General features: G+C 72.7%; 83 protein-coding genes and 1 tRNA gene. 26 read left to right on the top strand and 58 right to left on the bottom strand.

Annotation, left to right across the window (positions count from 1 at the left end; all coding sequences use genetic code 11):
• Nucleotides 1–441, top strand: a 441-nt coding sequence (locus PSU4_RS11710; RefSeq protein ID WP_222596228.1) for a hypothetical protein, incomplete at its 5' end; no start/stop codon positions are given.
• Here the strand turns inward: PSU4_RS11710 and mobF are convergent.
• The 10 genes from mobF to PSU4_RS11660 all read right to left on the bottom strand — a co-directional run bounded on the left by mobF (nucleotide 432) and on the right by PSU4_RS11660 (nucleotide 10769).
• On the bottom strand, nucleotides 432–4736 hold the full coding sequence (gene mobF, locus PSU4_RS11705) for a MobF family relaxase (protein ID WP_147106372.1): 4305 nt from the start codon (nucleotides 4734–4736) through the stop codon (nucleotides 432–434). The genes PSU4_RS11710 and mobF overlap by 10 nt on opposite strands.
• Before the next feature lie 232 nt (nucleotides 4737–4968).
• Nucleotides 4969–5916 (bottom strand): hypothetical protein, encoded by a 948-nt coding sequence (locus PSU4_RS11700; RefSeq protein WP_246115059.1) that lies wholly within the window; start codon nucleotides 5914–5916, stop codon nucleotides 4969–4971.
• The gene (locus PSU4_RS11695; protein WP_147106369.1) at nucleotides 5913–6320 is read right to left on the bottom strand and encodes a DUF2742 domain-containing protein; all 408 of its coding nucleotides are present in this window, start codon (nucleotides 6318–6320) and stop codon (nucleotides 5913–5915) included. Before PSU4_RS11695 ends, PSU4_RS11700 begins: the two co-directional genes overlap by 4 nt.
• Nucleotides 6317–6985: a hypothetical protein gene (locus tag PSU4_RS11690; RefSeq protein WP_147106366.1), complete on the bottom strand. Its 669-nt coding sequence runs from the start codon at nucleotides 6983–6985 to the stop codon at nucleotides 6317–6319. The genes PSU4_RS11695 and PSU4_RS11690 overlap by 4 nt, the downstream gene beginning before the upstream one ends.
• Nucleotides 6986–7080: 95 nt before the next feature.
• Entirely contained in the window at nucleotides 7081–8964 is a 1884-nt protein-coding gene (locus PSU4_RS11685; RefSeq protein WP_147106362.1) for a type IV secretory system conjugative DNA transfer family protein, read from the bottom strand.
• Nucleotides 8961–9323: a hypothetical protein gene (locus tag PSU4_RS11680; protein WP_147106359.1), complete on the bottom strand. Its 363-nt coding sequence runs from the start codon at nucleotides 9321–9323 to the stop codon at nucleotides 8961–8963. The genes PSU4_RS11685 and PSU4_RS11680 overlap by 4 nt, the downstream gene beginning before the upstream one ends.
• Nucleotides 9320–9748 carry a hypothetical protein gene (locus PSU4_RS11675; protein WP_147106356.1) on the bottom strand — a complete coding sequence of 143 codons (429 nt, stop codon included), beginning with the start codon at nucleotides 9746–9748 and terminating at the stop codon, nucleotides 9320–9322. Before PSU4_RS11675 ends, PSU4_RS11680 begins: the two co-directional genes overlap by 4 nt.
• Nucleotides 9749–10300: a WhiB family transcriptional regulator gene (locus tag PSU4_RS11670; RefSeq protein ID WP_147106353.1), complete on the bottom strand. Its 552-nt coding sequence runs from the start codon at nucleotides 10298–10300 to the stop codon at nucleotides 9749–9751.
• Nucleotides 10297–10533 carry a hypothetical protein gene (locus PSU4_RS11665; RefSeq protein ID WP_147106350.1) on the bottom strand — a complete coding sequence of 79 codons (237 nt, stop codon included), beginning with the start codon at nucleotides 10531–10533 and terminating at the stop codon, nucleotides 10297–10299. Before PSU4_RS11665 ends, PSU4_RS11670 begins: the two co-directional genes overlap by 4 nt.
• A complete protein-coding gene (locus tag PSU4_RS11660) occupies nucleotides 10530–10769 on the bottom strand; it encodes a helix-turn-helix domain-containing protein (RefSeq protein ID WP_246115058.1) in 240 nt (79 codons plus the stop codon). The genes PSU4_RS11665 and PSU4_RS11660 overlap by 4 nt, the downstream gene beginning before the upstream one ends.
• A gap of 128 nt (nucleotides 10770–10897) precedes the next feature.
• On the opposite strand from PSU4_RS11660, the gene PSU4_RS11655 reads away from it, so the two are divergent.
• Nucleotides 10898–11260 (top strand): winged helix-turn-helix domain-containing protein, encoded by a 363-nt coding sequence (locus tag PSU4_RS11655; protein WP_147106347.1) that lies wholly within the window; start codon nucleotides 10898–10900, stop codon nucleotides 11258–11260.
• A gap of 142 nt (nucleotides 11261–11402) precedes the next feature.
• A complete protein-coding gene (locus PSU4_RS11650) occupies nucleotides 11403–12812 on the top strand; it encodes an NsdA family TPR-like regulatory protein (RefSeq protein WP_147106340.1) in 1410 nt (469 codons plus the stop codon).
• On the opposite strand, the gene PSU4_RS11645 is transcribed toward PSU4_RS11650, so the two are convergent.
• The 8 genes from PSU4_RS11645 to PSU4_RS11610 all read right to left on the bottom strand — a co-directional run bounded on the left by PSU4_RS11645 (nucleotide 12809) and on the right by PSU4_RS11610 (nucleotide 22835).
• Nucleotides 12809–13714, bottom strand: a complete 906-nt coding sequence (locus tag PSU4_RS11645) for a phosphotransferase enzyme family protein (protein ID WP_246115057.1) — start codon at nucleotides 13712–13714, stop codon at nucleotides 12809–12811. The genes PSU4_RS11650 and PSU4_RS11645 overlap by 4 nt on opposite strands.
• Before the next feature lie 24 nt (nucleotides 13715–13738).
• Complete coding sequence (locus PSU4_RS11640; RefSeq protein ID WP_147106337.1) at nucleotides 13739–15085, bottom strand: tyrosine-type recombinase/integrase; 1347 nt, start codon at nucleotides 15083–15085, stop codon at nucleotides 13739–13741.
• A 96-nt stretch (nucleotides 15086–15181) separates the two neighbouring features.
• A tRNA-Thr gene (locus PSU4_RS11635) sits at nucleotides 15182–15255 on the bottom strand.
• A 55-nt stretch (nucleotides 15256–15310) separates the two neighbouring features.
• Nucleotides 15311–15724: a nuclear transport factor 2 family protein gene (locus PSU4_RS11630; RefSeq protein ID WP_147106334.1), complete on the bottom strand. Its 414-nt coding sequence runs from the start codon at nucleotides 15722–15724 to the stop codon at nucleotides 15311–15313.
• A 28-nt stretch (nucleotides 15725–15752) separates the two neighbouring features.
• Complete coding sequence (locus PSU4_RS11625; RefSeq protein WP_147106331.1) at nucleotides 15753–16904, bottom strand: DNA polymerase III subunit delta'; 1152 nt, start codon at nucleotides 16902–16904, stop codon at nucleotides 15753–15755.
• On the bottom strand, nucleotides 16901–18895 hold the full coding sequence (locus PSU4_RS11620) for a bifunctional MFS transporter/dTMP kinase (protein ID WP_373866045.1): 1995 nt from the start codon (nucleotides 18893–18895) through the stop codon (nucleotides 16901–16903). The genes PSU4_RS11625 and PSU4_RS11620 overlap by 4 nt, the downstream gene beginning before the upstream one ends.
• Before the next feature lie 249 nt (nucleotides 18896–19144).
• A complete protein-coding gene (locus tag PSU4_RS11615) occupies nucleotides 19145–20248 on the bottom strand; it encodes a hypothetical protein (RefSeq protein ID WP_186816884.1) in 1104 nt (367 codons plus the stop codon).
• 199 nt (nucleotides 20249–20447) lie between these two features.
• Nucleotides 20448–22835: a penicillin-binding protein gene (locus tag PSU4_RS11610; protein WP_307724779.1), complete on the bottom strand. Its 2388-nt coding sequence runs from the start codon at nucleotides 22833–22835 to the stop codon at nucleotides 20448–20450.
• 170 nt (nucleotides 22836–23005) lie between these two features.
• On the opposite strand from PSU4_RS11610, the gene PSU4_RS11605 reads away from it, so the two are divergent.
• A complete protein-coding gene (locus PSU4_RS11605; protein WP_147106322.1) occupies nucleotides 23006–23398 on the top strand; it encodes a WhiB family transcriptional regulator in 393 nt (130 codons plus the stop codon).
• 90 nt (nucleotides 23399–23488) lie between these two features.
• Here the strand turns inward: PSU4_RS11605 and PSU4_RS11600 are convergent, their stop codons facing one another.
• The 3 genes from PSU4_RS11600 to bagA all read right to left on the bottom strand — a co-directional run bounded on the left by PSU4_RS11600 (nucleotide 23489) and on the right by bagA (nucleotide 26284).
• A complete protein-coding gene (locus PSU4_RS11600; protein WP_147106319.1) occupies nucleotides 23489–23947 on the bottom strand; it encodes an excalibur calcium-binding domain-containing protein in 459 nt (152 codons plus the stop codon).
• Nucleotides 23948–24104: 157 nt separating this feature from the next.
• A complete protein-coding gene (gene bagB, locus PSU4_RS11595; protein WP_246115055.1) occupies nucleotides 24105–25283 on the bottom strand; it encodes an ATPase BagB in 1179 nt (392 codons plus the stop codon).
• The gene (bagA, locus tag PSU4_RS11590; RefSeq protein ID WP_147106391.1) at nucleotides 25280–26284 is read right to left on the bottom strand and encodes an ATPase BagA; all 1005 of its coding nucleotides are present in this window, start codon (nucleotides 26282–26284) and stop codon (nucleotides 25280–25282) included. The genes bagB and bagA overlap by 4 nt, the downstream gene beginning before the upstream one ends.
• Before the next feature lie 144 nt (nucleotides 26285–26428).
• On the opposite strand from bagA, the gene sp36 reads away from it, so the two are divergent.
• Genes sp36 through PSU4_RS11570 form a run of 4 tightly spaced genes read left to right on the top strand, consistent with a single transcriptional unit; the run spans nucleotide 26429 to nucleotide 30786 of the window.
• Entirely contained in the window at nucleotides 26429–26608 is a 180-nt protein-coding gene (gene sp36 / locus PSU4_RS11585) for a Sp36 family protein (protein WP_147106316.1), read from the top strand.
• 3 nt (nucleotides 26609–26611) lie between these two features.
• Nucleotides 26612–27067 (top strand): RidA family protein, encoded by a 456-nt coding sequence (locus PSU4_RS11580; protein ID WP_147106314.1) that lies wholly within the window; start codon nucleotides 26612–26614, stop codon nucleotides 27065–27067.
• A 2-nt stretch (nucleotides 27068–27069) separates the two neighbouring features.
• Nucleotides 27070–27678: a hypothetical protein gene (locus PSU4_RS11575; RefSeq protein ID WP_147106312.1), complete on the top strand. Its 609-nt coding sequence runs from the start codon at nucleotides 27070–27072 to the stop codon at nucleotides 27676–27678.
• A gap of 33 nt (nucleotides 27679–27711) precedes the next feature.
• A complete protein-coding gene (locus tag PSU4_RS11570; protein ID WP_147106310.1) occupies nucleotides 27712–30786 on the top strand; it encodes a hypothetical protein in 3075 nt (1024 codons plus the stop codon).
• Between the two features lie 9 nt (nucleotides 30787–30795).
• On the opposite strand, the gene PSU4_RS11565 is transcribed toward PSU4_RS11570, so the two are convergent.
• Nucleotides 30796–31683 (bottom strand): Gfo/Idh/MocA family protein, encoded by an 888-nt coding sequence (locus PSU4_RS11565; protein ID WP_147106307.1) that lies wholly within the window; start codon nucleotides 31681–31683, stop codon nucleotides 30796–30798.
• An 81-nt stretch (nucleotides 31684–31764) separates the two neighbouring features.
• Here PSU4_RS11565 and PSU4_RS11560 point away from each other — a divergent pair, with 81 nt between their 5' ends.
• On the top strand, nucleotides 31765–32562 hold the full coding sequence (locus tag PSU4_RS11560) for an NUDIX hydrolase (RefSeq protein ID WP_147106304.1): 798 nt from the start codon (nucleotides 31765–31767) through the stop codon (nucleotides 32560–32562).
• On the top strand, nucleotides 32559–33359 hold the full coding sequence (locus PSU4_RS11555; RefSeq protein WP_147106301.1) for an MBL fold metallo-hydrolase: 801 nt from the start codon (nucleotides 32559–32561) through the stop codon (nucleotides 33357–33359). Before PSU4_RS11560 ends, PSU4_RS11555 begins: the two co-directional genes overlap by 4 nt.
• Here PSU4_RS11555 and PSU4_RS11550 read toward each other — a convergent pair.
• The 3 genes from PSU4_RS11550 to PSU4_RS11540 form a co-directional block, all read right to left on the bottom strand.
• Nucleotides 33322–34572, bottom strand: a complete 1251-nt coding sequence (locus PSU4_RS11550; RefSeq protein ID WP_147106298.1) for an MFS transporter — start codon at nucleotides 34570–34572, stop codon at nucleotides 33322–33324. The genes PSU4_RS11555 and PSU4_RS11550 overlap by 38 nt on opposite strands.
• 43 nt (nucleotides 34573–34615) lie before the next feature.
• A complete protein-coding gene (locus tag PSU4_RS11545) occupies nucleotides 34616–35290 on the bottom strand; it encodes a Crp/Fnr family transcriptional regulator (protein WP_147106295.1) in 675 nt (224 codons plus the stop codon).
• 142 nt (nucleotides 35291–35432) lie between these two features.
• Nucleotides 35433–35687 carry a hypothetical protein gene (locus PSU4_RS11540; RefSeq protein ID WP_147106292.1) on the bottom strand — a complete coding sequence of 85 codons (255 nt, stop codon included), beginning with the start codon at nucleotides 35685–35687 and terminating at the stop codon, nucleotides 35433–35435.
• A 237-nt stretch (nucleotides 35688–35924) separates the two neighbouring features.
• On the opposite strand from PSU4_RS11540, the gene nth reads away from it, so the two are divergent.
• The 4 genes from nth to PSU4_RS11520 are packed head-to-tail and all read left to right on the top strand — an operon-like array spanning nucleotide 35925 to nucleotide 39205.
• Nucleotides 35925–36668 (top strand): endonuclease III, encoded by a 744-nt coding sequence (gene nth / locus PSU4_RS11535; protein ID WP_373866044.1) that lies wholly within the window; start codon nucleotides 35925–35927, stop codon nucleotides 36666–36668.
• A complete protein-coding gene (locus PSU4_RS11530) occupies nucleotides 36665–37291 on the top strand; it encodes a TlpA family protein disulfide reductase (RefSeq protein WP_147106285.1) in 627 nt (208 codons plus the stop codon). Before nth ends, PSU4_RS11530 begins: the two co-directional genes overlap by 4 nt.
• Nucleotides 37288–37995, top strand: coding sequence for an NUDIX hydrolase (locus tag PSU4_RS11525; RefSeq protein WP_147106283.1), 708 nt, complete (start codon nucleotides 37288–37290; stop codon nucleotides 37993–37995). Before PSU4_RS11530 ends, PSU4_RS11525 begins: the two co-directional genes overlap by 4 nt.
• A 13-nt stretch (nucleotides 37996–38008) precedes the next feature.
• Nucleotides 38009–39205: a MarP family serine protease gene (locus PSU4_RS11520; RefSeq protein ID WP_147106280.1), complete on the top strand. Its 1197-nt coding sequence runs from the start codon at nucleotides 38009–38011 to the stop codon at nucleotides 39203–39205.
• A gap of 1584 nt (nucleotides 39206–40789) precedes the next feature.
• Here PSU4_RS11520 and PSU4_RS11515 read toward each other — a convergent pair.
• Nucleotides 40790–42070 carry an adenylosuccinate synthase gene (locus PSU4_RS11515; protein WP_147106277.1) on the bottom strand — a complete coding sequence of 427 codons (1281 nt, stop codon included), beginning with the start codon at nucleotides 42068–42070 and terminating at the stop codon, nucleotides 40790–40792.
• 100 nt (nucleotides 42071–42170) lie between these two features.
• Here PSU4_RS11515 and PSU4_RS11510 point away from each other — a divergent pair, with 100 nt between their 5' ends.
• On the top strand, nucleotides 42171–42848 hold the full coding sequence (locus tag PSU4_RS11510; protein WP_147106386.1) for a hypothetical protein: 678 nt from the start codon (nucleotides 42171–42173) through the stop codon (nucleotides 42846–42848).
• Nucleotides 42849–42851: 3 nt separating this feature from the next.
• Here the strand turns inward: PSU4_RS11510 and PSU4_RS11505 are convergent, their stop codons facing one another.
• From PSU4_RS11505 to fbaA, 3 genes are all read right to left on the bottom strand, one after another.
• Nucleotides 42852–43484, bottom strand: a complete 633-nt coding sequence (locus PSU4_RS11505; RefSeq protein ID WP_147106383.1) for a lysophospholipid acyltransferase family protein — start codon at nucleotides 43482–43484, stop codon at nucleotides 42852–42854.
• A 383-nt stretch (nucleotides 43485–43867) separates the two neighbouring features.
• Nucleotides 43868–44281 (bottom strand): DUF3151 domain-containing protein, encoded by a 414-nt coding sequence (locus PSU4_RS11500; protein WP_147106274.1) that lies wholly within the window; start codon nucleotides 44279–44281, stop codon nucleotides 43868–43870.
• A 97-nt stretch (nucleotides 44282–44378) separates the two neighbouring features.
• Nucleotides 44379–45410: a class II fructose-bisphosphate aldolase gene (gene fbaA, locus PSU4_RS11495; protein ID WP_147106271.1), complete on the bottom strand. Its 1032-nt coding sequence runs from the start codon at nucleotides 45408–45410 to the stop codon at nucleotides 44379–44381.
• A 266-nt stretch (nucleotides 45411–45676) separates the two neighbouring features.
• Between fbaA and PSU4_RS11490 the strand changes: the two genes are divergently transcribed.
• The 4 genes from PSU4_RS11490 to PSU4_RS11475 are packed head-to-tail and all read left to right on the top strand — an operon-like array spanning nucleotide 45677 to nucleotide 48164.
• Nucleotides 45677–46234, top strand: a complete 558-nt coding sequence (locus PSU4_RS11490; protein ID WP_246115061.1) for a SigE family RNA polymerase sigma factor — start codon at nucleotides 45677–45679, stop codon at nucleotides 46232–46234.
• Between the two features lie 14 nt (nucleotides 46235–46248).
• The gene (locus PSU4_RS11485) at nucleotides 46249–46686 is read left to right on the top strand and encodes a hypothetical protein (RefSeq protein ID WP_147106265.1); all 438 of its coding nucleotides are present in this window, start codon (nucleotides 46249–46251) and stop codon (nucleotides 46684–46686) included.
• Nucleotides 46687–46714: 28 nt separating this feature from the next.
• Nucleotides 46715–47401 (top strand): DedA family protein, encoded by a 687-nt coding sequence (locus PSU4_RS11480; protein WP_147106262.1) that lies wholly within the window; start codon nucleotides 46715–46717, stop codon nucleotides 47399–47401.
• Between the two features lie 58 nt (nucleotides 47402–47459).
• Entirely contained in the window at nucleotides 47460–48164 is a 705-nt protein-coding gene (locus tag PSU4_RS11475; RefSeq protein ID WP_147106259.1) for a DedA family protein, read from the top strand.
• 4 nt (nucleotides 48165–48168) lie between these two features.
• Here PSU4_RS11475 and PSU4_RS11470 read toward each other — a convergent pair whose 3' ends face one another.
• The 6 genes from PSU4_RS11470 to PSU4_RS11445 form a co-directional block, all read right to left on the bottom strand.
• Nucleotides 48169–49218 carry a glycoside hydrolase family 76 protein gene (locus PSU4_RS11470; RefSeq protein WP_147106256.1) on the bottom strand — a complete coding sequence of 350 codons (1050 nt, stop codon included), beginning with the start codon at nucleotides 49216–49218 and terminating at the stop codon, nucleotides 48169–48171.
• Nucleotides 49215–49661 (bottom strand): hypothetical protein, encoded by a 447-nt coding sequence (locus PSU4_RS11465; protein ID WP_147106253.1) that lies wholly within the window; start codon nucleotides 49659–49661, stop codon nucleotides 49215–49217. The genes PSU4_RS11470 and PSU4_RS11465 overlap by 4 nt, the downstream gene beginning before the upstream one ends.
• A gap of 185 nt (nucleotides 49662–49846) precedes the next feature.
• Nucleotides 49847–51607: an ABC transporter ATP-binding protein gene (locus PSU4_RS11460; RefSeq protein WP_147106250.1), complete on the bottom strand. Its 1761-nt coding sequence runs from the start codon at nucleotides 51605–51607 to the stop codon at nucleotides 49847–49849.
• The gene (locus PSU4_RS11455; protein ID WP_222596229.1) at nucleotides 51604–53283 is read right to left on the bottom strand and encodes an ABC transporter ATP-binding protein; all 1680 of its coding nucleotides are present in this window, start codon (nucleotides 53281–53283) and stop codon (nucleotides 51604–51606) included. Before PSU4_RS11455 ends, PSU4_RS11460 begins: the two co-directional genes overlap by 4 nt.
• Nucleotides 53284–53322: 39 nt before the next feature.
• Complete coding sequence (locus PSU4_RS11450) at nucleotides 53323–53973, bottom strand: TrmH family RNA methyltransferase (RefSeq protein ID WP_147106244.1); 651 nt, start codon at nucleotides 53971–53973, stop codon at nucleotides 53323–53325.
• A gap of 57 nt (nucleotides 53974–54030) precedes the next feature.
• Nucleotides 54031–54660: a TetR/AcrR family transcriptional regulator gene (locus PSU4_RS11445; RefSeq protein ID WP_147106241.1), complete on the bottom strand. Its 630-nt coding sequence runs from the start codon at nucleotides 54658–54660 to the stop codon at nucleotides 54031–54033.
• Between the two features lie 78 nt (nucleotides 54661–54738).
• Between PSU4_RS11445 and PSU4_RS11440 the strand changes: the two genes are divergently transcribed.
• Nucleotides 54739–56211: an MDR family MFS transporter gene (locus PSU4_RS11440; protein WP_246115054.1), complete on the top strand. Its 1473-nt coding sequence runs from the start codon at nucleotides 54739–54741 to the stop codon at nucleotides 56209–56211.
• Between the two features lie 54 nt (nucleotides 56212–56265).
• On the opposite strand, the gene PSU4_RS11435 is transcribed toward PSU4_RS11440, so the two are convergent.
• The 9 genes from PSU4_RS11435 to clpB form a co-directional block, all read right to left on the bottom strand.
• Nucleotides 56266–58668 carry an AAA family ATPase gene (locus PSU4_RS11435; RefSeq protein WP_147106235.1) on the bottom strand — a complete coding sequence of 801 codons (2403 nt, stop codon included), beginning with the start codon at nucleotides 58666–58668 and terminating at the stop codon, nucleotides 56266–56268.
• Nucleotides 58665–59288: a hypothetical protein gene (locus PSU4_RS11430; protein WP_147106232.1), complete on the bottom strand. Its 624-nt coding sequence runs from the start codon at nucleotides 59286–59288 to the stop codon at nucleotides 58665–58667. Before PSU4_RS11430 ends, PSU4_RS11435 begins: the two co-directional genes overlap by 4 nt.
• A 230-nt stretch (nucleotides 59289–59518) precedes the next feature.
• A complete protein-coding gene (gene pyrE, locus PSU4_RS11425; protein ID WP_147106229.1) occupies nucleotides 59519–60067 on the bottom strand; it encodes an orotate phosphoribosyltransferase in 549 nt (182 codons plus the stop codon).
• A 27-nt stretch (nucleotides 60068–60094) separates the two neighbouring features.
• Nucleotides 60095–60865, bottom strand: coding sequence for an SDR family NAD(P)-dependent oxidoreductase (locus tag PSU4_RS11420; RefSeq protein WP_147106226.1), 771 nt, complete (start codon nucleotides 60863–60865; stop codon nucleotides 60095–60097).
• Nucleotides 60866–60909: 44 nt separating this feature from the next.
• Nucleotides 60910–61572 (bottom strand): TtfA family protein, encoded by a 663-nt coding sequence (locus tag PSU4_RS11415; protein WP_147106223.1) that lies wholly within the window; start codon nucleotides 61570–61572, stop codon nucleotides 60910–60912.
• An 82-nt stretch (nucleotides 61573–61654) separates the two neighbouring features.
• Entirely contained in the window at nucleotides 61655–62605 is a 951-nt protein-coding gene (locus tag PSU4_RS11410) for a WXG100 family type VII secretion target (protein ID WP_147106220.1), read from the bottom strand.
• The gene (locus PSU4_RS11405; protein WP_147106217.1) at nucleotides 62602–62904 is read right to left on the bottom strand and encodes a hypothetical protein; all 303 of its coding nucleotides are present in this window, start codon (nucleotides 62902–62904) and stop codon (nucleotides 62602–62604) included. The genes PSU4_RS11410 and PSU4_RS11405 overlap by 4 nt, the downstream gene beginning before the upstream one ends.
• A complete protein-coding gene (locus PSU4_RS11400; protein ID WP_147106214.1) occupies nucleotides 62901–63266 on the bottom strand; it encodes a YbaB/EbfC family nucleoid-associated protein in 366 nt (121 codons plus the stop codon). Before PSU4_RS11400 ends, PSU4_RS11405 begins: the two co-directional genes overlap by 4 nt.
• Nucleotides 63267–63391: 125 nt before the next feature.
• Nucleotides 63392–66004, bottom strand: coding sequence for an ATP-dependent chaperone ClpB (gene clpB / locus PSU4_RS11395; protein WP_147106211.1), 2613 nt, complete (start codon nucleotides 66002–66004; stop codon nucleotides 63392–63394).
• Nucleotides 66005–66147: 143 nt separating this feature from the next.
• Here clpB and PSU4_RS11390 point away from each other — a divergent pair, with 143 nt between their 5' ends.
• A complete protein-coding gene (locus PSU4_RS11390; protein WP_147106208.1) occupies nucleotides 66148–67389 on the top strand; it encodes an ATP-binding protein in 1242 nt (413 codons plus the stop codon).
• The gene (locus tag PSU4_RS11385; RefSeq protein ID WP_186816883.1) at nucleotides 67386–68435 is read left to right on the top strand and encodes a tetratricopeptide repeat protein; all 1050 of its coding nucleotides are present in this window, start codon (nucleotides 67386–67388) and stop codon (nucleotides 68433–68435) included. The genes PSU4_RS11390 and PSU4_RS11385 overlap by 4 nt, the downstream gene beginning before the upstream one ends.
• Before the next feature lie 3 nt (nucleotides 68436–68438).
• Here PSU4_RS11385 and PSU4_RS11380 read toward each other — a convergent pair whose 3' ends face one another.
• A complete protein-coding gene (locus tag PSU4_RS11380) occupies nucleotides 68439–69179 on the bottom strand; it encodes a pyridoxamine 5'-phosphate oxidase family protein (protein ID WP_246115053.1) in 741 nt (246 codons plus the stop codon).
• A 330-nt stretch (nucleotides 69180–69509) separates the two neighbouring features.
• On the opposite strand from PSU4_RS11380, the gene PSU4_RS11375 reads away from it, so the two are divergent.
• A complete protein-coding gene (locus PSU4_RS11375; protein WP_186816882.1) occupies nucleotides 69510–70691 on the top strand; it encodes a globin domain-containing protein in 1182 nt (393 codons plus the stop codon).
• 13 nt (nucleotides 70692–70704) lie between these two features.
• Here PSU4_RS11375 and PSU4_RS11370 read toward each other — a convergent pair whose 3' ends face one another.
• The 4 genes from PSU4_RS11370 to dnaK are packed head-to-tail and all read right to left on the bottom strand — an operon-like array spanning nucleotide 70705 to nucleotide 74942.
• A complete protein-coding gene (locus PSU4_RS11370) occupies nucleotides 70705–71181 on the bottom strand; it encodes a heat shock protein transcriptional repressor HspR (protein ID WP_147106202.1) in 477 nt (158 codons plus the stop codon).
• 5 nt (nucleotides 71182–71186) lie between these two features.
• Nucleotides 71187–72383 (bottom strand): molecular chaperone DnaJ, encoded by a 1197-nt coding sequence (gene dnaJ / locus PSU4_RS11365; RefSeq protein WP_147106199.1) that lies wholly within the window; start codon nucleotides 72381–72383, stop codon nucleotides 71187–71189.
• A gap of 19 nt (nucleotides 72384–72402) precedes the next feature.
• Nucleotides 72403–73089 (bottom strand): nucleotide exchange factor GrpE, encoded by a 687-nt coding sequence (gene grpE, locus PSU4_RS11360; protein WP_147106196.1) that lies wholly within the window; start codon nucleotides 73087–73089, stop codon nucleotides 72403–72405.
• Nucleotides 73086–74942: a molecular chaperone DnaK gene (gene dnaK / locus PSU4_RS11355; protein ID WP_147106193.1), complete on the bottom strand. Its 1857-nt coding sequence runs from the start codon at nucleotides 74940–74942 to the stop codon at nucleotides 73086–73088. The genes grpE and dnaK overlap by 4 nt, the downstream gene beginning before the upstream one ends.
• Nucleotides 74943–75168: 226 nt before the next feature.
• Here dnaK and PSU4_RS11350 point away from each other — a divergent pair, with 226 nt between their 5' ends.
• The 3 genes from PSU4_RS11350 (at nucleotide 75169) to PSU4_RS11340 (ending at nucleotide 78264) form a co-directional block, all read left to right on the top strand.
• Entirely contained in the window at nucleotides 75169–75747 is a 579-nt protein-coding gene (locus PSU4_RS11350) for a DUF3558 family protein (protein ID WP_147106190.1), read from the top strand.
• A gap of 442 nt (nucleotides 75748–76189) precedes the next feature.
• Nucleotides 76190–77506, top strand: coding sequence for a hypothetical protein (locus PSU4_RS32750; protein ID WP_147106187.1), 1317 nt, complete (start codon nucleotides 76190–76192; stop codon nucleotides 77504–77506).
• The gene (locus PSU4_RS11340) at nucleotides 77503–78264 is read left to right on the top strand and encodes an ESX secretion-associated protein EspG (RefSeq protein WP_147106184.1); all 762 of its coding nucleotides are present in this window, start codon (nucleotides 77503–77505) and stop codon (nucleotides 78262–78264) included. The genes PSU4_RS32750 and PSU4_RS11340 overlap by 4 nt, the downstream gene beginning before the upstream one ends.
• Nucleotides 78265–78274: 10 nt before the next feature.
• Here the strand turns inward: PSU4_RS11340 and PSU4_RS11335 are convergent, their stop codons facing one another.
• The 9 genes from PSU4_RS11335 to PSU4_RS11295 form a co-directional block, all read right to left on the bottom strand.
• The gene (locus tag PSU4_RS11335) at nucleotides 78275–78706 is read right to left on the bottom strand and encodes a hypothetical protein (RefSeq protein WP_147106181.1); all 432 of its coding nucleotides are present in this window, start codon (nucleotides 78704–78706) and stop codon (nucleotides 78275–78277) included.
• Nucleotides 78707–78815: 109 nt separating this feature from the next.
• On the bottom strand, nucleotides 78816–79832 hold the full coding sequence (locus PSU4_RS11330; RefSeq protein ID WP_147106178.1) for a C40 family peptidase: 1017 nt from the start codon (nucleotides 79830–79832) through the stop codon (nucleotides 78816–78818).
• A 7-nt stretch (nucleotides 79833–79839) separates the two neighbouring features.
• A complete protein-coding gene (locus PSU4_RS11325) occupies nucleotides 79840–80427 on the bottom strand; it encodes a hypothetical protein (RefSeq protein ID WP_147106175.1) in 588 nt (195 codons plus the stop codon).
• A gap of 3 nt (nucleotides 80428–80430) precedes the next feature.
• Nucleotides 80431–82425: a hypothetical protein gene (locus PSU4_RS11320; RefSeq protein ID WP_147106172.1), complete on the bottom strand. Its 1995-nt coding sequence runs from the start codon at nucleotides 82423–82425 to the stop codon at nucleotides 80431–80433.
• The gene (locus PSU4_RS11315) at nucleotides 82422–85430 is read right to left on the bottom strand and encodes an ATP-binding protein (protein WP_373866043.1); all 3009 of its coding nucleotides are present in this window, start codon (nucleotides 85428–85430) and stop codon (nucleotides 82422–82424) included. The genes PSU4_RS11320 and PSU4_RS11315 overlap by 4 nt, the downstream gene beginning before the upstream one ends.
• On the bottom strand, nucleotides 85417–85941 hold the full coding sequence (locus tag PSU4_RS11310) for a hypothetical protein (RefSeq protein ID WP_186816881.1): 525 nt from the start codon (nucleotides 85939–85941) through the stop codon (nucleotides 85417–85419). The genes PSU4_RS11315 and PSU4_RS11310 overlap by 14 nt, the downstream gene beginning before the upstream one ends.
• Before the next feature lie 4 nt (nucleotides 85942–85945).
• Nucleotides 85946–86215, bottom strand: a complete 270-nt coding sequence (locus PSU4_RS11305) for a hypothetical protein (protein ID WP_098959545.1) — start codon at nucleotides 86213–86215, stop codon at nucleotides 85946–85948.
• A 338-nt stretch (nucleotides 86216–86553) separates the two neighbouring features.
• Complete coding sequence (locus PSU4_RS11300; RefSeq protein WP_147106170.1) at nucleotides 86554–88833, bottom strand: (Fe-S)-binding protein; 2280 nt, start codon at nucleotides 88831–88833, stop codon at nucleotides 86554–86556.
• A gap of 179 nt (nucleotides 88834–89012) precedes the next feature.
• Entirely contained in the window at nucleotides 89013–90179 is a 1167-nt protein-coding gene (locus PSU4_RS11295) for a hypothetical protein (protein ID WP_147106167.1), read from the bottom strand.
• Nucleotides 90180–90736: the final 557 nt, after the last annotated feature.

Here is a 90736-nt window from a genome sequence, read left to right as displayed (position 1 = left end):
ACTCCAACGATGTTGGTCGCCGAGAACGACCTCAAGCGCGTGCGGCTGGCGAACCTCCGTGTCGGCCTCACCGAGTTCGGTGCAGTGTGGGCTGCTGCCGAGGAGCGCGTGTCCGCGCAGGCCCGCGCGAGTGTGACGGACTGGTTCGCGGGCGGCGTCGTCTTGACCTGCCGGTGGCTGGCCGGCGCTGCGGTGGAGTTCCGAGGCCTACGGCGGCTGCCTGTAGCGCCGATCACCAGGCGTACCTCGCCGGCGATCGAGGAGCTGATCGAAGCGGAGTACATCGCCGCGGTGACCCTGACCGGCAACCCGGTCTCACCGCTCGTCGTCGACCGACCAGGCTTCCTCGATGCCATCGTCGCCACGCTGGCCTGGGCCTGGCGACGGTCCGGCCCGGCGCCGGACCTGGGTTCAGGTCCGGCGCACCTGGGTCAGGCGTAGTCCAGCGCCTCATCCAGTGCGTGTTCCTCACTGCGGTCCTCCGAACCCCACGAGTTGAGTTCGGCGGCTCGGTCCGCGGCCTCCTGGTCCTGCTCGTAGGCGTCCCGGGCGCTGATCTCCGCCATCGCGCGATGGGCCCGGTCCAGCGCTGCCGCGGTCTCGGCTGCGGTGGGCACCCGGACCGTGTCCTCCGGCGCCTGCGGCCGCTCCCTCCCGGCCTCGTCGCGAATGTCGCTCGGAGCCGCAGCCTGGTCGTGTCGCTGCGGCGGAGCGAACTCGTAGTCGGCGGTGATCTCCTGGTGCTCCTCGTCGGCACGAAAGGCGTCGCGGTGAGCCCGGAGCCATTCCTCGGCGGTGACTCGCTGCTCGGGGTCGGCGTCGTCGGCGTGGCGCAGGGCAAGCTCTGCCTGCGCCCGCTCCCCCGCGGCCCGGGTGGCAGCGGTGTGGGCGAGCCACTGCGATCGGGCGTCGTCGAGCTGTTCGAGCTGCTCGAGCTGCTGGTCGAGGGCATCGGCAAGGGCGCGGGCCTGCTCGGCCTCAACCCGCAGTTCTGCCTGCACAGCTGCATTGGGCGCGACTGCGGATTCCTCGAGCCGGAGCGCGGCGGTCTGGCGGTGGTGTTCGACGGCTTGCCGGGTGCCGGCGAGCTCGTTGCCGACGTAACGGGGCGCCCACGGGGCCTCACGCTCGGCGGCGCGCACCCGCATGCGGAGCTGGCCGTCGGAGAGTTCGAGCTCTTCCCGGTCGACCTCGGGCCGGCCCAGCACCCGCCAGGCGGCGCGGTAGGCGGCGAACTGCTCGACCTGGCCGGGCTGCGGCGCCGCCCCGAGGACATCGGTGTCGCCGGCGTGGTCGCGGAGCTCGCGGTAGGCGGCCACGGCGCCGACGTCGGCGACCCAGGCGTCGCGGGCGTCTGACGCGATCGGCGGCGTGCCGAAGGCACCGAGCGCCCACGTCGGTGGTTCGGCGGCTGCGGCTCGTCCGAGCTCGATCGTGCGGTCGTCGACGGCGAGGGCGAGCTGTGCGAGGTAGCGCTGCCAGTCCGGGTTGTCGACGCGGGGCATCCATGCCTCCCAGCTGGTTCCGACGGGGTCGAAGCGGTGTCGGTCGGTGATGCGGGAGTAGATGACGTTGGTGGTGTTGCGCGCGCCGTCGAGCGGGCGGTCGGCGATCGCCGAGGTCAGGACCGCGCGGGGGTCGTGGCCAGCAACCTCGGCGCTGCGGAGCACGCGGGTCAGCGAGGCGGCGCCGTCCTCGGCTGCGATCCGTCGCCGGTCGTGCAGGGTGAGGGTGCCGTCGGCGGTGAGCTCGTCGAGCCAGACTGCGGTGCGGTGTGTCGCGGCGAGCTGGGCGGCGTCGGTGAACAGCTCGGCCGGGGTCCGGACCGAGGTGGTCTCGTCGGCGGAGCGGGTGGCGGTGGCGAGTGCGGACTGCGCAGCGGTCGAGCTGTCGGGAGCGAGGATCGCGGCGACGGCGGCTACCGGGTCGCGGTGGATGGTCTGGTCGTCGCGGCCGTGGGCGGGATCGTCGGGTCCGGTGACGGTGGTGATGTGGGCGGTGTTGCGGTGCCGGCCGCGTGACATGCCGACGTAGAAGGCCTCGTGCCCGGTCCGCGGGGTGACGACGGTATGACTGGTGTCCACGGTGGCGCCTTGCGCGGCGTGCACAGTGGAGGCATAGGCCAGCGCGAGGTTCTCGGCGACATAGCCCGCTGGAAGGACAATGCGCTCGTCGGCGTCGGTGGCGACCTCGAGACTGCCGTCCGGACGGGTGGCGGTGACACGGTAGGTCTCACGGTTGATCGGGCCGCGCCGGTTCCCCTCCACACCGGCAAGGTCCCAGCCGTTCGCACGCGCCTGCACCAGATCACCGACACCGGCGTAGGTGCCCTGCAGCCCGAGCACCACCCCGTCCTCGGCCACCCGCCCGAGCCTGACCAAATCCGCCCGCAGTGCCGCGGACAGCCGAGCGGCCTGGTCGTTGGTGTCGACCAGCAGCAGCGAGCGTCTCCCGGCGAGGGTGTCGGCCAACCACGCGCGGCTGGCGCTGGTCTCTGCCTGTTCGACGGCGCCGGAGTCCAGCAGGCGTCCATGCTGAAAGTAGTCGCGCAGGACGGCCTCGTCACCGGCGCGCAGGCGCAGCGACGCTGTGCGTTCCCACTCGTCGGTGAAGCGACGGGCGTCGGTCAGCTCGTAGCGGGCGCCCGTGCCTGCGATCAGGTCCATCCCGCCGCCGGCGCCGACTGCGGCGAGCTGACGGTGGTCCCCGACGAGCAGCAGCTTCGCCCCCACCTTGTCCACACGGCTGTGGATAGCGGCAAGCGCTGGGGTGTCGGTCATCGCGGACTCGTCGACGACGACCAAATCCCCGACGTGCAGCCGCCACGGCTGGTCGTCGAGGCGTTGGTCGGCCGGTGAGGCGTCGAGGCGGTTCTGGATGGCCAGCCAGGCGGCGACGTTGCGCGCGGTCAGCCCTTCGGCGACGAGGACCTCGGTGGCGATCTGGGAGGTCGCCAGCCCGAACACCCGCCGCTCGACACCATCTTGCGCGTGTGCGGGGTCGGCCCAGGCCTTGGCGAGGGCGCCGACGACGAACGACTTCCCCGTCCCGGCTGGCCCGACGAGGGTTTCGACGCGGGCGCCGGAGGTGAGGATGCCGCGGACGGCTGCGGCCTGGTCGACGCCGAGCTCGATCCCGGACTCGCGCAGCCCGTCGAGAAACCGCTGCACCTGGAGCGGATGTACCGCGGCGCCGGTGTTGTCGCCTGTGGCGGCGAGCAGGATCCGTTCGGTGCATACGTGCTCGGGTGTGGCGTAGAGCTGGCCCCCGGGTGCTTGGTAGGCAGACTGGCCGTTATCCAGCCGCAGCTCTGCCGGCAACGCGTCCTCGCCGGGACGGGCCGTATCCAGCGGGGTCGCGTATGCGAGGGCTTCGTCGGCGAGCTGATCGAGCAGGCGCGCGACATCGCTGCCGTCGGGAGTGCCGAGGTAATCGGGCAGGGTGGCGTTGATCGCGCGGGTGAGGTCAGAGCGGGTCCATCCCGCCTTGCGTTCCTGGACGTCGGCGAGCGCGGTCTCGATCACCGCCTGTGGCGACCACTCCTGCGGCGCGGACTGCGCCTCCCGCGCGTCGAGCGCAGCCTGCGCAACACCCGCGAGCCCGCCGGCCACCTCGGACCGCAGCTGGGCATCGACCCGGGTGAGGAGTTGCTCACGGGTCTGGCCGTCGTGAGACTTCGCCCGCCGCGTCGCGAACGTCGCCTGCCGCGACAGCCGGTCCCGCTCGAGCCCGTTCGGGCTCCGGTCGAACTGGGTCTCGAACGCCTCGATCAGCTCCGCCGCCTTCGCGGTCACGGCGCGACGGCGGGAGGAGATCAGCGCTATCGCCTCCGCGGAGACTCCGACGACTTCGCGGGACTTGCCGTCCGGGCGGGTCGCGAATGCCATCCCCAGCGCATGGGAGAGCCGTTCCTCGGTGGTGCGCTCGGCCACTGCGCCGGCGGCGGCGCGCCACTTGTGCATGGCGCGGGAGTCGACGGTGCGCCAGATCCCGTCGGGGCCTTGGACGCGGTTGAGGACGGCGTTGTGGATGTGCAGCTGCGGGTCGTGATCGCGGGAGTCGTGCTGGAAGAACGACGCCACCGTCCAGTCGTGGGCGTCGACGAACCGGCCCGCCGCACCCCCGTGGTGCCCGACCCGGGAGTAGCCGGCCTTCTCCGACAGGTAGGTGAGGGCGGCGTTGTTGCCCGCCCAGATCGCATCCTCCACCGCCGCCCGGAACTTCCCCCACGCCTGCGCCGTGGACTCGGCGCCGGCCGCTCGCGCTTTCACCTGTTCGGCCTCGAACGCGGTGTGGAGCAGGGTGACCGACTTCTGAACGCTGAACGTGACGTCCAGGAAGGCGACGTTGCGCCGCGCTGCCTTACCCGCTTCTGTACGGAGTTCAACCCGGCGTTCAGGGCTCGCGTTCAACTCCCGTTCAAGAGCCGCGGCGTACAACTCGTCCTCCGACTGGTAGCGCCGGCCGGTGTGCCCGAGGGTCGGGAGCTCGTCCCAACGCGACTTGTCGTTGAACCCCTCGGCGCGCGGGTCGAGGAACCGCTCATAGAGACCGGTCATGTCATGGGCCTCGACGAGCCCGGACAGGCCCAGCGACTCCGCGCCGGCGCCCCACCAGCGACCCGGCGGCTCACCCTCGACCACGGCGCCGGTGTAGTAGTTCTCCCGACCGGTCGCGACCTCCTTCAACAGGTAGTCCGGGCTGTACCCGACCGCGATGGTTAGCACGTCGACCACCAGTCCGGCTCCTGGACCGTGGCACCGTGAAGACCAACAGCGGCGGAGTGGTTCCCGTGGCGGCCGGAGGCCGCCCGGCCCCTTCGGATCGTGATGCCTAGGTGTGATGGCTTTGATCTTGTAGCTGGTGAGTCTGTTTCGGTGGCTTTGTCGGTCTTGCTGGTGTGCTCGGGAGTCGTGCTGGTGTCGGTGCTGTGGTGAGTACTGGGCTGGTGTCGGGGAGCGGTGGTGGTCATGGCTGGGTGTCCTCGTTGTCGGTGTCGTGGTTGGTGTCCGGCGTGTGCGCGGCGGCGCCGCGCGGGTGCGGGGACGGGTGTGGGTCGTCGCGCAGGGTCTTGAGGACGGTTGCGGCGGTGCCGCGGGAGACCCCGGCTTCGGCCTCGACCTCCGACACCGTCGGCAGGGCGCCGTTGCGGGCGGCCAAGCGCGCCGCGGCGGCCAGCGCCCGGTCCCGCGCGGGCGCCTCGGCGCCGCGTGCGGGGCTGCGTTCAGCCCGTCCAATGAACGGAGTGACCACCGCATCGGCGTCGTTCAACTCGTCGTCCTCGAGGGGTCCGCTGGGGCCGGATTCGAGGACCGGCAGGGGCGCGGTCAACGCGTCCGGGTCGCCGGTTGAACGGGTTGAGCGCTGCTCTGAACTGTTCAACGGGACCTGTTCAACACTGACCGCTGAACTCTGAACGGGCCGCTGAACCCTTGAACGCTCCTCGGCCGCCGGTGCGGTCGCGGTCGGGTTGGGGTCGGCGGCGAGGAGGTGGAGCAGGTGCGCGGCGAGGGCGGCGGCGATCGCCGGCCACGCCCCGATCCCGAACCGCAGCGCCCCCGGCACCGCCAACCCACCCACCTCCCCAGCCACCGCCCCGGCCGGGGCGACCGGCGGGAGGTCGCTGGCGAGGAACACCGCCTGGGCGAGCCCGGACAGCCCAGCCGACAGGACGACGACAGCCCACGCGTAGCCGCGGGCGGAACCGCGCAGGCGGGCGGTGGCGGTGTAGGCGACGACAGCGAGACCGTCCGTGATGAGTGGGTAGATCCAGGCGATCGGGGTCGGGACCCGGGCCGCGACGGCGACCTCGAACAGTCCGTGTGCGGTCGCGGCCGCCGCGCCGAGGGCGACGATCAGGCCGGGAAGCCACAGCACCCACCGGCTCCCACCGCTGTTGGCGTCCTGGGCGGTCATCGGCGGAGCCGGTCGTGGCGGGCGATCCGGTCCCGCTGCACCAGCCGCTGCGCCAACGCGGTCCAGTCGGCTGCGGCGGAGATCGCATGCGAGGCCTGCCGGGCCGCGGCCATCCGCGACGCGCGCAGGATCGCGGTCTCGGCGACCAGACGGGCGGCGATGACGATCGGGTCGCGCTCGACCAGGCAGCCGAGCACGAACACCGCGACCGCAGCCCGCTGCGTCGTGTCGTCGGCGGCGACCCAGTCGGGGGTGCCCAGCAGCGGGATATCGACATCGGGCCCGCTCGCGGCGATCCAGCCGTCCATCAGCGCTTCGATCGTGTCCATGTCGCGCTCGACGAGGTATGACCGCGGCGCCGGACACTGCGGGGTGGATTCGTGGGTGTTCTGGGGCGTGGTCATCGGTGGGCTCCGTTCGCGCTCGGGTCGGCGGGTTCGGGCGGGGCACTGTCACGCGCGGTGGCCCACCAGTCGACGATCTCGGCGAGCTGCCCGAGCGCCGGGACCGCGGCAGCCGTTGCGGTGATCGGTGGGCGGCCGCCGCGGGTCTGGTGGCGCTCGACCGAGCACGACCCGACGTTCTGCCGGAGGCGCCGCACCACGCCCGGCCTCTGCCGGTCGTGCCAGTCCCCGGCCAGCGCGACTGAGGCGGCGGGGCCTTGGTAGGCGGCGGACCAGGCGTGCATCAACCAGACGAGTTCCTCGACGACGTCGGGGTGCCATGCCCAGCAGTCCGGTAGCACCGCGGCCCCGTCGGGGTAGCGCAGGTAGATCGCGGCCAACCAGGCGGTGAGGTCGTCGAGCAGGGCGGTGGTGTCGTCGGGGTTGGCGGGTGCGAGCAGCCAGGTGGGGGCGGGGCCGGCGTTGCGGCGGGACGCGAACGAAGCCACGGTCTCCGACAGCCGGGCCAAGACCTCGGCCAGCTCGTCCACCCGCCCGGGCAGCCCGGTGAGGGGGTCGACGTCGCGGCGCACGCCGTCGACGAGCCGGGCCAGCCCCGCGACCGGCCCAGACCAGCCGCCACCGTCGCCTGCGCCCGGGCTCGCAGGCGGATTGATCGAGCTCATCAGAGTTCTCCAGAGACGAGACGTTCGTGGCGCCGCGGCCAAGCCGACCCGCCACTGGGGCAGGCCTGGCCGCGACGGCCGTCATGCGGGCTGGGTCAGCCGGTGGGGCGCCGGTCCCGGTCGTCCTCGTCGTCGAGCGGAAGGGCATCGACGACGACCAGCCGAGGCCGTCCCTGCGGCGGCTCGTGTGGGCCGGCGGTGAGCACCCCGCGGATCGGGCGGGCCACCGCGCGACGCCGGACGAGGCGACCGATCCGGAGACTGACCCGTGCCGGCATCGCCTGCCACCAAGCGGCGAGCTGCTCGAGGCGCTCGACGAGCTCGGGGTGGTCGTCGGCGAACTGCGCCCAGCGGACCTCGCGGCGCTGCCAGATCATCTGCGCCCGCCCGATCACCGGCGGAATCCCGCGGCGAATCACCAGCACCCGACCAGCCGGGAGGTTCGCGATCTGCGCCGGCGACAACACCGCCGTCTTCCGCGTCCCCCTCGCAGTGCTGTGCCGAGCCGGGTCCACGGTGTCGGCCGGCTCGTCACGCTCGCCGGTCAGGGTCGACCAGAACTGCAGATCGTCGCGGTCCCGCGTGCCGCCGAACACCATGATCGACCCGGAGTTGTTCAGGATCGTCGCCGCGTCGTGCGTGCCATAGCGGGCGAGGAGCTGGGCGCGGGACTGGAACGCGCAGATGATGTTCACGCCTCGCCCACCCATGTCCGCCGTCCACGACTCGAGCGGAACGGGGCAGATCAGCGCGGCCTCGTCGAGCGCCAGGCGCAGGGGTGGGTCGAGCCGGCCACCGGGGCGGGTGGCGGCGGTGCGGCGGGCCTGGCGGGCGATGTGCCCGGTCAACGCACACACCAACGGCGCGACCTGCGCCTCCTCTCCACCGAGCAAATAGACCGTGCCGTTCGTGGCGAGCAGTTCGTCGACGTCGAGCGGGCGCGCCCACGGCCGTTCCTCCCCCAACCCGGCCGCAGCCGACGCTGCGGGAGAGGTGAGCCAGCCGAGGGCGGGCATGATCGTCGAGGTGATCGAGGACCGGGTGCGGTCGTTCGTGCCGAGGAACTGGCCCAGGTCGAGCTCGAACGCCGGTTCCGGGCTGCGGCGCAGCAGCACCGTCACCTCCCGCGACGCCGCCTCCGGATCGGCGAGCCACCCGAGGACATCCCGCATCGACTTCTCGCCAAGTGCGGCGGCGTGCAGGAGCGCGGCCAGGACGCGGCGGCCCTGGGCATCCCAGAACTCCCGATCCCCGCTGCTGCCAGCGCGGGTCGTGGCGGCCAGCATGTCCGTGGCCCGCTCCCCCGCGGTCACCGGATCACCACAGCCCGACACCGGATCGAAGGTGACGGTCGATGGGAGGCCGGCGAGGCCGACGGCGTTGAACACCCACACCGGCCCCCGCTCCCCTCGCCTGCTCGAGGTGAGGTCGTACAGATCGCCGCGGGTCGAGGCGACCAGGGCGGCGCCTGGGGCGTCGAGGATCTGCCCGGCCAACCACCCCGATTTCCCCGTGCGAGGCCCGCCGAAGATCAAGGTGACGTCCTCGACCGAGGACCACACCCACAACAAGCCCGTGCGGCACAACCGCACCGCCACCTCTGCCACCGGCAACCGCCACCGATCCCGGCGGTCCATCCCGGCCAGGGAGGGGCGGACGGCGCAGGCGCGGCGACGCATCGCCCCGGACCCGGCGTGGCGGACGACGTCGAGGGTCGAGGCGACCCCGGACTTCCGACGAGAGCGGGAGCCCCACCGGTTCACCGTCGACGATGAACGCGTCCAGCGGTGCCACAGCCAGACGCCGGCCGCCACCCCGGCGATCAGTAGCGCCGGAAGCCCGACCGCCGCCGCCAACGCGGCCAGGGGCAGAAGGGCGACCAGGCCAAGCCCGATGGCGAGCACCATGGCGCCGCGCTTGGCCGCCACGACGGTTCCGGCGACCGCGGCGGCCGGGATGAGGAAGGTCCAAAGGTTCATCGGAGCATCCCCAGCGCGTAGGCGACGGTGTCAGCGATCGCCCTAGCGTTCGCCGGGCCCATCCGGGAGAACCAGAACCGGTCCTCGCCCAAGGCGATCGCCAGGTCCAGGACCGCGATCTCACTCGTCGAGGCCTTCACGAACTCGCCGTCGTCGAACGCGGCGCGGGCGCGGGTCCAGTCGATCCAGCAGGTGCCATCGCGGTCGCGCTCGATGCATGCCTGCCGGAACTCCTCACGGGCCGGCCAGGTGCCGTGCACGATCAGCAAACCGACCGCGGCGCCCACGTGCGGGCTGTTGCCGCGCGCCCACCGGCGGAGCCCGATCACCGCGGAGGTCGTCGACGTCGGCGCGCTCACCGGGCCACCTCCGCGGAGAGGTGCGCATCGGTCGGGGCGGGGTCGTTGGAGGTGTCGACGCCGATGTGACCGATCCGCGACCAGAACGCATTGGCCACGTCCTCCACGGCGCGCAGGCGTGACCCGAGCTCGCGCAGGTCCAGCGCGGCGGCGTCCAGGCGCTCGTGCGGATCGACCACCCGGGAGTCGTCGTAGACAGGCCGGTTGTCGCCGTAGTGGGCGACCTGCCAGGCCAGCACCTCCGCCAGACCCGCCACCGCTGTGAGGGTGTCGACCACTTCGCCAGCGATCGTGTAGAAGTCGGCGTGGTCCGGCACGGCCATCCGCTGGGCCAGCACCGCGGCGCGCCAGGCCTTCGCCCCCGCGCGGGCGTCGCGGACTGCTTCGGGGGTGTCGGGGTCGTGGTCGTTCGTGTGGGTGTTCATCTATGGTTCGTGTCCTTCCGGTGCTGTGTTGCCTGCCAGGGCCTGCCGTGCTGTGGAGAGCCGGAGGGGAGCTCCGGTAGCCGCCGGGCTCCCCTCCCCCACACCCGTTGTGCAAGTGGGCGTCTGGGACGTGCGGTGGGCGTCGGTGCGCCAGCGCTGCGCCGTCTCCCGCGCGACGCCGAAGCGGCGCATCAGCTCCGACGCGCACACCCCCGCCGCGGCGGCACAGCGCCCGGCCGCGGCCCGCTCACGCTGCCCGTCCGGCGGGAGCAACCCAACCCGGACGTCCACGAGCTCGACACCGAGCTGGTGGCGCAGCGCGGTCCGCTCGACCGGGGTCTTGCCGCCGGCGATCCCGTCCGGCAGCGCGCGCAGTGCGTAGTCCAGGCATTGCGTGCGGACCGGGCAGCCCGCGCAGACCCGCTTCGCCGCGAAGACCTGGCGGTCGAACTCGGTGCCGCGGTAGGTCTCGGGGAAGAACAGGTCCGGGTCGACCTGAACACACAGCGCCTCTGCGCGCCAGTTCCGGACCTCGTTGCGGGCGGCGGTCATCCCACTGCCTCCGAACCTGTCGAGGGCTGGTGCGTCAACGCCGGAGTCGTCGAGTCGTCGACCGTCGACAGAAACGACGCCACCGCGGCCGGCAACCCCTGACCTGCCGGAGTCGCGACGAACAACACCAGCGCGACCAGCGAGAACACCACCGCGCCCGCCGGGACGCGACACTTCGCGCAGATCACCGCGCCGACGATCGCGAAAACGATCAGCACACCCACGCTGCTCATGTGAATCCTCCGGCACGTCCGGCAGGAACGCCGGTCACGTCGGGGGTTGTCGCCTTCTCGATCAGTGCCTCAATGGCGCGCGCCGGCACCAACCAGCGACCGCGGATTCGAACCGCCGCAAGTTCGCCGGAGCTGATCGCCCGGTAGACCGTCATCCGCGACATCTTGAACATGTCGGCGACCTCCTGGACGTCGTAGAACGTCGGCCGAGCCGGCGATTCCGACTTGGTACTCACTGCGTCCTCCTTACTCTCTGTATGTACATAGTATTCCTTACGCACATGGTGCGCAACGCGCGATCGCCTCACCTCGCCCTCCCCGGCCGTCAGCCTGGGCCTGCGTACGCTCCGTGTGGGAGGAACGAATGACTGAGCGGTCGGCAAGCCCGAAGTACATGCAGGTCGCTGCCGAGCTGCGGCGTGCAATTCGAACGGGCACGTACCCAGTCGGGAGCACACTTCCTTCGACGGCGCAGCTCACCCGGAGCTTCGATGTGTCGACGACCGTCGTTCGGGCCGCAGTCCGAGAACTGCGAGAGGAAGGCCTGGTGTTCGGTCAGCCAGGCAAGGCCGTCTACATCGCAGCGGAGCCTGCTGACTCCGATGAGCCACCAGGAGACCTCGCGCATCAGGTTCGCGAACTGTCCGCAAACCTCAGCGCAGCGATCCACAGCCTGAACCAGCGGGTTGCCGCCCTGGAGGAGCAGCTCCGCACAGCTGACCGCTGACCTGCCATACCTGCTGCTCCGTCTGGCGCACTGCAACGCCTCTGATTGCCGTCTTGCTCTTCATGCAAACCAGCAAACAGTGACGGTGTCGCGACTTACAGTGTGCTCGTGGGGTGCATCTGTGCACAGGGGGTGCATGGGGGTGCACGCGCTGCCCTTGGAGGCGTCCATGAGCCGGCCGGCTGCACCGAACTCTGCGTTCGAGCGCGCCCTCGATGCGTCCGGGATGAGCCGCAAGGGCTTGGCGAGGCGCATCCGCGACCTTGCGGCTGAGCGCGGCGAGCAGAGCTCGGCTGACCATATCTCGGTGAAACGGTGGCTCGACGGCGTGCAGCCTCGGCCGGAGACGTCAATCCTCATCGTCGCCGCGCTATCCGAGCGTCTCGGGCGAACCCTTACAGCCGCAGCCCTAGGCTTCACCGCGGCTCTCGAAGGGGACGCGAGGCCGCGAAACGCAGTCACGCCCGTCAGCTATCCGCTCGACGGCAGTGAGCTGTCGCGGACCCTCGCTCTCGTTGCGAGTCGAGACCTGGATACGCCTCAGGCGCACGACCTGCTCGAATGGGACGCGAGCGCCGTGCCAGTAATCGTTAGCCGGTACTTATTCGGGCACCTGCCGGTTCCCGCTGAACACAGCGTCGGCGGCAACCCGATCAACGCGGACGCCATCAGACGCACAACGGCGCAGCTCATGGACCTGGACTTCCAGCTCGGCGGCGGCCACACTCGCAAGCTGCTGCTGTTCTATTTCCGAGATCAGGTCCTTCCGCTGTTCGACGCGCTCCCCTCACAGCGACGTAACGACCTCTTCGTCGCGACTGCTGAGCTAGCTCAGATGTTGGGGTGGAGCGCGTACGACGCCGGCCGACACGGGGCTGCGCAGCGATACTTCGTCCACTCTCTGCGCCTCGCAAAAGAGGCTGGCGACGATCTTCTCGCTGCGCGCCTTCTTGCGAACTTGAGCCACCAGGCAAACTATTTGGGCAGCTTTCACAACGCGGTGGAACTCGCGCGTGCAGCTCAGCATGCCGCCCAACGGTGCCGCGCCGGGCGGACGACGGCGATGCTCCATGCGATGGAGGCCCGCGCTTTGGCATCCCTAGACGACGGCGCCGGCTGCGCCGCCGCTCTTCACCTGGCCGAGCTGTCTCTGGATCGAGCGGTCGATGCGTCTGAACCCGACTGGATCAGCTACTTCACACCCGAGGAGCTCGCCGGCGAGGCGGCACATTGCTTCCGCGACATGCGCCGGCCAGCTGAGACTGGCCACTTCGGTGCACTCGCGATCGGAGCGCCGAACACTCCGGCACGCACCACAGCGTTCATCAATCTCGTGACTGCCGCAGGCTTCCTCGAAGGGGGCCACGTCGAGCAGGCACTCACAACGGCCCGGCACGCAATCGAGCTGGCCGGGCCGCTGCGATCGAGCCGATACCAACGGTACGTACGCGACTTCTTACGTTCAGCCGCGAAGACACACCCGAGGTCGCCGCTTGTATCCGATCTCGTCGCATCTTCCGCCGCTGTGCTTGCCAAGGACATGTCAACCTAGAACGGGCGCCATGCACCGTCCGGCCGGCCGGCCCGAATCACCGCCATGCGCCGCTCGAACTCGGATTCAATCTCGGGAGACTCATGTATGTTTTGCATCAGCCAAGTCGTCATCTTGAGCTCCTGAATGCGACGAAGGACGACGAACCCGGGCCACGAGGTGACATCAAATCCGTACGCCTCAACAAACGTACGATACTCCGACGGAGTCCAGAACTTGGCGGTGACGAATTCCGTCGCTGTCACCGCCAAGTCCCATTCCGGTTGCCCGAATCCGACTCGCTCGAAGTCGATGAGAACTGGGCGGCCGTCGACGAACATCAGGTTCTGGACGTGGGCATCTCCGTGGATAACGCATGGCGACAGAGGAAAAGTCGCCCGCTCAAGGTCGCTACTGAGCTGATCAGCCAATGCCCCCAGGAATGTCTTATCGTCTTGAGATACAGGCGCGTGTGCAATTCGCTTGCCGACACGCAGTAGCGGCGAGTTGGACTGCTGAAGAAATTCCGCAGGCGCGCTCAGGCCGTGCAGCCTGCGCAAGATCTCCCCTAGCTCGCGCACGTCGCCGTTGTTCCCCGGGCGCCCGTCGATGAACTGCCAGAAGGTGACGGGGTGGCCGTCGACCGCTATCGGCTGGGGGATGTCGACGGCCCGCGCGGCCGAGATCCCCTGCTCGGCCAACCAGGTTGACACCGTGACCTCTTTGGTGGCGTCCGCCCAACGATCCATGCCACGAGCGATCCGGACAACGATCGGTGCTCCGGAGAGACGGAAGATCGCGTTTTCGCCCAGCCGCAGAAGCTGTGCGCCAGACGCCGACTCGCCGATCATCGTGCAGGCCGAACGAAGAACGGCGGCGGCGGAGGCACTCCCGAACGTCGAGACTGTCTCGCCATCGCTCACAGACCCACCGTAAGCCGAGCCCCCTCAGCTCGCGGCGGCCGGTCGGTTCGGACGAGGCCGTCGGGCGGCGAGTGCCTTCGCAGCGCGTTGGTCGGCTTCAAGCACGAACGCTGTGTACGTACGAAGCGTCGTCGCGCCGCCGCCCGCGTGGCCAAGTCGCCCGGCGACGGTGCGGATATCCACGCCTGCAGCGATCAGTTCGGTAGCGGAGTAGTGCCGCAGGCAATGCAGGTGAGTATCGAGCCCCAGGCGACGGGCCATACGCCCGTACCGCTGCGTCACGGTGTCTGGACTCGTCTGCCGGCTGCAGTCAGGTACGGGGGAGAACACGAACCCGTCGCGACGGACGGCTGTATCCACCGCACGCGCCCGCGCGTCGCACCGCTGCCGGTGCTCGAGCAGCACATCGACCAACTCGGCGTCGAGAGTCACCCGACGGTGCTGGTGCGTCTTGGGGTCCTTCTCCCACTGCTCACCGGCAATCTGACCGATGCTGCTGCGGAACACCGCCACCCCAGTCGAAAGGTCGAGGTCGGACCACCGCAGCCCGCAGACTTCACCGCGGCGGGCGCCGGTAGTCATGGTGAACCACACGAAGGTGCCCCAGTCGTCGTCCTTCCAGGCCTCAGCCAGCAGCTCTGCCGCCTCGACCGTGGATGGCGGATCCGGGTTCGGGCGCGGCACCGATGGCGCCTCGACCTGGTCGATCGGATTGGTCGTGATCCAGCCCCACCGGACGGCCCGCGAGAACGCTCCGCTCAGGATCGCGTGGACCACGCGAATACTTCCAGCCGCCAACGGCGAGCACACATGGCTGCGGCAGATCCGATCGCACCAACGACACTCCGCGGACTCGTCGCTGGCAACAACCTTCGTGCACTTGCGCCGTGTCGTGTGCTCGTCGCAGAGGTGCTCACGGCCGGTGCGGTGCTGGACGAACTTGCGCCCCCGGCAATGATCTCGGCACCGCCGCATCGACCCGTAGAGTCCCTCGACGGTCTCGACCTTGACCCGGCCTACAGCGAGCCCGCCGATCGTCGGCCGGACATGCTTCTCGATCTTCGAGACGTAGTTGACGCGCGTCTTCCGCTCGACGTCGAGGACGTCCAGCCACCTGTCGAGCAGCTCGTTGACGGTCGCCTCGGTTCGCGGACTCCGCCGCTCGTCGACCTGGTTCAGCAGGCGTGTCTGGACCTTCTCCGCCTCGCGTTCGGTCTCCCGGCGAGTCGCTCGGGCGGGCACCGTCTCACGGAGGCGAATTTCCTTGCCGGTCAGCTGGTCGAGGCCGGCGTACACGCTGACTCGTGCCGACCCGCTCGGAAGCCAGGTGATGTTGCCGCGCTCGCGCCGCCGACGACCGGTCGATGCCATGAACCGGAGACTAACGGCCAAGTCGTGCCACGAACCGTGCCACGACATCGGCCGATAGTGGTGCGATAGGGGCCAGGCTATGCGTCTGACCTGCGGAGCCGCCTTGGGGAGTCGAACCCCAGACCTACGCATTACGAGTGCGTCGCTCTAACCGACTGAGCTAAGGCGGCGTGGTGCCTCACCAGTCTACCGACCGCCCCCCGACGCCCCGCAGCACCCCGTCGATCACCCCTGACCTGCGGGGACGCCGAGGAAGGCGGCGGTGTCGTAGTAGGTGCGCAGGCCGGAGATTCGGTCGCCTGCCAGCGTCAGGAAGGTGGAGCCGGCGTAGTCGATCGGGGTGCCGTCGGCGAGGGTGCCGCGGCTCTCCCACTCCAGACCCGCACCGGCAGGGTCGGTGCTCTCGACGGCGTGGCGGAACACCGTCCGCACCTCGCCGAACCGGGCGCGGTACTGCTCCCAGAAGGCGCGGGGGTCGTCGACGCCGCGGCCGTCGAGGCGGTGGAGCACCGCGTCGTCGGTGAAGAGCTTCGCCAGCTCGCCGACCTCGCCGGTCTGCTCGAAGCTGCGCAGCTCGGCCACGAAGCGGCGGACGGTGGCGTCGGCGATGTGGTTGTCCTCGAACTGCTCGAAGTCCATTCGCGCCGCCTACCCGCCCGGCGCAGCGTCAACCCCGGTGCAGCGAGAGCAGCATGTCCTCGACGGCGATCTCGGGCTTCACGTTGGCGTTCAACGCTTCCCGGCACGCGAGGACGGCTTCGAGACGGCGCAGCGTCGACTCGGGGGTCCACTCGTCGGCGGCGCGCCGGATGTCGGCGAGGCGATCGGGGTTGGTCAGCGGGACCCGGGCGCCGGAGCGGGCGACGAGGACGTCGCGGAAGAAGCCGGCGAGGTCGATGATGGCGCGGTCCAGGGCGTCGCGCTGGTTGCGGGTCGTGCGGCTCTTCTGCCGCTTCTCCAGCTCCCGCTCGGCCGCCTTGGCGCTGCGCGCGGCCGCAGCCACCCCCTTGCCCGTGCCGCCCGCGCCCATGGCGACGGCGAGCTCTTCGCGTTCGGCGGCGTCGCGGCCCTCGGCGATCTCCGTCGCCTCCGCCTTCGCCGCGGTGACGAGCTTGCCCGCGTAGGCGAACGCGTCACCGATGCCGCGGACCTTCATCGGCAGGTCGAGGGCCTCGGCGCGGCGTCGGCGGGCCTCCTCGTCGCGGGCCAGCCAGCGCGCCCTGCCGACATGACCACCCGACACCGACGCGGCCCAGGTGGCGGCCTCGGGATCGAGTCCGTCGCGGGTCGCGAGGACCTCGGCGATCGCCTCCACCGACGGCGTCCGAAGCGGGATCGGGCGGCACCGCGAGCGGATCGTGATCGGCACGTCCTCCGGATGGTCCGATGGCGCGCACAGCAGGAACACCGTGTCGGGTGCGGGCTCCTCGACCGCCTTGAGCAGGGCGTTCGCGGCCCGCTCGCCGAGGCGGTCGGCGTCCTGGATGATCAAGATCTGCCAACGGCCCGTGCTCGGTCGACGCGCCGCCAGCTGCACGAGCCGCCGCATCTCCGCCACCGAGATCGACAGCCCCTCGGGGACGACCTCACGGACGTCGGCGTGCGTGCCCGCCATGACCGTCCGGCACGACGTGCACTCCCCGCACCCGCCCTGCGGACACTGCAACGCGGCCGCGAAGGCGCGCGCCGCCGTCGACCGCCCGGATCCGGGCGGCCCGGTGAACAGCCACGCGTGCGTCATCGAGCCCGGATCGGTGACCGCGGCCGTCAGTTCGCCGACGGCCCACGGCTGGCCGACGACGTCACGCCACACACTCACGTCGGCGCGGGATCGTCGTCCCGCACAGCGACCGGAGCCGTCGGCTGTTCCTTCTGCAACGGCACCGTCGGGCCGTTGCCCGCCGCACCGGTCGGCGGACGCATCAACGGGCGGAGACCGTCCATGACACGGTCCGCGACGACATCGGCGGACGCGGCGGCGTCGACGACCACGTAGTGGTGCGGCTCGGCCGCAGCCATACGCGTGAGCAGGCGCTGCACCCGGACGTGCTCCTCGCCGGCGACACCCGCGGGCGTCGCCGAGCTGTCGGGGGCACGGTCGAGCAGGACCGACACGTCGGGACGCAACCGGCCCGTCGCCCACGAGACGAGGTTCTCGATCTCGCCGCTGTCGAGCGCAGCGTCGTCGCGATCCGACTCCACCCCGTACTGCGCCAGCGGGCTCGCCAGGAACCGGTCCATGACGACGACCGCGCCACCCGCCAACGCCGGCCGGACCAGGCGTTCGACGGTGTCGGCGCGCACCGCCGCAACGGCGAGCGCCTTCGCCCGCGCCCCCACGTGCTGGGTCTCCGCCTCGACGACACGCAGCCGGTCGTCGCCCGGTTCGACGACGTCGTAGCCGTCGGCACGCAACGTCGCCACCAGGCGTTCGGTCTGCTCCGCGGTCTCCGCCGGCGTGGCGCCCTCGACCGCGATCAGGACCCCCGACCCCGTGCGCCGGTCGCCCCGGCGCAGCGCCGCGAGAAGGTCCGGGAGCAGCGGCTCGGTGCGCCGGTCGTCCATCTGCCGGTACGCCAACATGCCGACGACGGCCGCGACCAGACCGCCCGCGAACATCACCGTGCGGGTGCCGTCGACGACGAACGGGTAGCCGAACAGGTCGATCCGGCGCGCGCTGACCAGGCCCACCAGCACCGGGACCAGCGACATCGAGCCCAACAGCACGATCCGCACCAGCGACTGCACGAACGCGACCACCCGGCCGCGCACCTCGTCGGCCACCTGCGCGCCGATGATCGTCAGCCCCGTCAGGAACGCGATGCCCGCGAAACCACCCACCAGCCCGACCGCGACGATCGCGACGAACAGGTGCGGCGACAGCGCCACCAACGCCAACGCGATACCCGCCGCGACGATCGCCGCCCCGAACAGACGGTTGTGCGGCAACCTCCGCGCCAGCCGCGGCGCCGTGCCCATACCGCCCGCCAGGCCCACGAAGATCGCGATGAACAGCACGCTGTACGCGGCGTCGCCACCCCCGAGGCTCGCCGAGTACAACTTCGCCGACGCGATCACCGCACCACCCGCCGCGAACGCGCCGATGATGCCGATCACCAGGCCGCGGATCAGCGGCGTGCTCCCGACGAACGCGAACCCACCCCGCAGCAACGACACCAGGCTCGGCGGACTCTCGCCCTGCCGCTCCGCCGTCCGGCCCGAGATCTCCTTGATCCGGAACCACACCGTCGTCGCCGTCAACAGGTAGCCGCAGCCGTTGATCACCAGCGCGACGTACACCGTCGTCAGCGCCGACGAGGTGTCGAACAGCGAGCCCGCGCTCGAGATCACCGTGAACAAGCCGGCCGCCGTGATCACTGCGACGCCGTAGGTCATCACCAGGGCCAGCTGGTTCGCCGTCTCCACCTGGTCCGGGCGGCGCAGCAGGTTCGGGACCGAGGCGTCCTTCGACGGGATCCAGAACAACGCACAGATCTCGATCAGGAACGTGGCGACGAACAGCCACCACAGCGACCCCACCAACGGGATCGACACGAACAGACAGAAACGCAGGACGTCGCACACGACCATGACGTGGCGACGGTCGAACCTGTCGGCCAACGCACCCGCCAACGGGCCGAACACCAGCGCGGGCAGCAGCTTCGTCGCGACGACGCCGCCCAGCGCGAAGCTCTGCGCCTGATAACCGGTGGTCAACTGCGTCGCCAACGACGTCAGTGCGAGCAGCGAGAGCCAGTCGCCCGTCGCCGACACCGCCGTGACCAACCAGAGCCTGCGGAACGCAGGGATCGACAGGACGCTGCGGACACGGTGCGACGTCGGAGGCGACAGCGCCGGGTCACCGGCCGGATCGGCCTCGGAACCGATCGCTCCTCACCTCCTCGGCGAGCCCCGGCCAGGCTGGCGGGACCTGTACCAGCATCGGGGAGCGGATGCCGGCCATCCACCCCCGAGAGTAGACGGAACCACCGGCTGGGCGGCGGCCCGGTCGGGGTACACCAGCGCCGTCACTGCTCGTGCGTTCGCGGCAGCCGTGCGTCACGGACTCAGCAACGCGACGATCAGCTGGACGAGAATCAGCACGAACACGCCGACGAAGAACCACGTGAACAGGCGCGATCCGAACTTTCCCCGGGAATGCCGGGTCAAACCCAAGATGCTCGGCTCCTCCTCGATCGGGGGACGGTGCCGCAGAGGGGGCGGACCCGGCGGTCCGGGCGGCGCGACGGAGCGCGAACGGGCCGGGTCGGGCCGCCCGGGCGGGGGGACGGGTGTCGACGCCAGCGCCTGCGACGTCGCCGCCAACCGCGCCTCCGCCCGGGCCCGGAGCCTGGCCCGCGGGCCGCCGCGCCGGCGGTCGGGCCGCGCGGACCGCGGAGCGTCCTTTTCCGTCGGTTCCGTCGGTTCCGTCGGTTCCGGGGTTTCCGGGGTTTCCGGGGTTTCCGGGGTTTCCGGGGTTTCCGGGGTTTCCGGGGTTTCCGGCGGCTCCGGCGGCTCCGAGGCCGGCGTCCTGGTGGCGGGATCGTCCGTCGACGCGGCCGAGCCTTCGGGGGGTCGGCTCGACGGCGCGTCCGCAGTGCGGCTGCGCGCCGCGGTCCTCGTTGCGTCGGCGCCGTTCGCGGCCGCTGCGGTCGTCCGTATCGAGCGCGTCGTGAGGGACCGGCCTGCACCCGAGCCACGCGACGACACCTTGCTGCTCGCGTCGGTGGCCTCGACTCCAGGAGGCGCATCGTCGGTTCGGGCTTCCGCTGCCGCGGCGGCGCCCGGGCTGTCGGGCTCGGGCAGGTTCGGCGCTGCCGCGCTCCGGTTCGCGCTGCCCGGCGGCGGCGCGGCGCGTCGACGGGCACGCCCCTCGGCCCGGGCAACGGCTCTCGCCTCGCGGGCGCGCTGGGCCACCAGCCACGCCACGGTGCCCGCCGGAGGCATGGGGGTGTCCGGGTCGTCGTCGAGGTCGGGATCGTCATCGTCGATTCCGCCGAGGTCGATGTCACCCCCGGCGAGACCGGTGACGCGCCCGGCGGGGTCGATGACGGGGAGGTCGAGGGCGGGGAGCTCGAAGCCGGGCAGCGGGGACTCGCGCTCCCCAGGCGCATCGGAGGTCCCGTCGGAACCCCACAGCGAGTCCGCAGGTCCCCTCCCCATGACGGGGAATGCTAGGTCGCGGGATGCGTCCGGTCGACGCGCGAGGACGGCGCGTCGCGGCCGACCCGGATCATCCGACGCCCCGTTCGCACCCCTTCCGTGCCCGCCGCACCCTTTGCAACAGGTGCGGCGCAACCGAAAAGGGTGCGGCGGCGGCCCGACGGGGAGCCGCGGCCCGACGGGGCGCGCCGGGCAACGGTCAGCCGCCCGGCTCGCCTCCCGGGCCGCCGTCTCCACCGCCGCCGTCGCCGGGTGGGGGTGGCGGCTCGGTCGTCGCGTCACCCGGCGCCGGGGGCGCCTCCGGCACGGTGCCGCTCGACACCTGAAGGACGATCGTCTCGCCAGGCAGCGCAGTGCCGCGCGGGCTCTGGCCGACGACGGTCCCGCGGGCCGCGTTGTTGTCGACCACCCGCGCCGACACCCGCCAGTTCGCCCGCTGCAGGATCGCGGTGGCGTCGTTCTGGCCGCGGCCGACGACGTCGGGCACCCGGCTCTCGGCGCCCCCGGTCAGGTACCGGTCGGCGGTGGGCGGCAGCGGCAGGACCGGCTGGCCCTCGAGGATCGGCGTCACCGCACCGAACCACGTCTCGGCCGGGGTCTTCCCGCCGAAGATGTTGCCGCTGCGACAGGCGAAGGGAGCCCCGGCGCCGTCGCAGAGAGGCTTGGGGGCGTTCGAGTTGTCGAAGGTGATCACCGCGCCGGAGAGCTGCGGCACGGCACCGACGAAAGCCGCCGACTTGTGCTGCTGCGTCGTCCCCGTCTTGCCCAGCATCGGCCGGTTCCAGCCGACCTGGCGGGCGGCAGCGGCCGAGGTGCCGATGAGGTCGTCCTTGCTCAGGGCGTTCACCAGTGTGTTCGCGAGCTCGGGCTCGACGGCCTGCTCGCAGGGAGCCTCGGTGACAGGCACGACCTTGCCCGCGGCGTCGGTCACCGACTCGATCGGGCTCGGCGGGCACCACTTGCCCGAGCTGTAGAGGGTGGCACCGACGTTGGCCAGCTCGAGGACGCTCGTCGGGGTCACGCCCAGGGTGAACGACGCCAGCTTCTGCGCCTTGGTGACCTCGGCGATCGAGCGGTCGGTCTTGCGGCGCGTGTTCGGGTCGATGAACGGCGTCGTGGCCAGCGACTTCATTCCCAGCCGCACCGACATGTCGACGACGTCGGGCACCCCGGTGAACTCCTCCAGCTTCACGAACGCCGTGTTCGGGGAGGTGGCGAGCGCGTCCGTGAGCGTCATCCGCTCGGGGTAGCTGCCCGCGTTGGCGACGGGGATGGGGCGGCCGCCGCCGTCGGTGTAGATCGGGGAGGCGTAGCCGCTGGGAGGCACGGACAGCGTGTAGTTGATGCCCAGCCCCTTCTCCAGGGCCGTCGCCGCCGTGAAGATCTTGTAGACGGACCCCGCACCCAGGTTGACCGGTTCGTACGGAAGGCCGTAGCTGGTCTCCTGCTCGTCGGCGTCGAGCCCGAACGTGCGGCTGGAGCCCATCGCGAGGACACGGTGCCGGTCCTGGCCGGGCTGCACCATGGCCATCACGTTGGCGACGTTGGGCTGCGACGGCGGCACCTCGGCGTCGAGGGATGCCTTCATCTTCTGCAGCATCCCGCGGTCGAGGGTGCTGCGGATCGTGTAGCCGCCGCGGGTGAGCTGGTCGACCGGGAAGCCCGCCTCGCTCAGGTACTCCACGACGTACTTGCAGAAGAACCCGGCGTCGCCCGCGCCGATGCAGCCGTTGGGCTGGACGTTCAGCGGCGACACCAGCCCCAGCGGGCTGGCCAGCGCCTGCTGCGCCTGGGCCTCGTCGATCATTCCCTGGTCGCGCATCTGGGCGATGACCAGGTTGCGACGCTCCGTCGCCGCCTGCGGGTTGGCCGCCGGGTCGAACGCCGTGGTGCTGCGGACCATGCCCGCCAACAGTGCCGCCTGCGGAACGGTGAGCTGTTCGGCCGTCGTGCCGAAGTAGGTGCGTGCCGCCGACGCGATGCCGTACGCCCCGTTACCCCAGAACACGATGTTCAGGTAGCGGGTGAGGATCTCCTCCTTGGAGAGGCTGCGCTCCATCTGCAGCGCGATCCGCGCCTCCTTGAGCTTGCGCGCCGGCGTCTGCTCGGTGGCCTTGAGCCGCTCGCTCTCCGTCTGCGCCTCGACGTAGAGCATGTAGTTCTTCACGTACTGCTGCGTCAGCGTCGACGCGCCCTGCACGACGTCGCCCGACGCCGAGTTGGCGATGACCGCGCGCATCGTGCCCTGCCAGTCGACACCCTGGTGCTGGTAGAAGCGCCGGTCCTCGATCGCGACGATCGCGGCCTTCATGGCGGGCGAGATCTGGTCCGCGGTGACCGACTCCCGGTTCTGGTCGAACAGGTAGGCCAGCGGCTGACCCGCGGAGTCGAGGATCGTCGTGCGCAGGGGGAGCGCGCCGTCGAGAAGGTCCGTCGACGAGTTGTTGACGCCGTCGCCCGCATCGTTGGACAGCACCCCGAGGCCCGCCGCGAACGGGAACGCCATGCCCGCGGCCACGACACCGGCCAGCAGACACAGCCCGAGCAGCATGCCGATCGGCCGTCGGACGTGGGGAGGCAACCTCACGGGGAGCCACCCTACGCGGACACCCGTGACGCTCCCGTCAGGCGGCGCACCGCGAAAGTTGAGTAAAAATACTCACTTACCGACGGAACCCGATCACCCGAAGATTCGTCTCAGCGAGGTCGTGCAGAACAGCACGGCCACGAACGACTGGACGATCGGGGGTCGCCGCGATGACCGTGACGACGGGTACGAGCAGCGGGAACAGCACCTGGAACTGGCGGGTCGCCGCCCGCTGCCGCACCGACGACGGCGACGACCTCTTCGTCTCCGGCGCGGCGCAGCGCGAGGTCCGCGGGTTCTGCTTCGCCTGCCCGGTGCGCACCGAGTGCCTCGCGTACGCGCTCGACGAGCAGATCGAGTTCGGCATCTGGGGTGGGGCGACGGAGCGCGAGCGCCGCGCGATGCTGCGCGCCCGGCCCGGTGTGCGGTCCTGGGCCGACCTGCTCGCCGAGGCGCGGCTGGCGCACTACACCGCGGAGGCCGCCTCCATCCGGGCCGCCGCAGCCGCTGCCGAGACCGCCGCCTCCGAGGAGCACCCGGCCCCGGCCGATGTCATGGGGTGATCGCCGACGGTGGGACATGGGCGTCACGGGTGGCGCTCTTGTCCCGCAAACGGTGATCACGACGGGCAGACGGCGGTTCGGCGTCAGGAGCTACTCGCAGCCGATGCCGTCGTTGTCGCGGTCGAGGTGCGCGGCGTAGCCCGGCTGGCCCCGCAGGATGGGTGCCTTGCCTGCTGCACGGACCGCGGAACAGTTCTTGTAGTAGGCCGCTCCGCCGCCGGTCGAGCCGGAGTTCGCGGACTGCTTCTTCGTCGTCGGGGGCGCGACGAGGCCCTGGGGGGCGACGGTCTTGGCGGCGACGCGGGTCGTCGGCACGGGGACCTGGGCGGGCACGACGGGCACGACGGGCACGACGGTGGTGGGGGTCGCGCTGGTGGTCGTCGTCGTGGTGGGCGTCGGGCTGGTCGACGTCACGGTCGTCGACGTCGGCGCCGAGGCGAAAGAACGCGGGGTGCTGGGCTCGGAGGAGCCGCAGGCCTGCAGGAGCAGGGCGGCCGCGAGTGCGACGGCAGCGAGCGAGCCGGCGCGGCGGGCAGTTCGGGGAGTCATTCGGTTCCGTTCGTCAGGAGGCGAACGGACATTCGCGATGTGCCGCTCCGGCGTTACGCCCGGTTCGTCCGACACCGGCTCCCCCCACGCGCAACCTCACGGCTGTCCCCGCGCAGCAGGACGACCGTGAGGTTGCGCGCGGGGTGTCGGCCGGACGTCAGCGGGCTTCGCGGAGGGGGGTGGCGGCGAGGTCGTCGTCGGGGGCGGCGAGACGATCGCCGATGCTGCGCAGGCCCTCGAGGTCTGAGACGTCCCCGCCGACGGCCGGAACCCGGGTGACGGCCACGTCGGGGTGGGCACCGGCGAACCGGGACAGGAGGCGGTTCTCGCGTTCGGAGAGCTCGGCGCGGTCGGCGTGCAGGCGCAGGACGGCGGCGGCGAGGCGGCCCCCCTGGCCGGTCGCCGACTCCGCCGCGGCGCGGGCGCGGGCCGCGGACAGGGGCGCGAGGACGGGGTGGGTCCGGTTGAGGACGAGCCCGGCGAGGGGCATCTCCTCGTCGGAGAGCCGGTCGACGAAGTAGGCGGCCTCACGCAGGGCGTCGGGTTCCGGGGTGGCGACGACGACGAAGGCGGTCCCGGGGGAGCGGAGCAGCGCGTAGGTGGCGGTGGCGCGTTCGCGGAAGCCGCCGAACATCGTGTCGAAGGCCTGGACGAAGGCGGAGGCGTCGGCGAGGAGCTGGCCGCCGAGGATCGTCGACACGGCCTTGGCGAAGAGCCCGAACCCGGCGCCGACGATCTTGCGCAGGCCCCGGCCGCCGGCGCGGGCGGGCGAGGACAGCAGCCGGATCATGCGGCCGTCGAGGAAGTTGGACATGCGCTGGGGGGCGTCGAGGAAGTCGAGCGCCGACCGCGACGGCGGGGTGTCGACGACGATGAGGTCCCAGTCGGTGGTGGCCGCGAGCTGCCCGAGCTTCTCCATGGCCATGTACTCCTGCGTTCCGGAGAACGACGAGGAGACGGTCTGGTAGAAGGGGTTGGCGATGATCTTCTCGGCGCGGTCGCCCTCTGCGTGGGCGTGGACCATGTCGTCGAAGGTCCGGCGCATGTCGAGCATCATCGCGTGCAGCTGACCGGCGCCCTCGCCGGCGACGGCCTCGACGCGGCCGGGTTCGTTGGACAGCTCGGACAGCCCGAGGGCCTGGGCGAGCCGCTTGGCGGGGTCGATGGTGAGGACGACGACGGTGCGGCCGCGTTCGGCGGCGCGCAGGGCGAGCGCGGCCGAGGTCGTGGTCTTGCCGACCCCGCCCGAGCCGCAGCACACGACGATGCGGGTGTCGGGGTCGTCGATCAGGGCGTCGACGTCGAGGGGTTCGATGCGGCGTTCACGCGGTGTCACGCGGGGACCTCGTCGGTGTGGCGGACGCCGACGCCCTGTTCGGTGAGGGTGTCGGCGAGTTCGTAGAGGGTTCCGAGGTCGATGCCACCGAGGACCTGCGGCAGTTCGAGGCGGCCGAGGCCGGGGCCGGTGGCGGCGTCGAGCCGGGCGGCCGCGGAGCTCTCGGCGGCGACGCGCACGGCGTGTTCGACGGTCTCGGCGACGAGCCCGTCGACGACCTCGGGAGGCAGGTCGAGCCCGGCGGCGGCGAGGCCGTTGCGGACGCGGGCGGCGTCGACACGACCGTCGGCGGCGGGGGCGACGGACCGGTCGGGCAGCCACTGCTCCCGCACCTTGTTGACGATGACGGCGCCGGTGCGCAGGTCGGCGGCGGCGAGCTCGTCCGCGGCCTCCATCGTCTCGGTGACGGGGAGCTCCTCGAGCAGTGTCACGAGGTGCACAGCCGTCTGCGGGGAGTGCAGGAGCCTGACGACGCCCTCGGCCTGCTTGTGGATGGGGCCGGCCTTGGCGAGGTCGGCCATGGCCTTGGTGACGTCGAGGAAGTTGACGAGGCGGCCGGTGGGCGGGGCGTCGAGGACGACGGCGTCGTAGACGCGTTTCCCGTCGCGGACCCGGGACACGCACTCCTTGACCTTGCCGGTGAGCAGGACGTCGCGCAGGCCGGGCGCGAGTGTCGTCGCGAACTCGATGGCGCCCATGCGCCGCAACGTCCGCCCGGCGACACCGAGCCGGTAGAACATCTCGAAGTACTCGAGCAACGCGGCCTCGACGTCGACGGCGAGGGCGCGGACCTCACCACCGCCCGGGGCGACGGCGATCTTGCGCTCCTCGTAGGGCAGCGGCGGGGTGTCGAAGACCTGGGCGATGCCCTGGCGGCCCTCGACCTCGATGAGCAGGGTGCGCCTGCCGCCCTCGGCCAGCGCGAGCGCCAGCGCGGCCGCGACGGTCGTCTTGCCCGTGCCGCCCTTGCCGGACACGACGTGCAGGCGCACGTCGGACATGGCGGCGGGCCAGACGGGGTTGCTCACGTGTCAAGGGTACGGAGCGTCCCGGTGCGGGCGCCCGGTGAGCGCCCCCACGTCGGGCCCCGTCGCCCCGAGAGCCGCCGTCGGACACGGCCCGTGACGGAACTAGAGTCCCTGGCCATGACCGCGTCCGGATCCACCCGGTGGGAGTACCTCACGGCTCCCCTCCTGATCCACAACACCAAGGCGATCCTCGACAACTTCGGCCGCGACGGCTGGGAGCTCGTCACGGTGACGACGACCGGTCAGCCCGGAGCGGAGCAGCTCGTGGCCTACTTCAAGCGCCCGCTGGAAGGCTGAGTGATGGCACACTCCGACAAGCTCCGTGAGCTCGGCCTCACCCTGCCGCCCGTGCCGAAGCCGGCGGGCGCGTACCTCCCCGCGCGGCGCTCGGGCTCGTTCGTCTACACCGCCGGCCAGGTCGCGGTCGTCAGCGGGAAGCTGCCCGCGCTGGGCAAGGTCGGCGCGGAGGTCGACCTCGACGAGGCCTACTCGCAGGCCCGCACCTGCGCGCTCAACGCGATCGCCGCGATCGACGCGCTCGTCGGCATCGACGCCATCACCGGCATCGTGAAGGTCGTCGGCTTCGTGGCGTCGGCTCCCGGCTTCAACGACCAGCCGAAGGTCGTCAACGGCGCGTCCGAGCTGCTCGGCGAGCTGTTCGGCGACGCGGGTCTGCACGCTCGTTCCGCCGTCGGGGTCGCCGAGCTGCCGCTCGACGTGCCCGTCGAGGTGGAGCTGATCGTCGAGGTGGCCTGACCGTGACCGGGCAGGCCGTCGCCGCGTGTCACGAGCTGCTGCTCCATCTCGCGGGGCGGCTGCCCGACGACGTCACCTGGCGCCTGCGCGACTGGCTGGCCGACGACACCGACCACGGCCGCGCCGCCGTGGCCGCGACGTTGCCGCGCGCGCTGCTGCGCAACCGGGTGGGCATCACCGACCACGAGCGTTCACTGCTCGTGACGGGAGCCGGTGACGACGCAGCCGTTCGCCGCGCCGTCCGGGCGGTCCTGCCGATCCAGTCGGCGGAACGTCCCCCGTTCGAGTTCCGCGCGGCGCCGGACGGCTACGACGCGGCGACGCTCGGCGTCCTTGCCGTCGCCCGCGGCACGGCGGGCGTCGAGGAAGTCCTGCGGAGTGTCCGTTCGGGACCGTTCGGCGAGCGGACGGTGCTCGTCGTCCTCGGCGGCGACCGTCCGTGGGCGCTTGCGGGCACACTGCAACGGCTGCTGAGGGCACACGGCGACCGCACCCCGTGCGTCGAGGTGCTCCCGGTCGACCTCGATCCACCGCCGTACCACAAGGCCGCGATCGTGGGCTCCGCCCAGATGTGGTCGTCGACCGGCGCCACGGTGGGCGCGTCGACCTGACGCGAGCCCGGCGAGCACGGTGAAGGAGGACAGGTGGCGGAACTGCAGGCCACGGCCCTGACCACCCACGAGCTGCTGCTCGCACTCGCAGGACGGGTCGACGACGATCTGCTGGCCACGTGCCGCGAGCTCGTCGCCGTCGGCGAGGACGCGCCCGCGTTCGAGCTGCTCACGGCGGCGCTCGTCGCCGTCGCCGCCCAGCTGCCGCCGGGCGTGCGCGAGACGCTGGTCGCGGCCGCCGCGAGGGTCCGCGTGGATCTCGACGCCGACCGGCTCCTGCCCCCGGCCGCCCCCGAGAACGGCACGGGGCACCGCTTCCGCGCCGACACCGACGTCCCCGGGCTGTCCGCGCGGATCGCGGAGGCACTGTCGGCGCACCGCCCGGGCGGCGGGCACAGCTGGCTGACGTGGCGCACCACCCCCGCCGGCAGCGCTCCCGGGCCGGTGCCGCACCCGGTGCTGCTCGTCGAGATCCCCGGGACGCCGGGGCCCGAGGATCATGCCGCCGACGTCCTGGCCTACCGGCTGTCGGCGACGCTGCAGCGGGTCGGGCTCGCGGTGGGTGTGGAGGTGTTCGTCGCCGGGTCGGCGCTGCCCGCCTACCACGGTGAGGCGCTCAGCACGGCCCGCCCGGTGCCCTCACCCGCGCCGGCCGCCCCCCTCGATCCGCCCGGCCCACCGGCGACGGGTCTGATCGCCGTGGTGCCGTCCGTCTCGCGGACCGGGCGCCCGTTGCGGCAGGTGAGGCCGGGTGCCGACGCGGGTCCCGAGCTCGCACGGCCTGTCGCACCATCGCTCCCGGCGGCCGTCGACCCGAGCGGGATCGCCCGTGCCGACGCGCCCCCGACGGCCCCGATCGAGACCAACGGCACGCACCGGCCTGCCGGGCCGCCGATGCCGCGGCGCCGGCGTGCCGACGAGCGGGCCGACGCGGCTACGCCGGTGAACGGCGTGCGCGATCCCGAGCGGTCGCCGGTCGGCGACAGCGGCGGGCACGCGGCCGCACCGCCGGCACCCCGCCCTGTCCCCTCCCGGCCGGACGTCGACGGTCCGGGGACCGGTGGCAGGCCGGTCAACGGGGTTGCCAACGGTGTCGCCGCCCGGACGTCCACCGGCGAGGACACCGGTGGTGTCGCCCCGGCCGAGCGCCGCCCCGCAGCGCCGCAACCGGCCGACCCGCGGCCGACGGAGCGCGCTACCGACCGCCCCGTCGATCGTCCTACCGATCGCCCCGTCGACTCGCACCCTTCCGACTCGCGCCCTGCCGATCGCCCCGTCGATTCACGCCCCGCCGATCGCCCCGTCGATTCACGCCCCGCCGATCGCCCCGTCGACTCACGCCCCGTCGACTCGCGCCCTGCCAATCGCCCCGTCGACTCACGCCCTACCGATCACCCCGCCGACTCGCGCCCCGCCGACTCACGCCCTACCGACTCACGCCCTGCCGACTCGCGACCCGCCGAGCCCCGCGGCGCCGACCCCCGAGCCGGGGAGCCGGCGGCCGCGGACCCCGGGCACGGCGACCGCGGCCCTGACCTCGCGGACGACGGCCGCGTCGGCACACCCGAGCAGCACCGGCGCCCCGATCCCGGCCCCGGCCCGCAGGCCGCTCCCCTCGCCCACGAGCAGCCGCAGGCCCGCGCCCCGGAGCGCCCCGCAGACGACGCGGCGCAGGCCGCCGAGCCCGTGACGGCCGCGTTCACCGCTCTCCCGGGTCCCGACGTGCCGCCCGCGGGCCCCGGCGCCGGTGCGACGAAACGCCCCCCGCCCACAACACCGCCCGACAACGTCCGCGCGCCAGGCCGTCACGACGCGTCGCGTACACCTCCGGCCGGGACTCCGAAGCCTGTTGTGCCACAGAGCCTCGACGGGATCCCGCCCGAGCACCGCGGCTTCGCGCCGGACGCCCCACCCGCCGGGTCACGGCCGGTCGCGCCGCTGTCCCGTTCAGGACCCGACGGTTTCGCCCCGTCCGACGACGAACCCGCCCCGCGGTCCCACCGCCGCGCCGAGGAGCCCGCCCCCCGCTCCCGCCGCCGCGCCGAGGAGCCGGACGAGGAGCTCGACGAGCGTCCTGCCGACCAGGCTGGGCACCGGGCCGCTGACGCGGCGCCGGTCGACGACGGCCCCGAGGAGGGTCGCGTCGAACGTGTGCTGCGCGTGGTCGGCCGCGACGACGATCCGAGCGCACCGACACCGCTGTCGGGGGTGCCGGCCGTCGGCCCGTCCGACGAGGACCCGCCGTTGCTGGCGGAGATGCACGACCCGCTGATGGGGCCGCTGCGCACGCCGTTGCTCGACCCGCTGCTGGAGCCCACGGGCAGCTTCCGGGCGGTGTCGGCGGACGAGCCGGGGCCCGACGGACCCCCGCCACCGGCGCCGACGCCCACCGAGGGCGACGCCACCACCCCGCCGGAGGGCCTGCCCCGCCGCAGCGGCACGGAGGCGGCACTGCCGCGCCGGTCGTCGCACGCGGCGCGGTTCCTGCGCCCCTTCGGCGGCGACGGCGACTCCGCGGTGTCCGGTGACGATCTGTTCGCCGAGTCGGTGCCGCGGCGCGTCACGAGCGTCCGGGAGCGGGGCGGCGCGTCGGACCTGCACGTCGACCCGAACGACCCGCTCGGGGTGGGCGACGTCGTCGTCGAGGAGCCGACGCACGCCGCGGCGGAGACGACACCTCCGCGGCCCGTCGAGGCGCCCGGGCCCGCCCCGGTGCGGCCACGGCCGGTGCCGATCCCGACGATCGGCGCCGCGGACGACGAGCCGGGGCCGTCCGCCGACGGCAGGGAGGAGCCTGCCGCCGACGACTCGCCGGCGCCCCGGCCCGCCCCGCGGCCGGCGCCGCGCCGGGTCCGCGCGGTGCCCGATGCCCCGGCACCCGGGTCGACGACGTCCGAAGCCCCGGTGGACGACACGGAGGCGTCCTCGGACGCAGCCGCGCAGGTCGACCAGGGCGACGGGTCGGGGGAGGTCGTCGATCCCATGTCGACGCTGACCGCCACCGAGCGCGACCTGCTGCGTCTGCTGCACGCCGAGCTGGCGGCCCGGGAGCGACCGCGCAGCGGTCGCGACGACGGCGACGACAACCCGCCCGATCTCGTGGGCTGAGGTCCCCGCTCAGCCCGCCGCGGCCGCGACCTGCTCGGTGATCCGCTGCAGGTGCAGGCCGCGGGCGGCGGAGCAGGGGCCGTCCGTGCGGCCGGCAGCGACGTCGGCGACGAACTCGTCGAGCAGCGTCGAGTAGGGGACGGTGGCGTCGTCGGGACGGCTGGTGAGGACGTGCCGGCCGGTGCCGCCGAACATCCCGATCTCGAACTCGGTGGGGTCGATCGCGACCCGCAGCGACATGGAGACGGTGCTGCGCGCGCCGCCGGTGTGGGTCATGCCGAAGGTCCACAGGGCGTCGGCGCGGTTCGCCCAGTCGACTCCGGTGACGGGGCCGAGGGCGGCGTCGAGCAGGTCGATGACGTGGGGCCCGACGTCGAGCAGTGCGCCGTGCTCGGCCCGCCACGCCGACCCGGCGAACGGCCCGCCCAGCAGGGCTCCGGAGAACCAGCGACCGACGCCGACGGTGTCGGGTCCGGCCGGGCCCGCGGGCAGCGAGTCGACCCAGGCGCGGACCTCTGCGTCGAATCGCAGCGTGAGCACGACCGCGGACACGACGCCCGCGTCGGTGACGGCCTGCGCGAGGCGTTCGGCGGTGGCGAGGTCGGCGGCCAGCGGCTTCTCCAGCACGACGTGCTTCCCGGCGGCGACGGCCCGCGGCGCGAGCTCCCCCTGCACGGCGGGCGGTACCGCGAAGGCGACGGCGTCGACGTCGGCGACCAGGTCGTCGAACGACGTGTGCACCCGCGCCGACGTGCCCTCGGCGACGGCGGCGGCCGCCTCGGGGCGCCGCGCCCACACACCGGCGAGCTCGGCGACGGGGTGCGCCTCGATCGCGGCGGCGTGCACGGTCGTCGCCCAGGGCCCGGCTCCGACGAGTCCCATCCGCAGTCGGTCCATGGGCGCCATCCTGCCCGGAGACGCGGCGCGTGGCGTCGCTCATGCTGCGGCGCGCCGCGGCGGAAGGATAACGTCGGTTCGGTGAATGCCGCTGAGCCCGTGATGCCGCGGCCCGCGGCCACCGTCCTGCTGCTTCGTGACGGCCCCGACGGCAGGTTGCAGGTGTTCCTGCAGCGCCGGGTGAAGGGCATGGCGTTCGCCGGGGGGATGACGGTCTTCCCGGGCGGCGGCGTCGACGCGTCGGACCGTGCGGTCGCGTGGGAGGGTCCGGAGCCTGCGTGGTGGGCGGAGCGGTTGGGCTGCACCGCCGACGAGGCGGCCGGGTTCGTGCTGGCCGCGGTGCGCGAGACGTTCGAGGAGTGCGGGGTCCTGCTCGCCGACGGCGCCTCCGTCGACGCCGGGGTGCTCGCGCGGGCCCGCGACGACGTCGCGCAGCGCCGGCGGGTGTTCGGCGACGTGCTCACCGGACTGGGGCTGCGGGTCCGCGCCGACCTCCTGCATCCGTGGGCGCGCTGGATCACCCCGATCGTGCAGCCCCGTCGCTACGACACCGCGTTCTTCACCGCGATCGTCCCACCCGGCCAGGAAGCCGACGCGCAGACGACGGAAGCCGTCGAGGCCACGTGGTGGACGCCGGCGGCGGCGCTGACGGCGTTCCGCGACGGCGAGATCGGGCTCATGCGCCCGACCCGGACGATCCTGACCGACATCGCCGCGTTCCCCGACGCCGCCTCACTGCACGCCGCCGCGCCCACGGGCGCGATCAGCTCGATCCTGCCGATGGTCGTCGAGGGTCTGCCCGACGTCCTGCTCCCCGGCGACGAGGGCTACGACCTCCACGTCGCGTCCGGGCACGCACCCGCTGGAGGCCACCGATGACCGCCGTCCATCCCGCCTACGAGGTGCTGCGCGAGGTCACGCCACTGGCGTCGGTCCTGTTGGCGCGCAACCCGTCGCCGATGACGCTGGAGGGCACCAACACCTGGGTGCTGCGGGCGCCGGGCGAGGAGCGCTGCATCGTCGTCGACCCGGGGGAGGACGACGAGGAGCACCTCACGCGGGTTGCGGCGCAGGGCCGGGTCGAGCTGGTGATCCTCACGCACCACCATCACGACCACGCGGGTGGCGCGCGCCGGTTCGCCGAGCTGACGGGGGCGCCGGTGCGGGCGCTCGACCCGTCGCTGGTGCTGGGGTCGGAGGCGTTGGCGCACGGCGACGTCGTCGCGGCCGCGGGGGTCGAGCTGCGCATCCTGGCCACTCCGGGGCACACCGCCGACTCGATCTCGCTCGTCCTCGACGGCCCCGGAGACCCGGGTCCCGCAGTGCTGACCGGCGACACCATCCTCGGTCGCGGCACGACCGTCATCGCCGAGCCCGACGGCTCCCTCGGCCCCTACCTGGACTCGCTGAAACTGTTGGGCGAGCTGGCCGACGGGACCGACGTCCTGCCCGGCCACGGCCCCGAGCTGGCCGATGCGCCCGCCGCCGCCCGCACCTACCTCGCGCACCGCGAGGAGCGCCTGGCCCAGGTCCGGGCAGCCCTGGAGACCCTCGGCCCGGACGCGACGCCGCGGCAGGTCGTCGAGATCGTGTACGCGGACGTCGACACGGTGCTGTGGCCGGCCGCGGACAGCTCGGTCAAGGCGCAGCTGGACTATCTGCGAGCCGCTCGCTGACCCCGCCGGGCTCGGCCCGGACCGCGGCCTTCCCCAGCCATACGACGGCGGCGAGCAGCAGCCCGCCCGCCCCGCCGACGAGGAACGCCGCGTGCGGGCCGACCGCCTCGACGACCACCCCGGCCAGCGACTGGCCCGCCGCGATGCCCACGGTCGCCGCCGTGACGACCCACCCGAACGCCTCGGTGCCCGATCGCTCGTCCACGACGACGTCGATGGCGACGGAGTGCGCCGTGGTCTGCGGGGTGATGAGCGCCCCGGCGAGCAGCATCACCAGGACCGTCGCGAGGACCGAGCCCGTCGCCGCCGCGGCCGCCATCCCGCCGACGACCAACGCGAACCCCACGAGCAGCACCGGCAGCCGCTGGTGCAGCGACCGCGGCCAGGGCCGGGCGGCATAGCCGATCCCGCCGAGCACCGACGTCACCGACCACGCGGACAGCAGCACGCCCCCGAGCGCCGCCGACCCGGCCGCCGCGGTCACCGCGGGCACCCCGACCTCGACGCTGCCGATGACGACACCGAACCCCAGCGACGCCAGCGCCACGATCCGCAGACCGGGCCGGGCCAGCACACCGAGCAGCGACCGGCGCCCGGTGCGGATGCTGCCGCGGACCGCGCGCACCACGGGGCTGCACGCGAACACCACGGTGCCGACGACCATCGCCGCGACCGCGACCACCGCCCCCGTGCCCGGCCACGGGGCCGTGACCAGGAACGCGGCGACCGCCGGGCCCAGGATGAAGAACACCTCGAGACTGATGGCCTCGTAGCCGTAACCGGCCTCGCGCCGCGGACCGGGTGGCAGCAGCGCCGTCCACAGCGACCGGGACGCGCCGGGCAGCGCGGGCATCGTCGCGCCCGACAGCGCCGCGGCGGCCACCAGCACTGCGACGGGTCTGTCGGTGGCGATGAGCACCAGCAGCAGCGCGGACGTCGTCGCGAACAGTCCGGCGACGACGAGCAGGAGCACCGCGGGGCCGCGACGGTCCATGATCCGGCCCTGCGCGACCGCGCCGACCGACATCCCGATCAGGATGCCCGCCGACACCAGCCCCGCCGACGCGAACGACCCCGTCGTCCGCTGCACGTACAGCAGGACGGCGAGGCCGTACATCGCGATGGGCAACCGGCCCAGCGCCGACCCCGCGACCGGCAGTGCCGCACCGGGAGTGCGGACGGCGGCGCGGTAGTCGGCGAGCGTGACGGACACGCCCACCACCCTCACACGGCGGGGGAGTCCCCTGCCAACGGTTTCAGCGGGCGCGGCGGGCGAGCCGCTCGGGCTCCAGGATGAGGACGCTCTTGCCCTCGAGCCGCAGCCAGCCGCGGTGGGCGAAGTCGGCCAGCGCCTTGTTGACGGTCTCGCGCGACGCGCCGACGAGCTGGGCGATCTCCTCCTGCGTCAGGTCGTGCGTGACCCGCAGCAGACCCGACTCCTGCGACCCGAACTGGCGCGCCAGCTGCAGCAGCGACTTCGCCACGCGGCCGGGAACGTCGGTGAAGATCAGGTCGGCCAGCATGTTGTTGGTGCGGCGCAGGCGACGGGCCAGCACGCGCAGCAGCTGCTCGGCGATCTCCGGGCGCTTGCCGATCCACTCGCGCAGCGCACCGCGGTCCATCGTGTAGGCGCGGACCTCGGTCACCGCGGAGGCCGACGACGTGCGGGGCCCCGGGTCGAAGATCGACAGCTCGCCGAACATGTCCGACGGACCGGCGACCATCAGCAGGTTCTCCCGGCCGTCCGGGGACTTGCGGCCGATCTTCACCTTGCCGCTGCCGATGATGTAGAGCCGGTCACCCGGCTCGCCCTCGGAGAAGATGACATGCCCACGCGGGAACTCGGCGGTCTCCAGCGCCTGGGCGAGCACCTCCGCCGCATGTGGTTCCACGCCCTGGAAGATCCCGGCGCGGATCAGAACCTCGTCCACGTTCCCGCTCCTCATGTCATCCCCGCCCCACGACGCGGATCATCGGCGCGTCAGTCTAGGGGGTACGGCCCCGCACTGCGACGAGACACCACCCCGAGTACCACCCCTACAGGGGTGAACCGTACCTGTCGGCCGTCGTCACTCACGACGCGATCTTGCTCTGTGCCTCCGGCTTGCGCTTGCCCGGACGTCTGTTGCGGAGCCGGAAGAGCTCCAGAGCGCGGGCCGTCCCCTGCTTGAACATGGCCCGCACCTCCTCCGGGCGGGGGCGCTCGAGCATCTCGTCGAGTTCGTCCTGGGGCACGGTGGCGTCGCGCAGCCGGGACTCCACACGCTCCATACCGAGCGCGAAGAACATCACCAGCAGCGGCACGAGGACTGAGAGCCAGGCAGTCATGACCCGGCCGATGATTCCCCACCCGCGTCCGCACGCGCGCACCGGGGCCGCGATCCGCGCGTCCCGTGATGGATCTGTGACCTGTCGGGGGAGCCCGCTGGGCCGGGCGTCGGGATCCGGTCGGAAGCTGTCGGTGGGCGCCCGTAGTCTCGAAGCGTGAGCACCCCCGCCCGGACCCTCCCGGACCGGCGCAGCGCGGCGCGGCTCGCGGCCCGTGTCGCTGCCGGGGAGAGCCCGATCGGCCGGGCCCGGCGCGTCGGACGGACGCTGCGCGCGCTCGCCGCCGCCTACCCGGACGCGCACTGCGAGCTCGACTTCACCACGCCGCTGGAGCTGGCCGTCGCCACCGTCCTGTCCGCACAGACCACCGACGTACGCGTCAACGAGGTCACCCCGGCCCTGTTCGCGCGGTACCGCACGGCGGTCGACTACGCGCAGGCTGAGCGCACCGAGCTGGAAGAGCTGATCCGGCCCACCGGCTTCTACCGCAACAAGACGTCGTCGCTCATCGGGCTCGGCCAGGCCGTCGTCGACAGGTTCGACGGCGAGCTCCCCGCCACCCTCGAGGACCTCGTCACCCTGCCCGGCATCGGCCGCAAGACCGCCAACGTCGTGCTGGGCAACGCCTTCGGCGTCCCCGGCATCACGGTCGACACCCACTTCGGCCGGCTCGTCCGCCGCTGGGGATGGACCACCGAGGAAGACCCGGTCAAGGTCGAGCACGCCGTCGGCGAACTCGTCCCCAAGCGCGACTGGACGATCGTCTCGCACGAGGTGATCTTCCACGGCCGCCGCGTCTGCCACGCCCGCAAACCCGCGTGCGGCGTCTGCACCCTCGCGGCCGACTGCCCGTCGTTCGGCGACGGCCCGACCGACCCCGAGAAGGCCGCCGCCCTGGTCAAGGGCCCCGAGCGCGACCACCTCCTCACGCTGGCCGGCTTCGGCGTGCTCCGGCCGGACGAGCCGGACACCGGCGCGTGAGGCTCCGCGCGACACGCACCGAGATCGTCACGACGGTCGTCGTCGTGCTGCTCGTCGCCCTCGGCGTCGTGGCGCTGTGGCCGCGCAGCTCCTCCTCCGGGCCCACGTCCGGTTCCCCGGCCACGACCGCGTCCGCCGACCTCGCCGCGCTGCGCACCCGCGCCGCCCTCCCGCCCTGCCCCGCGCCCGGCGGCGCCCCCGCCGCCGGGCCGCTCGCCGGCGTCACCGTGCCCTGCCTGGGCACCGACGGTGTCGTCGACCTCGGCGCCGCCCTCGCCGGCAAGCCCGCGCTGCTCAACGTGTGGGCGTCCTGGTGCGCCCCCTGCCGCGCCGAACTCCCCGCCCTCGCCGAGTACGCCGCCCGCCCCGGCGCCGTCACCGTCCTCGGCATCGACGTCCGCGACCAGCCCGAACCCGCACTCACGCTGCTCGCCGACCTCGGCGTCCGAATCCCGTCCGTCACCGACCCCGACGGGAAACTCGCCGCCGCCCTCTCCCTCCCACCCGCCGTCCCCGTCAGCTACCTCGTCGCCGCCGACGGCCGCGTCACCCCGATCCTGCCGCCCGTCCCCTTCGCCACCGCCGACGACGTCGCCGCCGTCGCCGAGGGGACCGCCGCGTGACCGAGGACCTCCACCCCGACGCAGCACCCCGCTGGCTGCACCCGCTCCTCCACGGCGTCCGCGACTTCGCCCCGACCGACATCGCTGCCCGCCGCACCCCACCCGCCCACGGCGGCCGCCGCGCCGCCGTCCTCGTCCTCTTCGGCGAAGGCCCGTCCGGGCCCGACGTCCTCCTCGCCGAACGCTCCTCCGACCTGCGCAACCACGCCGGTCAAGTCGCCTTCCCCGGCGGCGGCATCGACCCCGGCGACACCGGACCCGTCGGCGCCGCCCTCCGCGAAGCCGAAGAGGAGACCGGGCTCGAACCCGCCGGCGTCGTCCCCCTCACCACCCTCGCCGACCTGTACGTCCCACCGTCCGGCTACGTCGTCACACCCGTCGTCGCACACTGGGCCGAACCCAGCGCCGTCCACGCCGTCGACCCCGGCGAAACCGCCCACGTCGCCCGCATCCCCATCGCCGCCCTCGCCGACCCCGCCAACCGGGTCCGCGTCCGCCACCCCGCCGGCGGCACCGGCCCCGCGTTCCAGGTCGAGGGGCTGCTCGTGTGGGGTTTCACCGGGGGCTTATTGTCCGCGCTGTTGCATGCAGGGGGATGGGAAGTTCCGTGGACGGCCGCCCGCACACTCGACCTGGCCGAAGCACTCGCCGCGCGCAGCGGCGCCACGAGGGACGACACGGGGCAGGAGGTCACCGGGGGATGACCGGGATCTCCGCATGAGCTGGGTCGACGTACTCGTCGTACTCCTCGCGATCGTCGCGGGCGTGTCCGGCTGGCGCCACGGCATGGCCGTCGCCCTGCTGTCGTTCGTCGGCGTCCTCGGCGGCGCCATCCTCGGCGTCCGCCTCGCCCCACTGATCGTCTCCGGCATCGAAGCCCAACACACCCGCGTCATCGTCAGCATCGTCGTCGTCGTGCTCCTCGTCGCCCTCGGCGAGACCACCGGCGTCTTCTTCGGCCGACGCATCCGCGACCGCATCACCGGCGAACGCGTCCTCAAGGTCGACTCCTCCCTCGGCGCCCTCCTCCAAGCCTTCACCGTCGTCGTCGCCGCCTGGCTCGTCGCCCTCCCACTCGCCTCCGCCAGCTTCCCCGGCCTCGCCGCCAGCGTCCGCAGCTCCGAAGTCCTCCAGTCCGTCGACTCCGTCATGCCGTCGGGCGCCCGCGCCCTACCCGCCGAACTGCGCCAACTCCTCGACGACTCCGGGTTCCCCGACGTCCTGTCCCCCTTCGCGCAGACCCCCATCACCGCCGTCGGCCCACCCGACGCCGCCCTCGCCCGAAGCCAGGTCGTCCGCGACGTCGGCGGCAGCGTCCTCAAGGTTCGCGGCCGCGCCCCCTCCTGCCAGCGCCAGCTCGAAGGCACCGGGTTCGTCGTCGGACCCCAGCGCGTCATGACCAACGCCCACGTCGTCGCCGGCACCAACCAGACCAGCGTCGAAGTCCCCGGCCGCAACGGCCGCACCCGCACCCTCACCGCCACCGTCGTCTCCTACGACCCGGAGATCGACGTCGCCGTACTCGCCGTCCCCGACCTCGACGCCGACCCGTTGCAGTTCGCGCCCGACGCCGCCAAACCCGGTGACGACGCCATCGTCCTCGGCTACCCTCTCGACGGGCCCTACACCGCCACCGCCGCCAAGATCCGCGACCGCATCCAGCTCCGCGGACCCGACATCTACGACAGCGGCACCGTGACCCGCGACGTCTACACGATCCGCGCCACCGTCCGCTCCGGGAACTCAGGCGGCCCCATGATCGCTCCCGACGGCCAGGTCCTCGGCGTCGTGTTCGGCGCCGCCCTCGACGACTCCGAGACCGGCTTCGTCCTCACCGCCGACCAGGTCGCGGGCGCCCTCAACGCCTCCAGCGGCCTGACCCGCAAAGCCGACACCGGCACCTGCGCCGCCTGACCCCGCCGCCGCGCCCCAACGCCGCAGGGCGGGCAGGCGCAGGGCGAGCGGCGGCGCGCGGCGGGCGGGCAGCGGGCGGCGGGCGGGCAGCGCCGTGAGACGCACCGCGCCCAGCAGGCAACAGGCACACAGCGCCCAGCAGGCAACCTGCAGAGCACCCGGCAGGCAGCAGGGCACAGCACCCGGCAGGCAGCGGGCGCGTGGCCAGGGCGGGCGGCGGCGCGAGGCGTGCAGCGAGCGGTGAGGTGCGCAGCAGCGTGGGGTGCGTAACGCCCGGCACACAGCGGCGCAGAACGCGCAGCGGTGGGGCGCGAACGTGTCACCAGCGCTGCTCTGCAGCTCTCACGACACGCTCGTCGGCCGGGGCGACGCGGAGCGTGTCGTCAGTGCGGCCCGGGAGCGCTCACGACACCTTCGAGGCCGTCCGGGCCCCCGCCGCGCGGTTTCTCCGTGACCGCGTGGCTTGTCCGGTCGGACTACCACCTGCAAGCCGCGCAACGATCCCAGAACCCACGCCGCGACCGCAGAACCCGCGCGGCGACAACCCCGCCAGCAGACGGAGACGCTTGCGCCCCTCCACAGCCGCCGCCCCAGCAGAGGGTGCAGCGGACCTGCAACGGGTGCGCGCCGCGAAGAGAGTGCCGCATCGCCGCCACGCAGGCTCCGCCGCCGCGTGGCTTGTTCGGTCGAACCGCCACCTGCAGACCGCGCCACGACGTCAGAATGCACGTCGCGATTGCACAGCCTGCGTGGTGATCGCCGAGCCGGCAGATCGCGGCGCTGTGCCCCTCCACAGCCGTCGCACCCATGCAGAGGGTGCAGCGGACCTCCAGCGGGTGCGGGCCGCGAAGCGAGCAGCCCACATCTCCGTCGCGGGTTCGTCGTCGCCGTGCGGACTGTCTGGTCGCGGAATCCGCTGCAGGCCCCGCGGGGATCTCGAGACCCGCGCGGCGACCGCAGAACATGCGCAGCGATGGCCGAGCCGGCAGGGCACGGCGCTGCCCGCCTCTCGAAGCCGGTGCCGGTGCGAGACCCGCCGCGGGTTCCGCCGTCGCCGCGCGGCTTCTCCGGTCGTCCAGCCGTTTGCAGGCCCCGCCGCGATCTCGGAACCCATGCCCCGACTGCAGAACCCGCGCGGTGATCGCTCGACCAGCGGACCGAGGCTGCACCCCTTCCACAACCGCCACACACGGGTACGCGAGCGTCGCCGCGCGGGTTGTCCGGTCGGGCCCCCGCCTACACAGCCACCGCGACGACCCCAGGGCCCACGCAGCGACACCAGAACCCACGCAGCGACACCAGAACCCACGCAGCGACACCAGAACCTGCACAGCGACACCAGAACCTGCACAGCGACACCAGAACCTGCACAGCGGCCGAAGAACCTGCGCAGCGGCCGAAGAACCTGCGCGGCGGCACCGCCGACCCGTGTGCGGCGGCGGTGCGGCACGGCGGCGTCCATCGGCCGCTGCGGCGGCACCTGAACCTGCGCGGCGGCACCGCCGACGCGCGGGCGGCGGCGGTGCGGCACGGCGGCATCCATCGGCCGCTGCGCCGGCACCACCCTCGGGCGGGCGGCGCGGGTCAGACGTCGCGGGTGATGGTCTCGTCGCGGCCGGGGCCGACGCCGATGGCGCTGACGGGGGCGCCCGTGAGCTCCTCGATGCGCTGGACGTAGGCCTTGGCGTTGGCGGGGAGGTCGCCGAAGTCGCGGCAGCCGGAGATGTCCTCGAACCAGCCGGGGAGCTCCTCGTAGACGGGGAGGGCGTGGTGGACGTCGGTCTGGGTCATCGGCATGTCGTCGACGCGCTTGCCGTCGACCTCGTAGGCGACGCAGATCGGGACGGTGTCGAGGCCGGAGAGGACGTCGAGCTTGGTGAGGAAGTAGTCGGTGATGCCGTTGACGCGCACCGCGTACCGGCCGATGACGGCATCGAACCAGCCGCAGCGGCGGGGGCGGCCGGTGGTCACGCCCACCTCGCCGCCGACCTTGCGCAGCCGCTCGCCCCACTCGTCGTGCAGCTCGGTGGGGAAGGGCCCCGAGCCGACGCGGGTGGTGTAGGCCTTCAGGATCCCGATGACGCGGTCGATCTTGTTGGGGCCGATGCCGGAGCCGACGGCGGCACCGGCGGCGGTCGGGTTGCTGCTGGTGACGAAGGGGTAGGTGCCGTGGTCGACGTCGAGCAGGGTGCCTTGCGAGCCTTCGAGCAGGATCGTCTCGCCGGCTTCAAGGGCTTTGTTGAGCAGGAGCCGGGTGTCGGCGATGCGGTGGCTGAAGCGTTCGCCGCAGGCGAGGACGGACTCGACGACCTCGTCGACGTCGAGGGCGCGCCGGTTGTAGACCTTGACCAGGATCTGGTTCTTGAGTTCGAGGGCGGCCTCGACCTTCTGGCGGAGGATCTTCTCGTCGAGGACGTCGGCGGCGCGGACGCCGACGCGGGCGACCTTGTCCTGGTAGGCGGGGCCGATGCCGCGGCCGGTGGTGCCGATCTTGGCCTTGCCGAGGAAGCGTTCGGTGACTTTGTCGATGGCGATGTGGTACGGCATGATCAGGTGCGCGTCGGCGCTGATCATGAGGCCGCTGGTGTCGACGCCGCGGTTCTCGAGGCCGGTGAGCTCGTCGAGGAGGACGCCGGGGTCGACGACGACGCCGTTGCCGATGACGTTGCGCACGCCTGGGGTGAGGATGCCCGACGGGATGAGGTGGAGTGCGAAGTCCTGCCCGTCGGGGAGGACGACGGTGTGGCCGGCGTTGTTGCCACCCTGGTAGCGGACCACCCACTGGACCTGACCGCCGAGGAGGTCGGTGGCCTTGCCCTTGCCCTCGTCGCCCCACTGGGCTCCGATCAGCACGATCGCCGGCATGTGAAACTCCAAGTCCTGAACGCGCGGAGCGACCGCGGCGCAGTTCGCGCCGCGGCGGGGAGGGTAACCGATCAGAGTGAGCACGATCGATTCCTCGGTGATGCTGCTGACCGTCGGGGACGGGGCCACGGGCCGGCGGCTTCCGTTCCACGGTAGTCGGCCGGGCTCGGGTCTGGCGCGGGTGCCCGCGGCTCTGGCCTCGGTGCCGGCGGTGGCGTTGCCGTCGCGGCCGGGTCGTGGGGACCTGGATCCGGTGTTGGACGAGCAGCGCCCGGGCCGGGTGGTCGTGTCCGGTGACGACGCGGATCTGGCGGCGGTGTTGGTCCGGTTGCTCCGGAAAGACCTGTTGGGCGCGGTCGAGGTGGCGTTCGTGCCGACGAGCCGGCGGTCGGCGGCCGCGGCGGCGTGGGGGTTGCCGCGGGACCGGGCGCAGGCGGCGGCGTTGGCGTTGGACGGCGTGGCGTCGCCGGTGCCGTTGGTCCGTGACGACGCGGGCGGGGTGCTGGTGGGGCGCGGGGAGGTGCGCAACCTGCGGGGGGAGGCCTACTGCGACGACACGCTGGTAGTCCGGGGGGCTGTGCGGCGGCTCGTGGCGACCCCGGGGCCGGGCGGGGTGTCGTCGGTGCGCGGGCGCGGTGTCATCCCGGCGACGGGTCGTGCGTTGCAGATCGGCTGCGTGGGCGCGACGGTCGTCGTCGACGGTGTGGAGCATCCGCGGGTGGTGCCGCGGTGGGTCTGGTACCGCCACACCACCGACTGGCTGCTGGTGCGCCCGTGAATGTCAGGCAGCCTCGGCGTCGGGGCGGCGGTGGTAGGAGTCGACGTACTCCTGCCCGCTGAGCTGCGCGATCGCGTCCATGATCTCGTCGGTGACGGCGCGACGGATTGCCGGTGAGTTCTCGAGCCCCTCGTAGCGGGAGAAGTCGAGGGGCGCGCCGAACCGGACGGTGACGGGCGCGATCCGCGGGATCTTGACGCCGACGGGCTGCACCTTGTCGGTGCCGAGGAGGCCGACGGGGACGACCACGGCGCCGGTGGTGAGCGCCAGGGTGGCGACGCCGGTGTGGCCGCGGTGGAGCCGGCCGTCGAGGGACCGGGTGCCCTCGGGGTAGATGCCGAACGCGCCGCCGGCTTCGAGGACGCCGCGACCGGCGTCGAGGGCGGCGAGGCCGGCCTTTGCGTTGCCGCGGTCGACGGGGACGTAGTTGAGGGCGGAGAGGAAGCGGGCGCCGAAGCGGCTCTTGAGGCTGTGGCCGGTGAAGTACTCGGCCTTGGCGAGGAAGGCGACGGGGCGGGGCGCGACCAGCGGGATCACCGCGGTGTCGACGGCCGCGCGGTGGTTGGACGCGAAGATCACCGGGCCGGTGAGGGGCACCCCTTCGATGCCTTCGGCCTTGGGGCGCCACAGGAGCATCGCGAGCGGACGGATGACCCACCTGATCAGGAACTGCACTGCTGTTCGACCTCTCCCCAGGAGTCGACGTATCCCCGACGTCGGCGTTGCCGCCGGATCATTCTCCCCCACCCGTCGTGACCGGCGGGTCACCGGAGGGGAACGTCGCGTCGACGGTCACATGTCCCGGTGTTCCACCGCGAGCGCCGTACGGGGAACGTCGGTGGTATTCGGGGCGTTCCCGACCCCACCCCGGGTGCATCGCTGCACGGTGCGGACGACGGCGATCGCCTCCGGGCGGGCATGAGGAAGGGCGGGGCGCGGGGAAGGGCGGGGCCGGCCGGCGGGGAAGCCCGGCCCGGTGGCGACGGGCGGCGTGCCCGCCGCCCGTCGCGGGGAAGCCCTCAGGAGAGGCCGAGCTCGGCGGGCGCGGTCGAGTCGGAGTCGGCGATGAAAGCGCGCAGGCGCTCGACCTCGTCGGTCTCCCCGATCGCCTCCGACGCCCGCAGCAGCGCGGCGAGGGCGCGGAAGACGCCCTGGTTGGGCTCGTGCGACCACGGGATCGGGCCGAAGCCCTTCCAGCCGTTGCGGCGCAGCTGGTCGAGGCCGCGGTGGTACCCGGTGCGGGCGTAGGCGTAGGCGGTGACGGACTCGCCGTCGGCGAGGGCGCCTTCGGCCAGGGTCGCCCAGGCGGTCATGGAGGCGGGGTGCGCGGCGGCCACGGTCTTGGCGTCCGCGCCGCCCGCCAGTTCGGCGGCCGCCGGGTCGACGGGCAGCCGGGTGGGCTCGGGGCCGAGGAGGTTCCCGTGGACGGTCATCGCACGCCCTCGCCGGAGCTCGGACGATGGCCGCACGCACTGTGTCGCTGACGCTCGCTCATGGCCCCAATCCTGCCCCGAGCCCCGGAGCCGACCGTCAGCGCAGGGTGCGACCCGCGGACTTGAGGTTCTGGCAGGCCTCGACGACGCGGTCGGTCATCGACTGCTCGGCCTTCTTCAGGTACGAGCGCGGGTCGTACTGCTTCTTGTTGCCGACCTCGCCGTCGATCTTCAGGACGCCGTCGTAGTTCTGGAACATGTGCGCGGCGATCGGGCGGGTGAAGGCGTACTGGGTGTCGGTGTCGACGTTCATCTTCACGACGCCGTAGGAGATCGCCTCGTGGATCTCGTCGAGGCCCGAGCCCGAGCCGCCGTGGAAGACGAGGTCGAGGGGCTTGGCGTCGGCGGGCAGCCCGAGCGTGGCGCGCGCCACCTCCTGGCCTTCCTTGAGGATCTCGGGCCGCAGCTTGACGTTGCCCGGCTTGTAGACGCCGTGCACGTTGCCGAAGGTGGCGGCCAGCAGGTAGCGCCCCTTCTCGCCGCCACCGAGGACGTCGACGGTGCGCTCGTAGTCGCCCGGCGCCGTGTAGAGCTTCTCGTTGACCTCGTTGTGGACGCCGTCCTCCTCACCGCCGACGACGCCGATCTCGACCTCGAGGATGATCTTCGCCTTGGCGGCGGCGTCGAGCAGCTCGGCGGCGATCTGCAGGTTCTCCTCGAGCTCGACCGCGGAGCCGTCCCACATGTGCGACTGGAACAGGGGCTGCTCGCCGCGGGCGACGCGCTCGGCGCTGATGGCCATCAGGGGGCGTACGAAGCCGTCGAGCTTGTCCTTGGGGCAGTGGTCGGTGTGCAGCACGACGTTGACCGGGTACTGCTCGGCGACGACGTGCGCGAACTCGGCCATGGCGACGGAGCCGACGACCATGTCCTTCACGCCCAGGCCGGACGCGAACTCGGAGCCACCCGTCGACAGCTGGACGATGCCGTCGCTCTCGGCCTCCGCGAAGGCCCGGAGGGCCGCGTTGAGGGTCTCGCTGCTGGTCACGTTGATCGCCGGGAAGGCGTACTCCCCCTTCTTGGCGCCGTCGAGCATCGCGTTGTAGACCTCGGGAGTGGCGATCGGCATGGGGCGTCCTCTCGATCGGGTGGCGCTCGTCGTGGCGTGTCGGCGCTCGTCACGGGCAAGTATCCCGTACCCGGGGACGGGCTCCGCCAATGCCGGATCCGGCCGCCGATAGACTCCCCCGAGTGAACGGGGAGGGGAGTACGGCGAGCCAGCACGCTTTCGAGCCCCACGACCGCTACGGCGTCGGGGGTCCGTTCCCGGGATCCGCCACCGGGCGCCATGCGCCGACGGAGGGTGAGCGGGCGGTCGAGCAGACCCTCAGCAGGTTGCGCCGCATCGACGCCGGCCCGGATCCCGTCGCCGCTCCGCCGCCGCCCCCGCCGGGCGCGCCGCCGCGGACCCTGGCGGATCTCTACAACGACCACCGGCTCCGGCTGGTCCGGCTCGCGGTCCTGCTGGTCGACGAGCCGACCACGGCCGAGGACGTCGTCCAGGAGGCGTTCACGGGTCTGCACCGCAACTGGGGCGGGCTGCGCGACGAGGCGGCCGCGGTCGCCTACCTGCGCACGGCCGTCGTCAACGGGTCGCGGTCGGTGCTGCGCCGGCGCCGCACGGCGCGCGACTACGTGCCGCCGCACAGCGTCAACGCCCGCTCGGCGGAGTCGCTGGCGATGCTGTCGGCCGAGCACCAGGCGGTCGTCGACGCGTTGGCGACGCTCCCGCCGCGGCAGCGCGAGGTCCTCGTCCTCCGTTATTACGGGGGGATGTCGGAAGCCGAGATCGCGGAGGCGACGGGCATCAGCCGCGGTACGGTCAAGTCGACGGCGAGTCGCGGACTCGACACCGTCGCGAAGGTGATGGCGGCCCGCGCGTCGGGCCGATGAGGTCCAGAACCCCCGTGAACAGGGAGAACGGCACCGTGACGGCGATGGACGACCCGGGTCGGAAGTTGTCGGAGGCGTTGCGCGCCCGCGCAGGGCAGACCAGCGGCAACCCGTTCGCGGCCCCGCCGCAGCCGGGTCCCGTGCCCCGTCCGCCGGCACCTCTCGCCCCGGCGCCGGGCCCACAGGCGTCCGGCCGGTACTCGCCCGCCCAGCAGTCGATGCAGCAGCCGCCGGCCGGTCCGTCGCAGCACGGGCACGAGGCGTCGGGCATGTGGTCGCAGCAGGCCGTGAACGCCACCGGTGCGGGCCGGGGCCGTCGGTCCACGCCGCGCAGCCCGATGAACCAGGTCGGGTGGGCGTTGACGGTCGCGTTGCTGGGCGGCGCGGTGCTCGGGTGCGCGTTGGCGCTGCTGTCGGTGCTCGTGCCGGGGCTGCTACCGCCGCTCGGGTGAGTGTCGGGGACGGGTACCGTCGTGAACCGTGACGAATCTCCTCGGCATCGCGCCGTCGACCGCCACGCTGGCCCTGGGCCCGGAGTGGCTCCAGCCCGACACGATCATCGAGTGGCTGGGTCCGTGGGCGCTGGTCGGGCTCGCGTTGATCGTGTTCGCCGAGTGCGGGCTGCTGCTGGGGTTCTTCCTGCCGGGTGACTCGCTGCTGTTCACGGCGGGCCTGTTCGTCCACGTCGGCGCGATCAAGACGCCGCTGTGGCTGACGTGCCTGATCCTGGTGGTCGCCGCGTTCGCGGGGAACGCATGCGGCTACTGGATCGGCCGCAAGGCCGGGCCGGCGATCTTCGACAAGCCGAAGTCGCGGCTGTTCAAGCCCGAGCACGTCGAGAAGACGCAGGGGTTCTTCGACAAGTACGGCAACCGCGCGATCGTCATGGCACGTTTCGTGCCGATCGTGCGCACGTTCATCACCGTGATGGCGGGCGTCGCGAAGATGGACCCGCGCCGGTACTTCACGTACTCGCTGATCGGTGGCGTGGCGTGGGCCGCGGGTGTGACGGTGCTGGGCTACTTCCTCGGCAGCTTCGACATCGTCAAGAACAACATCGAGGCGATGCTGATCCTGATCGTGCTGATCTCGGTGATCCCGATCGTCATCGAGGTCGTCCGGGCGCGGCGTGCCCGCCCGGGCCCCGCCCACCGCGCCCGCCGCTGACCGTCGCCGTGTTCATCACCTTTGCGACGACCGGGCCCGGCGACCATGCTGGAGACCAGTGACCACGACGACCGCGCTCACCACGACCCTGGCCTGGGGACCGCTCGACTCCGCGGGCCCGGCCACGGTCTGGGCCGTCGTGCTCACGTTCATCTTCCTCGAGTGCGCGTTCATCGTCGGGCTGTTCCTGCCGGGTGACTCGCTGCTCGTCGCGGCGGGCGTCGTCCTGGCCCAGCACGGGCACGAGCGCGGCGCCTGGATGCTGGCCTTCGTGGCGGCGGTGCTGGCGGTGGCCGGGAACCAGGCCGGGTACCTCGTCGGTCGCTACACCGGCACGCGCATCCTCGCCCGCAAGGACGGGAAGATGCTCAACAAGGCCAACCTCGAGCGGGCGGGGCGCTTCCTCGACCGCTGGGGTTTCTGGTCGATCGTGGTGGCCCGCTGGATCCCCTGGATCCGGACGCTGGCGCCGATGATCGCGGGTGCGGTCCGCATGGACAACCGCAAGTTCCTGCTAGCCAACAGCGTCGGCGCGATCCTCTGGGTGCCGACGCTGCTGATGATCGGCTACTACGGTGCGGGCCTGCTCGACTCGGTCCCGTGGCTCAAGACGGTCGCGGTGGTCGGGTCGATCGCGTTCTTCGTCGTCGGTACCGGGTTCGGGGTGTGGCGCTATCGCCAGGAGATGCGCCGCCCGATCGACGACACCGCGGAGCTGCCGGAGAACCGGGCGGCCGCCGACACCGGGCCCGCCGAGTCCTGATCCCTCACGCGAGGGTCGCCGCCGCCTCCAGCAGCATCCAGCCCGACAGCTGCACCGACAGGTCGGCCTCCGGCGTCCCGGGCCGGGGGACGCGGGCGGGTTTCCGCCAGTCATGGGCGAACACCGGTCCGGTCGCGACCTCGGCGCGGTTGTCCCACACCGACTCCGCGCTGGCCAGCACCAGCCGCCGCGCGGTGTCGGCGAGCTCCGGGCGGCGCCGTGCGGCGTCGGCGAGGTAGCGGGCGAGGATGCCGTTGAACAGGCCACCGTCGCCGCCGTCGTCGTAGCCGGGGATGACGCCGTCGGCGCCGGCCATGCGGTCGGCGACCGCGTCGAGGACGGCCGATGCGCGCGCGGCCCAGCGCGGGGCGCCGTCGCGTTCGGCGAGCTCGACGCAGGCGCCCAGGTAGACGCCCTGGCAGTAGGTGTAGGTCGTCGCGGCGATCTCGCGGACGGTGCCGTCGGGCGCGAGCCGGACGCCGTCGCGGACGAGCCCGCTGCCGGGGTCGACGAGCGAGGCGGCCATCCAGTCGACGATCGACGCCGCGAGCGGCACCCGGCCGCTGCGGGCCAGCAGGATCGCGGCGGGACCGTTGGCGGGGGCGTTCTTGAAGTCGTCGGCGCGGCGCCACCAGATCCCGCCGCCGCCGTCGGGGGTCCAGCCGGCGCGCAGCCGCGTCGTCACCGCGGTGACGGCCGCCGGGCCGGGGCGCCGCGCGAGCGCACCCGCCCGCTCGACGGCCAGACCGAACCAGGCGATGTCGTCGTAGTAGTCGTTGACCCAGCGGCCCAGGTTCATCAGCCGCACTCCGCGCACGGTCCCGGCGATCGCGGCGGCGCGGCGTCGGTCGGGGGCGCGCAGTTCGGCGTCGACGAGGCAGTCGAGCAGGTGCGCCTGCCACCAGTAGTGCCAGGGCCATGGCCGGTCCAACCGTGGCCGCGGCCAGCGGATCCGTCCGATCCGCGTCCCGGGGGTCACGCCGACGACGCGGCGCAGGTGCCGGGCACGGACCGCTGCCTCGGCCTCGGCGGCGCGCTCCCCCCACACGGTCACGCGTTGCCCTCCGGGACCTCCAGCGGCGCGTGGGAGCTCTCCTCGCGCAGGAACACGTAGGTGGCGACGAGGTCGCCGGACACGTCGGCGCGGCCCGTCCCGCCGCCGGTCACGGACGCGGTACGCATCGCGAACACCGTCGAGAAGGAGTGCAGGTCCCAGCCCTCGCGCACGACGGCGTCGAGGACGTCGGAGATGTCGGCCGCCAGGTGCACCTCGCCGGACGCGGCGCGGGCCACGGGCACCGAGGTCACCTCGTCGAGCGGGAGCGAGAACTGGAAGATCTCCAGGCCGTCGTCGTAGGCGGCGCGGGCGCGGCCGGTGGGCGACTCCTCGAACTCCTGCTGGGCGCGCTCGCGGGCACCGGCCTCGTCGGCGAGGAGCTGCCGGTTCCACTCCTCGACGGCACGGGTCCCGCGTTCCTCGGTCCTCCAGAACGGCACGCCGCCACGATAGGACGCGCGCCCGCCCAGAAGCCCCCGCGCAGCCGCATCGCCGCCGAGCGTGTCGTCAGGGTCGGCCGGGTGCGCTGACGACACGTTCGGTGATCGGCTCCGCATCGGAGGTGTCGTGAGAGCAACGCCGGTGCGCTGATGACACGTTCGTCGGAGGGCCGAGGCGGCGCCCCTCAGCGCGAGTCCGTCCACGCCGCCCACAAACCGTGGTAGCGGCCGCGCGCCGCGAGCAGCTCGTCGTGCGTCCCCTGCTCCACGACCCGCCCCGCCTCCAGCACCACCACCAGATCGGCCCCCGCGGCCTGCGTCAGCCGGTGCGCCACCAGCAGCCCGGTCCGCCCGGCCAGCGCCCGCTCCGCCGCGTCCTCCAACGACCGTGCCCCCGCGCTGCCCGCCTCCGCCGTCGCCTCGTCGAGCACCGCCACCAGCGGATCGGCCAGCACCAGCCGGGCCAGCGCCAGGTGCTGGGCCTGCACGACCGTCAACGTGTGCCCGCCGCTGCCGACCTCCGTCGCCAACCCGTCGGGCAGTGCGTCCACCCAGCCCGTGGCACCGACCGCGTCGAGCGCGGCCCGCAGCTCGGCGTCCGTGGCGTCGGCGCGGGCGAGGCGCAGGTCGTCGGCCAGCGGGCCGGCGAAGACGTGCACCTCCTGCGTCACCAGCGCGACCGACGTCCGCAACCGCTCCGGGTCGTGCGACTCCAGCGGCACCCCACCGATCTCGATCGCACCCCGGACCGGGCTGTGCACCCCGGCGACGAGCGTCGCCAGCGTCGTCTTCCCGGCGCCGCTCGCCCCCACCAGCGCGACCCGCGTGCCCGGGTCCACGTCGAGGTCGACGCCGTCGAGCACGTCGTGGCCCGCCACGTAGGCGTGGCCCAGGCCCTTCACCCGCACCGACCCGTCCGACGCCGTGCGCGGCTCGGCCACGGCCTGCGCCGGCGGCAGGTTCACCACGCCGACGATGCGCCCCAGGCTCGCCGCCGCCGACTGCGCCGTGTCGAGCAGGAACAGCACCTGGTTGATCGGGTTGAACAGGTTGATGAAGTACAGCGCCGCCGCGCTCGCCGTCCCGATCGAGGCCGTCCCCGACCTGACCAGCAGGAACCCTGCGGTCAGGACGCCCGCGACGCCGATGAACTCGGCGACGTTGAGCCGGCCGAAGAACCCCGTCTGCAGCCGGACGACGCGCCGCTCCGTCGTCACGACGTCCTCGGTGCGGGAGCGGACCCGGCGCGCGTGGTCGTCGGCCAGCCCGAGCGCGCGGACCGTCCGCACCCCGCCGACGGTGTCGAGCAGCTGCTGCTGCTGGGCGCCCGCGTAGCGGCGTTGCAGCGCGTACATGGGCGATGACCGCCGCAGGTACCAGCGCGCCGTCAGCACCTGGACGGGAACGGCCAGCAGCGCGGCGACCGTGAACCGCCAGTCGAGGACGGCCAGCCCGACGAGTGTCAGGGCGATCGTGAGGGCGGCCCGCGCGAAGTCCGGGACCGCTTCGCGGACAGCCTCGCCGACCAGCGCGACGTCCTCGCTCGCCCGCGACGTCAGGTCCCCGGCACCCGCGGATTCGATGCGCTGCAACGGAAGCCCGAGCGCGCGTTCGACGAAGCGCTCCCGCAGGTCGGCCAGCATGTTCTCGCCGACGCGGGCCACCAGCGCCACTCCGAGCACCGCCAGCAGCCCCTGGGCGATCGCGACGACGACGAGCAGCAGCACCGGCGTCGTGACCGCGTCGGGGCCACGCCCGTCGGCGACCAGGTCGACGATCCGCCCGAGCAGCGGCGCCGTCACCAGGCTCACGGCGGCACCGGCGACGAGAGCCGCCAGCGCCGCGACCGCCCGCAGCCGGAACGGGCGCACGAGCCCGGCCAGGGCCGTGCGGATCTCCGCCCCGGAGGCGACCGGCAGCAGGGAGCGCCCCTTCTCCTCGCTCATCCCAGCACCAGCTTCCGGTAGCGGGCGTCGTCGCGCAGCAGGTCGGCGTGGGTGCCGTCGGCGCGGACCCGGCCGGCCTCGACGAGCACCACCCGGTCGGCGACGGCCAGCAGCGCCGGGCTCGCCGTGACGACGACCGTCGTCCGGCCCCGGCGGGCGGCGCGCAGCCCGTCGGCGATCCGGGCCTCGGTGACCGCGTCGACCGCGGTCGTGGGGTCGTGCAGGACCAGGACGGCCGGGTCGGCGGCGACCGCGCGAGCCAGCGCGACCCGCTGCCGCTGCCCGCCCGAGAGCGCGGTCCCGCGGTCGCCGACCTCGGTCGACGCGCCCGCCGGGAGCCCGGCGACGACCTCGTCGGCCTGCGCCGCCCGCATCGCCGGTGCCGGATCGGTACCGACGGGCGCGGCGGCCAGCACGTTGTCGTGCACGGACCCGGTGAACAGCAACGCGTCGTGGCCCGCGACCAGCACCGCGCGGCGGGCCGCGGCCGGGGCGCACGCCTCGAGACCGACGCCGTCGACCTCGACCGTGCCCTCCTCCGGGTCGATCTCCCGGCCCAGGCAGTCGAGCAGCACGACCGCCTCGTCGGCGGTGGCGACGACACCCACGAACGCGCCGGCGGCGACGTCGAGGTCGAGGCCGTCGCGCAGCGCGCCGTGGCGCAGGCCGCGCACGGTGACCGCGCCGCCGGCCGGCGTGACCTCGCCCTCGCCGTCGACGGCCGGCGGCGCCGACAGCACCTCCGCGATCCGGGCCGCCGACGCGCGCGCCTGCGCCAGCCGCCCGTTGACCCAGCCGAACACCTCCAGCGGCCCGATCAGGAACTGGGCCAACCCCACGGCCGACACCAGCTGGCCGACGCTCAGCGCACCGTCCGCGGCGAGCCGGCCACCCACGAGCGCGACCAGCGCCAGGAACAGCCCGTTCAACGCCAGGACCGTGCCCGAGTACCAGGCCTGGGCACCGGTGGCGCGCAGCGTCGCTCCCAGCGCGTCCCGGCTCGTCAACCGGTAGCGGGCGACGGCCGCGCGTTCCGCGCCGATGCCCTTGAGCACCCGGACACCGGTCACGAGGTCGGCCGCCACACCCGCCGCGCGGGCCGCCCGCTCCTGCTCCGGCCCGCTGCGCCGCTCCAACGGCTTGCCCAGCAGGTGCACCACGAACAGCAGCGGCGGCGTGCCCAGCAGGATCAGCAGCCCGAGCGGGACCGAGATGTTCAGCAGCGCGACCGCCGCCACGACCAGCGCCGCGACCGCCGACAACGCCACGGGCAGCGCGAACCCCAGCGCCCCGACGCGCTGCGCGTCGGCCACCGCGATCCCCGCCAGCACCCCGGGCAGCCGGCCCGCCTCCGCGCCCCCGCGCGGATCGAGTACCCGGTCGGCGATCCGCAGCCGCAACCGCTGGTCCGTCCTCACCGACGCGATCGCCGCCGCCCGCGCCCCGTACCGGTACGACAGCGACAGCACCGCGAAGTCGACGGCCAGCACCGCCAGCCAGAACAGCAGGCTCTCGACACCGCCGCCGTCGACGGCCCGGTCGATCACGACGCCCACGAGGACCGGCACCATCGCCTCGCCCGCCTGGTGGCCGACCAGCAGCACACCGGCCCCGGACAAGCCGCGCCGGGCCTCGCGGACGGCGGTGCGCAACACTCGCGCGCCCGTCACCGCCACCACGCGGCCGAGGTTACGGGACGAACCGGGCGGGCCCGATCACCAGGCCGTGTCGAGGTCGGCGTGCGCGCACACCCACGCGTGCATGACGATCCCCGCCGCGACGCCCGCGTTGATCGAGCGGGTCGAGCCGAACTGGGCGATCGACACCAGCGTCGACGCCGCCTCCCGTGCGACGTCGGTCAGGCCCGGTCCCTCCTGCCCGAACAGCAGCACGCACTCGCGCGGCAACGTCGTCTGCTCCAGCCGCACCGCACCCGCCGTGTTGTCGACGGCCACGATCGGCAGCCCCCGCTCGTCTGCCCAGTCGTGCAGCGCCGCGGCGTCCTCGTGGTGGTGCAGGGTCTGGTACCGGTCGGTGACCATGGCGCCGCGGCGGTTCCACCGGCGCCGGCCGACGATGTGCACGCCCGCCGCCGCGAACGCGTTGGCCGTGCGGACGACCGTGCCGATGTTGTGGTCGTGGCCGAAGTTCTCGATCGCGACGTGGAAGGGGTGGGCCCGTCCGGCGAGGTCGGCGACCACGGCCTCCCGTCGCCAGTACCGGTAGGCGTCGACGACGTTGCGCCGGTCGCCCCCGGCCAGCAGGTCGGGATCGAGCCGGGGGTCGTCGGGCAGCGGCCCGTCCCAGGGCCCGACGCCCACCTGCCCGGGGACGGCCCACTCGGTCGCCCCCGCCTGCTCGCTCATGTTCCAACCCCCTGTGAGTGGCGATAGTCGCTGTAGCGACTATCGCCACTCACGAGATCACGCGGTGACCCGGCTGCCCGCAACGGCCTCGCGGAACGCGACGCGACACTGCGCGTAGACCGTGAGCGGATCGGCAGGGTCGCCCGCCTCGACCGACCGCACCCACTCCTCCAGGGTCAGCCGGACCATCGTCGAGAAGGCGTCGACGACCGCCCGCGCCCGCAACGGGGTCGTCCCCGTGCTCGCGACCAGCGTCGACACCCGCAGCTCTGTCCGCTCGGCGTCGAGGCGCAGACTGGTGGCCAGCACCGTCGGCTCGTGGAGCGCCAGCCGGCGGACCCGCAGGAACCGGTCGCCCGACGTCGGGTCGGCGCCCAGCCGGGTCAGCGCGTCGTGCCAGTAGGTCTCGAGCGCGGCGTAGGCGTCGTCACCGGCGCGCAGCGCACCGAGCTCCGCGAGGAGATCCGTCTCCAGCTCGCGGTCGCCGAGCATGACGGCCTGCTCCTTGGTGGCGCAGAAGCGGAAGAACGTGCGCGGGGAGATGCCGGCTGCGCGCGCGATGTCCTCGGCCGTCGTCGCGGCGACGCCCTGGCGTTCGAAGAGCTCCAGGGCGGCGTTGCCGATCTCGTCCTCGGTCTGGCGACGACGGCGTTCGCGCAGGCTCGGCTGCTGCTCGTCGCGGTCCATGGAGTGAGGATACCGAGCTGTGCCAATATGGCAGTCAGTGCCACATGGGCGCACACTGTCACACATGGGGGAACAGCCGTGAGTACGACCGAGTCCGGAGCACCACCGCAGGAGGCCGCGGCGGCGCCCCCGATCCGCACCGGACCCGTGATCGCGCTGCTCGTCGTGGCCGCGTTCGTGGTCATCCTCAACGAGACGATCATGGGCGTCGCGCTCCCCGCGCTCATGAACGACCTGAACATCACCGCCATCAGCGCGCAGTGGCTGACCACCGGCTTCATGCTCACCATGGCCGTCGTCATCCCCACCACCGGACTGCTGCTGCAGCGGCTCACGGTGCGCACCGTCTTCTTCACCGCGATGGGGCTGTTCACGCTGGGGACGGCCATCGCCGCGATCGCGCCCGGCTTCGGCATCCTGCTGATCGGCCGGATCGTGCAGGCCTCCGGCACGGCCGTCATGATCCCGCTGCTGTTCACCACGGTCATGACGGTCGTCGCTCCCGAACGCCGTGGCCGCATGACCGGCGTCATCACCATCGTCATCTCGGTGGCCCCGGCGATCGGCCCGACGATCTCCGGTCTGGTCCTCGCGTCGCTGCCGTGGCGCTGGATGTTCATCATCGTGCTGCCGATCGCGCTGATCGTGCTCGGCCTCGGCACCCTGTGGGTCCGCAACGTCACCGAGACCCGCTCGGTGCAGTTCGACCTCGCCTCCATCGTGTTGTCAGCCCTCGGCTTCGGCGCCCTGATCTACGGCCTGGCCGGGATCGGCGAGGCCGCCGAGGGACAGGCGCCCATCCCGGTGTGGATCCCGATCGTCGTCGGCGCCGTCGCGCTCGTCGCGTTCGTCCTGCGCCAGATCGCGCTGCGCGAGACCCCGCGCGTCCTGCTCGACCTGCGCACCTTCCGCAGCCCCGCGTTCTCGCTGGCCGTCGCCGTGGCGGTCGTCAGCTTCATCGCCCTGTTCGGGACGCTGATCCTGCTGCCGATCTACCTGCAGTCCGTCCTCGGCCTCTCCACCCTCGACGCCGGACTCGCCCTGCTGCCCGGCGGCGCACTGATGGGCATTCTCGCCCCGGTCGTCGGCACCCTGTTCGACAGGTTCGGTCCGCGGCCGCTCGTGCTCCCGGGCGCCGCCGTCTCCAGCGGGGCGCTGTGGTGGATGACCACCCTGGACGTCGCCAGCCCGCTGTGGCTGATCATCCTGATGCACCTGACGCTGACCGCGGGCCTCGGGTTCATGCTCACCCCGCTGATGACCTCGGCTCTCGGGTCACTGCCCGTGCACCTGTACTCGCACGGCAGCGCGATCGTCACGACGTTGCAGCAGGTCGCGGGCGCCGCCGGCACCGCGCTGTTCGTGACGCTGATGTCGGTCGGGGCCGAGAACGCCGCCTCGACGGGTGAGGCCCCGGTGCCGGCGCTGGCGCACGGCGTGCACACCGCGTTCCTCGTCGGCGCCGCGATCTCGCTGGTGGCGGTGCTGCTGGCGGTGTTCGTCCGCCGGGCCCCGGAGGGCTCCCGGCAGCCCGCCCCCGTCGCACACTGAGCTCGTGAGTGGCGATAGTCGCTATAGCGACTATCGCCACTCACAGGTCGGGGCTCACAGGTCGGGTCTGGGGGTGGCGGCGGCGCTGGTCGGATGCTCGTCCTGCGGGCGCACGACCGGGAGCGCCAGCTGCACGGACGTGTGTCCCACGTGCGCCCCGACGGCCGCGGCGTGATAGTCCTCCAGCCGGGCGAGGAAGTTCGCGTCGGCGTAGATCCGGCCGTCGACGGAAGGGCCGACGGTGCCGTTCATGACCGCCTCGACGTCCTCCCCGGAGAGCGTCTTGTGCGTCTCCAGCGCGTGGGCCAGTGCGAGGACGGCGGATCTGTTGTCCCGCAGGATCTGTTCGGCGCGGTCGAGGAGCCGCCCGAGGTGGTCCTCGATCCGGTCGGCGAGGGCCCGGCGCAGGACGGCCTCCGTCGGCTCGTTCTTCCCAGGGGCGCCCTTGCCGCCACCGGGGCTGCCGACCTCCAGGCGACGCGCCGTCGAGTAGGACGACACCGTCGCTCCCATGCCCCAGAAGCCCTCCATGAACGAGGCGAGGGTCGTGGCCGACTCGAGGTCCCCGGACACCCCGGAGGAGCTGTCGCCGTCGAAGAACATCCGCTCCCCGGCCAGCGAGGCGAGGGAGACGAGGATGTCGGCCTCGTACTCCGAGCGCCAGCGGGTGAACTGGTCCTCCGGTGGGATGCTCGCGACCATGCCGAGGTAGTCGGAGCCCTTCTCGATCGTCGCGAGGTCGATCTCCATGTGCTCGCGCACCCGGTGGGCGACGACGGCGTGGCAGCCCTCGTGGACGGCGACGGCGTGCCGCTCGCGCTCGATGTACTCGACGTCCTCGGGCGGGCCGAGGTCCTTGAGCTGCTTGGCGCGCAGCACGTCCCGCCAGCCGATGACCTCGCGGCCGTCCCGGATGGCGGTGATCAGGGCCTCGTTGACGAGGTCCTTGATCGTCGCGCCGGTGGCGTACGGCGTGATCGTGGCGAGCTTGTCGAGCTGCTCGGCCGTGATCTCGTGCGGCACCTTGTCGAAGTAGCCCTCGTAGGTGCGGATCCGGCCGGCCTTGCTCGGGTAGCCGACCTTGTAGATCCGGTCGATGCGGCCCGGCCGCAGCAACGCCTCGTCGAGCGCCTCCGGCATGTTGGTCGCCATCATCACGAGGATCCGGTACTTCGGTGGCGGCTTGGGGCGCATGCCCAGTGCGCGTCGTCCCCAGCGGTTGAGCAGGCCGCGGGGCTTCTTGAGCCCGGAGAGCTCGGTGATCAGGGCCTGGAGCGTGCCCATGCCGCCCCCGCCGCCGTTCATGCCACCGCCCATGACGAACCTGCTGCGCCGCTCCGGTTCCGGCGCCGGGATCGACGCCATGGCCTCGCGGGTGAGCAGCGCGCGGGTGTCGTCGGAGAGGTAGGAGAAGCCGTGGCAGCCGGCGGCCCGGAAGGGCGGGGGCGCCATGCCGCGGGGTCCGCCGCCGGGGCCGACCTGGGCGAGCGAGCCGCGATTGCCGAGCGCGTCGGCCTCGTCGAAGAACACGATGACGCCGCCGTAGCGCAGGGACAGCTTGCGCAGCTTGCGGAACAGCGACTTGACCTTGAGGATGCCGACGCCCATGAACATGTTGATGAACGCGCCGGGGTCGACGAACACGTAGGGGCGCCCGGTCTCGCCGGCGACGGCCTCGGCCATCAGCGTCTTGCCGGTGCCGGGTGGGCCCCACAGCAGGATGCCGCCGGGCACGTAGCCGCCCTTGGCCTCGATCTCCTCGGGTCGCTCCAGGTACATGATGTTCTCGCGGATGCGGTCGAGGACGTGGTCCTGACCCCAGACGTCGGTGAACCGGGTCTTGATGTCGTCGGGGTAGTAGGTGTCGACGCCGCCGCGTGAGAGCAGCCAGAACAGCCCGATGAATTGGAACGCGATGAAGAAGAAGGCGAAGAGCAGCTGCAGGATCAGCGGCATCGCCTGCCAGATCAGCGCGGGTAGCTGGAACACGGCGAGGATCGGTGACGTCTCGAGGATCGCGGCGGCGATGAAGGCGAACAGCACGAGCAGCGCGACGACCTTGACGAGCCGGCCGAGCCGGAACCGGGTCCAGTCGGAGAACCGCTTCTTCACGGCGCGGTCGAACCCGCCGAAGACCTTCTCCGACCAGAACCGGTGGTAGCCGACGGAACGCTCGGAGACGAGGTAGTGGATCTGGCGCAGGAACTCGAGGCCGGCCAGCCAGATCAGCCACTGCGACTCGTAGAGCTGGATCTTCAGCGAGTCGGCGAACGTGATGAGCAGGTTGTCGGCCATCGCGGCCCAGACGATGACGAAGAACGCGACGGCGAACAGCAGCAGCAGCCGGATGCGGTTCCACATCGGCATCCGCTTGCGGGTCGTCGGCCGTTCGGGCGGCGGGACGTGGTGGTGCCCTTCCGGCCCGTCGGCGGGTTTCGTCAGGTCGGGGGCCGTCATGGGCTGTCCTCCCGCACGGTGAACGAGTTGACGACGCCCTCGATCTCGGACTGCCGCTCCTGGAAGCAGTCGAGCGAGCAGCGGGCGATCGCCACGTAGACCTTGCTGGCGTCGTCGTTGAGGTAACCGATCTGGTCGAACACCTGGGGTGGGCCGCCGTCGATGCGGTAGGCGAAGACCGTGTGCACGCCGCGGACCCCGTGGCCGGGGGTCAGCATCTCGTCGGCGAGGAGCTGGAAGTCGGTGAGCCGGGAGGCGCCGAGTTCGAGCTGCTGGCGGGCCGTGGCGGAGACGGGGAAGCGGAAGTCGCGCACGACGTCGAGGCTGATCTGGCCGCGGGACTTCTCGGGGACGCCGTCGACGCTGACGAGGACGACGGGCTCGTCGGTCCGGGGGTCGAACATGTGCTGGAGCGCCGGGCCGGTGGCGGCGTCGTACCCGACGATCCAGGTGCCGTCGGCGCTGCTCGCGGCGGGTGCGCTGCCGAGGGCCTCGGTGAACTGCGCCGGATCGATCTGCCGCCACGTGTTCGGCACTTTCAGATATGTCTTGTCGGCCGAGTTGATGACGTATTGCGCACTGGGTCCGCCGCAGCCGGCGAGGAGGGCGGTCAGGCCCACGACCAGGGCGAAGAATGATAAAACGGACTTTACGGTCCTACTTCGCAATTCAAATTGCAGACGCGGGACAATCATCGCACCCCCCTGCGTGACCACCTCGTGACCGAATCCGAGTATGCGACACAAACATGACGGTTGCCTGCGCCGAACAGGTTGCGCGATTGTTTCGCCGAAGCAGGGGTCACCCGTTCGGAGGGACCCGGCGGGGGCGGGGCCGGGTCCCCGCCGCGCTACAGACCCAGGTCGGCGAGCCCGAGCAGCGCCCGGTAGCTCAGACCCTCGGCCTCGATGGCCTCCCTGGCCCCGGTGTCGCGGTCGACGACCGTCGCGACACCCACGATCTCCGCACCGGCCGCACGCACCGCCCGCACAGCCGTCAGCACCGAACCACCTGTCGTCGAGGTGTCCTCGACGACGAGCACGCGACGGCCGGCGATGTCCGGGCCCTCGACGAGGCGCTGCATGCCGTGCTCCTTCGTCGCCTTCCGCACGACATAGGCGTCGAGGGCGACGCCGTCGGCCGCGGCGGAGTGCAGCATCGCGTCGGCGACGGGGTCGGCGCCCAGCGTCAGCCCACCGACGGCCTGGTACTCCCAGTCGGCCGTCAGCACCCGCAGCAGCCTGCCGACCAGCGGCGCGGCCTCGTGCTGCAGGGTGACCCGGCGCAGGTCGACGTAGTAGTCGGCCTCGGCGCCGGACGCCAGCGTGACCTTGCCGTGGACCACCCCCAGCTCGCGGACGAGCGTGGCGAGACGATCGCGGTCGGTGTCGGAACTCATCGGGTGGGAACCTTCCTGCAGGGGAGCTCAGCGGCGCCGCGACATGCGCGCGGCGAGGCGGCGGACCACCCCGCGCGGCAGCACGTCCGCGACGCCGACGATCGTCTTGTACTGGCGACTGGGCACGGACACGACCCGGCCCCGGGCGAGGTCGGCCAGGCAGTCGTCCACGACGCGCTCGGCGTCGAGCCACAGCGGTCCGCTGCGGTCGCCGACGTTCATGCCCGCCCGCTCGTGGAACTCGGTGCGCACGAACCCGGGGCACAGCACCATCGCCCGCACCCCCGTCCCCGCCGACGACGCCGCGATCGCCTCGGTGAACGAGGTGACCCACGCCTTGTCGGCGCTGTAGATGGAGCCCTGGCCGGGGACGAGCCCGAGCACGCTGGCGACGTTGACGACCGCGCCCCGGCCCCTGCCGATCATGCCGGGCAGCACCGCCCGGGTCAGGGCCATGACCGCGGTGACGTTGACGTCGTGCTGGTGCTGCAGGTCCTCGGGACTGGTGTCGACGAACCGCTCCTTGTGCGACATGCCCGCGTTGTTGACGAGCAGGTCCACGGGCGAGCGGTCCGGGTCGGCGAGCCGGGCGGCGACGCGGGAGCGGCCCGCGGCGTCGGCGAGGTCGGCACCCAGCACCTCGACCGTGGAACCGCGGCCCCGCAGCCGGTGCGCCGTCGACTCCAGCCGCTCGACGTCACGGGCGACGAGGACGAGATCGTGTCCGTCGGAGGCGAGGCGCGCGGCGAAGGCGGCACCGATGCCCGCCGTCGCTCCGGTGATCAGGGCGGTCGGCACACGACGACCCTAACCAGCGGGCCGCGCCCGCGCGCCGGAGCGGGTCAGTTCTTGCTGAGCCGGTGACGGGCCGCGCCCTGCCCCTCCTCGAGGGCGTGGGCGACCTCGGCCATGTCGGCCAGCAGGTCCTGCAGACGTTCGGTCGTGGCGTCGACCGGCGCGGCCGCGAGCACCCAGGCGTCCTCGGCCCACAGCAGCTCGATGTCGTCGCCCACCGCGTTGCCGGCGTCGGCCAGCTCCGGGGTGAGCAGCGGCTTCACCGCGTCGGCGTCGGACACGAATGCGTAGCGCTCGCCGACGGGGGCGAGCAGGTCGAGGCCCGCGTCGTCGGGGAGAGGAGCCGAGGGCAGCCGCAGCTCGACGGCGGCAGGCAGCTGCGACTGCACCTGCACCGCGACGAGCACGGAACTGATCCGGCCGTGCTGCTCGTGGTCGAACACGTAGGCCTGCCGGGGTCCCTGGTGCGTGGGGACGTTGCCGCTCACCAGGTTCCGGGCGATGCCCGGGCCGCCCTGGTGGATCGTCCCGTAGCGCCACCGGCTGGGTAGCACGGGATCGCTCTCGGCGAACTCCCACTCCCGCAGTGCCGCCCAGCGCCTGCGGTCACGGGTGCCCCCGTCGCCGCGGGTGCGGTCGGCGATCAGGAGGCCGATCCCGGCCAGGAGCGCGACCACGGCGATGACGAACCAGACCGACGCGTTGCCCACGGCGCGGAGCCTAGCCGCGTAGGCCCTCGACGTCCGGTAACGCGCCGGTCACTCGCCCGTTCGGCGCGTCGGAACCATCCGGTCAGGCCGTCGCGCCCTTCCGCGCCTCCTCCTTCGCGCCGTCCACCTGCACCGCCTCGTCGACGCCTGTGACCGCCATGCCGGCGTACGGGTTGCCGACCTTGCCCTCGACCTTCACTACGGTCGCGGGCATCTTCAACGGGTTGGCTCCCGTCCACCTGGCGAGGTCGGGGGTCGTCGCGACGTGCACCGCCCCACCGAACACGGTGTCGGCCTTCTGCTTGAGCGCCGCGAGTCGCGTGATCAGGTCCGCGAGCCGCTGGGAGGCGAGCCCGAGCGCGTCCAGCAGCTTCTGGATCATGCTCGCGAACTTCCGCGCCAACGAGATCGCCGTCGACACGACACCCGCGACGAACGCCACGAGCGACGCTCCCGCGGTCACCGCGGCCGCGGTGACCGCGGCGAGCAGCGGGCCGATCAGCTTCGCGACGAAGTCGGCGATGAGGTCGCGGATCGTCGAGCGGACGGCGGCGGTCAGTGCGGCGGAGCTGATCGTCTCGTCGACGAGCCGGTCCGCCTCGTCGGCGGCGGCTGCGACCGTGCCCGTCCACTCCCGGGCACGGACGCGGTAGGCGTCGGCGGCGGCACCGTCCCAGCCGGAGAGCCGGTCGAGCGCGGCGGTGTCGTCGGCGGCGACCGTCTTGAGGTGCTTCGAGACGTTCGACCAGGTCGCGGCATGTGCCTTGATCTCGTCGGGGTCGCCCAGGAGCGCATCGAACGGCTCGCGCAGGAAACCGATGTGCTCGATCGCCCAGCCGACACCCGCGGAGGCGAGGCTGCCGAAGGGGTCGGTGAGGACGCCGAGCGCGTCGATGCCGGCGGCGGCGCCCTTGACGGCGATCGACCCGATGTCACCGGAGCCGACCGCCTCGCCGAACTCCGCGACGCTCTCCGCGACGCCCGCACCGGCGTACCAGGTCGTGGCCTCCGGCTCAGCGACGAGCCCGGTCACCGGGGGCCGCCGAACCCGGCCGCGACGCGCCTCTCGACCTCGCGGTAGCAGGCGACGGTGTCACGCAGCGACTGTCCGTGCCGCTCACCGGTGCCCGCCACCGCGCCCAACGTCGTGGTGAGCTCGTGGGAGGCCGTGATGACGCCCTTGGAGATCCCCTGACCGATGAGGCCGAACGCGCCGGGCCCGACCGTCTTCCCTGCCTGCGCGCCGGCCCTGACCCGGCCGGCACGCTCCTCGACCGTGCCCGCGTGCGCCTCGACCGCGTCGGCGTCGACCGAGAACCCGCCGGCACTCACTGCGCCGGCCCGGTCAGCGAGGCGCGCAGCAGGGTCATGGTCGCGGAGTCGGCGCCCCACAGGCGTTCCGCGGCCTGGACGGCCGCGGCCGCCGCCTGTCGCCGGGCCTCCGCGGCCGTGCCGAGCAGCTGCTCGGCGAGCCGCTCCCGGGTGATCGACGACGCGACCGGGGAGAACACCACGTCGAGCAGCGCCCCGGAGGGCTCGACGGTGACCGTGACCGACCCGTCGCGGCTGCGGGCGGTGCCGGTGACGGCCGCCATCTCGATGCCGGTCCGCTCGGCGCGGGCGGCGACGTCGTCGAGGCGGGCCGTGTAGTCGTCGAGCCAGTCGCGGGCGGCGGCGCGGTCCTGTGTGGTCATGGCCGCGGACGCTAGAGCGCGCCACCGCCTCGCGTGGGCGTTCGTGGTGAATCTGTTCCGGGAGCGAACCCTCGTGAGTGGCGATAGTCGCGATAGCGACTATCGCCACTCACAGGGTTCGCGACTCACAGGGTTTGCAGCGCCGCCCGGCCGACGATCAGCCCGCCGGTGCCGCCGGAGGCCGAGGGATCGAGGTCGACCCGCACGGTGTCGCCCTCGCGGACCGACCCCGAGAGCAGCTCCTTGGCCAGCTGGTCGCCGATCGACGACTGCACCAGCCGCCGCAGCGGCCGCGCGCCGTAGACCGGGTCGAACCCGTTCATCGCCAGCCACTCCCGCGCCCCGTCGGACACGTCGAGCGTGAGCCGGCGCCGCGCCAGCCGGGCACCCAGGACGTCGAGCTGGATGTCGACGATGTGGGTCAGCTCCTCGGTCGACAGCGCGTGGAAGACCACGACGTCGTCGAGCCGGTTGAGGAACTCCGGCTTGAAGTGGCGCTGCACGGTCGACATGACCGCGTCCTTGCGGGCGGCCTCGTCGAGCGCGGGGTCGGCGATGGCCTGCGAGCCGAGGTTCGACGTCAGCACCAGGATGGTGTTGCGGAAGTCGACCGTGCGGCCCTGGCCGTCGGTGAGCCGGCCGTCGTCGAGCACCTGCAGGAGCGTGTCGAAGACGTCCGGGTGGGCCTTCTCGACCTCGTCGAACAGCACCACCGTGTACGGGCGGCGCCGCACGGCCTCGGTGAGCTGGCCACCCTGGTCGTAGCCGACGTAGCCGGGAGGGGCACCGACGAGGCGGGCCACCGAGTGCTTCTCGGAGTACTCGCTCATGTCGATGCGCACCATGGCGCGCTCGTCGTCGAACAGGAACTCGGCGAGCGCCTTGGCCAGCTCCGTCTTGCCGACGCCGGTGGGACCGAGGAACAGGAACGACCCGGTCGGGCGGTTCTCGTCGGCGACCCCGGCGCGGGCGCGGCGGACCGCGTCGGACACGGCGCGGACGGCCTCGGCCTGGCCGACGACGCGGCGGCCCAGCTCCTCCTCCATGCGCAGCAGCTTGGCGGTCTCACCCTCGAGCATGCGGCCGGCGGGGATGCCGGTCCACGCGCTGACGACCTCGGCGACGTCGTCGGGGCCGACCTCCTCCTTGAGCATGACCTCCTCGTGCTCCTGCACGACCTTGGTCTTCTCGGCGAGCTCCTTCTCCAGCTGCGGGATGCGGCCGTAGAGCAGCTCGGAGGCGCGGCCGAGGTCGCCGTCGCGGTCGGCCCGCTCGTACTCGCCACGCAGCTGCTCGAGCTGTGCGGCGAGCTCGCGGGTGGCCTCGATGGCGCCCTTCTCGTTCTGCCAGCGCGCCGTCAGCGCATTCAGCGATTCGCGCTTCTCGGCCAGCTCTTCGCGGAGAGCCGCCAGCCTTTCCGCGGAGGCGGCGTCGGACTCCTTCTCCAGCGCCATCTCCTCGATCTCCAGCCGGCGCACGGCGCGCTCGACGGTGTCGATCTCGACGGGCCGGGAGTCGATCTCCATGCGCAGCCGTGACGCCGCCTCGTCGACGAGGTCGATCGCCTTGTCCGGCAGGAAGCGCGCGGTGATGTAGCGGTCGGAGAGTGTGGCGGCGGCGACGAGCGCGGCGTCGGTGATGCGGACGCCGTGGTGCACCTCGTAGCGCTCCTTGAGCCCGCGCAGGATGCCGACGGTGTCCTCCACCGACGGCTCGCCGACCAGGACCTGCTGGAACCGCCGCTCCAGGGCGGGGTCCTTCTCGATGTGCTGGCGGTACTCGTCGAGCGTGGTGGCGCCGACCATCCGCAACTCGCCGCGGGCGAGCATCGGCTTGATCATGTTGCCGGCGTCCATCGCGCCCTCGCCGGTCGCGCCGGCGCCGACGATGGTGTGCAACTCGTCGATGAAGGTGATGACCTCACCCGCGGAGTCGGTGATCTCCTTGAGGACCGCCTTGAGCCGCTCCTCGAACTCGCCGCGGTACTTGGCGCCGGCGACCATCGACCCGAGGTCCAGGGCGATGACGCGCTTGCCGCGCAACGACTCCGGCACGTCGCCGGCCACGATGCGCTGGGCGAGGCCCTCGACGATCGCGGTCTTGCCGACGCCGGGCTCGCCGATCAGCACGGGGTTGTTCTTGGTGCGCCGGGACAGCACCTGCACGACGCGCCGGATCTCGGTGTCGCGCCCGATGACCGGGTCGAGGTCGCCCTCGCGCGCCCGGGCGGTGAGGTCCTGGCCGTACTTCTCCAGGGCCTGGTAGCTGCCCTCGGGGTCGGGGCTGGTGACCCGCGCGGAGCCGCGGACCTTGGTGAATGCCTCGCGCAGCGCGTCGGGTGTGGCGCCGTGGCGCTGCAGCAGCTGCGCGACGGGGCCTCCGGCGGAGGCGAGCCCGACGAGCAGGTGCTCGGTGGAGACGTACTCGTCGCCCATCTCGGTGGCGAGCTGCTGGGCGGCGGTGATGGCCGCGAGCGCGTCGCGGGAGAGCTGCGGCGCGCTGACGGTCGAGCCGGCGGCCGACGGCAGGCGCTGGCCGAGCTGCGTGAGCTCGCCCCGCACCGCGCCGGTGTCGGCCCCGACGGCTTCGAGCAGGGGAGCGGCGATCCCGTCACCCTGGGCCAGCAGGGCGCCGAGCAGGTGTGTGGGACCGACGTCCGGGTTGCCGGCGAGGGTGGCCGCCTGGGCGGCCGCTGAGATCGCCTGCTGGGTCTTGGTGGTGGGGTTGAAGGCGTCCACCCGCGTTCCTCCTGGGTCCTTCCGATCGCTGGTGGGCAGCACGGCCCTCGGCCAGTGTGCCCTGTCATCAGAGCCAACGTCAGGAAACTTGAGTCTGTTCCGCTCAACTGCACTGTTTTGGCCGAGAGGGATACTGGACCACGATGACCGACGACCCGCTGCTCACGAGTCTGCTGGCCGCCGTGGCCGCCGCACCCGACGACGTGCCGCTCCGGCTGCACGTCGCGGAGCTGCTCACCACGGCCCATCGCCCCGCCGACGCGCTGGCGCACTGCAGCCACGTGCTCGCCCTCGAACCGGGCAACCCGGCGGCGCTGACACTGCTCCGACGGATCACCGGCGCGCTGACGAGCGGTGCACCCGCGGCAGCCCGGACGGAGCCTCCGACGGGACCGCTGCCCACCCCCGGTTTCGACTGGGCCAAGGCCGAGCAGCAGGTCGCCGACATCCGCTTCACCGAGCCCGCGCCCTCCGACGACGCCGGCTCGCCGCCCACCGAGGACTTCCGCGCACCCGAGCGGCCCACCGTCCGACTGTCCGACGTCGGCGGCATGGACGAGGTCAAACAGCGGCTGGAGCTGGCCTTCCTCGGGCCCGTCCGCAACCCCGACATGGCCCGGCAGTTCGGCGCCACCGCCCGCGGCGGCCTGCTTCTCTACGGCCCGCCCGGCTGCGGCAAGACGTTCATCGCCCGCGCCGTCGCCGGCGAACTGGGGGCGAAGTTCGTCGAGATCGGGATCGCCGACGTCCTCGACATGTGGGTGGGACGCAGCGAGCGCAACCTCGCCGAGATCTTCCGGACGGCCCGGCGCAACGCGCCCTGCGTGCTGTTCCTCGACGAGGTCGACGCCCTCGGCCAGAAGCGGTCGCACCTGACGCACTCGGGCAGCCTGCGCAACACCGTCAACCAGCTGCTGTCGGAGATGGACTCCGCGACCGGCGCGAACGACGGCGTGTTCGTCCTCGGCGCCACCAACCACCCCTGGGACCTCGACAGCGCACTGCGCCGGCCCGGCCGCTTCGACCGGATGCTGCTCGTCCTGCCACCCGACCCGCAGGCCCGGGCCTCGATCCTGCGTCACCACCTGCGCGAACGGCCCGTCGCGGAGCTCGACGTCGTGAAGGTGGTGAAGGCGACCGAGCACTACTCCGGCGCCGACATCGCCCACGTCTGCGACACCGCCGCCGAGCGCGCCCTGGCCGCGTCGATGCGCTCGGGGACCGTCCAGGCGCTGACGACGCGCGACCTGCTCGCCGCCGCCCGCGAGGTCACGCCCAGCACCGGGCCGTGGTTCGCCGCGGCCCGCAACGTCGCCCTGTTCGGCAACACCGACGGCAGCTACGACGACCTCGCCGCCTACCTGAAGCGCCACCGCAACCTGTGAGCGCGCCCCGGCCCGGCACCGACGGTCTCGCCGACGCGCGGGCCCGGATCGCGCACCTGCGCCAGGTCCGCCGCCTCGACGACGCCGAACGGGCCGCCCGCGACGCCCTGTCGTCGTGGCCGGGGGACGCCGGGCTGCTGTGCGAGCTCGCCGCCGTGCTGCTGGCGCGGGAGCGGTACACCGAGGCACTGCCGGCCGCCGACGCCGCGGTCGCCGCCGCCCCGGGGGACGAGCGCGGGCACCGGCTGCGCGGGCTGCTGCTGTCGATGCTCGACCGGCACGCCGAGGCGCTGTCCGCGGCGTGGACGTCGGTCTCGATCGCCCCGCAGGAGCCGGTCGCCGGCATCGCCTACGCGCGGGTGCTGCAGCGCGCCGGCCGGTTGCGTGACGCCGCGCAGGCCGCGGGCCGGGTCGTGACGCTGGCGCCGTCGTCGGCCGACGCGCACTTCCTGCTCGCCGACGTCGCCGGGGACCTCGGCGACGTGACCACGGCACGACGCGCCTACGAGGAGACGCTGCGCCTCGACCCGGAGCATGCCGCGGCCCGTCACGACCTGGCCGTCCTCGACGCCCGGGCCCGCAGGCCCGGCCGGGCGCTGCGGGGGCTCATCGACGCCGGCCGCCTCGCCCCGGCCATGACGCAGGTCCGCTCGACGGTCGTCGCCGTGCTCTGGCAGCTGTCCGGGCGCATGCGGCTCTGGCTCGTCGTCGCGACGATCGCCGTGCTGGCGACGGCCGAGAGTGCCCTCGCCGCGCGGATCGTCGGCGGCGTCGTCCTGCTGCTCACGGCCGGCCTGGGCTGGTGGTCGTTGCGCGGCCTGCCCCGCGGGTCGTGGCCGGTCCTGGTCGCGACGCTGCGCACCGACCGCCCACTCACGCTGGTCTACGCCGTGCTGGCGGTGTGCCTGCTCGTGCTGGTCGCGGTCGTCGCCACCGGGCTCGGGGTCCTCGCGATCCTCGTGTGGTTCGCGCTGATCGCGCTCGGCCTGCTGACGCTCGTCGTCGGCCTGGCGCGCAGACGCCGGCAGCGCACGTCGGAGCGCTGAGGCTCAGCGCTGCGTGCGCAGCGCCCGCGACACCCCGCCGGTGAGGTGGGTCGTGCTGGGGAACCGGGGGCGGGCGCGGCGGGCCGCCGCGTGCGGCTCCCGCGGCACCCGCGGCTCGGTGCCCTTCGCGTGGAAGTAGTCGCCGCCCTTGCGGGCCGGGTCATCGGTGCCCCAGGCGCGCCGCTGCGACACCCGCTCCATGCGCGGGATGTGCTTGCGGCAGTGGATGTAGGCCTCCTCGACGTCGACGACGACCCAGCGCTCGGCGCGCCGGCCGCGGCCGTGGTCGACGCCAACCTCGCCGTGGAGGTCGCGGAAGTCCGCATCCTCGACGATCCGTGCCGTCCCGTTGACGTGGAGCCCGATGAGGTCGTCGACGAAGTCGACCATCAGCAGGCCGACGTGGGCGTTCTCGCTGATGTTGCCGAGGCTCGCGTGCACCCCGTTGCCGCGGTACTCGGGGTAGGCGAGGGTGTACTCGTCGAGCACGGCGACGAAGCCCGGCGGCCCGGCGCGGAGTGACGCATCACACTCCCCGTGGGCGTCGGAGGTGGACACGAACAGCATCTCCATGCGTCCGACGAACTCGATCATCCGGGGCAGGAGCCGGTCGCGCATCTGGTCGGCGTAGAACCGGTCGGCCCGGTCACGGGTGCCGTGCGCGTCCTGGAGGACGTGTTCACCCGCCGAGCCGGGGCGCGGCGGAGACGTCGAGCTCGCGGGATCCGGCCTGGTGGGGGCCACCGCGGGGACGGTGTCGGGCACCTCGACGGGTACCGTGACAGACGGGCCGGACGACCTGCGGAGGGCGGACCGGCGGCGGCCGGTGACACCGGGAACACGGAGAGCCACATCTGTACGGTGCCACTTCGTGCCCGGGTGGTCACGCTTCGCTCTGTCGGGCGCTACGCTGGCCCACCGGCGCGGGCTCGCGCCACCCAGTGTGATCACCGTCCCCGAACGGATGAAGATGCGCTGCGACGATCGACGCGCGGTTAGGGTCGGAGACCCGCTCGCCGTCGCGCTGCACCACACGTTCACCCCCAGGACGACCGAGGAGAGTGTCGGCCCCCGATGACCGCCGATCAGCTGCTCAGTGCCCACCTCCCCGCGGCCCCCGCCCGCCCCACCCCCCTGCCCGACGCCTTCGGCCTGGTCGAGACGATCCGCCGCAGCTGGGCCCTCATCGAGGACCAGACCGACGACCTCGGCCGCCACTTCTACGCGACCCTGTTCCGCAACGCCCCCGAGACCCGCGACCTGTTCCCCGTGAACATGGAGGTCCAGCGCAGCCGGCTGCTCCGCGCGCTGGTCCACGTCGTGCAGATGGTCGACCGGCTCGACGAGCTCATCCCGTTCCTGCAGCAGCTCGGCCGCGACCACCGCAAGTTCGGCGTCCTCACCGAGCACTACGACGCCGTCGGCAACGCGCTGATGTCCGCGGTCTCGACCTACTCCGGCGCCGACTGGACCCCCCAGGTCGAGAAGGCCTGGAACGAGGCCTACGCCATCGCCGGCAAAGCCATGAGCGAGGCAGCCGCCGCCGAACACGGCCGCGCCTCCTGGCTCGGCCGCCTCGTCGACCACAGACGCATCGGCTGGGACCTCGCCGTCATCACGGTGCAGACCGACGAGCCCATCCCCTACCAGCCGGGCCAGTACGTCAGCGTCGAGACACCGCAGCGCCCGCGGCTGTGGCGCTACCTCTCACCCGCCAACGCGCCCCGCCCCGACGGGACCATGGAGTTCCACGTCCGGGCCGTCACCAACGGCTGGGTCAGCCGCGCGATCGTCGCCCACGCCCGCGTCGGCGACACCTGGCGCATCGGCCCGCCGATGGGCCGCATGGGCCTGCAGCAGCACGAGGACCGTGAGCTCCTGATGGTCGCCGGCGGCACCGGCATGGCCCCGATGAAGGCCGTCCTCGACGACCTCACCCGCCGCCCCCAGCCGCCACGCACCCAGGTGTTCGTCGGCGGCCGCACCTGGGACGACCTCTACGACTTCGACGCGCTGCGTCGCATGTCCTACGCCCACCCGTGGCTCGACGTCGTGCCCGTCCTGGAACGCGACGAGGACGCCGCCGGGGCCGAGCGCGGCACCCTGGCCGACGTCGTCACCCGCTACGGCTCGTGGTCCGACCACGACGCACTCGTGTGCGGCTCGCCCGCGATGATCCGGGCGACGGTGTCGCGGATGCTGGTCGCGGGCACACCCCTCGACCGCATCCGCTACGACCCGTTCACGATGGACTGAACCGGACCCCGCCTCAGCTCTCGCCGCGCGGCTTCGGCCGCCACACCACCAGCGCCTGGCGACGATCGACCGGCACCAGATCACGCCGGTACGACTGGTGCACGACCGCAGCCGCCTGCTCGGCCGCGGCGTGCGCCGTCGACAGCTCGGCGGTGAGCTCCTCGACCCGGGCACGCAGCTCGTCGACGAGCTGTTCCAGCTCGATGATCCGCTTCACCCCGGCGAGGTTCACACCGTCGACCTGCGACAGCCGCTGCACCTCGCGCAACAGCGCGATGTCGCGCGCCGAGTACCGGCGCCCGCCGCCGGACGACCGGCCGGGGCTCACGAGCCCCAGCCGGTCGTAGCTGCGCAGAGTCTGCGCGTGCATCCCCGCCAGCTCGGCGGCGATGGAGATGACGAAGACCGGACTGTCCGAGCTCGCGCCCGGAGGCAGCACCGCATCCACGACGGGTTCCCCGCCGTCCGACGAGCCGTCGGCCGACCTCATCGCCGTCACCTCCCGTCGAGCAGACCCGCGCGCGGGTCGAAGTCCTTCGTCGACTCCGCGTAGGCCTGCAGAGCCTCGGTCGCCGCGTCGTCGAGCTTCGGCGGGACCGCCACCTCGACGGTGACCAGCAGGTCACCGGTCTTGCCGTTCTTGCGCCGCACCCCACGGTCACGCACCCGGAAGGTCCGGCCGCTGGCCGTGCCCGCCGGGATCTTGAGCGACACGGTCCCGTCGAGCGTCGGCACCGTCAGCGTCGCACCGAGCGTCAGCTCCGGGAACGTGACGGGCACCTTCAGGGTCAGGTCGTCGGCGTTCTTCGCCGAGCGGCCGAACACCTTGTCCGCGGTGACGTGCACCTTGACGAACAGGTCGCCCGCCGGCGCCCCACCGCGACCCGGCTCACCCTGACCGGCCAGCCGCACCTTCTGCCCGTCGTCGACGCCCGCGGGAATCCGGACCGTCAACGTGCGGGTCCGGGTGCTCACGCCGTTGCCGTGGCACTCCGGGCACGGGTCGTCGACGATCCGGCCCGTCCCGCGGCAGTCGGTGCAGGGCTCCGAGAAACCGAAAGCACCCTGGTTACGGGTGACCAGGCCCAGCCCGCCGCACGTCGGGCAGGTGTGCGGCGTCGTACCCGGCCGGGCACCCGACCCGCCACACGTCTCGCACCGCCCCGGCGCGCTGAGCCGCAACGCCACCTCGGCGCCACGGACCGCGTCGTCGAACGCGATACGGACCTCGGTCTCGACGTCGGCACCCCGCTGGGCACCGGCCCGGGCACCGCGCGTCGCGCCGCCCCGGCCACCTCCGCCGAACAGTCCGCCGAACAGGTCGCCCAGGCCACCGGCGCCCCCACCGCCGGCACCCGACCGGGCGAACAGGTCCTCGAAGGACTGTCCGCCCGCGCCGGTGCCGAAGCCGCCGGGGAAGCCGCCCGCGCCACCCCCGAAACCACCGCCGCCGCCGGCGAAGAGCGCTCGGGTCTCGTCGTACTCCTTGCGCTTCTTGTCGTCGGACAGGACGCCGTAGGCCTCGGACACGGCCTTGAACCGCGCCTCGGCCTCGGCGTCGCCGGGGTTGGCGTCGGGGTGCAGCTCGCGGGCGAGCTTGCGGTACGCCTTCTTGATCTCGTCCGCGGACGCGCCGGAGGCGACGCCCAGCTCGCGGTAGAAGTCCTTCTCGATCCAGTCCCGCTGGGTCACTCCGCCTCCTCTCCGCTGATCAGCGCTGCTGCTCGGGGTTCTGCTGCCGTTCGGTACCGGGTGCCGGCTGCTCGGCGGCCGGCACGTCGGCCGCCGCACGGTCGACGACGGTCACCATCGCCGGCCGCAGCACACGATCGCCCAGGCGGTAGCCGCGGCGCAGCACCGTGGACACCACGGTGACCGTCGCCCCGACCGCGTCGGACTCCTCGTGCTGGACGGCCTCGTGCACCGTCGGCTCGAACGGCTCCCCGCCGACGCCGAAGGGCTCCAGGCCCAGCTTCGCCAGCGTGTCGACGAGCTTGTCGGCCACCGACTTGAACGGGCCGTTCAGGTCGCCGTGCTGCTCGGCACGCTCGATGTCGTCGATCACCGGGAGCATCTCGGACGCGAACTGCGCCTGCGCCGCCGTCAGCTGGCTCTGCCGGTCGCGGTCGACGCGACGCCGGTAGTTGGCGTACTCCGCGCTCACCCGCTGCAGGTCGGACGTGCGCTCCGCGACCTCCGCCTCCAGCTCCTCGATCCGCGGGTCCGCGGCGGGAGCGGGCTGCCCGGGGGCCGGGGCCCCGGCCGGCTCGTCGCCGGCCGGGGTCCTGACCTCACCGGTCTGCGGGTCGATACGCCGACGATCGCGCACCACGACCCGCTCGCCCTCGTGCTCTCCGTCCGGGCCCCTGCGTGCGTCGGGTCCGTTCGGGTTGCTCACTTCTTGTCCTTGTCCTCGTCCACGATCTCGGCGTCGACCACGTCGTCGGCCTGCTCGCCGGCGGCCGTCGAGTCGGCACCCGGGGCACCCGCGGCGGCACCATCGGCACCCTGCTGCTGGTAGAGGGCCGCACCCATCTTCTGCGACTCCTGGCCCAGCTTCTCCACCGCGGCCTTGAGAGCCTCGGTGTCGGTGCCCTTCAGCGCCTCCTGCGCCTCACCCAGAGCGGCGTTCACGCCGTCCTTCACCTCGGACGGCAGCTTCTCGTCGTTCTCCTTGACGAACTTCTCCGTCTGGTAGACCAGCGTCTCCGCCTGGTTGCGGACCTCCGCGTCCTCACGACGCTTCTTGTCGTCCTCGGCGTGCTGCTCGGCCTCGCGCATCATCCGGTCGATCTCGTCCTTGCCCAGGGCGGACCCGCCGGTGATCGTCATGGCCTGGCTCTTGCCGGTGCCCAGGTCCTTCGCCGAGACGTTCACGATGCCGTTGGCGTCGATGTCGAAGGAGACCTCGATCTGCGGCACGCCACGCGGGGCGGGCGGCAGACCCGTCAGCTCGAACATGCCGAGCTTCTTGTTGTACGACGCGATCTCGCGCTCGCCCTGGAACACCTGGATCTGCACGGACGGCTGGTTGTCGTCGGCCGTCGTGAAGATCTCCGACCGCTTGGTGGGGATCGTGGTGTTGCGCTCGATGAGCTTGGTCATCACGCCGCCCTTGGTCTCGATGCCCAGGGACAGTGGGGTGACGTCGAGCAGCAGGACGTCCTTGACCTCACCGCGCAGCACACCGGCCTGCAGGGCGGCGCCGACGGCGACGACCTCGTCCGGGTTGACACCCTTGTTGGGCTCCTTGCCGCCGGTCAGCTCCTTGACGAGCTCGGTGACGGCGGGCATCCGGGTGGAGCCACCGACGAGCACGACGTGGTCGATCTGGCCGACGGAGATGCCGGCGTCCTTCACGACCTGGTTGAACGGGGCGCGGGTGCGGTCGAGCAGGTCCGAGGTGATCTTCTGGAACTCGGCGCGCGACAGCGTCTCGTCGAGGAACAGCGGGTTCTTGTCCGCGTCGACGGTGATGTACGGCAGGTTGATGGTGGCGCTCGACGAGCTGGACAGCTCGATCTTCGCCTTCTCCGCGGCCTCACGCAGCCGCTGCATCGCCATCTTGTCCTTCGTCAGGTCGATGCCCTGCGCCGTCTTGAACTTGTCGACGAGCCAGCTGATGACGCGCTCGTCCCAGTCGTCGCCACCGAGGTGGTTGTCGCCGTTGGTCGCCTTGACCTCGACGACGCCCTCACCGATCTCCAGCAGCGAGACGTCGAACGTGCCACCACCGAGGTCGAAGACCAGGATGGTCTGCTCCTTGTCGCCCTTGTCGAGGCCGTAGGCCAGGGCGGCCGCGGTGGGCTCGTTGACGATGCGCAGCACGTTGAGACCCGCGATCTGGCCGGCCTCCTTGGTGGCCTGGCGCTGCGCGTCCTCGAAGTAGGCGGGGACGGTGATCACCGCGTCGGTGATCTCCTCACCCAGGTACGCCTCCGCGTCGCGCTTGAGCTTCTGCAGCACGCGGGCGCTGATCTCCTGGGCGGAGTACTTCTTGCCGTCGATGTCCTCGGTGGACCAGGTCGACCCGACGTGACGCTTGACCGAGCGGATCGTGCGGTCGACGTTGGTGACCGCCTGGTTCTTCGCCGACTGTCCGACGAGCACCTCGCCGTTGCGCGCGAACGCGACGACCGAGGGCGTGGTGCGCGAACCCTCGGAGTTCGCGATGACCGTCGGCTCGCCACCCTCGAGGACGGCGACGACGGAGTTGGTGGTTCCGAGGTCGATACCGACCGCACGAGCCATGGTTGTTGCCTCCGTGATACCTGTGAGCCTTGCTTGAGCTTGTCCGACTCAAGTCTTCACGTGACTGCTCGCCGCCGTCAAGTTCGGCTTGAGTCCATCACGCTCAACTTGCTTCACTCGGCCCAACGACCGGCATCCCCGCGATGTTCCCGGCCCCGCGACAATCTTTCCGGGGCACTTCTCGACCGTCCGGCGACAACCTCCGACCGGTCCTAGGGTGAGCGTCATGACCGTGCCCGGACGCCGCAGAACGCCGACACGGCGCCGGACCGCGGTCGCGCTCCCCGTCCTCGCCGTCCTCGCCGTGCTGCTCGCCGGCTGCACCAGCATCGTCGCGGGCGAGGCCGCGCCCGTCGCCGGTGGACGCGAGACCGTCGACCAGATCCGCCAACGCATCGACCTCGGCTCGCTCGACCCCTGCGACATGGTCAGCCCCGCCCAGCGCGCCGCCCGCAACCTCGGCGACGCCGAACCGCTCAAGGACAGCGCCTCCCTGCCCGCCTGTCAGTGGCTGGGCAAGGGCCGGTCCGCCGACAGCGACCGGATCACGTTCCGGCTCAACGACTCCGTCCGCGACCGGGCGGGCGACACCGGCGCCCGGGTCACCGACATCCTCGGCTTCTACGCCATCGAGCTCCCGTCGACGACCTACCACGCGTGCAACCTGCTCGTCGACGTCGCCGAGAAGCAGACACTGCAGGTCACCCACCTCGCCGACGCCGACCCCAGCGGCGACGCCTGCACCTCCGGCCGCGACTTCACCGAGTCGGCGCTGCGCACCCTCACCCGCATCAGCCGCCGCTGACCCCGCGGCTCGGCGGGCTCAGCGGCTCAGCTGCTCAGCGGGCTCCGCGGCTCGGCGGGCTCAGCGGCTCCGACGTGTTCATCAGCGCTCTCGCGTCGCGCTCATGACACGCCCGCCACGAGACCGACCGCCGAGCGTGTCACCAGCGCTCGTCTCGGACTCTGACGACACGTTCGATGTCGACGGCGACGGCGACGCACCTGCCCACGGCGCCGGGCCCCGGGGCCCACCCACCTGCCGGCGAACGTGTCATCAGCGCGCATGCGTCGCGCTGGTGACACGCTCGCTGCGACGCCGTTCCCCCGAGCGTGTCGTCAGCGCTCCCGTTTCGCTCTCGTCACACGTTCGGTGGCGACGACGGCGAGCGGCAGGGCCGTTCGCACCCGAACACGGATCTGCGCGACCCGCCCACACCGGCGCGTCGGCAGGCGACGATCCGCGCATGCTCGGGATCAACTACCACCGGTACGAGGGCTTCCCCCTCGCCGAGAAGCTGAAGTGGCTCGGCGAGGGGCCCGGCAGTTCCGCGATCGCGACCCTCCACCAGGGGATGACGAACCTCGGCGGGAAGTTCGCCGACTCCGACCAGGAGCTGCGACGACAGCTCGAGCCGCTGGGCGTCGCGTGGCAGGGCCGCGCCGCCTCCGAGGCCGGGGCCGCGGTGACCGCCTCGGCCGCCCGCGCGGAGGCGCACTCCGATGCCGGCCGCGCGGCGGGGGCGTCGGTCGACGGGTACGGGATGTCGTTCGGGGAGATGAGCCGCCACGTCGGGGGGTCGGGCCGCGATCTGGTCGCCATGGATGTGCGGCGGGCGATGTCGTTGCCCGCGGGTGCGCCGTTCGTGCTCCTCGGCCCGATCGGCGGCCCGTTCGCGCTGATGGCTGCGGAGGCCGACCACCGCGAGGCGGTCGAGCAGGTCCGGACGATCGACGCGAAGGCCAACGCCGCGTTGTACGTGCACGAGGACACCTCACGGCAGGCGCTCGACCGCTTCCCGGTCGCCGGGAATGCGCCTCCGGCCGGCGCGCAGACCGGTGGAGACGGGGGAGGCGGGGGCTTCGGGGGCGGGGTCGGCGCCGGTGGGACGGGCAGCGCTGTCGGGACGCCGCCGGTGGGTTCTGTCGGCGACCTCGCCGTGCCGCGGCCGCCCGGCGCGGTCCCCGGGCTGCCCGAGAGCCCTGCCCGTCATGTCGATCCCGGCGTGCTTCCGCCGGGCGTCACGGGCGGGACGCGTGTCGACCGCACCTCACCGGCGAAGGTCCCGAACGTTCCGCCACCACCCCGGGTCCCCGGTCCGCCACCCGGCCCGATCCGGCCGGACCTGCCCGTGGTCCCCACCCCGGGCCGACCCACCGTCCCCACCCCGGGCCGATCCACCGTCCCCACCCCAGGCCGATCCACCGTCCCCGCCCCGGGCAGGTCCACCGTCCCGACGCCGGGCTGGTCCCGCGGTGCGGACACGTCGACCGGGCGGGGGTTCGCCGACAAGCTGCTGCGCGCCGGCGGCGGGCAGGGCGTCGCGGAGCCGACGTCGCGCACCCCGGGGGGCGCCCGGGACGCCCTCCGGCCGGTGACCGCGGCGGGTCGTCCGGGCGGGAGCGGGCTGCCCGGCGGCATGTACCCGCCGATGGCCGGCGCCGCGGGGAGCCGCGGCGGGAACGACCGGCACACCCCGCGCTACCTGGTGCCCAGCTCGGCACCGTTCGACGTCGACACCCCGCACGTCGCGCCGGTGATCGGCGGGGAGGAGTGTCGATGACCGTCGACTGGGACGCGGCGACCGTGCTGTCGCTGACGGAGTTCGAGGTGGCGTGGGAGGCGGCGCGGTTCGACGAGACGCCGTGGGAGCTCGACCCGCCGCGGCACGGGCGGACGTGGGAGGAGCGTCGGGAAGTCGTCGACGGGGCGTTGGCGGCGTTGGCGGCGCGCGGGCTGGTCGACGACCGCAGGCCGGTACCGCGGCTGGCGGCGGCGCTGACGGTGCTGGACCGTCGGGAGCTGTCGGTGGACGTGCGCATCCACGGGACGACCGTCGTCAGCGCGGTGGCGGCCCGGTACCGCGGCCGTGCGGTGCTGGCGGTGCGTCACGACGGTGAGATCGCGCTGGCCGACGTGGCGCCGACGCGGCTGTCGCGGGCGGTCGTGGAGGTGGTCGGGCCGGTGTCGGCGGCCCGCGGACGCACGGTCAACGTGCGGGCGGGCGACGTCGAGTCGTCGGTCGGTGCGGCGGGCGACGACCCGGGAGCGCTGGTCGACGAGCTGGTCCGCCGTGGTGTCGAGGCGGGCGATGCGGCGACGTACGTCGCGATGCACCGCGATGTCGACCGGCACGGCATGGTCGGGGTGTGCGTGGGCAGGCGGCGGGCGCCGTGGCTGATCGGGCTGCACCGCACGTCGTCGGGGCACGTGGTCCGGCTGCGCAGGCCGGCGGGGGACGGGCGTGACGTCGTCACGGTGGCGCCGGTGGACGGGGCGGGGCTGGTCCGCCGGATCGACGAGCTGATCGCGGCGGCCTGATCGGGAGGTCTCAGAGTTTGCGGGCGGCGCGTGGCTCCACCCGGCCTGCCGACGGCGGCGGCAGCGGGTCGGCGATCGGCGCGAGCACGCGGTGGCTCTCGGGGTCGTCGACGACGCCGTCCTCGGCGTCGCGGTAGACGAGCTCGCCGTCGGGGCCGAGGTCGGCGAGGTATCCGGCGAGGGCGAGCTGGTCCTCGTCGAGGTCGGTGAGGGCCTCGTAGCGGCAGGGCGCGACGCGGTACTCGGGCCATTCGAGGTCGCCGTAGGCGTCGTGCAGGTCGGCGAGCAGCCCGGTGAACACCTGCTGCCAGCGCAGGGGCATCGACTGGGCCAGCGAGCGGGGCACCACGAGGTAGTCCTCGCTCGCGCCGCGCGCCGGCCGGTCGAGGTAGTCGCGCAGCGGCGTCGTCGACGCCGGGCTGTGGGGTTCGTCGCGTGCCATCGAGCCTGCTTCCGGTCGTGCCCTGCCGGTGGCCCGCCTCGCGGCGTGCCGTGCACCCGATGTTTCCACGGCGGCCCCGACGCGGCCCGTGGGGCGCGCGAAACGTCGGTCACGCATCGTTGCGGGTGGTGCCGGGGCGGGTCGCGAAGGGGACGAGCTCGCGGTAGTTCCACGGGACGGGCTGCACGCGGACGGAGGCGCCGGTGTAGGGGGCCTCGACCATCTTGTCGTCGCCCATGTAGAGCACGACGTGGTGGATGGTCGAGGGGTCGCTGGGGTCGGTCGCGTAGAACAGCAGGTCGCCGGGCTGCGCTTCCCGGACGAGGACGTGGCCGCCGGCCCGGTACTGGTCGCGGGAGACGCGGGGCAGCTCGATGCCGGCGGCCTGGAAGGCGCGCAGCATGAGCCCGGAGCAGTCGTAGGTGTTGGGGCCGGTCGCGCCCCACACGTAGGGCTTGCCGACTTCCTTGAGCGCGAACCCGATCGCCGTTCCGGCCGCGCCGGCGGGGAGGGTCGCGGTCTGGGTGGTGCAGCGGGCGGGGAGGACGGAGACGTCGGCGAGCTGCCCGACGAGCGCGGCGGCGAGGCCCTCCCACTTGGCGTAGGCGTTGGGGAACGCGGAGCGTTGCACGGTCTGCGCGGCGACGGTGACGGGCAGGGACTCCCATCCGGGGACCTTCAGCAGCCGGTCGATGAAGATGCGCGTGCTGTAGACGGGGTCGGTGACCTGCGCGGGTGTGCCCCAGCCCTGCGAGGGGCGTTGCTGGAAGAGGCCGAGGGAGTCGCGGTCGCCGTAGTTGATGTTGCGCAGGGTGGATTCCTGCATGGCGGTCGCGAGGGCGACGAGCCAGGCCCGCGGCGGGGCGCCCATGTCACGGGCGACGGCGATGATGGTCTGGGCGTTGCTGCGCTGCTCGTCGGACAGGTCGGCGAAGGTGGAGCCGGAGCGGCCGGCACCGTCGGAGACGCCGACGCCGGTGTCGCACACCCCGCTCGACGACGTCGTGGCGCCGCCCCCGCCGCCGATCGTGAACGCGATGAAGCCGACGCCCATGAACAGCGCGAGGGCGGCCGCGATCGCGACGACGGGGACGAGCAGCCGCAACGGCCGCAGTGGGGTGACCACGGCGGGATCAGCCCTCGTCGGAGTCGGCGACCCGCCAGCCGGACCCGTCGTCGACGACGAGCAGGATCAGCGTGATCGTGTCGGTCGGGACCTTCACCTGCACGGACGCGGGGGACACGCGGGTGGCCTCGGGTGGGCCGGTGACCGTGCTCGCGGGCACGTTGCCGGGGTCGACGGAGCCGAGGACGCCGAGGTACTCGTCGGTGGTCCAGGGGCGCAGCCGGGCGAGCCATTGCTCGGTGGTGGTGCCGGCGGGGTGGTCGACCCATGCCGACGCCCACGACGAGGCGGCCGCCAGTGCCGCTTGCGGGGCGGCCGTGAGCGGCAACGTCGTGGGGTTCAGCGGCACGACGGGGGGCAGCACCGACGGCGACCCGGCGGTGGCGGGCCTGCCGTCCGATGTGGATGGGCCGGAGGTGTTCTGGCCCGGGGCCGACGGGGCGGAGCTGCGGCCCGAGGTCGCGGCCCAGCTGACCCCCGCGGCGAGCACCAGGACGACGACGACCGTCCCGACCAGGCGCAGCGGCGAGTGCAGCGGCCACTGCCACAACGAGCGGTAGGCGGCGGCGCGACCGCGGGGGGATCGGATCGGCACGGGTCAGCGGTCCTCGGTCCGGCGGTACGCGGTGCGCGTGGGGGTCCGGGTGCCGGTGCGCGCCGGCCGATAGATGCGGTACACCGAGACGCCGTCGACGACCTCGGGGTCGAGTGCCGGGGTCCGGGGCCGCGGCGGGGTGGCGTCGGGTCGTCGGTAGATGACGCGTTCGTCGACCTCGCCGGGGTCGGAGCGGCCGGGGACGCCGTTGGTGCGGGCCGGGGCCCCGCCCGCGCCGGCGGGCAGGGCGCGCCGGCCGGACGCCCCGATCGCGGCCGCGCCGCCCGGGGTGACCTCGCTGCGCCGCCGGGGCTGGCGGGCCGCCGACGCGCCACCGACGACGGTCGCGGTGGCCATGACGGTCTCGGGACGGCCGCCGTCGGGGTCGCCGCCCGTCCCGCTCGCCTGCCGGTCGGTCCACCAGCGGGCCTGCCGGTCGTCGACCGGGCCGCCGCGGAACCGCCGCCACACCCCCGACATGGGCCCGGCACCGACGCCGGGCACGATCCCGCCGAACTGTTCGCGGGTCAGCGACACCATCGACACGAGCCGTCGGAACGGCCGCGCAACAGCCCACATCACGACGGTCACGACGCCGGTGACCAGCAGCGCGAGCCACAGGTCGATGCCGGAGTCGGGCCGGAACAGCGACACGACGAGCAGCGCGTGCAGCCCGGCGAGCGCGCCGACGATGAGCGTGTTGACGATCGCCGCGCCCGCCACCCGCAGCAGCGCGGGCAGCAGGTCGGGTTTGAGGATCGCGAGCACCGCGATGGCGGGCGCGCACATCACCATCAGCCGCAGCAGCAGCATCGCGACCAGGACCAGCACCTTGGACAGCAGCTGGAACAGCGCGATGCACAACGCCTGCACGACGGCCAGCAGCCCGGTCCCGATCCGGCTGCCCGACTTGCCCTGGAAGTAGGTGTAGCGGTCGCCCAGCTGGCCGGCGATCGTCGTGAACTGGTTCTTCTTCTCCTGCGCGAGCGCCCCGGTGTCCTTGCCGTCGAGGACCTCGTCGATGGTGAACGTCTGGGCGCGCAGCAGGTCGCGGCCGAACTGCTGGGCCTGCGGCACGTCGGGGGAGCCGAACTCGCCGCGCTCCCAGTTGCGGTAGATGACCTGGTCGACGAGCACCGTCGGCAGGGTGTCGCGGTTGCCGAGGCCGATCTGGGAGAGGAAGCCCTCCTGCATCTGCGTGACGCCGTCGAGCAGGAGACCGTCGGCGGCCTTCGACCAGTCGACCGGTGCCAGGTAGGCCGCGGACCCGATGAGCAGGGCCAGCGCCGCGAACCCGGCGCGTTGCGCCTGTCTGGCCAGGTCGCCGCGCATCGCGAGGACGATCAGGACGACGGCGAGGATCAGCAGGGCGATGCCGACGAACGTCGTGAAGACCGCGTCGTACATGGCCTTCGTCGCGGTGGTGATGATGTCGTCGAGCGGCGTGAGCAGCGCCCCGCCGGTCGCGATCAGGTAGTGCGCCCAGTTCACCCCGGCGACGGTCAGCTTCGCGATGTTGAACGTCTGGTTGCCGAGCCACGTGTCGGTGGTCGTCGACGGGTTGAGCACGGCCTGGCCCGCGCAGCCGAGGTCGTAGTTGTGCCACACCATGCCCGCGTAGCCGACCTCGCGGTACACGCTGCCGGGCTCGCCCGCGTCGGGGCGCAGGGCGTCGAGCGAACCGACGAGGCCGGTGCCGGGCCGGTCGGGCTCCGGCGCCTCCTTGCAGTCGAGCGACTGCGCGATCGCCGGCGTCCCGATCAGCGACGTCCCGGCCATGATCGCGACGACGACCAGCAGCGCCGACGTGCGGACGGTCCGCGGCGGGCGCACCCCGTCGACCTGCGGGTCGGGCAGGAACGTCGACGCGTCGCCGACGTCGAGCACCGCGGTGCGCCGGGCCCGGACCCGCCGGCGGTGCGCGGCCACGATCGCCGCGAGCACGACGAACACCACCACCCACGGCCCGGTACCCGCGAGTCCGTCCGGCGGGGTCACCGCCCCGCCTCGCGCGAGGCCCCGACCCCTGACCCTCCGCCGTGCACCGGCTCCTCGGGCACGTAGCCGTCGTCGAGGTCGAGATCGTCGAGCAGGTCGAGGTCCTCGTCGGCGAGCAGGTCGGTGTCCTCGGAGACGATCATGCCGCGTTCGGTGACGACGTCGTCGGTCCCGACCGGGCCCAGGACGACGCGCTGCCCGTTGCGTAGCGCACCGAGCTCCTCGGGGTCGATGTCGTCGCCGTCGAGGTCGAGCCGGCCCGGCGGGAGCCGCTGCGGGGGCCTGCGGTCGGCGGGCTCGTCGGGGGCGCGGACCTCCAGCGGCCGGACCTCGACGGGCGCGCCGGACACGGCGATGCGGCTGGCGTCGGGGTTGGTGTCGAGCGCCTCGCGGACGTGCTCGAGGTGCGGCGCTTCCAGGTCGATGCGAATCTTCTCGACGCCACCGTGCCCGTCGGCGAACACGAACTGGCGCGGTGTGTCGTCGGGGCGGTCGTCGTGGCGCGGCCGCGGCGACAGCGTCCCCAGCATCTCCTCGTAGCCGACGCCCGTGGGCACCCGCAGCAGCCGCAGCGCGTCGGTCTGGGCCTCCTCGTCGTCGGTGCGGCCGACGAACACGGCGTTGACCAGCGACGCGAACCCGGACACCCGCAGCAGGTCGCCCGCGAGCTGGGAGGCGAACAGGGCCCGGACGTTGAACTTGCGGGAGTCACGGGCGAGCCGGTCGATGAGGACCTTGCCGGTGGGCACCTGCGACAGGAAGTGCGTCTCGTCGAGGGCTACGCCCTTGCGCATGTTGCGGTCGGCGTCGTAGATCGTGCGCTGCGTCAGCCACGACGCCAGGTTGAGCAGCTCGACGGCCAGCGACTCCGAGTCCGTCCACTCCTCGCGGGGGCTGCCCGGCCGGGGCAGCGTCATCCCCTGCATGGTGAGGACGGTGAGCCGGAAGTCCTGGTCGACGGCCCACGGGTCCTCGCGGGAGGTGTCGGGGAACAGCAGCGCCGCCTGCGGCAGCTCACGACGTTCCTCCAGGAAGTCGGCGACCACCCCGGCGTGGTCCTCGCCCTCGCGGGCGTGCCGGCGCAGCGCGTCGATGACCAGTCCGGGGTGCCGGTCGGGGGCACCGCCCACCTCCCGGACCGCGCGCAGCAGCACGATCCTGGTGTGCGGCATACGCGCCACGTCGAAGGGCAGCAGTCCGGTGAGGACGTCGAGCACCAGCCGCCGCCGGGTGGCCGCCGCCAGCGACTTCTCACGACGCCACGCCCGCTCGGGATCCTCGTCGTCGGCGAAGTGCTCGAACCGCGGCTCCGCGACGACCCGGTACGGGTTGAGGATGCCCGGGTCGGCGCGCAGCAGGTTGATGTGGCGGGAGAACGGCGCCAGCTCCGGGAGCCGCGTCAGCTCCGCCAGCGGACCCGACGGGTCGAGCACCGTCCACCGCGCCCCCGCCCGCAACGTCTTGTAGACGACCAGGCCCGTCAGGAACGACTTCCCGGACCCCAGACCGCCGACGATCGCCGTCAGGCCCGAGGCCCGCCGCACCTCCTGCGCCAGCCACGGGTCCCACGCCACCGGACGCCGGGTGGCCGTGCAGGTCTCGCCGATCATGATGCCGCGCCGGTCGCCCACGCTCGCCGTCGCCGCCGGGACCGCCGCGGCTGCCCACGTCACCGACCCGCGACGCCGGTAGGCCGTCGACGCCAACGGTTCGCCCGGCACGAACTCCCGCGCGTACCGGTACTGCGCCTCCGGGTGCTCGATCTGCACCTTCGGCCGGTAGATCTCCAGGACCTGTTGCGCGCGTTGGACCGCCTCGGCCTCGTCGCGACCCGCGACCGCGACGCGCCACCACCCGTACAGCCGCGTGTTCAGCTGGGTGAGACCGCTGGTGACCTCGTCCTCCACCTCCAGGACCCGGTCGGCCTGCCGCGCCAGCGACATCGGCGGCTCGAGGTCGTGATCGTGGGTGTAGTGCCGGATCTGGCTGCGCACCTTGCCCATCTGGCGCTGCAGCTCACCCGTCACGTCCTCGGGACGACGGATGTACATGCGCGCCGACCACTCGACGGGGAACGGCAACCGGTCGGAATGCTGCATCCACGGGTCGTCGACCTCCGGGATGCGCAGCCCCTCCATCAGCCCCAGCGACAGCACCGCGACGTTGCGCTGCACCGTCTGCGACCGCAGCCGGCCAATCACCTGCACCGTGGGCGCGTACGGCTCCTGCAGGATCGAGACACCATCGGTGAACGCCGCGAGATCCTCTGTCTCCCAACGGCCCGTGCCCTCCGGCACCGCCGCGAGCGTCCGCGGTGCCGGCAGCCCGAGCGCGACCGAACGGTGCATGAGCCACGCGATGTCCTCCGCGGTCGCGGGCACCGCGTCGAGCCCCGCCCCGGACACCAGCACGTCGAGGTGGTTGACCTCCGACTCCAGCGCGGCCAGCTCCGCACGCGCCGCGGCCGGCAGGAACCGGTCGAGGACAGGAGCGGCGATGTCGGCCCAACGGTCGAGCATGCCGCGCCCCGACACCTCGATGCCGAGGAAGACTTCCTTGTCGCTCATCGACAGGCCCATGAGGTGGCGCTGCTCGCCCTCCAGGAACCCGTCCCAGCCCAGCGCACCCGCGACGTCGGGCATGCGCCCCAACGCGTTGTGGTCGAACGACTCCGCCCACATGTGGACGGGATACGGCCGCGTCGTCACCCGTAGGTGCAGCCACCGCCCCTGCAGCTCACCCAGCTGCGCCGCGATCTGCCGGATCAGGATCTCGCGCTGGACGTCGCTGCGGAAACTCCACGCCTGCGCCGCCAACCGGTACCAGGCCATGACCTGCGTGCCCGTGCGCGTCAGGTGCCCGTCGATCGACCGCAGCGCGATGTCGGGGGTGAAACCGTCGGACTTGAGCTCGCCCGCCAGCGACCGGCCGCGCCGGCGCTTCGGCGAGGACGTGGCGCGGGAGTCGCGGTCACGCGCGTCGTCGGCACGCTTACGCCGGGCCACCGCGGCTCCCGTTCACTCTCCGACTGCCGTTGACATGGTCCGCGACCGTGCGCGCCTGCGGCGTCCGGGCCGCCAGGACCTGCTTACGCGGCGTGGCCTTCCGCACCTGCGCCGGCGTTTTCGTCATCGCGACGGCCTGGCGCTTCGACCGCGGCAACGAGCTGTGCACCCGCACCCGGCCCGCGCGCACCGGCCCGCCCCGCGTCGCCGTCGCCGGCCGGGGCCCGGTGACCTCGTGCCGGAACAACGCCACGATCTGGCCCAACGGCCGGTCGTAGTTGATCCGCTTGCCCAGGAACCGGGTGATCACGATCGTCAACAGCAACGACCAGGCCACCGAGAAGAAGTCCAACGAGATGCCCAGCCGACGCTGGACGAACATGATCACGACCATCACGGCGAGCCCGAGACCATAGCTCACATAGCGCGCACGCCACGGGAACGTGGCCCGCGGCGGACCGAGCCACACGGCGTCGACGCGGTACACCTCGTCGTCAGTGCGGACGAGCACCCCGTCACCTGGCGTCGGTGATCAGCGACGCCAGGAACGACCCCACGGCGGGGCCGGTGCCGGACACCGCGATGCCGAGGGCCACCAGGCCGACGATCAGACCGATACTGCGCCGCGCGACGCCGGCATTGTCACCGCGCCCGCCGATCCACAGCAGGATGATCGCGATGCCGAGCAGGATGAGCGGAACGATGTTGTTCTGGATCCAGCCCTGCAGACCTCCCGTCGACACCTGCGCAACCCAGAAGGTCACCCCTTCCGTGGTGGCGCTCATGCCGACCCCTCCCCATGACGTCCAGCCCGCGACCAGCGCACGCTACCGTGCCCGGCCGGTGGCCGGGGTTCCGAGTCAAGCATGCTCAGGAGAGGAAAAATAAGCGTCAAGCGGCGACAACGTCCGGTTGTCGGAATCGGTCATGAGCGCACTGCGACGGTCCCGCGACACCTTCGACCGAACGTGTGATGCTCACGCAGGGCGAGAACACTGTTACGGACAGCGTTCGGCCGAACGGCTGTGTCGCGTCTCGCTACCGAACAGCGCGATCGTCCTGAACCTTCCGCGCTCACGACGACGGCGGCGGACGGGATGCCCGTCCGCCGCCGTTGCGTACCTCAGGAGGTGGCGTCCTCCGTCGTGTCCGCCGTCGCGCCGGCCACGGCAGCCCCGTTGGTGGCCGGGTCGCCACGCTTGACCGCCGCGAGCAGCATCTGCGACACGTCCTGGATCTGGACGCCCGCGCCGCCACCCTCGGCCTGCTTCTCGGTCAGGCCGTCCGACAGCATCGTCTTGCAGAAGGGACAGCCGACGGCGATCGTGCCGCCGTCGCCACCCACGCCCGACAGGGTGTCGAGCGCCTCGGTCGTGCGCGTGACGTTGACGCGCTGACCGATCCGCTCCTCCATCCACATCCGCGCACCGCCCGCACCACAGCACATCGAGCGGTCGCCGTGACGCGGCATCTCGGTGAGCGTCGCCCCCGCGGCCGCGACGAGCTCACGCGGCTCGGCGTAGACCTCGTTGTGCCGGCCCAGGTAGCAGGGGTCGTGGTAGGTGACCGGCGCGGCCTTGTCGGCGGCCGGCTCCGCGACCGGGACCAGCTTGCCCTCGCGCACCAGCTTGTTCAGCAGCTGCGTGTGGTGCACGACCTCGTAGTGCCCGTCGAGCTGCGGGTACTCCCGGCCCAGGGTGTTGAGGCAGTGCGGGCACGTCGTCACGATCTTGCGGGTGCCGGGCTCGCGGCCCTCGAACACCGCGTTGAGCACCTCGACGTTCTGCATCGCGAGCATCTGGAACAGGAACTCGTTGCCGGACCGCCGGGCCGGGTCGCCCGTGCAGGACTCCTCCGGGCCGAGCACCGTGTAGCCGACGCCCGCGCGGTGCAGCAGCTCCGCCGTCGCCCGGATCGTCTTCTTCTGGTTGTCGTCGAACGCGCCCGCGCAGCCGACCCAGAACAGGTACTCGGTCTCGGCCGACAGCTCACCGTCGAACACCGGGACCTCGAAGTCGAGGCCCTTCGTCCACTCCAGGCGGTCCTTGGCGTTCTGACCCCAGGGGTTGCCCTTGTTCTCCAGGTTCTTGAACAGCACACCCAGCTCGGACGGGAACTCCGACTCGATCATGACCTGGTGGCGACGCATGTCGATGATGTGGTCGACGTGCTCGATGTCGACGGGGCACTGCTCGACGCACGCACCGCACGAGGTGCAGGACCACAGGACGTCGGGGTCGATGACGCCGAACTGCTCCGCGGTGCCGACGAGCGGGCGCGCCGCCTGCTGCGGGTTCGAACCCGGCACGCGGCCGAAGCCCGACTCCGGGACGCCGTGGCCGTGCCCGTTGGTCGCGGCCTCCAGGACGTCGAAGTCGACCGACTCGACCTCGGGCAGCTCCTGGCCGCCGATGATGTAGGGCGCCTTCGCGAACAGGTGGTCGCGAAGGTCCATGATCACGAGCTTCGGCGACAGCGGCTTGCCCGTGTTCCACGCCGGGCACTGGCTCTGGCAACGACCGCACTCGGTGCAGGTCGCGAAGTCGAGCATGCCCTTCCACGTGAAGTCCTCGATCTTGCCGCGACCGAAGATCGCGTCCTCGTCGGGATCCTCGAAGTCGATCTTCTTGCCGTCCGACATCATCGGCAGCAGCGGGCCCAGCGCCTTGGGCATGCGCTTGGCCGAGACGTTGATCGGCGCCGTGAAGATGTGCAGGTGCTTGCTGTAGGCGACGATCACCAGGAACACCAGCATGACGCCGATGTGCAGCAGCAGGCCGACCGTCTCGACGACCTCCAGCGCCCCCTGCGGCATCCCCTCGAACAGGTGGCCGAGGCCGATCGACGCCCACGCACCCGACTTGTACGGGAACACCCCCAGCGCCGACGACGCGGCGCGGAACAAGAACAGCGTCCACAGGACGTTGAAGATCATGAAAAGGATCAGCCACGCCCCGCCGGTGTGGCTGCCGTAGAACCGCGACGCGCGCGCCTCACGGGCCGGTGCGTTGCGCAAGCGGATGACCGCGAAGACACCCAACGAGAGCAGGCACAGCACCGCGATCGTGTCCTGCAGGAAGCCCAGGACCGCCCACCGGCCGACCCACGGGATGTGGAAGTCGTGGTCGAACAGCGCGCCGTACGCCTCGAGGTAGACCGTCGCCAGGATGACGAAGGCCCAGAACGTGAAGAAGTGCGCCAGGCCCGGGACGGACCACTTCAGCAGCTTCCGCTGACCGAACACCTCGACGAACTGGGCCCGCACCCGCGCGCCGAGCCCGTCGCGGCGGGCGTCGTCGGGCTGGCCCGACTCGACGAGCTTGTAGACCTGCATCGCGCGGCGGCCGGCGATCGCGACGGCGGCGACGGTGATCACCAGACCGATGATCAGTCGGACCAACACGTGTTCCTCCTCGAACAGCCGGGACTCCGCGTGTGGTGGGACGCGGCCCGTTGCGGCGGGAGGGTAGCCCTCCGCACCTCCGGGCGCCGACCAGCACCCGGTCAATTGTCTAACTAGTTACTGGAGAGTAACCCAGCGGAGGTGAAGAACGTAACGCAGGAACCGGACGACGGCCCCCCTCAGCAGGACTGGAAGCCGGTCACCGAGTAGCGACGAGCGTTGTCATCGGTCCACGCCACCGTGACCCGGCCCAGCTGCGCCCCCGCGGCCGCCGCCCACGCCGAACCGCAGGTCGACAGCGTGTACGTCGGCTCCGAGGTCATCGGCGCCGCATCGCTGCGCACACTCGTCACCGGCGCCGGCCCACCCGCCGACTCCCGCTTCTGCCACACCGCGGCCACCGCCGCAGCACAGTCGGCCGTCCCCGTCGCCGCCGTGAGCTGCGTCTCGGCAGCCGGGCCGACGATGCGGCACAACGGCTGCGGGTCGGCCACCCGACCCGAGATCACCCGGTCGAGCAGCGGCGGCACCTCCTGCGCGTTCGGCACCCCGCCGACCGTCGCCCGCACCTCGTTGCCCGCCTGAATCTCCTCCTGCAACTGTGCCTGGGTCACGTGCGACGCCGTGATCGAGAAACCCACGATCGACAGCGCGCACAGAACAGCCCCCGCCGCCGACAACTGCCAACGCGGCAACCGCAACAGCCCCGCCAGCAACAGCGCCAGGCTCAACGCCAACGCCCACGCCCACGGGTTCTCCTTCGTGAACACCACCAGGGCGCCGACGAACGCGATCCCCGCGACGTGCCACGTCCAGCCCTTGAGCAACCGGTCAAGCCGCAGAATCGACAGCAGCACCAGCGTCCCGAGACCGATCGCGAACGGCGGCCACCACTGGTGAACGGGCCTGTCCGGGTCGAGGGTCGGGAACAGGAAGAACGGGATGAGGAGCACGGCCGCGCCCGCGATGCCGACGCCGATCGCCAGCCGCCAGCCGCGCGCCCGCAACCACGCCCACACTCCGCCGGACAGTGGCTGCTGCTGTGGTGGCTGCTGCTGTGAGGGCTGCAGCTGTGGTGACTGCTGCTGCAGTGAGGGCGGCTGCAGTGAGGGCGGCTGCAGTGACTGCGGCTGCGGCGGTGAACCCCACCCGGGAGGCGGCGGGTAGCCCTGCTGCTGACCCGGCTGCCCGGGGGCACCCGGGTGGTACCAGACGCCGTGAGGAACGGGGGTCCGCTCGTCGTCGTGCACGGGGCCGCTGCCCTGCTTCGACATGTCGACGGTGCGCCCCTCCCCGACGGCGGGCGGGCCCGGCTCCGGCGGCTGGGGCGTGCGCGGCTCTCCCATCGGCGGCCAGCCTACTTGCCGGCGCCACCGCCGTCCGTGTCCTCGCCCCAACTACTGGTGATCATCATTTGTGGTGCCTGAGCGACGTGCATGGCACTCAAGCACCAAACTTGGCGATCACCCCAACGCCCGAGGCCGACCGAGGGCCCGCTCGTCGCGCCACCACGCCGGCCGAGGCCCCTCCGCCGACGGCCCCCAGGCCTCCGCCCTGCTGCTCCTCCCCGGGGCCAACTCCCGCCGTGATCACCGTATGTGGCGCGTGAGCGACGCAGATGACGCTCATGCACCAGCACTAACGATCACCGGGTGGCGAGGCCCGACCGACGCCGGCTCGCCCCGAGAGGGGCCGCGCCGAGGGTGGGCCGCCCCGATGGGGGCCGCGCCGAGGGTGGAGCCACGCCCACGCGCCCCACGCCCGCGGCCGGCGAGCCCACGGCCGGCGAGCCCACGGTCAGCCACTCCCACGGTCGGCCACGCCAGGGTGCGCCACACCGCGGCCGGCCGCGCCCACGGTCGGCCAGCCCACGGTGCGCCACGCCGCGGTCGGCCCCGCCCTG

This window comes from Pseudonocardia sulfidoxydans NBRC 16205, from assembly GCF_007989085.1.
Taxonomy (GTDB): Bacteria; Actinomycetota; Actinomycetes; order Mycobacteriales; family Pseudonocardiaceae; genus Pseudonocardia; species Pseudonocardia sulfidoxydans.
This window is presented reverse-complemented; position numbering and strand designations above follow the sequence as displayed.

Coding starts and splice junctions, on each gene's coding strand:
- PSU4_RS11555 (WP_147106301.1), top strand. CDS start 32,559: ATGACCGCCGTCCATCCCGCCTACGAGGTGCTGCGCGAGGTCACGCCA.
- PSU4_RS11565 (WP_147106307.1), bottom strand. CDS start 31,683: ATGGACCGACTGCGGATGGGACTCGTCGGAGCCGGGCCCTGGGCGACG.
- PSU4_RS11515 (WP_147106277.1), bottom strand. CDS start 42,070: ATGCCGGCGATCGTGCTGATCGGAGCCCAGTGGGGCGACGAGGGCAAG.
- PSU4_RS11605 (WP_147106322.1), top strand. CDS start 23,006: ATGACCGTGACGACGGGTACGAGCAGCGGGAACAGCACCTGGAACTGG.
- bagA (WP_147106391.1), bottom strand. CDS start 26,284: ATGTCCGACGTGCGCCTGCACGTCGTGTCCGGCAAGGGCGGCACGGGC.
- PSU4_RS11400 (WP_147106214.1), bottom strand. CDS start 63,266: ATGACCACACAGGACCGCGCCGCCGCCCGCGACTGGCTCGACGACTAC.
- PSU4_RS11435 (WP_147106235.1), bottom strand. CDS start 58,668: ATGACGGCCCCCGACCTGACGAAACCCGCCGACGGGCCGGAAGGGCAC.
- PSU4_RS11640 (WP_147106337.1), bottom strand. CDS start 15,085: ATGGCATCGACCGGTCGTCGGCGGCGCGAGCGCGGCAACATCACCTGG.
- pyrE (WP_147106229.1), bottom strand. CDS start 60,067: ATGAGTTCCGACACCGACCGCGATCGTCTCGCCACGCTCGTCCGCGAG.
- PSU4_RS11665 (WP_147106350.1), bottom strand. CDS start 10,533: ATGAGCAGCGTGGGTGTGCTGATCGTTTTCGCGATCGTCGGCGCGGTG.
- PSU4_RS11580 (WP_147106314.1), top strand. CDS start 26,612: ATGGCACACTCCGACAAGCTCCGTGAGCTCGGCCTCACCCTGCCGCCC.
- PSU4_RS11615 (WP_186816884.1), bottom strand. CDS start 20,248: ATGGGGAGGGGACCTGCGGACTCGCTGTGGGGTTCCGACGGGACCTCC.
- PSU4_RS11520 (WP_147106280.1), top strand. CDS start 38,009: ATGAGCTGGGTCGACGTACTCGTCGTACTCCTCGCGATCGTCGCGGGC.
- PSU4_RS11450 (WP_147106244.1), bottom strand. CDS start 53,973: ATGAGCGAGCAGGCGGGGGCGACCGAGTGGGCCGTCCCCGGGCAGGTG.
- PSU4_RS11600 (WP_147106319.1), bottom strand. CDS start 23,947: ATGACTCCCCGAACTGCCCGCCGCGCCGGCTCGCTCGCTGCCGTCGCA.
- PSU4_RS11305 (WP_098959545.1), bottom strand. CDS start 86,215: ATGAGCGCCACCACGGAAGGGGTGACCTTCTGGGTTGCGCAGGTGTCG.
- PSU4_RS11335 (WP_147106181.1), bottom strand. CDS start 78,706: ATGGCACGCGACGAACCCCACAGCCCGGCGTCGACGACGCCGCTGCGC.
- PSU4_RS11655 (WP_147106347.1), top strand. CDS start 10,898: ATGACTGAGCGGTCGGCAAGCCCGAAGTACATGCAGGTCGCTGCCGAG.
- PSU4_RS11690 (WP_147106366.1), bottom strand. CDS start 6,985: ATGAGCTCGATCAATCCGCCTGCGAGCCCGGGCGCAGGCGACGGTGGC.
- PSU4_RS11445 (WP_147106241.1), bottom strand. CDS start 54,660: ATGGACCGCGACGAGCAGCAGCCGAGCCTGCGCGAACGCCGTCGTCGC.
- PSU4_RS11540 (WP_147106292.1), bottom strand. CDS start 35,687: ATGACTGCCTGGCTCTCAGTCCTCGTGCCGCTGCTGGTGATGTTCTTC.
- PSU4_RS11670 (WP_147106353.1), bottom strand. CDS start 10,300: ATGACCGCCGCCCGCAACGAGGTCCGGAACTGGCGCGCAGAGGCGCTG.
- PSU4_RS11350 (WP_147106190.1), top strand. CDS start 75,169: ATGACCGTGCCCGGACGCCGCAGAACGCCGACACGGCGCCGGACCGCG.
- PSU4_RS11460 (WP_147106250.1), bottom strand. CDS start 51,607: ATGAGCGAGGAGAAGGGGCGCTCCCTGCTGCCGGTCGCCTCCGGGGCG.
- dnaK (WP_147106193.1), bottom strand. CDS start 74,942: ATGGCTCGTGCGGTCGGTATCGACCTCGGAACCACCAACTCCGTCGTC.
- PSU4_RS11370 (WP_147106202.1), bottom strand. CDS start 71,181: ATGAGGTCGGCCGACGGCTCGTCGGACGGCGGGGAACCCGTCGTGGAT.
- PSU4_RS11510 (WP_147106386.1), top strand. CDS start 42,171: ATGCTGCTGACCGTCGGGGACGGGGCCACGGGCCGGCGGCTTCCGTTC.
- sp36 (WP_147106316.1), top strand. CDS start 26,429: ATGACCGCGTCCGGATCCACCCGGTGGGAGTACCTCACGGCTCCCCTC.
- PSU4_RS11390 (WP_147106208.1), top strand. CDS start 66,148: ATGACCGACGACCCGCTGCTCACGAGTCTGCTGGCCGCCGTGGCCGCC.
- PSU4_RS11500 (WP_147106274.1), bottom strand. CDS start 44,281: ATGACCGTCCACGGGAACCTCCTCGGCCCCGAGCCCACCCGGCTGCCC.
- PSU4_RS32750 (WP_147106187.1), top strand. CDS start 76,190: ATGCTCGGGATCAACTACCACCGGTACGAGGGCTTCCCCCTCGCCGAG.
- PSU4_RS11685 (WP_147106362.1), bottom strand. CDS start 8,964: ATGAACCTTTGGACCTTCCTCATCCCGGCCGCCGCGGTCGCCGGAACC.
- PSU4_RS11375 (WP_186816882.1), top strand. CDS start 69,510: ATGACCGCCGATCAGCTGCTCAGTGCCCACCTCCCCGCGGCCCCCGCC.
- PSU4_RS11340 (WP_147106184.1), top strand. CDS start 77,503: ATGACCGTCGACTGGGACGCGGCGACCGTGCTGTCGCTGACGGAGTTC.
- PSU4_RS11675 (WP_147106356.1), bottom strand. CDS start 9,748: ATGAACACCCACACGAACGACCACGACCCCGACACCCCCGAAGCAGTC.
- PSU4_RS11630 (WP_147106334.1), bottom strand. CDS start 15,724: ATGGACTTCGAGCAGTTCGAGGACAACCACATCGCCGACGCCACCGTC.
- fbaA (WP_147106271.1), bottom strand. CDS start 45,410: ATGCCGATCGCCACTCCCGAGGTCTACAACGCGATGCTCGACGGCGCC.
- PSU4_RS11295 (WP_147106167.1), bottom strand. CDS start 90,179: ATGGGAGAGCCGCGCACGCCCCAGCCGCCGGAGCCGGGCCCGCCCGCC.
- PSU4_RS11700 (WP_246115059.1), bottom strand. CDS start 5,916: ATGACCGCCCAGGACGCCAACAGCGGTGGGAGCCGGTGGGTGCTGTGG.
- PSU4_RS11695 (WP_147106369.1), bottom strand. CDS start 6,320: ATGACCACGCCCCAGAACACCCACGAATCCACCCCGCAGTGTCCGGCG.
- PSU4_RS11505 (WP_147106383.1), bottom strand. CDS start 43,484: ATGCTCCTGTGGCGCCCCAAGGCCGAAGGCATCGAAGGGGTGCCCCTC.